This window comes from Corynebacterium sp. HMSC062E11 (assembly GCF_001811845.1).
GTDB classification, from domain to species: Bacteria; Actinomycetota; Actinomycetes; order Mycobacteriales; family Mycobacteriaceae; genus Corynebacterium; species Corynebacterium hesseae.
This window is the reverse complement of sequence record NZ_KV806793.1, coordinates 1-102,903: the sequence shown is the minus strand read 5'-3', so window position 1 is coordinate 102,903 and position 102,903 is coordinate 1. Positions and strand designations below refer to the sequence as shown.

The 102,903-nt window shown below is 61.8% G+C and carries 93 protein-coding genes and 6 tRNA genes; 67 read left to right on the top strand and 32 right to left on the bottom strand.

Features of this window, described 5'->3' with window-relative positions; all coding sequences use genetic code 11:
* Positions 1–277: 277 nt before the first annotated feature.
* Complete coding sequence (locus tag HMPREF2822_RS06345; RefSeq protein WP_070522481.1) at positions 278–805, top strand: CPBP family intramembrane glutamic endopeptidase; 528 nt, start codon at positions 278–280, stop codon at positions 803–805.
* Positions 806–931: 126 nt separating this feature from the next.
* On the opposite strand, the gene mgtE is transcribed toward HMPREF2822_RS06345, so the two are convergent.
* Positions 932–2,296: a magnesium transporter gene (gene mgtE, locus HMPREF2822_RS06340; protein ID WP_070522478.1), complete on the bottom strand. Its 1,365-nt coding sequence runs from the start codon at positions 2,294–2,296 to the stop codon at positions 932–934.
* Between the two features lie 88 nt (positions 2,297–2,384).
* On the opposite strand from mgtE, the gene HMPREF2822_RS06335 reads away from it, so the two are divergent.
* Positions 2,385–3,287 (top strand): DUF2262 domain-containing protein, encoded by a 903-nt coding sequence (locus HMPREF2822_RS06335; protein ID WP_232755608.1) that lies wholly within the window; start codon positions 2,385–2,387, stop codon positions 3,285–3,287.
* On the opposite strand, the gene crtI is transcribed toward HMPREF2822_RS06335, so the two are convergent.
* Both crtI and HMPREF2822_RS06325 read right to left on the bottom strand, forming a co-directional pair.
* Positions 3,284–4,798: a phytoene desaturase family protein gene (gene crtI, locus HMPREF2822_RS06330; RefSeq protein ID WP_070522473.1), complete on the bottom strand. Its 1,515-nt coding sequence runs from the start codon at positions 4,796–4,798 to the stop codon at positions 3,284–3,286. The genes HMPREF2822_RS06335 and crtI overlap by 4 nt on opposite strands.
* A gap of 2 nt (positions 4,799–4,800) precedes the next feature.
* Positions 4,801–5,649 carry a phytoene/squalene synthase family protein gene (locus HMPREF2822_RS06325; RefSeq protein ID WP_070522470.1) on the bottom strand — a complete coding sequence of 283 codons (849 nt, stop codon included), beginning with the start codon at positions 5,647–5,649 and terminating at the stop codon, positions 4,801–4,803.
* A gap of 93 nt (positions 5,650–5,742) precedes the next feature.
* Between HMPREF2822_RS06325 and HMPREF2822_RS06320 the strand changes: the two genes are divergently transcribed.
* Together HMPREF2822_RS06320 and HMPREF2822_RS06315 are read left to right on the top strand one after the other, a co-directional pair.
* The gene (locus tag HMPREF2822_RS06320; protein WP_070522468.1) at positions 5,743–6,483 is read left to right on the top strand and encodes an ABC transporter ATP-binding protein; all 741 of its coding nucleotides are present in this window, start codon (positions 5,743–5,745) and stop codon (positions 6,481–6,483) included.
* Positions 6,484–6,486: 3 nt separating this feature from the next.
* The gene (locus HMPREF2822_RS06315; RefSeq protein ID WP_070522465.1) at positions 6,487–9,033 is read left to right on the top strand and encodes an ABC transporter permease; all 2,547 of its coding nucleotides are present in this window, start codon (positions 6,487–6,489) and stop codon (positions 9,031–9,033) included.
* Between the two features lie 37 nt (positions 9,034–9,070).
* Here HMPREF2822_RS06315 and HMPREF2822_RS06310 read toward each other — a convergent pair whose 3' ends face one another.
* On the bottom strand, positions 9,071–9,430 hold the full coding sequence (locus tag HMPREF2822_RS06310; protein WP_070522464.1) for a fluoride efflux transporter FluC: 360 nt from the start codon (positions 9,428–9,430) through the stop codon (positions 9,071–9,073).
* Entirely contained in the window at positions 9,427–9,744 is a 318-nt protein-coding gene (locus tag HMPREF2822_RS06305) for a fluoride efflux transporter family protein (protein ID WP_070522459.1), read from the bottom strand. The genes HMPREF2822_RS06310 and HMPREF2822_RS06305 overlap by 4 nt, the downstream gene beginning before the upstream one ends.
* A gap of 83 nt (positions 9,745–9,827) precedes the next feature.
* Between HMPREF2822_RS06305 and pgm the strand changes: the two genes are divergently transcribed.
* The 7 genes from pgm to HMPREF2822_RS06270 all read left to right on the top strand — a co-directional run bounded on the left by pgm (position 9,828) and on the right by HMPREF2822_RS06270 (position 14,302).
* Positions 9,828–11,444, top strand: coding sequence for a phosphoglucomutase (alpha-D-glucose-1,6-bisphosphate-dependent) (gene pgm / locus HMPREF2822_RS06300; protein ID WP_070522455.1), 1,617 nt, complete (start codon positions 9,828–9,830; stop codon positions 11,442–11,444).
* A gap of 61 nt (positions 11,445–11,505) precedes the next feature.
* Positions 11,506–11,967, top strand: coding sequence for a MauE/DoxX family redox-associated membrane protein (locus HMPREF2822_RS06295; RefSeq protein ID WP_070522452.1), 462 nt, complete (start codon positions 11,506–11,508; stop codon positions 11,965–11,967).
* 17 nt (positions 11,968–11,984) lie between these two features.
* The gene (locus tag HMPREF2822_RS06290; protein WP_070522450.1) at positions 11,985–12,452 is read left to right on the top strand and encodes a MauE/DoxX family redox-associated membrane protein; all 468 of its coding nucleotides are present in this window, start codon (positions 11,985–11,987) and stop codon (positions 12,450–12,452) included.
* 58 nt (positions 12,453–12,510) lie between these two features.
* A complete protein-coding gene (locus HMPREF2822_RS06285; RefSeq protein WP_070522447.1) occupies positions 12,511–13,263 on the top strand; it encodes a DsbA family protein in 753 nt (250 codons plus the stop codon).
* A gap of 99 nt (positions 13,264–13,362) precedes the next feature.
* Positions 13,363–13,435, top strand: a tRNA-Ala gene (locus HMPREF2822_RS06280).
* A 22-nt stretch (positions 13,436–13,457) separates the two neighbouring features.
* A tRNA-Ala gene (locus tag HMPREF2822_RS06275) sits at positions 13,458–13,530 on the top strand.
* A gap of 49 nt (positions 13,531–13,579) precedes the next feature.
* Positions 13,580–14,302 (top strand): fructosamine kinase family protein, encoded by a 723-nt coding sequence (locus tag HMPREF2822_RS06270; RefSeq protein WP_083304481.1) that lies wholly within the window; start codon positions 13,580–13,582, stop codon positions 14,300–14,302.
* A gap of 42 nt (positions 14,303–14,344) precedes the next feature.
* Here the strand turns inward: HMPREF2822_RS06270 and nadE are convergent, their stop codons facing one another.
* A complete protein-coding gene (gene nadE, locus HMPREF2822_RS06265) occupies positions 14,345–15,154 on the bottom strand; it encodes an ammonia-dependent NAD(+) synthetase (RefSeq protein ID WP_209167934.1) in 810 nt (269 codons plus the stop codon).
* 36 nt (positions 15,155–15,190) lie between these two features.
* Here nadE and HMPREF2822_RS06260 point away from each other — a divergent pair, with 36 nt between their 5' ends.
* The 6 genes from HMPREF2822_RS06260 (at position 15,191) to nrdE (ending at position 21,093) form a co-directional block, all read left to right on the top strand.
* Complete coding sequence (locus HMPREF2822_RS06260) at positions 15,191–16,519, top strand: sugar porter family MFS transporter (protein WP_070522440.1); 1,329 nt, start codon at positions 15,191–15,193, stop codon at positions 16,517–16,519.
* A 123-nt stretch (positions 16,520–16,642) separates the two neighbouring features.
* Entirely contained in the window at positions 16,643–16,765 is a 123-nt protein-coding gene (gene ykgO / locus HMPREF2822_RS06255; RefSeq protein ID WP_003847162.1) for a type B 50S ribosomal protein L36, read from the top strand.
* Positions 16,766–16,914: 149 nt separating this feature from the next.
* The gene (locus tag HMPREF2822_RS06250; protein WP_070522437.1) at positions 16,915–17,808 is read left to right on the top strand and encodes an esterase/lipase family protein; all 894 of its coding nucleotides are present in this window, start codon (positions 16,915–16,917) and stop codon (positions 17,806–17,808) included.
* 385 nt (positions 17,809–18,193) lie between these two features.
* Positions 18,194–18,433, top strand: a complete 240-nt coding sequence (gene nrdH, locus HMPREF2822_RS06245) for a glutaredoxin-like protein NrdH (RefSeq protein ID WP_070522434.1) — start codon at positions 18,194–18,196, stop codon at positions 18,431–18,433.
* Positions 18,434–18,442: 9 nt separating this feature from the next.
* Positions 18,443–18,868 carry a class Ib ribonucleoside-diphosphate reductase assembly flavoprotein NrdI gene (gene nrdI, locus HMPREF2822_RS06240; RefSeq protein ID WP_070522431.1) on the top strand — a complete coding sequence of 142 codons (426 nt, stop codon included), beginning with the start codon at positions 18,443–18,445 and terminating at the stop codon, positions 18,866–18,868.
* A 62-nt stretch (positions 18,869–18,930) separates the two neighbouring features.
* On the top strand, positions 18,931–21,093 hold the full coding sequence (gene nrdE / locus HMPREF2822_RS06235) for a class 1b ribonucleoside-diphosphate reductase subunit alpha (RefSeq protein WP_070522502.1): 2,163 nt from the start codon (positions 18,931–18,933) through the stop codon (positions 21,091–21,093).
* A gap of 6 nt (positions 21,094–21,099) precedes the next feature.
* Here nrdE and HMPREF2822_RS06230 read toward each other — a convergent pair whose 3' ends face one another.
* A complete protein-coding gene (locus HMPREF2822_RS06230) occupies positions 21,100–21,744 on the bottom strand; it encodes a FadR/GntR family transcriptional regulator (protein ID WP_154762484.1) in 645 nt (214 codons plus the stop codon).
* Positions 21,745–21,927: 183 nt separating this feature from the next.
* Between HMPREF2822_RS06230 and nrdF the strand changes: the two genes are divergently transcribed.
* From nrdF to HMPREF2822_RS06210, 4 genes are all read left to right on the top strand, one after another.
* On the top strand, positions 21,928–22,917 hold the full coding sequence (gene nrdF / locus HMPREF2822_RS06225; RefSeq protein ID WP_070522424.1) for a class 1b ribonucleoside-diphosphate reductase subunit beta: 990 nt from the start codon (positions 21,928–21,930) through the stop codon (positions 22,915–22,917).
* 339 nt (positions 22,918–23,256) lie between these two features.
* Positions 23,257–24,948, top strand: a complete 1,692-nt coding sequence (gene ctaD, locus HMPREF2822_RS06220; RefSeq protein ID WP_070522420.1) for an aa3-type cytochrome oxidase subunit I — start codon at positions 23,257–23,259, stop codon at positions 24,946–24,948.
* A 103-nt stretch (positions 24,949–25,051) separates the two neighbouring features.
* Positions 25,052–26,245: a phosphoserine phosphatase SerB gene (serB, locus tag HMPREF2822_RS06215; RefSeq protein WP_070522500.1), complete on the top strand. Its 1,194-nt coding sequence runs from the start codon at positions 25,052–25,054 to the stop codon at positions 26,243–26,245.
* Positions 26,238–26,963: a peptidyl-tRNA hydrolase gene (locus HMPREF2822_RS06210; RefSeq protein WP_070522417.1), complete on the top strand. Its 726-nt coding sequence runs from the start codon at positions 26,238–26,240 to the stop codon at positions 26,961–26,963. Before serB ends, HMPREF2822_RS06210 begins: the two co-directional genes overlap by 8 nt.
* Here the strand turns inward: HMPREF2822_RS06210 and HMPREF2822_RS06205 are convergent.
* The 3 genes from HMPREF2822_RS06205 to HMPREF2822_RS06195 are packed head-to-tail and all read right to left on the bottom strand — an operon-like array spanning position 26,960 to position 30,930.
* On the bottom strand, positions 26,960–28,921 hold the full coding sequence (locus HMPREF2822_RS06205; protein WP_070522414.1) for an ATP-dependent DNA helicase: 1,962 nt from the start codon (positions 28,919–28,921) through the stop codon (positions 26,960–26,962). The genes HMPREF2822_RS06210 and HMPREF2822_RS06205 overlap by 4 nt on opposite strands.
* Before the next feature lie 36 nt (positions 28,922–28,957).
* On the bottom strand, positions 28,958–30,310 hold the full coding sequence (locus HMPREF2822_RS06200) for a nicotinate phosphoribosyltransferase (protein WP_070522411.1): 1,353 nt from the start codon (positions 30,308–30,310) through the stop codon (positions 28,958–28,960).
* A gap of 41 nt (positions 30,311–30,351) precedes the next feature.
* On the bottom strand, positions 30,352–30,930 hold the full coding sequence (locus HMPREF2822_RS06195) for a CAP domain-containing protein (protein WP_070522408.1): 579 nt from the start codon (positions 30,928–30,930) through the stop codon (positions 30,352–30,354).
* An 88-nt stretch (positions 30,931–31,018) separates the two neighbouring features.
* On the opposite strand from HMPREF2822_RS06195, the gene clpS reads away from it, so the two are divergent.
* The 7 genes from clpS to rdgB all read left to right on the top strand — a co-directional run bounded on the left by clpS (position 31,019) and on the right by rdgB (position 35,649).
* Positions 31,019–31,354: an ATP-dependent Clp protease adapter ClpS gene (clpS, locus tag HMPREF2822_RS06190; RefSeq protein ID WP_070522406.1), complete on the top strand. Its 336-nt coding sequence runs from the start codon at positions 31,019–31,021 to the stop codon at positions 31,352–31,354.
* A 4-nt stretch (positions 31,355–31,358) separates the two neighbouring features.
* Entirely contained in the window at positions 31,359–31,895 is a 537-nt protein-coding gene (locus tag HMPREF2822_RS06185) for a DUF2017 domain-containing protein (protein ID WP_070522403.1), read from the top strand.
* Positions 31,896–31,959: 64 nt separating this feature from the next.
* On the top strand, positions 31,960–32,682 hold the full coding sequence (locus tag HMPREF2822_RS06180) for a rhomboid family intramembrane serine protease (RefSeq protein ID WP_070522400.1): 723 nt from the start codon (positions 31,960–31,962) through the stop codon (positions 32,680–32,682).
* Positions 32,682–33,458, top strand: coding sequence for a glutamate racemase (gene murI / locus HMPREF2822_RS06175; protein ID WP_070522397.1), 777 nt, complete (start codon positions 32,682–32,684; stop codon positions 33,456–33,458). Before HMPREF2822_RS06180 ends, murI begins: the two co-directional genes overlap by 1 nt.
* 67 nt (positions 33,459–33,525) lie before the next feature.
* On the top strand, positions 33,526–34,293 hold the full coding sequence (locus tag HMPREF2822_RS06170) for an MBL fold metallo-hydrolase (protein WP_070522394.1): 768 nt from the start codon (positions 33,526–33,528) through the stop codon (positions 34,291–34,293).
* Positions 34,294–34,315: 22 nt separating this feature from the next.
* Complete coding sequence (gene rph, locus HMPREF2822_RS06165; protein ID WP_070522391.1) at positions 34,316–35,044, top strand: ribonuclease PH; 729 nt, start codon at positions 34,316–34,318, stop codon at positions 35,042–35,044.
* The gene (gene rdgB / locus HMPREF2822_RS06160) at positions 35,038–35,649 is read left to right on the top strand and encodes an RdgB/HAM1 family non-canonical purine NTP pyrophosphatase (RefSeq protein ID WP_070516103.1); all 612 of its coding nucleotides are present in this window, start codon (positions 35,038–35,040) and stop codon (positions 35,647–35,649) included. Before rph ends, rdgB begins: the two co-directional genes overlap by 7 nt.
* 62 nt (positions 35,650–35,711) lie before the next feature.
* Here the strand turns inward: rdgB and HMPREF2822_RS06155 are convergent.
* Positions 35,712–35,793, bottom strand: a tRNA-Leu gene (locus HMPREF2822_RS06155).
* A gap of 143 nt (positions 35,794–35,936) precedes the next feature.
* Between HMPREF2822_RS06155 and HMPREF2822_RS06150 the strand changes: the two genes are divergently transcribed.
* Both HMPREF2822_RS06150 and HMPREF2822_RS06145 read left to right on the top strand, forming a co-directional pair.
* Entirely contained in the window at positions 35,937–36,335 is a 399-nt protein-coding gene (locus tag HMPREF2822_RS06150; protein ID WP_070522389.1) for an SURF1 family protein, read from the top strand.
* On the top strand, positions 36,332–36,676 hold the full coding sequence (locus HMPREF2822_RS06145; protein ID WP_070522386.1) for a DUF3817 domain-containing protein: 345 nt from the start codon (positions 36,332–36,334) through the stop codon (positions 36,674–36,676). Before HMPREF2822_RS06150 ends, HMPREF2822_RS06145 begins: the two co-directional genes overlap by 4 nt.
* On the opposite strand, the gene HMPREF2822_RS06140 is transcribed toward HMPREF2822_RS06145, so the two are convergent.
* Entirely contained in the window at positions 36,673–37,443 is a 771-nt protein-coding gene (locus tag HMPREF2822_RS06140; protein ID WP_070522383.1) for a DeoR/GlpR family DNA-binding transcription regulator, read from the bottom strand. The two genes, HMPREF2822_RS06145 and HMPREF2822_RS06140, sit on opposite strands and share 4 nt — an antisense overlap.
* Positions 37,444–37,556: 113 nt before the next feature.
* Here HMPREF2822_RS06140 and HMPREF2822_RS06135 point away from each other — a divergent pair, with 113 nt between their 5' ends.
* The gene (locus HMPREF2822_RS06135; RefSeq protein WP_232755607.1) at positions 37,557–37,904 is read left to right on the top strand and encodes a hypothetical protein; all 348 of its coding nucleotides are present in this window, start codon (positions 37,557–37,559) and stop codon (positions 37,902–37,904) included.
* 59 nt (positions 37,905–37,963) lie between these two features.
* Positions 37,964–38,587 carry a hypothetical protein gene (locus tag HMPREF2822_RS06130; RefSeq protein WP_070522377.1) on the top strand — a complete coding sequence of 208 codons (624 nt, stop codon included), beginning with the start codon at positions 37,964–37,966 and terminating at the stop codon, positions 38,585–38,587.
* Between the two features lie 82 nt (positions 38,588–38,669).
* Here the strand turns inward: HMPREF2822_RS06130 and HMPREF2822_RS06125 are convergent, their stop codons facing one another.
* Complete coding sequence (locus HMPREF2822_RS06125; RefSeq protein WP_070522375.1) at positions 38,670–40,580, bottom strand: solute carrier family 23 protein; 1,911 nt, start codon at positions 40,578–40,580, stop codon at positions 38,670–38,672.
* Positions 40,581–40,953: 373 nt separating this feature from the next.
* Here HMPREF2822_RS06125 and pflB point away from each other — a divergent pair, with 373 nt between their 5' ends.
* From pflB to HMPREF2822_RS06100, 5 genes are all read left to right on the top strand, one after another.
* Positions 40,954–43,047 carry a formate C-acetyltransferase gene (pflB, locus tag HMPREF2822_RS06120; RefSeq protein WP_070522371.1) on the top strand — a complete coding sequence of 698 codons (2,094 nt, stop codon included), beginning with the start codon at positions 40,954–40,956 and terminating at the stop codon, positions 43,045–43,047.
* Between the two features lie 35 nt (positions 43,048–43,082).
* Positions 43,083–43,334 carry an autonomous glycyl radical cofactor GrcA2 gene (gene grcA2 / locus HMPREF2822_RS06115; protein WP_070509749.1) on the top strand — a complete coding sequence of 84 codons (252 nt, stop codon included), beginning with the start codon at positions 43,083–43,085 and terminating at the stop codon, positions 43,332–43,334.
* Positions 43,335–44,204, top strand: coding sequence for a pyruvate formate-lyase-activating protein (gene pflA / locus HMPREF2822_RS06110; protein WP_070522368.1), 870 nt, complete (start codon positions 43,335–43,337; stop codon positions 44,202–44,204). It begins immediately after the preceding gene.
* Between the two features lie 4 nt (positions 44,205–44,208).
* Positions 44,209–45,459 (top strand): alpha/beta fold hydrolase, encoded by a 1,251-nt coding sequence (locus HMPREF2822_RS06105; protein WP_070522365.1) that lies wholly within the window; start codon positions 44,209–44,211, stop codon positions 45,457–45,459.
* A gap of 105 nt (positions 45,460–45,564) precedes the next feature.
* Positions 45,565–46,767, top strand: coding sequence for an SPFH domain-containing protein (locus tag HMPREF2822_RS06100; RefSeq protein WP_070522362.1), 1,203 nt, complete (start codon positions 45,565–45,567; stop codon positions 46,765–46,767).
* A gap of 97 nt (positions 46,768–46,864) precedes the next feature.
* On the opposite strand, the gene HMPREF2822_RS06095 is transcribed toward HMPREF2822_RS06100, so the two are convergent.
* From HMPREF2822_RS06095 to HMPREF2822_RS06075, 5 genes are all read right to left on the bottom strand, one after another.
* Positions 46,865–48,562: an ABC transporter family substrate-binding protein gene (locus HMPREF2822_RS06095; RefSeq protein ID WP_070522360.1), complete on the bottom strand. Its 1,698-nt coding sequence runs from the start codon at positions 48,560–48,562 to the stop codon at positions 46,865–46,867.
* Between the two features lie 60 nt (positions 48,563–48,622).
* Positions 48,623–50,593 carry an ABC transporter ATP-binding protein gene (locus tag HMPREF2822_RS06090; protein WP_070522357.1) on the bottom strand — a complete coding sequence of 657 codons (1,971 nt, stop codon included), beginning with the start codon at positions 50,591–50,593 and terminating at the stop codon, positions 48,623–48,625.
* Complete coding sequence (locus HMPREF2822_RS06085) at positions 50,590–51,675, bottom strand: ABC transporter permease (protein WP_070522354.1); 1,086 nt, start codon at positions 51,673–51,675, stop codon at positions 50,590–50,592. Before HMPREF2822_RS06085 ends, HMPREF2822_RS06090 begins: the two co-directional genes overlap by 4 nt.
* The gene (locus HMPREF2822_RS06080) at positions 51,676–52,659 is read right to left on the bottom strand and encodes an ABC transporter permease (protein ID WP_070522351.1); all 984 of its coding nucleotides are present in this window, start codon (positions 52,657–52,659) and stop codon (positions 51,676–51,678) included.
* Positions 52,660–53,026: 367 nt separating this feature from the next.
* Positions 53,027–53,806, bottom strand: coding sequence for an HNH endonuclease family protein (locus HMPREF2822_RS06075; protein WP_070522348.1), 780 nt, complete (start codon positions 53,804–53,806; stop codon positions 53,027–53,029).
* Between the two features lie 37 nt (positions 53,807–53,843).
* Between HMPREF2822_RS06075 and HMPREF2822_RS13295 the strand changes: the two genes are divergently transcribed.
* The 6 genes from HMPREF2822_RS13295 (at position 53,844) to HMPREF2822_RS06050 (ending at position 66,304) form a co-directional block, all read left to right on the top strand.
* The gene (locus tag HMPREF2822_RS13295; RefSeq protein ID WP_154762460.1) at positions 53,844–54,014 is read left to right on the top strand and encodes a hypothetical protein; all 171 of its coding nucleotides are present in this window, start codon (positions 53,844–53,846) and stop codon (positions 54,012–54,014) included.
* 5 nt (positions 54,015–54,019) lie between these two features.
* Positions 54,020–62,968 carry a type I polyketide synthase gene (locus HMPREF2822_RS06070; RefSeq protein ID WP_070522497.1) on the top strand — a complete coding sequence of 2,983 codons (8,949 nt, stop codon included), beginning with the start codon at positions 54,020–54,022 and terminating at the stop codon, positions 62,966–62,968.
* A 97-nt stretch (positions 62,969–63,065) separates the two neighbouring features.
* Positions 63,066–64,061: a substrate-binding domain-containing protein gene (locus HMPREF2822_RS06065; RefSeq protein ID WP_070522495.1), complete on the top strand. Its 996-nt coding sequence runs from the start codon at positions 63,066–63,068 to the stop codon at positions 64,059–64,061.
* Positions 64,058–65,116, top strand: a complete 1,059-nt coding sequence (locus tag HMPREF2822_RS06060) for an ABC transporter permease (protein WP_070522345.1) — start codon at positions 64,058–64,060, stop codon at positions 65,114–65,116. Before HMPREF2822_RS06065 ends, HMPREF2822_RS06060 begins: the two co-directional genes overlap by 4 nt.
* Before the next feature lie 2 nt (positions 65,117–65,118).
* A complete protein-coding gene (locus HMPREF2822_RS06055; RefSeq protein WP_070522342.1) occupies positions 65,119–65,871 on the top strand; it encodes an ATP-binding cassette domain-containing protein in 753 nt (250 codons plus the stop codon).
* Positions 65,872–65,881: 10 nt separating this feature from the next.
* Positions 65,882–66,304, top strand: a complete 423-nt coding sequence (locus HMPREF2822_RS06050) for a holo-ACP synthase AcpS (protein WP_070522339.1) — start codon at positions 65,882–65,884, stop codon at positions 66,302–66,304.
* Positions 66,305–66,339: 35 nt separating this feature from the next.
* Here the strand turns inward: HMPREF2822_RS06050 and HMPREF2822_RS06045 are convergent, their stop codons facing one another.
* Positions 66,340–66,978 carry a TetR family transcriptional regulator gene (locus HMPREF2822_RS06045; RefSeq protein WP_070522336.1) on the bottom strand — a complete coding sequence of 213 codons (639 nt, stop codon included), beginning with the start codon at positions 66,976–66,978 and terminating at the stop codon, positions 66,340–66,342.
* Between the two features lie 3 nt (positions 66,979–66,981).
* Positions 66,982–67,452 carry a thioredoxin-dependent thiol peroxidase gene (gene bcp / locus HMPREF2822_RS06040; protein ID WP_070522333.1) on the bottom strand — a complete coding sequence of 157 codons (471 nt, stop codon included), beginning with the start codon at positions 67,450–67,452 and terminating at the stop codon, positions 66,982–66,984.
* 187 nt (positions 67,453–67,639) lie between these two features.
* Between bcp and HMPREF2822_RS06035 the strand changes: the two genes are divergently transcribed.
* The 5 genes from HMPREF2822_RS06035 (at position 67,640) to HMPREF2822_RS06015 (ending at position 71,720) form a co-directional block, all read left to right on the top strand.
* The gene (locus HMPREF2822_RS06035) at positions 67,640–67,918 is read left to right on the top strand and encodes a DUF3618 domain-containing protein (RefSeq protein WP_010191207.1); all 279 of its coding nucleotides are present in this window, start codon (positions 67,640–67,642) and stop codon (positions 67,916–67,918) included.
* Positions 67,919–68,186: 268 nt separating this feature from the next.
* Complete coding sequence (locus HMPREF2822_RS06030) at positions 68,187–69,335, top strand: ABC transporter substrate-binding protein (RefSeq protein WP_070522330.1); 1,149 nt, start codon at positions 68,187–68,189, stop codon at positions 69,333–69,335.
* Between the two features lie 2 nt (positions 69,336–69,337).
* Positions 69,338–70,453 (top strand): FecCD family ABC transporter permease, encoded by a 1,116-nt coding sequence (locus tag HMPREF2822_RS06025; RefSeq protein WP_232755605.1) that lies wholly within the window; start codon positions 69,338–69,340, stop codon positions 70,451–70,453.
* Positions 70,444–71,205, top strand: coding sequence for an ABC transporter ATP-binding protein (locus HMPREF2822_RS06020; RefSeq protein WP_070522327.1), 762 nt, complete (start codon positions 70,444–70,446; stop codon positions 71,203–71,205). Before HMPREF2822_RS06025 ends, HMPREF2822_RS06020 begins: the two co-directional genes overlap by 10 nt.
* 11 nt (positions 71,206–71,216) lie before the next feature.
* Positions 71,217–71,720: a 2'-5' RNA ligase gene (locus HMPREF2822_RS06015; protein ID WP_070522324.1), complete on the top strand. Its 504-nt coding sequence runs from the start codon at positions 71,217–71,219 to the stop codon at positions 71,718–71,720.
* A gap of 43 nt (positions 71,721–71,763) precedes the next feature.
* Here the strand turns inward: HMPREF2822_RS06015 and HMPREF2822_RS06010 are convergent.
* Positions 71,764–71,836, bottom strand: a tRNA-Lys gene (locus HMPREF2822_RS06010).
* Positions 71,837–72,121: 285 nt separating this feature from the next.
* On the opposite strand from HMPREF2822_RS06010, the gene HMPREF2822_RS06005 reads away from it, so the two are divergent.
* The 3 genes from HMPREF2822_RS06005 (at position 72,122) to sucD (ending at position 75,649) form a co-directional block, all read left to right on the top strand.
* Positions 72,122–73,351, top strand: coding sequence for a L,D-transpeptidase (locus HMPREF2822_RS06005; RefSeq protein ID WP_070522321.1), 1,230 nt, complete (start codon positions 72,122–72,124; stop codon positions 73,349–73,351).
* Between the two features lie 238 nt (positions 73,352–73,589).
* Complete coding sequence (gene sucC / locus HMPREF2822_RS06000; RefSeq protein WP_198530959.1) at positions 73,590–74,762, top strand: ADP-forming succinate--CoA ligase subunit beta; 1,173 nt, start codon at positions 73,590–73,592, stop codon at positions 74,760–74,762.
* An 8-nt stretch (positions 74,763–74,770) separates the two neighbouring features.
* Positions 74,771–75,649 carry a succinate--CoA ligase subunit alpha gene (gene sucD, locus HMPREF2822_RS05995; protein WP_070522314.1) on the top strand — a complete coding sequence of 293 codons (879 nt, stop codon included), beginning with the start codon at positions 74,771–74,773 and terminating at the stop codon, positions 75,647–75,649.
* 61 nt (positions 75,650–75,710) lie between these two features.
* Here sucD and HMPREF2822_RS05990 read toward each other — a convergent pair whose 3' ends face one another.
* From HMPREF2822_RS05990 to orn, 4 genes are all read right to left on the bottom strand, one after another.
* Positions 75,711–76,256: a DNA-3-methyladenine glycosylase gene (locus tag HMPREF2822_RS05990; protein ID WP_070522311.1), complete on the bottom strand. Its 546-nt coding sequence runs from the start codon at positions 76,254–76,256 to the stop codon at positions 75,711–75,713.
* 27 nt (positions 76,257–76,283) lie between these two features.
* The gene (locus HMPREF2822_RS05985) at positions 76,284–77,144 is read right to left on the bottom strand and encodes a siderophore-interacting protein (protein WP_070522308.1); all 861 of its coding nucleotides are present in this window, start codon (positions 77,142–77,144) and stop codon (positions 76,284–76,286) included.
* A 157-nt stretch (positions 77,145–77,301) separates the two neighbouring features.
* A tRNA-His gene (locus HMPREF2822_RS05980) sits at positions 77,302–77,374 on the bottom strand.
* A 49-nt stretch (positions 77,375–77,423) separates the two neighbouring features.
* Complete coding sequence (gene orn / locus HMPREF2822_RS05975; RefSeq protein WP_070522488.1) at positions 77,424–78,056, bottom strand: oligoribonuclease; 633 nt, start codon at positions 78,054–78,056, stop codon at positions 77,424–77,426.
* 272 nt (positions 78,057–78,328) lie between these two features.
* Here orn and HMPREF2822_RS05970 point away from each other — a divergent pair, with 272 nt between their 5' ends.
* Complete coding sequence (locus tag HMPREF2822_RS05970; protein WP_070522305.1) at positions 78,329–79,873, top strand: alanine/glycine:cation symporter family protein; 1,545 nt, start codon at positions 78,329–78,331, stop codon at positions 79,871–79,873.
* A gap of 44 nt (positions 79,874–79,917) precedes the next feature.
* On the opposite strand, the gene cmrA is transcribed toward HMPREF2822_RS05970, so the two are convergent.
* Complete coding sequence (gene cmrA, locus HMPREF2822_RS05965) at positions 79,918–80,730, bottom strand: mycolate reductase (protein ID WP_070522301.1); 813 nt, start codon at positions 80,728–80,730, stop codon at positions 79,918–79,920.
* Between the two features lie 128 nt (positions 80,731–80,858).
* On the opposite strand from cmrA, the gene HMPREF2822_RS05960 reads away from it, so the two are divergent.
* Complete coding sequence (locus HMPREF2822_RS05960) at positions 80,859–81,044, top strand: PspC domain-containing protein (protein ID WP_010191177.1); 186 nt, start codon at positions 80,859–80,861, stop codon at positions 81,042–81,044.
* A 17-nt stretch (positions 81,045–81,061) separates the two neighbouring features.
* Here the strand turns inward: HMPREF2822_RS05960 and HMPREF2822_RS05955 are convergent, their stop codons facing one another.
* The 3 genes from HMPREF2822_RS05955 to HMPREF2822_RS05945 all read right to left on the bottom strand — a co-directional run bounded on the left by HMPREF2822_RS05955 (position 81,062) and on the right by HMPREF2822_RS05945 (position 82,815).
* Positions 81,062–81,694 (bottom strand): hypothetical protein, encoded by a 633-nt coding sequence (locus tag HMPREF2822_RS05955; protein WP_070522299.1) that lies wholly within the window; start codon positions 81,692–81,694, stop codon positions 81,062–81,064.
* A gap of 75 nt (positions 81,695–81,769) precedes the next feature.
* Positions 81,770–81,843: transfer RNA gene (locus tag HMPREF2822_RS05950), tRNA-Arg, on the bottom strand.
* Between the two features lie 39 nt (positions 81,844–81,882).
* The gene (locus HMPREF2822_RS05945) at positions 81,883–82,815 is read right to left on the bottom strand and encodes a LysR family transcriptional regulator (protein WP_070522298.1); all 933 of its coding nucleotides are present in this window, start codon (positions 82,813–82,815) and stop codon (positions 81,883–81,885) included.
* Positions 82,816–82,891: 76 nt separating this feature from the next.
* On the opposite strand from HMPREF2822_RS05945, the gene HMPREF2822_RS05940 reads away from it, so the two are divergent.
* The 6 genes from HMPREF2822_RS05940 to ald all read left to right on the top strand — a co-directional run bounded on the left by HMPREF2822_RS05940 (position 82,892) and on the right by ald (position 89,926).
* Positions 82,892–84,964 carry a bifunctional copper resistance protein CopD/cytochrome c oxidase assembly protein gene (locus HMPREF2822_RS05940; protein ID WP_070522295.1) on the top strand — a complete coding sequence of 691 codons (2,073 nt, stop codon included), beginning with the start codon at positions 82,892–82,894 and terminating at the stop codon, positions 84,962–84,964.
* Between the two features lie 205 nt (positions 84,965–85,169).
* Complete coding sequence (locus HMPREF2822_RS05935) at positions 85,170–85,760, top strand: single-stranded DNA-binding protein (protein ID WP_070522293.1); 591 nt, start codon at positions 85,170–85,172, stop codon at positions 85,758–85,760.
* 80 nt (positions 85,761–85,840) lie between these two features.
* Positions 85,841–87,511, top strand: a complete 1,671-nt coding sequence (gene ettA / locus HMPREF2822_RS05930) for an energy-dependent translational throttle protein EttA (protein WP_070522290.1) — start codon at positions 85,841–85,843, stop codon at positions 87,509–87,511.
* 48 nt (positions 87,512–87,559) lie between these two features.
* Positions 87,560–88,018: an acyl-CoA thioesterase gene (locus HMPREF2822_RS05925; protein ID WP_070522287.1), complete on the top strand. Its 459-nt coding sequence runs from the start codon at positions 87,560–87,562 to the stop codon at positions 88,016–88,018.
* Between the two features lie 15 nt (positions 88,019–88,033).
* Positions 88,034–88,693 (top strand): DUF8185 domain-containing protein, encoded by a 660-nt coding sequence (locus tag HMPREF2822_RS05920; protein ID WP_070522283.1) that lies wholly within the window; start codon positions 88,034–88,036, stop codon positions 88,691–88,693.
* 150 nt (positions 88,694–88,843) lie between these two features.
* Positions 88,844–89,926, top strand: a complete 1,083-nt coding sequence (gene ald / locus HMPREF2822_RS05915) for an alanine dehydrogenase (RefSeq protein WP_070522280.1) — start codon at positions 88,844–88,846, stop codon at positions 89,924–89,926.
* Here the strand turns inward: ald and HMPREF2822_RS05910 are convergent.
* Positions 89,923–90,312: a globin gene (locus HMPREF2822_RS05910; RefSeq protein ID WP_083304482.1), complete on the bottom strand. Its 390-nt coding sequence runs from the start codon at positions 90,310–90,312 to the stop codon at positions 89,923–89,925. The genes ald and HMPREF2822_RS05910 overlap by 4 nt on opposite strands.
* Before the next feature lie 2 nt (positions 90,313–90,314).
* Positions 90,315–91,316 carry a mechanosensitive ion channel family protein gene (locus tag HMPREF2822_RS05905; protein WP_070522278.1) on the bottom strand — a complete coding sequence of 334 codons (1,002 nt, stop codon included), beginning with the start codon at positions 91,314–91,316 and terminating at the stop codon, positions 90,315–90,317.
* Between the two features lie 115 nt (positions 91,317–91,431).
* On the opposite strand from HMPREF2822_RS05905, the gene HMPREF2822_RS05900 reads away from it, so the two are divergent.
* The gene (locus HMPREF2822_RS05900) at positions 91,432–92,592 is read left to right on the top strand and encodes a cystathionine gamma-synthase (protein WP_070522275.1); all 1,161 of its coding nucleotides are present in this window, start codon (positions 91,432–91,434) and stop codon (positions 92,590–92,592) included.
* Positions 92,593–92,642: 50 nt separating this feature from the next.
* Here the strand turns inward: HMPREF2822_RS05900 and HMPREF2822_RS05895 are convergent, their stop codons facing one another.
* Positions 92,643–94,523, bottom strand: a complete 1,881-nt coding sequence (locus HMPREF2822_RS05895; RefSeq protein ID WP_070522272.1) for an FAD/NAD(P)-binding protein — start codon at positions 94,521–94,523, stop codon at positions 92,643–92,645.
* A 119-nt stretch (positions 94,524–94,642) separates the two neighbouring features.
* Here HMPREF2822_RS05895 and HMPREF2822_RS05890 point away from each other — a divergent pair, with 119 nt between their 5' ends.
* The 7 genes from HMPREF2822_RS05890 to HMPREF2822_RS05860 are packed head-to-tail and all read left to right on the top strand — an operon-like array spanning position 94,643 to position 102,527.
* Complete coding sequence (locus HMPREF2822_RS05890) at positions 94,643–96,283, top strand: TIGR04028 family ABC transporter substrate-binding protein (protein WP_070522269.1); 1,641 nt, start codon at positions 94,643–94,645, stop codon at positions 96,281–96,283.
* Complete coding sequence (locus HMPREF2822_RS05885) at positions 96,284–97,294, top strand: ABC transporter permease (RefSeq protein WP_070522266.1); 1,011 nt, start codon at positions 96,284–96,286, stop codon at positions 97,292–97,294.
* Positions 97,291–98,145 carry an ABC transporter permease gene (locus tag HMPREF2822_RS05880; protein WP_070522263.1) on the top strand — a complete coding sequence of 285 codons (855 nt, stop codon included), beginning with the start codon at positions 97,291–97,293 and terminating at the stop codon, positions 98,143–98,145. The genes HMPREF2822_RS05885 and HMPREF2822_RS05880 overlap by 4 nt, the downstream gene beginning before the upstream one ends.
* 1 nt (position 98,146) lies before the next feature.
* Positions 98,147–99,814 carry a dipeptide ABC transporter ATP-binding protein gene (locus HMPREF2822_RS05875; protein ID WP_070522260.1) on the top strand — a complete coding sequence of 556 codons (1,668 nt, stop codon included), beginning with the start codon at positions 98,147–98,149 and terminating at the stop codon, positions 99,812–99,814.
* 29 nt (positions 99,815–99,843) lie between these two features.
* The gene (locus HMPREF2822_RS05870) at positions 99,844–101,031 is read left to right on the top strand and encodes an alkylhydroperoxidase domain protein (RefSeq protein WP_070522257.1); all 1,188 of its coding nucleotides are present in this window, start codon (positions 99,844–99,846) and stop codon (positions 101,029–101,031) included.
* An 18-nt stretch (positions 101,032–101,049) separates the two neighbouring features.
* Entirely contained in the window at positions 101,050–101,724 is a 675-nt protein-coding gene (locus tag HMPREF2822_RS05865) for an SDR family oxidoreductase (RefSeq protein ID WP_070522254.1), read from the top strand.
* Between the two features lie 56 nt (positions 101,725–101,780).
* On the top strand, positions 101,781–102,527 hold the full coding sequence (locus HMPREF2822_RS05860; RefSeq protein WP_070522251.1) for a GntR family transcriptional regulator: 747 nt from the start codon (positions 101,781–101,783) through the stop codon (positions 102,525–102,527).
* Positions 102,528–102,903: the final 376 nt, after the last annotated feature.

Genomic DNA, 102,903 nt, shown 5'->3' with positions numbered 1-102,903 from the left:
ACCTCACCAACACATCCTGTCGTTTAGGCCTTTACTGACAGATTCATTAGGCCCCGCCTCGGCAATTGGGCCTAATCATGTTCACCTGAAAGCGCTGATAAACAAGGCTCATACCCACCCGGGTAGCTGCCTAGTTCCTAACTACTGCGAAAGGGCCACGGAAGTATGATCTACCCCACCAATGCTCGGGCGTCTCGTCCTCATACAGAATTGTAAACTGGGCATCGAGCTTTCTGGCTTAGGAGCTAACCTGGTCCGCGGTTAGGGTACGGAGACGATGTTTGAATTCCTTTTATTTCTCGTTCCCTCAGTGCTCTATATCCTTTTTCAGCGCAAGAGAATTGGGGTTTCTCAAGCTCGGACAAATGTGGGTTGGCAATGGGGAAATTGGCAATCAGTAGTATTAAGCATCATCTTTTTCCCCGTGTTGCTTGGAATAGGATACGCCGGTATCCGTGTGGTGTCGTCGGCTAGTCTGGCCATACCGGGGGTGGTTCTTTCTCAAGGGGTAAGCCTTGCTGTCATTTTCAGGGCTATAGGCGAGGAAGTGTTTTTCCGAGGATTTGTTGGCGGCTTACTTCTTCGATCCTGGGGGTTCTGGGGTGGTAACACGCTCCAAGCGGGAGTTTTTCTTCTGCCTCATTTGATGTTGTTGAGCTTCGATGCGCAGTTGTGGCCCATACTTCCGGTTCAGTTTCTCTGCGGGTGGATCCTGGGAGTGGTGCGATACCGCTCGGGAAGCGTCATTGAATGCGCGATATTGCACGCTGCTATTAACCTTGCAATTGGACTGCTTGCGGGATAAGCGAAGGATTGTGCGCGGGCGCTCAGGGCGGTTAGTGGCTGTCAATTCGCACCAAAGATTGGGGCGCGGGCTTATTCGTCATGTAGCAGGCGTTGTACGGCCTGGCGGACACTCTTCTGTATCCAGTTAGATTCCCAAGACAGACTTCGCAATGAAGAAGTAGACGATCAAGCCCGTTGCATCACAGAAGGTGGAGATGAATGGGTTAGAGAAGACCGCAGGGTCCGCGCCAACAGTTTTAGCCACAATGGGCATGAGTCCGCCTACCGTCGCGGACATCGAACAAATGAGAAACAGGGTGGAGCCGATGACGAGGCCGATATCTAGGCCATAGATGACCGTCGCCAAGACAAGCCCGGCCAGCCCCAGCACAGCGCCCAGCAACATTCCGACGCGCAGCTCGCGCCACATGACTGCCAAGAGGTCGCGCGTGCGGACGTCGCCAAGCGCGAGCGCACGGGTCACAGTAGTAGCTGCCTGGTTTCCTGTATTGCCGCCCGTGCCGGTGAGCAGAGGGATGAACAGAGACAATACAACTGCCTTGGCCAATGTGTCTTCGAAGGAATCGAGAACCCGCACAGTCAACAGCGCTGACACAGCGAGCACGAGCAGCCAGAGAATGCGGGAGCGGACGAGCTTGAGAAGGGGCGTCGACAAGTACGGCTGCTGGAGAGCTTCCGTACCGCCGGAACGAGCCGAGTCCTCGCTGTCCGCCTCTTCCATAATGTCGGTTGCATCATCCCAGGTAAGAAGGCCAACGAGGCGGTGTGAATCATCCACAATCGGTAGCGCCAGCATGTCGAGGGGCAAGAACCAGCGGACGGTCTCTTCGGCGTCGGCAGTCGCGTATGCATACACCGGCTCGTTCATGATGTCCTCAATGAGAATGCCGCGTTCAGCCGTGAAGAGCTCGCGCAGGCTGACGACGCCCACCAGACGCCGGTCCTTACGCGTCACAGGAACGGTATAGATGGTTTCCAGCTCATCGGCGTTGTCGCGGAGGGTGCGCAGGGCATCTTCCATGCTCATTTCCGGGTGGATATTGGGGACCTCCGGCGACATACGCCGGCCGACGGATCCCTTCGTGTACCCGAGAATCACTCCGGTCACATCGCGCTGAGTCTGAGTCAGCGAACGGAGGAGCCGATCCGCAATTTCCGCAGGAAGCTCGTCCAACAGCGCCACGCGGTCTTCGGGATCCAGCTCGTCGAAGAATTCGTAGACATCGGCGTTGCCCAACTCGTCAATGATGTCCGCTTGGTGTTTGGCATCAAGTGCATCGAAGACCGCGATGGATTTTTGACGCGGCAGCAGCCTTAACGCCAATGCGGCGCGGAGAGCATTCTGGCGCTCCACAATCGCGATGAGCTCTTGACGTGGAACGCGAGCTAAGAGCTCTTGGAGCCGAGGAGCCTTTTGGGGGTCGATGGCGTCTTCTTGCTTGAGCCACTCCTCAACAATTTCGGCGGCCTGCTCAATCGTTTCTGCCATCGGCCTTTCGCCCTTCTACTCGACGTCAACCTCCTCAGACTACGCCATGGAGCGCTGCGTAGCCTTTTCACGTATGTACTATTGCGGCATGCTTTCCCTCTACCGTGAATTCTCGGACAATGACGTCGTCAGCTCTATCCTGCGCTGCGAGGAGGCAGAGTTTCTCTTCGTTGTGGCAGATGTGCCGAAGAAGTGGGTGAGCGATGATCCCTACGCTGAGGACAAGACGCATATTCAGCTCATGAACATGCCTGGAGTCGCCCTAAAGATTTTGCCTGAGGGCGAGCTGATTACTGGTGACGTCGACGTGCGCTATCCGCAGCTCTTCCAGACAGTCGCAGGAAAGACGCTGTGGGATCCGCGCGAAGTTGCAGAGCTTGAGCCTTTCACGGTGATTCATGCTCGGGGCAGCCACCACTTCCACGAGAGGAACAAAGAACACTACGTCGATATCTGGGAGATCCTCCCAGATGCGGAAGACGAGGCAATGGAGCAGCTCCTCGCTCGGATTGCCGTTCCGGTAGAGCTCGATTCCAAGTTCGGTCCGTTGGTGCTCGATCGCAGTACGAACACGTTCGACGGTAGGGCAGAAGAGCTCGGAGTTGATTTCAGCATCTGGTACGAAGGGGAGGAGCTTCTCCTCGCGGAGAGCGCGAACCTGAGGCGAAAATTCAAGGCACCCCTCACCGTTATCAATAAGGTCCTCAGTGCTGAGTTCATCGATGAGGCCCGGCGCTTTGCCGCCAAAAAAGCTCTTCGAGCTGCGAACCGCTGGCGCCATGACGTCGCCCTGTCCGAGGGCGCAAACGTCCCGGCACCTGAGCTCACGGCCGGCGACGTATACGCCAAACTCACGCCCGTTGCCGTTGAAGTCCCCCAACGAGGACACCTCAGCGTGGAATTCGATGATGGCTATCTTTTTGGTGGGCACGCCGTGACGGTGAAGACTAAACGCAGCGGTGCACCCGCAGCCCTTGAGCTCGACGCTTAGTGCTGTTCGCGCATCCGCGTGATGACATTGTGCGCGGAAATGAGGCACATCGGTACACCAACACCCGGTACCGTCGTACCGCCCGCGTAGTACAGGTTCTTGAGTTTTCGCGAGGCATTGCGCCCGCGGAAGAAGGCGGATTGCCGCAACGTATGCGCGGGGCCCACCGCGCCACCAGCCCAGGAGTTGTAGCGCCGCGCAAAATCAGAGGGGCCGACCGTCCGGCGCACCACGATGCGCTCAGCAAAGTCGGGAATGCCAAGCCACGTGCCGAGTTGGTGAATCGCGGCATCGGCAATTGCGCCAACGCGGGGCGATTCTTCTTCGCCATAGGCGTTACCCGCGCCGAAGTTTTCCTCCGCCGGCACGGGGACCAGCACAAAGAGATTCTCGCAGCCCTCCGGCGCCACGGCAGGATCCGTCGCGGAGGTCTTCGACACGTAGATGGACTCCGACGCCCCCAGCGGGCGCGAAGCCTCCGGAGCGTGATACACCGCCCGGAAATCGGGCTCCCAATCCTTGCTGAAAAGAAGGGTGTGGTGGGCCAGCTCCGGCAGCGCGCCCCGCACGCCGAGGAAGACCAACACCGTGCCGAGGCCCGGGTCGCGTCGCGCGAAATAGCTCTCGGGATAGGTCCGCGCCGACTGAGGCAGCAGAGAAGTCTCAGTATGGCGCAGGTCCGCCGCGGAAACGACGGCCTCGGCGGAGATGAAGCGGCCGTCGTCCAGCCGCACGCCAGTCGCACGACCTTCCGCGCACTCAATCGCCGTCACCGCCGTATCCATGAGGAAGGTTGCGCCTTGTGCCTGGCGCGCAATCGCCGCGACCACCGCGGCGAAACCACCTTGCGGGTAGCACACGCCTTCGACTAAATCGGTGTGGCTCATCAAGGAATACAGCGCCGGTGCAGCTGTTGGCTCCGTGGACAAAAACACCGCCGGGTAGGTCAGCACCTGGCGCAGGCGGTAGTCCTGAAACTGTGCTGCCACCAGCCGGTCCAAGGACCGAGTGAGAAGTAGCGCCAGCGAACCCAGCCGCGTGAGCACGTCCCGGGTTAAAAGCTGCGTGGGGTGGGAAAACGTGGTGTACAAAAAGCTGCTTAGCGCCACGGCATAGATATCAGAGGAACGCGCTAAGTAGGCGCGCACGCGCTCGCCTGCGCCCGGCTCGATGGACTCAAAAAGCCGAACAACGTTGTCCACGCCGCTGTGAATGTCGAGGAAGGCGCCGTCGTCGTTGTAGACGCGATAGGCGGGGGAGAGGTCAACCAAGTCCAGCTCGCGCGCGGTGCTCGTCCCGCAGGCACGGAAAAACTCGTCGAAGGCTTCCGGCATGAGGTACCAGGACGGGCCCGTATCGAAGCGGAAACCGTCGACCTCCAGTTCGCCTGCGCGCCCGCCGACGCTGTGCTGCTTCTCGACGACCACCACGTCCCAACCCTCACGCAGCAACAGCGCCGCGCTGGCCAGGCCAGCGATGCCCGCGCCGATGACGACAACACGCTTGCCCATAGCTACTTCACCGCCGATGCCGCTGCCCGGCTCACCAAGAATGCCTTGCGCGCCGGCGAGACGGAGACTCGTGTCGTGAGAATATCGGCGGCGGGGGTGGCCGCGAGCTGGTCGGTGAGCTCGGTAAACAGGGCCGTCGCAGCCGCCACGCCCACCCGCGAACCACGCGGCAACTTCTCCATCGCGCCGCGCGCTACAGCCAGGTCGCGCCGAATATCAGCGATGATTGCCGTTTTCCGCTCCTCATCCAAGCTGGCCGGGTCCGGCAGGCCCGGGAAATAGGAGCGGCCCAGCTCTGCGGAATCCTCGCGCAAATCGCGCAAGAAATTGATCTTCTGAAAGGCCGCGCCCAGGCGCCGCGCGCCTTCCTCGATGCCGGACGGGCGGGGCCCGCCGGCGTAGAAGGCGTCCAGGCACAAGAGCCCAATGACCTCCGCGGAGCCGCAGACGTAATCCTCGAAGGAGTCGTGGGTGTGCGTGTGGTGCGTAAGATCGCAACGCATGGAGGAAAAGAACTGTGCAACGTGCTCATCGCTGAACCCGCAACGCCGCGCGGAAAGCGCAAAGGCATGCACGATCGGATCAGCGTGAAAACGCTGGGACGGGGCGGCGCGGACGGTGGCCTCGTAGGCGTCGAGAAGCACGGCGGCGTCCTGGGGATCGAGCCCGGCGTCGACGATTTCATCGGCGGTGCGCACCATGGCGTATAAATTGCGGATGTCCACCCGGACCCTGGGGGAAAGAAGCCGCGTGGCCAGGGAAAAACTGGTGGAGTAGTGGCGCATGATTTGAGCCGCGGCGGCTTCGGCACAGCGGTCGTAATGTTCCAGAGCGGAAAGAGATGCGCGCATGGAGCATATTTTAGACCACACGCGTCACATAACTTACCCAGGGCAGGATAGGGTAGGGACGTTACTTTCCCCATCTATAAGGAGAACACGTCCATGACAACCCCAACGATGACTGCTGCGGCTCGTGCCGTCGACCTGTTCAAACAATACGGTCAGGAAGATACCGCAGTTACCGCGTTGGACCACGTCGACGTTGAGTTCGCGCGCAACACTTTTACCGCCATCATGGGCCCTTCGGGCTCCGGCAAGTCCACGCTCATGCACACCATGGCGGGGCTCGATTCGGCGACGTCCGGCTCGGCCTTCATCGGTGACACCGATATGTCGCAGCTCAGCGACAAGGATATTACGGCCCTGCGCCGCGACCGCCTGGGCTTCATTTTTCAGTCCTTCAACCTGGTGCCCACACTGACCGCGGCAGAAAACATCACGCTGCCCACCGATATCGCTGGCAACAAGGTGGATAAAGAGTGGTTCGATGAGGTCACTTCCCGCCTAGGCTTGTCCGAGCGCTTGAATCACCGCCCAGCAGAGCTCTCCGGCGGCCAGCAGCAGCGCGTGGCCTGCGCGCGCGCCCTGGTTTCGCGCCCCGAGATCATCTTCGGCGATGAGCCGACCGGCAACCTGGACTCGAACTCCTCCGCCGAGGTGCTCGACATTTTGCGCACTGCCGTGGACAAGGATGGCCAGACCGTTGTTATCGTCACGCACGATGCGAAGGCCGCATCCTACGCAGACCGCGTGGTCTTCCTTGCCGATGGCCGGCTGGTCAACGAGCTGAACAACCCGACCATGGAGTCCATCCACGCCGTGATGGCAGAAATCGAGGGCTAGAGCATGGCCACAAAGAACACCATGCGCACGGTGTCCGTGCGCAATATTCTCGCGCACAAGCTGCGCCTTGCCCTGACCCTGCTGGCGGTGGTGCTCGGCACCGCCTTCATCTCGGGGTCCTTCATGTTCACCAAATCTTTGTCGAACACCTTCGACTCCGCGGTGTCTACCGCATTTACCGGTGTGGATGCGGCCGTGAGCCAGAAGGAAGGCGGCCCAATCCTCGACCAGAAGATGCGCGATGACATCGCCGCCGACCCCGACGTGCGCGCGGTCAACATGCAAAGCAGCCAGACCGTCGTCGTTGCCAACAAGGATGCCGAGGCCTTTCAAACCGGCGGCGGCACCTCCAGCGTGCAGCCCTACTACCCGGAGGACCAATCCGTCGGTGAGCCCGCCACGCTTGTCGACGGCTCCGCGCCCCACGGGACCGGCGAGGTTCTCATCAACGACTCGGCTGCGGAAGAGTTCGATATCAAGATCGGCGACAGCCTCCTCGTGGTCCACCCGGACCAGCGTGATGAGGTTAAGGTCGTGGGCGTCGTCAAGCCTGTGGTGGACCAAGGCCCCAGCCTGACGCTGCTCATGGACCACGAGGCCTTCGTCGAGCGATACGGCAATTCCGAACAGCTGAAGGTCGCCGCGGCCGAGGGAGTGAGCGCCGATGCGCTCGTGGATCACCTCAACGAGACCTTCGAGGTTAAGGCGGAATCTGGCCAGAAGCTGGCCGATGAGATTTCGGATCAGATTTCCTCTGCCCTGAAATTCGTCAACTACTTCCTCATCGCCTTCGGCCTCATCGCGCTGCTGGTGGGCACGTTCATCATCGCGAACACGTTCTCCATGATCGTGGCTCAGCGCACCAAGGAGTTCGCGCTGCTGCGCGCACTCGGTGCATCCCGCGGCCAGATTACGCGCTCGGTGGTGACGGAGGCCTTCATCGTGGGCCTCGTGGGCTCTGCCGTGGGCGTGGCAGCGGGCATGGGCCTGGTGGCGATCATTAAGGCCGTCTTCGAAGCCAAGGGCATGCCCATGGGCGGCGGCCTGGGCCTGAGCTTGAGCGCTGTGCTTGTGCCGTTGATTCTGGGCGCATTGGTCACCATCGTTTCCGCGTGGGCACCGGCGCGCCGGGCAGGCGCGGTCAAGCCCGTGGAAGCCATGCGCACCACCGAGTCCGCGGCGGGCGCTTCGCTGCTGGTGCGCAGCGTGCTGGGCGGGCTGCTGCTCGTCGTCGGCATTATTTTTGCGCTCGTGGGCGTGCTTGTCGACGCCTCCACGGGCATCCGCGCCACACTCGTGGGCCTCGGCTCGCTCAACCTCATCCTCGGCTTCTTCCTTGCGGGACCGGCCATCTCCTTGCCTATCGTTCCGGCGATCGGCCGCGTGGTTGGCGCGCCCTTTGGCGCGGTCGGCAAGCTGGCATCGACGAACTCGGCGCGCAATCCGCGCCGTACCGCGGCGACTGCGTTCGCTCTCATGCTGGGCGTGGCGCTGGTGACATCGATCGGCATGTTGGGTGCGACGATGAAAACCTCGGTGGCCGACGCCGTCGAGCAGGACGCCCGCGCGGACTTCTTGTTGTCCGGGCCGACGTCTGGAAACTTCCCGACGCCGAACGAGACGGTGCAGCGCGCCCGCGATACCGAGGGCGTCGGACAGCTCGTGGCGATGAGCACAGCACCCCTGCAGGTGGATGGTCAGGCTTCGATGAATTATGGCCCGGAAATGATGATCAGCCAGATCATCGATGGCAACGCCGATGACATGCTCAACCTGACCTTGGTAGATGGTGCCCTGAATACGGGTGAGGAACCGGGCTTCATCGCCGACTCTGCCCTGGCTGAGAAGCAAGGTTGGGAGGTCGGCCAGAGCTATGAGCTGGCGGGGCCCGATCCCTCGCGTACCGCGCAGGTAAAACTCCTCGGCACCTATGAACCTTTCCAGATGCTTCCGGGCCTGGCCGTATCCCAATCCGCGGCAGAAGAGGTCATCGACCCCAGCAGCCTCGACGTCACGGTGGTTTCCGTGAACGCGGAAGAAGGCTATGACAAGGAGAAGCTGCGCGCCAACCTGGAGAAGTCCGTCAGGGACCTCGTTGTGGTACAGGTGCGCACCAGCGAGGAATACGCCGGCGAGGCCGCCGGAATGATTGACCAGATGCTCACGATTCTCTACGCGCTGCTGGCTTTGGCTGTGGTCATCGCTGTCCTGGGCATTGTCAATACCCTCACCCTCGGCGTGATCGAACGCCGTCAAGAGATCGGTATGCTGCGCGCGGTGGGTACTCAACGCCGCCAGATTCGCACAATGATCACGGTGGAATCGGTACAGATCGCCCTCTTCGGCGCGCTCATGGGCATCCTCATGGGATTGGGGATGGGGTGGTCCTTCATCTCCGTGCTTTCCGACGAAGGCCTCGATTCCGCGACGGTGCCGTGGATGATGCTCGCGGTCATGTTCGTGGGCTCGGGAATCGTCGGTGTGCTGGCGGCCCTGTGGCCGGCGCAGCGCGCGGCGAAGACCCCGCCGTTGGACGCTATCGCCGACTAACACAGCCTGTGGCTGCACAAGGGGCGTGGGAGGCGGGTTAGGCCAGCAGCGAGCCGACCCACGCCCCGCGCCAGGCCACGATGATTCCTAGGCCGATGGTCCAGAAGAGATAACGTGCCAAGCGCCACCAACGCTTGGCCTTTATCATTTCACCGAGTTCCTTGGCCATCGTGGACCACGTGGATAGCCCGCCGGCGAGTCCGGCCGCCAGCAGGGGTAGGAAATACTCGGGGGCGTGTGCATGCGTGGCATAGCCATAGGCCACACCGGCCACCGCCGCGCCGACGAGGTTGGCGGCAAAGGTACACGTGGGGGAGGGGAGCACACGGGTGAGCAAGTAGCGCCCGCAGCCGCCAACAAAGCCGCCGGCGAGGACCGCCAAGATGGAGAGGATCATGCGCGGCCCCGATCCTGGAGACGGTCACCCATGAGATAAGCGGCAGTACAACCGGCGACTGTCGCAACGACGTACGCCCCCGCCTGCGCTGGGCCGAAGCCGGAGGTGAGGAAGGCGAAAGCGGCAAAGCTAGTGAAGCCGCCTAAGAAACCCGTGCCCCAGAACGCTGGTGGCTTGGCATAGCCCATGACAGCACTGCCAAGAACGTTGATGAGTAGCAGCGGCAGCGCGCCACCCCCGAGAAGTGAAGTAAGGCCGAAACGAGTCAGCGCCCCGAGCGCGGTCCCGCAGCCCACAAGAAGGATCTGTGGCATAGGCACCATCCTAATTGGGATGCGAAACCAGCGTGAAGCAGGCAAGCTTAGGGTGTATCCACGTCTCCAAGGAGGAACCCACCATGGCACACGAGCGCGCCGGCCAGCTAGCCCAGCCTTCCGATCTCATCGATATCGCAGAACTAGTCACCGCGTATTACACCCGCACCCCCGATGCAGATAACCCCGACCAGCAGGTCGCCTTCGGCACCTCAGGGCACCGCGGCTCCGCCTTGGACACCGCCTTCAACGAGGCTCACATCTTGGCGATTACCCAGGCCATCGTGGACTACCGCGCTGAGCAGGGGACCACGGGCGCCATTTTCATCGGCCGCGATACCCACGCTTTGTCCGAGCCCGCCATGGTCTCCGCCCTTGAGGTTCTCCTTGCTAATGGGTTGGAGGTTCGCGTGGATGACCGCGGCCGCTACACCCCGACCCCGGCCGTCTCCCACGCCATCCTGACCAACCCGGGCACCGATGGCATCGTGATCACTCCCTCCCACAATCCGCCGCGCGATGGCGGCTTCAAGTACAACCCGCCGACGGGCGGCCCAGCAGACACGGATGCCACCGACTGGATTGCAGCCAAGGCCAACGACTATCTGCGCGCCGGGTTGGAGGGCGTCAAGCGCGTGGCGGTTGACGGCGTGCTCGATGAGCGCTGCGTGAAGCACAACTACCTCGACTCCTACGTGGCTGACCTAGCCAACGTTGTGGACATGGCGGCCATTAAAGAGGCCGGTGTGCGCATCGGCGCGGACCCGATGGGCGGCGCCTCGGTGGACTACTGGGCGGCCATCGCCGAGCACTACGGGCTCAACATGACGGTGGTGAACCCAGAGGTAGACGGCACCTTCCGCTTCATGACTCTGGATACTGACGGCAAGATCCGCATGGACTGCTCCTCCCCGGACGCCATGGCTTCGTTGGTTCAGAACCGCTCCAAGTACGACTTGGCCACGGGCAACGACGCGGATTCTGATCGCCACGGCATCGTCACCCCGGATGCGGGTCTGATGAATCCGAACCACTACCTAGCGGTGGCCATTGAGTACCTGTTTAGCCACCGTCCCGAGTGGGGTGAGGCCGGGGTGGGCAAGACCTTGGTGTCTTCCTCCATGATCGATCGCGTCGTGGCCAGCCTGGGCCGTGAGCTCGTGGAGGTTCCGGTGGGCTTCAAGTGGTTTGTGCCGGGGCTTGTCGGCGGCACCCTGGGCTTCGGCGGTGAGGAATCTGCTGGTGCTTCCTTCCTGCGCTTCGATGGGACCGTGTGGTCCACCGATAAGGATGGCATCATCATGGATCTCTTGGCTGCCGAGATCTTGGCGGTCACGGGCAAGACCCCGTCTCAACGCTATGCGGAGCTGGCCGAAGAATACGGTGCGCCAGCTTATGCGCGGACCGACGCCCCAGCTACCCGCGAGCAGAAGGCCATCCTGAAGAAGCTTTCCCCGGAGCAGGTGACGGCGACTGAGCTGGCTGGGGAGAAGATCGTGGCCAAACTCACCGAGGCCCCCGGCAACGGCGCAGCGATTGGCGGCCTGAAGGTGGCGACGGAGAACGCGTGGTTCGCTGCCCGCCCTTCCGGCACGGAGGACAAGTACAAGATCTATGCCGAGAGCTTCCGTGGCGAAGAACACCTTAAGCAGGTGCAGGAAGAGGCGCAGGCGTTGGTGTCGCAGGTTCTCGAAGGCTAGGTCTGAAGGCCAGGGCTGAAGTCTGGGTCCGAAGCCAGGTCCGAGACTAGGCTAATGAATTATGACATCCGCAAAATCCATGTCGGCCGCCGATCTGATGAGCGCGCTGGTGCGTTTTGGAATGGCTGCCGTGTGGATTATCGCCGGTATTCAGAAGCTGGACGCCAGGATGGAGATGACCCAGGCCATCGAGGCCTACGGCATCTTCACCCCGGAATGGTCCGGATACTTGGCCTACCTCATCGGACCCTTGGAACTCATGGGTGGGGTGCTGTTGCTGCTGGGGTTGTTCTTGAGGGAGGCGTCGGCAGTCGCGGCGGTGGTCTTAGTCCTCTTCATGGTGGGAATCTCCCAGGCATGGGCGCGTGGGCTGGTGATCGATTGCGGTTGTTTCGGCTATGACCCCGCCGACGTGAGCCAAGGCATGAACTACGCGCTGACGCTGCTGCGTGATGCAACCTTCTTGGTCCTCACCCTTTGGACAATCTGGCGCCCGTATCGCCGTTACGCTCTCCACCCTTAACTTGTTAGGCTGTGCTCGTGATCAAAGACAAAATCAGCGCCGCCCTTGTGCTTGACGTCATTAGTGCATTCGCGCGCTTTTATATGGCCTATGTGTGGATCAAAGCGGGAGCGTCGAAGCTGTCGGATCAGCTCGCGGTATCGCAAAGCATCAAGGCCTATGAGATCTTTACACCAGAGTGGTCTCAGTATTTGTCCTACCTGATTGGCCCGTTGGAAGTGTGCGGCGGCCTGTTGCTGCTGCTGGGGCTGTTCCTGCGCCAATCGGCATGGGTGGGACAGATTGTCCTCGTTCTATTCATGATTGGCATTGCGCAAGCGTGGATGCGAGGGCTCGGGATTGACTGCGGTTGTTTCTCCGTTAGCCCTGATGAAGACGCGCAGGTGATGAACTACATGATGACACTGCTGCGTGATGTCTTCTATTCTGTGTTAATGGTGTGGACAATCAAGCGTCCCTTCACCAAGTTTGCATTGCACCCTTAACAGCGGTGTGTAGGATTTCGGTTCGTTCCATTTACGTCATACAAGACAAGGTTTCTCAATGAGTACAGTTAAAGACCCCACCGCCAATAACAACAGCGGATTCCTGTGGGGCATCGGTGTTCTGCTGGTGATTATTGCCGTCGTGCTCGGCTTTATCTTCTACCAAAACCGTGGTGCCAGCGTTGAGGGCTTGGAAGGCTACACCAAGCAGGACGTCAATATGGAGATGTCCTTTGCTGATAACGCCGTGACCCTCAAGGCTACCGACGCCAAGGATGCGCCGGAGGTCGAGCTGTACGAGGACTACTCTTGCCCTCACTGCTCTGATCTGGCCAAGCAGACCGATGATCAGATGAAGGAAAAGATTGAACAGGGCAAGCTCATCGTTAAGGTGCGCACCCTCAACTTCCTGGATGGCAGCCCGAATGGCATCGAGAGCATCAAGTCCAACGAGGGACACTCCTCCAAGGCCGCGGCTGCGATGGAGCAGGTGGCCAAGTCCGGTGACGTACAGCTCTACTGGAACCTGCGTAAGTACCTCATGGATGAGCAGTCCAAGGTGTACAACAAGTGGGAGATGAAGGACTTCGCGCAGGCCGCTAAGTCCTTGGGCGCGGATAAGGACACCGTCAAAGCCATCGAGGATGCACCGGTGGGCAAGGGCAACGCCCTAGTAACCGCGAACTACGAGAAGCTGGAAGCCGACACCGGCAGCGTGTCCTCGCCGCGCATCATCAAGGACGGCAAGGACATTCCGGAGGATGACAAGACCTCCATCATGGAGTGGGTCGACCTCGTCGCCGCTAAGTAGGGGCGTGCAAATACCGCACCTAAACTCGCGATTTGGTGAGTGAAAACGGAGGCGATATATTGATACGAGTTGCAATCACAAAGGTTGCACCTCGTATAAGGGGCTATGGCGCAGTTGGTAGCGCACCACACTGGCAGTGTGGGGGTCACGGGTTCGAATCCCGTTAGCTCCACTTCATAATTCAATACAGCTCTGGGGCTATGGCGCAGTTGGTAGCGCACCACACTGGCAGTGTGGGGGTCACGGGTTCGAATCCCGTTAGCTCCACTTTCGGCCGTCTCCTTGAATGGGGGCGGCCTTTTCCTATGCTGGGGCCATGGATGTATTCACCAAGACCGTGTCCCGTCCTGATCAAGCTGGCGCCGAGGCTGCTGGGTTGAGATGGCTTGCGCAGGCGCTTGCCGCCGTCGTCGTGGACGTCACCGAAGTCACCTCTACTTCTCTTAGCACGCGGCGGGTGGAGCAGGCGCGGCCGAGCGCTCCTGCTGCCCGCGCCTTTGGCGCTGCGCTGCGCACGGTCCATGAAGCGGGAGCGCCCGCCTTCGGCGCGCCACCGGCGGGCTGGGAGGGCGCGAACTTCATTGGACGCGTGGAGCAACCCTGCGAACCATGCGAATCCTGGGGCGAGTTCTACGCTGAGCAGCGAGTGCTGCCTTTCGTGGATGGACTGCCTCAGGGATTGCAGGGGATTGTCCGACAAGCATGTGAGGCCATAAAAGCCACTGACTGGGACGTGAAACCGGCTCGCATTCACGGTGACCTGTGGGCAGGCAACGTACTGTTTACTGACGCTTCGGCCGTGATGATCGACCCAGCTGCACACGGCGGTCACCCGTGGACGGACCTCGCCATGCTCGAACTGTTTGGCACGCCGTTCTACGAGGAAATCCTCCGCGGGTACGGGGCGCCCAAGGAATACGAGAAGTGGGTGCCCATGCATCAGCTGCACCCGCTGGCGGTGCATTCCTTAACACATGGGCCCGCGTATTACGGCCCGCTCGAACAAGCAGCGGAGGCCACGCTCGACGCGTTGCGTTAGCGCGATTCCATTGCTTAAGAGCGCCCTGCAACCGGCAGAAGATTATTGCGGCCCAGGCGGCATGGTGCGCTTGTGGGCGCCGCGGCGCCACAAGGTCTCGATGCGCGATTGGGCGGCGGCAGGCACGTCCTTGCCCTCGAGGTAGTCATCGATGTGGGAGTAGGTGACGCCGAGCGCTTCTTCGTCAGAGAGTAGGGGGCGGTCATCCTCTAGATCTGCGGTGGGAACCTTCTTCCACGTAGATTCTGGTGCGCCGAGATGCTTCAGAAGCTGAGCACCCTGGCGCTTGTTAAGCCCGGCGAGGGGCAGGACGTCGGCAGCGCCGTCGCCCCACTTGGTAAAGAAGGCGGTGACGTTTTCGGCGGCGTGGTCTGTACCGATGACCAGCGCGCCGACTTCGCCGGCCAGCGCGTACTGCGCGGCCATGCGCAGGCGGGCCTTGAGGTTGCCTCGATTGAAGTCCCCCAGGGAGTCCTGGTGTAGGGCGTTGGCCACGGCGCCGTCGAGAGCCGCGGTGGCCTCGGCGATGTTGACGGTGAGGCAGTGGTCGGGCTCGATAAAGTCTAGGGCGATCTGTGCGTCATCCTCGTCGGCCTGTACGCCGTGGGGAAGGCGCACGGCCCAGAAGTCCGCGCCATCGACGCGGGCCACCGCCAGCTGTGCCAAGCGCCCAGCCAGGGTGGAGTCCTGGCCGCCAGAGATGCCCAGGACAAAGCCCTTCGCGCCGGTTGTGCGTAGGTAGTCCACCAAAAAGGCGACGCGGCGCTCAACCTCTTCTGCCGGATCGATACTGGGTTTTACGCCGAGGGCCCCGATGATGTCGTGCTGGAGGTCTATGGATTCATGTGACATGACGCCAATGGTAGCCGCCTGCGACAATAGGAACCCGTGAACAAAGATACGTACGTCATGATGGTCGCAGGCGTCGCCGCCCTGGGTGGCCTGCTCTTTGGATATGACACCGGAGTGATGTCCGGCGCCCTCCTCTTCGTTGGGCCGGAATTTGGCATGTCCGCCCACGAGGAGGGGCTGGTGACCTCGATGCTTTTGGTTGGCGCGGCAGCCGGCGCGCTGGTCGCTGGGCGTGTGGCGAGCATGATCGGGCGGCGTCGCACTCTCATCGCCGGTGGGCTCATCTTTGTGGCTGGTTCCGTGTGGTGCGCGCTTTCAAGCTCGGCCGCTGAACTCGCTGCCGCCCGCGCATTCCTCGGCGTGGCAGTGGGTGCGGTGTCGATCGTCTCCCCGATGTATATCTCTGAAATCACCCCGGCGGCTGTGCGGGGCCGGATGGTCTCCCTCAATACGCTCATGATCGTCGTGGGGCAGCTGCTGGCGTATGGCGTGAACTCGCTATTGGCTGAAAGCGGCAGCTGGCATTGGATGCTGGGGCTGGCCGCGGTCCCGGGCGCGGCGCTGGCGCTCGGCATGGTCTTCCTGCCCGATACCCCGGCATGGCTCGCGGCACAAGGGCGACCGCGTGAAGCTGCCGCGGTCAGCGCTCGGGTCGGCGCGCAGGGAGCGGAGTTGGAGCTTAGTCCACGTCCGAGCACGGGTGAATGGCGAGCTTTGCGACGCCACCGTTGGATGCGCTGGGCCATCGCGCTTGCCATGCTCATGGGGGTGACTCAGCAGATTACGGGTGTGAACGCCATTGTGTACTTCGCGCCCACGATGATGAACCAGGTGGGTATCTCCACTACTAACTCGGTATATACGTCGATGGTGATCGGTGCGGTATCCGTCGTAGCGTGCCTCGTGGGCATGCGCGTGATTGACCGGCTGGGACGCCGCCGGCTGCTGTTGGCGGGCCTAGGCGGCAACGTGGTCTCACTCGTGGTCCTCGCGGTGGCCTATCACTTCGCCCATGACTCCATTCCGCTGGCCATGCTGTCGTTGGCGTGCATGGCGGCGTTCATTGCCTTTCAGCAGGCGGCAGTCTCCCCGGCCACGTGGTTGCTCATGTCAGAAATCGTGCCGCCAGAGGTCCGCGGCGTGGGCATGGGAATTGCTGGGCTGGCACTGTGGGTGAGTAACTGGGCGGTGGCGCAGTTCTTCTTGCCGGTGGTCGAGTGGCTCGGCGGCTCGCTGGCCTTTGGAATCTTCGCGGTCTTAGGCCTCGTCGCGGTGGGATATACCCGCGCACTCGTTCCGGAAACGGCGGGGGAGAGCCTCGAGGATGTTGCCGAGCAGCTGCGCTCCCGCTACTCCGAAAGCTGAGTGTTTTGGTAATGACGCGCGTGTGGGGTAATATTTTTCCTCGTGTCATTGCTGGGTGTCTTCCCAGCTATGCTTTGAACTAATCAATCGCATCAAGATTGCGCATAACGAAAGGAGCGCCCGATGAAGGTTCGCAAGTCGCTTCGGTCGCTGAAGAAGAAGCCGGGCGCCCAGGTTATTCGCCGCCACGGTAAGGTCTTCGTGATCAACAAGAAGGATCCGCGCTTCAAGGCTCGCCAGGGCTAAGAAACGAGTTTCCTCGTCTCCGCCCTCCCCGCTTTGTGGGGAGGGCGGATTTTTTATGCCCACGTGCCTGGACAGATGCGATTTAATGAATATAATTATCGGGCGGACTTTAGCAGGGGTCCGAAAGATAGTTGAAAGAAAGAAGAATAATGAAGAAGCGTCTCGCGGCGGCGGTGTGTGCTGCTGCAGTTGGGTTCACTGTTCCGGTAGCTCATGCTGTGGACTTTGAGTTTGAAAGCTTGGTGGATCCCTCGCTGGGAATCAATGATCCCTCGTGCGAGCCGAGCGGCGAGGTGCGTGAGCCGGTGGTGCTTCTCCACGGCACGTCGGACAATTCCTCGACGTGGAACGAACTGATCCCGGTCCTGCAGGAGGAAGGGATGTGCGTGTGGGCCTTTGACTACGGCGCGGACGACGTGACGCTGCAGAATGCGAATCCTCGTGCCAAGGCGATTGCGGACTTGGATGAGTCTGCGCGCGAAATTGCAGGGCAGATTGATTACGTGCGCGAGGTGACCGGAAGCGACAAGGTTAATCTGGTGGGTCACTCGCAGGGTGGGCTGCACATCAAGACCTACACGCAGATGTACGGTTCGGCTGAGCACGTTTCCCACGCTGTGGCCATTGGTGGCAACCTCCATGGCACAACCCTTAACGGGATGGGCGAGGTTCTGGCCAAGATGATTGCGGCGATGCCACACTTTGCTCGGTTCTTGGCGAGCTCTGCAGGCATCCAGCAAGTTGTCGGCTCCGAGTTCATGGAGAACCTCAACGCGCTGCCTGATACGGCGCCGGGGCCGCTCTATACCTCGATCTATTCGCCTGCCGACGTCACGGTGACCCCGAACTCTTCCTCCATGCTTACACCTGTCGACGGTGCCGACGTGGTCAACATCGATCTAGGGGAGCTGTGCGGAGCGGAGCCGCTGCATCCGGACCTGCCGCGGGATCCCATGACGATGAGCCAGGTCCTCTTTGGTCTGACCCGCGAGGCGGGGCAAGGGGCTGATTCTGGAACCTGTGTCGAGCCAATGCTTGATTAGATTTCATTGGCAATAAAGGGGCCGGTATCGAGGGCGTGGCCTAGAGCCGTGCCCTTTTGTGGACTTTGTCACAAACTAAGTGAATCTTCGGTAAACGTGCAGGGAATATCAACGGTGTAGTTACCGCCGTGGGGACGGGCGGAGTGATGGGGTGTCAACATGTGGGGTCGGGCCAAGTTGCATCCTGGGAATACCAGGCATGTAACTACTACATGTAGTGCTAGTTGCGGGGTGCGGGCACAAAGTATAGTGTCGTTGATGTTGCTTGAACGGCGGTCCGATATCGCTGTTCAGAGCCTGTAGGCAGAGCCGTTGAACGCTCTGCCAGTATCGAATTCAACAGTCACTCCGCGTGTAGCGCCGAAGGAAGCCAAAGGAACGTCACATGAGCATCACTGTCTACACTAAGCCCGCTTGCGTCCAGTGCAACGCCACCAAGAAGGCTCTCGACCGTGCTGGTCTCGAGTACGAGTTGGTGGATATCTCCCTCGATGATGATGCCCGCGACTACGTCATGGCCCTCGGATACGTCCAAGCGCCGGTCGTGGAAGCGCACGGCGAGCACTGGTCCGGCTTCCGCCCGGATCGCATCAAGGCCCTCACTGCGATGGTGGCGAGCGCCTAGGTTAACGCCATGTTGGTCGTGTATTTCTCTTCCGCTACGGAAAACACCCACCGCTTCGTCGAGAAGCTCGGCCTTCCCAGCGCCCGCATCCCGCTGCGCCTTAATGACGAGCCCCTCACCGTGAATGAACCTTATGTCTTGGTGTGCCCGACATACGGGGGAGGGGCGTCGGTAAGCGGGCAGAACACGCGGCCTGTACCCAAACAAGTCATTCGTTTCCTGAATGATGAACACAACCGCAGCTTCATTCGCGCCGTTGTAGCCGGAGGAAACAGCAACTTCGGCAGTGACTTTGGCAAGGCGGGTGACGTTATCGCCGCCAAGTGTAAGGTTCCTTATGTGTATCGCTTCGAGCTTCTCGGAACCGAGGAAGATGTCACAATTTGCCGTGAAGGCCTCCTGGCCAACGCGGCCGCTTTAGGTTTGGCTGCCTAAAGCCTCATCCGTACTATTTCGTCTCTCCATTTCGCCATAGCAAAGAAAGGCCCGTGAACGTCGTGACCACGCAACTGGGTAAGACCGTCGCCGAACCTGTGAAGCCGGCCGAGCAACTGGATTATCATGCACTTAACGCGCTGCTGAACTTGTATGACGAGAACGGCAAGATTCAGTTCGACAAGGACCGCGAGGCCGCGAACCAATTCTTCCTCCAGCACGTCAACCAGAACACTGTCTACTTCCACGACTTGGAAGAGAAGATGCGCTACCTGGTGGAAAACAAGTACTACGAGCCGGAGCTGATCGAGCAGTACGACTTCGATTTCATCAAGTCCCTGTTCAAGCGCGCCTATGCCTTTAAGTTCCGTTTTAAGACCTTCCTTGGCGCCTACAAGTACTACACGTCGTACACCCTGAAGACCTTCGACGGCCGCCGCTACCTCGAGCGCTTCGAAGACCGTGTGTCCATGACCGCACTCTTCTTGGCGGATGGTGACACGGAGGTGGCTGAACACCTCGTGGATGAAATCATGACCGGTCGCTTCCAGCCGGCTACCCCGACCTTCCTTAACGCCGGCAAGGCTCAGCGTGGCGAGCTGGTGTCCTGCTTCCTGTTGCGCATCGAGGACAACATGGAGTCGATTGGGCGCTCTATTAACTCCGCTCTGCAGCTGTCCAAGCGCGGCGGCGGCGTGGCCCTGTTGCTGTCCAACATCCGTGAATCCGGTGCGCCCATCAAGCATATTGAGAACCAGTCTTCCGGCGTCATCCCCGTGATGAAGCTGTTGGAGGATTCCTTCTCCTATGCCAACCAGCTGGGCGCTCGCCAGGGCGCTGGTGCGGTGTACCTCAACGCGCACCACCCGGACATTATGAGCTTCCTTGACACCAAGCGTGAGAATGCGGACGAGAAGATCCGTATCAAGACCCTTTCGCTTGGCATCGTGATCCCCGACATCACCTTCGAGCTGGCAAAGCGTAACGATGACATGTACCTGTTCAGCCCGTACGATGTCGAGCGCGTCTACGGCAAGGCCTTCGGCGATATTTCCATCACCGAGCACTACGAAGAGATGGTCGAGGATCCGCGTATCCGCAAGAAGAAGATCAACGCTCGCCACTTCTTCCAGACCGTCGCGGAGCTGCAGTTCGAGTCCGGTTACCCCTACATCATGTTCGAGGACACCGTGAACCGCGCCAACCCGGTCAAGACTGGGCGCATCAACATGTCGAACCTGTGCTCCGAGATTCTGCAGGTGAACGCCCCGTCAGAGCTCAACGACGACCTCACCTACAAGACCCTGGGTAGCGATATTTCCTGCAACCTTGGCTCCCTCAATATCGCGGCTACCATGGATTCCCCGGACTTCGCCTTGACAGTGGAAACCGCTATCCGTGGCTTGACGGCTGTGTCGGACAAGACCTCTATCGACTCCGTTCCCTCCGTGCGCAAGGGCAACGATGATTCCCACGCGATTGGCCTGGGGCAGATGAACCTGCACGGTTACCTTGGCCGCGAGCACATTGAGTACGGCTCCGATGAAGGCTTGGACTTCACCAACGCTTACTTCGCCGCCATCATGTACGCCGCGTTGCGTGCGTCCAACAAGCTGGCCCGCGAGCGTGGCGAGTACTTCACCGAGTTCCCCGAGTCTGACTATGCCAGCGGTGAGTTCTTCGACCGTTATGATCCGGCTGACTTTGCTCCGCGCACGGAAAAGGTCAAGGAGCTCTTCGCTAAGTCCTCGATTCACACCCCGTCGGCGGAGGAGTGGGCTGCGCTGAAGGCGGACGTCGCCAAGCACGGCATCTACAACCGCAACCTGCAGGCAGTGCCGCCGACCGGATCGATTTCGTACATCAACAACTCGACGTCCTCGATTCACCCGATCGCCTCCAAGATTGAAATCCGCAAGGAAGGCAAGATTGGCCGCGTCTACTATCCGGCGCCGCACATGGACAACGACAACCTGGAGTACTTCAAGGACTCCTATGAGATCGGCTACGAGAAGATCATCGACACCTACGCCGAGGCCACGAAGTACGTTGACCAAGGTCTGTCGCTGACGCTGTTCTTCAAGGACACCGCCACTACCCGCGATATCAACCGCGCCCAGATCTACGCATGGCGAAAGGGTATTAAGACCCTCTACTACATCCGCCTGCGCCAGATGGCTCTGGAGGGAACCGAGGTTGAGGGCTGCGTTTCCTGCATGCTCTAGTTCTTGTTAGTCCTTGTTCGCACGCGCCTCAATTAGGATGGCGCGTGCGATTTTTTCTGCCTCGGGGGAGTCGCCGCGGTGGATTGCTTCCGCTAGGTCCAGGTGGCGCTGTTCGGTGCCGGCCGTGGGGTTGCGTTTGCGGGAGCCAAAGAGGGAACGCCCGCGCACCATGGACAGCAGATAGGGGCTGAGAGCTGAAAACATCTCATTGCCCGAGGCATGGAGAACCATGGCATGAAAACGCAGGTCGGTAGCGAGGTGCTCACCGACGCGCCGCGTTGGCGTGTCTTGGAGGCGTTGGGCCAGCTCTAAGATCTCTTCCTTGTCTTCTTGGGACGCATGCAGCGCAGCGAGGCCGGCGGCGACGGGCTCGATGGCAAGGCGCAGTTCGTTGAGTGAGGAGCGCTGCCTGTCGCGGGATTTCTCTGAGCTCAGGCGCCACGAAATGATGGCGGGATCATAGACCGCCCACTCGCTGATGGGGAGCACCGTGATACCTACGCGGCGTGAAGAAGAGACCATGCCTAAGTGCTCTAGTGCGCGCATTGCCTCGCGGGCTACGGTTCGGGAAACTCCGAAACGCGCGCAGAGATCGGTGAGTGTAAAACGCTCACCGGCGGCAAGGGTGCCGCTGACGATGTCGGCGCCCATGGTGTCTAGAACGGTGCTGAGTAGGGGAGCGGAGGGCTCAGTCACGGGGAGCCGGTACCTCCATCGACATTCGGGGGCGTGTGAACAGGGCTTAAGTATAAAACACGCAGGAATTTTGGCCCCTAGTTTTACCGGGTACCATGGCACCAGACTCACAATAACTAGTAAGACGAGGTGACGTGCGTGTCTCACGAGTACGACGATTACATCGCTAGCCACGAGGCTCCGGTGAAGGCGATTAACTGGAACACGATTCCAGATGAGAAGGATCTCGAGGTGTGGGATCGCCTCACCGGTAACTTCTGGCTTCCGGAAAAGGTGCCGGTGTCTAACGATATCCAGAGCTGGAAAACTCTGACTGAGAAGGAGCAGGAGACCACCATGCGTGTCTTCGCTGGTCTCACTCTGCTCGATACCATCCAGGGCACCGTCGGTGCGGTATCGCTGCTTCCCGACGCCACCACTCTCCACGAAGAGGCGGTCTATACCAACATCGCCTTCATGGAGTCCGTTCACGCGAAGTCCTACTCCAATATCTTCATGACGTTGGCGTCGACTCCTATGATCAACGACGCCTTCCGCTGGTCCGAGGAGAATGAAAACCTCCAGCGCAAGGCAAAAATCGTTATGTCCTACTATCAGGGCGATGACCCGCTGAAGAAGAAGGTTGCGTCCACCTTGCTGGAATCCTTCCTCTTCTACTCAGGCTTCTTCCTGCCGATGTACTTCTCGTCGCGCGCAAAGCTGACGAACACGGCCGATATCATCCGCCTCATCATCCGCGATGAGGCCGTCCACGGCTATTACATCGGCTACAAGTTCCAGCAGGGCTACAAGAAGCTCTCGGAGTCGGAGCAGGAAGAGATGAAGGGCTACGCCTTCGACCTGCTCTATGAACTCTACGAGAACGAGATCGATTACACCGAGGATCTCTACGATGAGTTGGGCTGGACCGAGGATGTAAAGCGCTTCCTTCGCTACAACGCCAACAAGGCGCTCAATAACCTAGGCTTCGAGGGGCTTTTCCCGGCTGATGAAACCCGCGTGTCCCCGGCCATCCTGTCCTCCTTGTCTCCGAACGCGGATGAGAACCATGACTTTTTCTCTGGCTCCGGTTCCTCCTACGTGATTGGCAAGGCGGAGGAAACCACCGACGAGGACTGGGACTTCTAAGTAGCATCCACTGCCACGCCGCACCTCCTAGAACGATCAACCGAAAGTTTGATTCTTTCAGGGGGTGCGTTTTCGGGTTTTAGGGGCCGACACACCCGACCATCTGTGTTCTAGATCACCGCCTGGTGGGGCATGGCGTGGCAGGTCTGCCACGTACAAGGGGTTATCCGGATAAAACGGGGCTAACAAGGGCTATGGGGAATATCAGAGCGCTGGAAATTTGGCCCTGAGGTGCCCTAATATAAGGCGAGTAAACCTAGGTGTTTAATCACTGGGCGTGTGGCGCGATAAAACGCGTGATACCGATGTGGTTAGACGCTTGTTCTTCAGGAGGATTTTATGACCGCTGTGGCGCCACGGCTCGACGATTACGTCGCGCCTACACGTCCGGAGCCGACTGGTAACGCAAAGACCGGTTCCAAGGCGTGGATGTTGCTAACCACCACCGACCACAAGCAGCTGGGCATCATGTACATGATCATGGCCTTCAGCTTCTTCTTCCTCGGTGGCTTCATGGCTCTGCTGCTTCGCGCTGAGCTTTTCACCCCAGGATTGCAGTTCCTGTCCAACGAGCAGTTCAACCAGCTCTTCACCATGCACGGCACCGTCATGCTGCTGCTGTTTGCAACACCAGTGGTGTGGGCATTCGGTAACTATGTTCTGCCCCTGCAGATTGGCGCACCGGATGTGGCCTTCCCGCGTCTGAACGCTTTCGGTTTCTGGATTACCCTGACCGGCGGCGTCGTGATGCTCGCGGGCTTCTTGACCCCGGGCGGCGCTGCTGACTTCGGCTGGACCATGTACGTCCCGCTGTCTGACTCGGTTCACACCCCGGGTATCGGCGCCGACATGTGGATCGTCGGCGTGGGCGCTACCGGTGTCGGTACCATTGCTTCCGCCATCAACATGATCACCACGGTCCTCACCCTGCGTGCACCGGGCATGACCATGTTCCGTCTGCCGGTCTTCACCTGGGCAGTGTTTACCGCATCTGTCATCGTTCTGATGATCTTCCCGCTGCTGACCGCTGCGGCGCTGGGTGTTCTTTATGACCGCAAGCTGGGCGGCCACATCTTCGACTCCGCCAACGGCGGCGGCATCCTGTGGCAGCACCTCTTCTGGTTCTTCGGCCACCCGGAGGTCTACGTCCTGGCACTCCCGTTCTTCGGCATCATCTCTGAGGTTGTCCCGGTCTTCGCTCGCAAGCCGGTCTTCGGCTACATCGGTCTGGTCTTCGCCCTGCTGGCAATCGGTGCGCTGTCCATGGCCGTGTGGGCTCACCACATGTTCGTGACCGGTGCTATTCTGCTGCCGTTCTTCTCCTTCATGACCTTCCTCATTGCGGTTCCGACCGGCGTGAAGTTCTTCAACTGGGTCGGCACCATGTGGAAGGGCCACATCACCTGGGATACCCCGATGATCTTCGCCATGGGCTTCCTGGCAACCTTCCTCTTCGGCGGCATGACCGGTATTATGCTGGCCTCCCCGGCACTGGACTTCCACCTTGCTGAGTCCTACTTCTTGATTGCTCACTTCCACTACACCCTCTTCGGCACCGTGGTGTTCTCCGCCTTCGCTGGCCTGTACTTCTGGTTCCCGAAGATGACCGGCCGCATGCTCGATGAGCGCCTGGGCAAGATTCACTTCTGGCTGACCTTCATCGGCTTCCACGGCACCTTCCTGGTTCAGCACTGGGTGGGCAACATGGGTATGCCGCGTCGTTACGCCGACTACCTGGAGTCTGATGGCTTCACGGTCTTCAACCAGATTTCCACCATCTTCTCCTTCGTCCTCGGCGCCTCGGTTATCCCGCTGATTTGGAACGTCTTCAAGTCCTGGCGCTACGGTGAGATCGTCACCGTGGACGATCCGTGGGGCTATGGCAACTCCCTCGAGTGGGCCACCTCCTGCCCGCCGCCGCGCCACAACTTCGTGTCGCTGCCGCGCATTCGTTCCGAGCGCCCGGCCTTCGAGCTGCACTACCCGCACATGGTTAAGCGCATTCGCGAGGAAGCACACGTCGGCCACTAAGCACTCACTAGCTGAGTACTCCTGAAAACGCCGCCTCCCCATCACTGCGATGGGGAGGCGGCGTTTGCCGTAGGTGAAAAGGTCACGAACGTGGTGTGAGATAATAAGCCCCGTGGATAATCAAAGTGAACAAGTCTTCGCCGTTGTTACCGCCTCCGGCCCCGATAAGCCAGGCGTGTCGGCGGCCTTCTTCCGCGTACTGGGCTCTCATGATGTGGAGCTCGTCGACGCCGAGCAAGCTATCTTCTCCGGTCGGATTTCGCTGTCCGCCTACATCCGGGTTCGTTCCTCGCGCCTCGAGGCTTTGGAGCAGGGATTGCGAAATACGCTGAGCATCTACGCGCAGTCCATCAACGTGGATCTGCGAGAAGAAGAGTCAACCTCACGCCCGCGCTCGACGCACGTCGTCGTGGTTCTGGGACGCCAGCTCAACGCCAGCCAGATGTCCGCCATTGCTAAGGAACTGGCTAACCTCAACGTCAACATCGACCGTATCCGCGGGCTCTCCACTTATCCGCTCAATGGCTTGGAGCTGTATATCACGATCGATGGTGCTGCCGATCCTGTGCGCGCCATGCTGGCCCGCCTAGCTACCGAGCAAGGTGTCGACATCGCCATCGAGCGCTCCGGCCTGCAGCGCCGTTCGAAGCGGCTTATCTGCTTTGACTGCGATTCCACCCTTATCACCGGCGAGGTCATCGAAATGCTGGCCGCCCACGCCGGCAAGGAAGCCGAGGTTGCCGCAGTGACGGAGCGCGCGATGCGCGGCGAGCTGGACTTCGAGCAATCCCTACGCGAGCGCGTCGCCACCCTGGAAGGTTTGCCGGAGTCCGTCATCGCAGAAACCGCCGCCGATATTTGCCTGACCCCGGGCGTGCGGACCACCATCCGCACCCTCAAGCGCATGGGATACCGCGTTGCGGTAGTCTCTGGTGGCTTTATCCAAGTCCTCGAGGATCTGGCACGGGAACTCGACCTCGACTATGTGCGCGCCAACACCCTCGAAATCGTGGACGGTAAGCTCACCGGCCGCGTCATCGGTGACGTGGTGGACCGCAAGGCCAAGGAGAAGTTCCTGCGCGAATTCGCTGCGGATTCGGGTCTGAGCATGCTGCAGACCGTTGCCGTCGGCGACGGCGCTAACGATATCGACATGATTTCCGCCGCCGGCTTGGGCATCGCCTTCAACGCCAAGCCAGCGCTGCGCCAGGTTGCGGATACCTCCGTCAACCACCCGTACATGGATGAGATCCTGCAGATCCTCGGTATCCCGATGGAAGAAGTTGCCAGTGAGTAATCTCCGCGAGGCCCATCGCCGTCTTGCGGCTGCGTGTAGCGAGCGCAGTTGGCGCGATGACCCTGAGGACCCGAACAAACCCGAGACCATTCAGGCGATGCAGATCGCGCTTAACCTGCCCAAGCAGGATCCACCCGCGCGCACCGAAGTGCTCGAGGCGGCAGCTAAAGGCGTCGTCAAGCTCTGCCTCGATGATAGGGCTGGCCAGGATGGGGCCTTCGCCGAGGCCCTAGGGCAGTGGTACGGGCACCGCATCCGCAAGGTGGCGCGCCGCGCACGCAACAAGGCCTGGCGTGATGTGCAGTCCCTGCCGGGCGTCACCGTGGATGATCGCGCGCGCGTCTTCCTCCCCTCGGCGGTGCAGGACGTGCACCCACTCGTGGCGAAGCTGCAGATCGGTCACACCGATTTGCCCCAGGATGAGCCCGGGCCCGCGCTTGGCGACGCCCCCGTGATCTACGTCGACGCCTCCCTCGCCATGAGTGCGGGAAAGGCCGCAGCACAAGTAGGGCACGGCTCAATGCTGCTGGCCGCGGCGATGAGCTCCGAGGAAGTGGAGGACTGGGCAGCACAGGACTTTGTGCTGTCCGTGCGCGAAATCCCCCATGAGGAATTTGCCGTGGCTTGTGCGCGTCCGGGAGCGGTGGTGGTGCATGACGCCGGTTTCACCGAGGTCGCTCCAGACTCAGCCACGGTGTGCGCGCTGCGTCATCCCTAGCGGGCCTCAACCAGGCGCTTGAGCGCCCCGCGTACGACCTGCGGGTCGCTCGTGGGCCACATCTGCGGCATCGAGGCGCGTAGGTAGGAGCCATAGCGCTTGGTTTCCAAGCGGCTATCGAGGACTGCGACGACCCCGCGGTCCGCAGTGGAGCGCAGCAAGCGGCCCGCGCCCTGGGCCATAAGCAGCGCCGCGTGCGTAGCGGAAACCTCCATAAAACCGTTGCGCCCAGCCGCTTTCGCGGCTTCGGTGCGCGCTTGCATCAGGGGATTATCTGGGCGGGGGAAGGGGATACGGTCGATGAGCACCAGGGAACACGCGGGGCCCGGGACGTCGACACCCTGCCAGAGAGTGAGCGTGCCGAACAGACAGGAGTTCTCGTTCTTCGTGAACTTATCCACGAGCGCGCCGATGGAGTCCTCGCCTTGAAGGTAAATGTCGAAAGGGAGCGTGGGCTTGAGCTCCTCGGCCGCTTGTTGTGCGGCCCGGCGTGAGGAAAAGAGACCGAGGGTGCGCCCGCCCGCGGCCATGATGAGCTCGCGGATTTCCTTAAGCGTCTGCGGGCTGAGTCCGTCGCGGCCCGGCTGCGGCAGGTGCGCTGCGGTATAAAGGATGCCGCTGCGCGCGGGGTCGAAAGGATAGCCCACGTCGAGACTATCCCATGTACCTTTGGGCAGGCCCCATTGTGCGGCCATGGCGTCGAAGCGCCCGCCCAAGGCAAGCGTGGCGGAGGTCAGCACGACAGTCTGTTCGCCGAAGAGCTTTTCGTGCAGCATCCCGGCGATGGAGAGCGGGGCAACGGCCAGGGTGTCGTTCAGCGTGCGCTCATCGCGTTCCAGCCACACCACGTCGGCGTGTGCTGCGGGGTCACCGGTGGCGAAGACATCGAGGATGCGGGCGATGGCTTCGACGAGGCTGCCGAGGTGATTGGCCAGGTTTTGGCGCTCGGCAGATTTTTCCGGGTCTTGGGCCTGTTCGCCTTCGGGGGCGCGGGCGATGGTCTCGCGGCAGTCGCTTAACGTGTCCGCGAGGCTCATGAGTTGTTGCTTGGCTTCCTCCGGAAGATCGGTCCAGCGGCCCGGCGTGAATTCACCGAGTAGTTGGCTGAGCTCATTGGCTTGTTCGCTCAGTCGCTGGTCTTTGCCATTGGCGCCGAGGGACTTGGCGCGGTTGGCCGCCATTTTGAGGGCGCGCCCGGTGATCTCGGCGGTAGAGACTGAGGTGATACGGCCGTCCAGCTCGTGTGCCTCATCGATGATGACGACATCGTGCTCCGGCAGGATGTTGATGTCTGCCACCGCATCGATGGCGAGCAGCGCGTGGTTGGTGACGACGATGTCGACGTCCGCCGCGCGGTGCCGCGCGCGCTCCGCGAAGCAGTCCTCGCCGTGCGGGCAGCGGGTAGCACCAAGGCACTCATTGGAGGTGACGGAGACCTGCCGCCAGGCTAGATCGGGCACTCCCGGTTCGAGGTCCTCGCGGTCGCCCGTCTCGGTGTCCTCCGCCCACTCGTAGACGCGCTGGACATGGCGGCCGAGGCTGGAGATGGCGTCCTGGTCAAGCAGGGCGTCTTCGTCGTCAAGCTCAGCGGCGCGGGAGACTTTGTTGAGGCAGACGTAGTTGGAACGCCCCTTCATGATGGCGAAGGTCGGCTTCTTTTCCAGGTGCGGTTCGAGGGCCTCGGCGAGGCGCGGCAGATCTCGTTCCACCAGCTGGCGTTGCAGTGCCAGCGTGGCCGTGGAAACAATCACGGTGTGCCCGGTCTCTTGCGCGTGGCGAAAAGCAGGGACGAGGTAAGCCAGTGATTTACCCGTACCCGTTCCAGCTTGCACGGCGAGGTGGCGCTCTTTTTCCAGCGCGGTGGTCACGGCTTCCGCCATGCGCACCTGGCCGGCACGCCGCGCACCTCCGAGGGCGGAGACGGCAGCGTCGAGGAGGTCAACCGTTGAATCCTGCATTTGAGTCAGTCTAGTCGGTTGCCTCCCGCACGCATCCTATGAGCCGAACCCGATGAAGCGGGTCGGCACTGCAGGTTCGTCGCGGGTCAGAGCTAAACCTTCCCACGGCAGAGTGGTGATGGCTTGGGCTAGGTACTCGCGGGCTTCGTGGAGGGTGGGCAGATTGTCCAGGATCTCTCCGTCGCGCATGAGCGGCACCGTCATGTCGCGGGTGCTCAGCGTCCCGGTGTCTGGGTCTTCGGCGGAGAAGGGGAGCACGAGCTCCTCGACGGCCACCCCGGAGGAGCGGTAGGTGCGCAGGGAGCGCTTTGCCCCGCCCTGCGACTTCTTCGAGGAGGAACGCTTGGCCACGGGATGGCCATCAACCTCGACGACCTTGTACACCATGCTGGCGGTTGGGGCGCCAGAGCCGGTGACCACCGAGGTACCGACGCCGTAGACGTCGACGGGATCTCCGCGCAGGCCAGCGATGGCGAACTCGTCCAGGTCGGAAGAGACAACGATCTTCGTGTTGTGGTTGCCCAAGTCATCGAGCTGTTTGCGCACACGGCGGGTGACAGCGGCCAAATCGCCGGAGTCGATGCGAACGCCGCCCAGCTCGGGGCCGGCCACCCGCACGGCGGTTTCCACGCCCTTGGTGATGTCGTAGGTATCCACCAACAGGGTGGTGCCCACGCCGAGGGTTTCGATCTGCCCGCGGAAGGCCGCCTCCTCGTTCGGGGATCCGTCTTCGTTGACGTGCGCGAGCGTCCATGCATGCGCCGCGGTACCGGAGACCGGGATGTCGTAGCGGTAGCCAGCCTCCAGGTTGGAGGTGGCCTGGAAACCGGCCAAGTAGGCGGCGCGGGCGGCGGTGACGGCGGCATACTCGTGCGTGCGGCGCGAGCCCATCTCGATGATGGGGCGGCCATCCGCAGCCACCACCATGCGTGAGGCCGCAGAGGCCACGGCGGAATCGGAATTCATGATGGACAGGATCACGGTTTCCAGGATCAGGCATTCGCCAAAGGTTCCGCGCACGGTCAGCAGCGGCGAGTTGGGGAAGTACAGCTCGCCTTCGCGATAGCCATCGATGTGCCCGGAGAAACGGTAATTAGCCAGGTACTCCTTGGTCTCTGCATCGAGGAAATCCATTTCCGCCAGCTGCTGAGCGGTGAAGCGGAAGTCTCGGACTGCGCGAAGGACACGCTCGGTGCCGGCGACAACACCGTAGCGCCGCTCGTTGGGGAGGCGGCGGGCAAACACTTCGCAGGCCACCTGGCGGTGTGCGGAGCCATCGCGCAGCGCAGCCTGCAGCATGGTCAGCTCATACTTATCGGTAAGCAGGGCCGTAGAACGATCGCTGGGCCCGAGCCCAGAATCCTGGACGTTGTCTGAGGTAGTAGTCACATCGAAGATGCTACTCAGCGCGTACCGAAAAATCAGCAGTTCTATGCTTCGAGCTGAATGACAACGTAGACTTCGCCGTCGCTGTAAGCCGTGCCCACCGCAGCGGTGGTCATGCGGGGATCGCGCAAGGCGGCCACGTGGGAGGGGGAAGCTCTGAAGGCTTCGACAAACTCATATCCACTCGCCGTGTCCAAAGGAAGGTGGTGCTGGACCATCTGCACGTTTTCTTCAGATGGCCTTTCCTCGTGTGTTACCGCGTTGCATTCTGCCTTTTCGCGGGCAGCGGTTTGGCGGTCGATCCAGGGCACCAGCGGGGCTAGACCATCCTCCTTGCGCCACGTGTTGAGCGCCTCTATGAGCTCATCTTGGATGGTGGCGAGCTGGCGTTGGACGGGGACGTCGGGAAGCTCGTAATCGCACGTCGCCGGCGCGGGAGGCTCAGAATCCTGTGAGCTGCCGTTATCGGAGGGGTTGGTCAAGCTGAGCACGGCGGTCACGAGCGTGCCACCGAGGACCAATACGGTGATGATGCGCTGCACGAGAGGCACAAGGTCCTCTCTTGAGGGTTGGCGTCCCGCGAGAATGTCAGTAACGGCTGGGGGAAGGGAGAAAGAATTCATCGATGCCACCTGCAAACGACAATCAGGTTAAAGGTCGAAGACAGTATAACTGTTCGCGAGATGAAAAAATTTGGCTAGTGTAGAGAACATGAAAGCGCACAACGAAACGTCCGCAGTCGTGGTGATGAGTTCGCCCATGGCCACCCCGGAGCTGGATGAGGCGATTGACGTCGACGTCGCCACGAGCGAAAACCTGCCGTGGATGTGCATTGTCTGGGATGACCCAGTCAACCTAATGAGCTACGTTTCCTACGTGTTCCAGACTGTTTTGGGTTATGACAAGAAGCGAGCTAACGAGCTGATGATGCAAGTCCATACCGAAGGTAAGGCGGCGGTGTCCTCGGGTGAACGCGACAAGGTTGAAGCTGACGTGAAGAAACTACAGGTCGCCGGCCTGTGGGCCACGATGCAGCAGGCAGGATAAGAGTATGCAGACGTGGAAGAAGAAAAAGTCCTTCATGCGTGGTGCGAAGTACACCACCGTATTCGAGCCCATGGAGCGTGAAGTCCTCGGTGATCTCACCGCGACGGTCTCCGAGGCCATCATCGCCCGCGCGCAGTCAGCGCCGAAGGATGAATTGGCGGACATGCTCGACATGCCCACTGGCCACACCGAAGCACCGGAGGATCCGTCACTGGCCCGTCTCTTTCCAGACTTCCAGAAGCCAGGGGACGAAGAGTTCGATGGTGATAATTCGCTGCTGCGCTCGCTGCACGAGAATGACATCGCGCGCGCCAAGCTGGAGAATCTCCAGGTGATTAACACCGCCCTTGGCCCTACCGGCGGGGTAGAGGTGGCTATCAGTGAGGAAGAGGCACATGCTTTCCTCGCCGGCCTCAATGACCTGCGCCTCTACATCGCTGCGGGGGACGTGCCGCAGGATACCCCCGGGGCAGACCGCGATGCGCTCGTGGAATGGCTGGCCTTCTGCCAGGATTCGTTGCTCAACGTCATCATGGACTAGCAGAAGCGCAGGCCGGGATTGGAGACGTAGTCCTTGCCTCACGCTTGCTAAAGTTGGAGGCATTATGACCACGAGTGGACCCTTTGGCCAGCAGCAATCGCATGAGCCCAACCCTTTCCAACCCCGCCCGGCAGGACCGGGAACGGGGCACCAACCCATACTCAACAAGGGGGACTCGAAGAACTACACCCGGACCGGACGTTTAAAAACGGCTGCGTCTTTAACGGTGGGCTTCCTGGCCGTCGAGTGGATCATCCACATCATCAACTTCCTGTTCTTTGGAAGCGAGCTGGGGCAGTACGGCATTCACCCGTTGGATTTCAACGGTATCTGGGGGATCTTCACCGCGCCGCTGCTCCACGCAAACTTTGAGCACCTCATCGGTAACTCGCTGCCAGGTGCGGTGTTTTGTTTCCTGATTGGCCTATCCGGGCGTAAGGCGTGGTGGGAGGTCACCATCATCGTGGTACTCATCGCTGGTGTTGGCACGTGGCTGCTGGGCGGGCCGGGAACCTCGCATATTGGAGCCTCGGGCGTGGTGTATGGCTGGTTGGCATACCTTATCGTGCGGGGTATCTTTAACCGCTCGTTGAGCCAGTTCCTCGTTGGCTTAGGCCTTGGTTTTGCCTACTCCGGCCTGATCTGGGGCGTGCTGCCCATCTATGAGGGAGTGAGCTGGCAGGGCCACCTTTTCGGTGCCATTGGCGGCATCGTCGCGGGCATGGTGATCACCTCTGATGACCCGATGAGAAAGGTTAAGCCTGCGCCTCGAGGAGTGATGAACTAATGCCTGATGCAACCCCTCCCATTGGGATTTTTGATTCAGGCGTAGGCGGACTCACCGTAGCGCGCACAATCATTGAGCAGCTTCCCGACGAATCCATCGTCTACATCGGCGATACCGCCCACGCCCCTTATGGTCCACGGCCCATTGCCCAAGTCCGTGAGCTGTCCACCGCGATTGCTGATGAACTCGTGGAGCGTGGCTGCAAGATGCTGGTGATTGCGTGCAACACCGCCACCGCAGCCTTCCTCCACGATGCCCGCGAGCGCTACGACATTCCGGTCGTCGAGGTGATTCGCCCGGCCGTGCGCCGTGCCATTGCCACCACCCGCAACGGCAAGATCGGCGTGATCGGCACGGAGGGCACCATTAATTCAGGTGCTTATCAAGATCTTTTTGCGGTCAACCCGAACGTCGAGTGCGAGGCAGTTGCTTGCCCGGACTTTGTGAACTTTGTCGAGCGCGGCATTACCGCTGGGCGCCAGATCCTCGGTGTGGCGGAAGGCTACCTCGCTCCGCTGCAATCGGCAGGGGTCGACACACTCGTCCTCGGCTGCACGCACTACCCACTGCTCACAGGCGTCATCCAGCTCGCTATCGGTGACAACGTCACCTTGGTGTCTTCCGCCGAGGAGACCACGAAGGACGTTTTGCGCATCCTCACCAAGACGGACATGCTTGCCCCGGCGGGGCAAGTGCCAACCCGCAGTTTTGAGTGCACTGGTGACCACGCGGCGTTCGAGCGTTTGGCTACGCGATTCCTGGGACCCAAGATTTAGCACCGGCAAAGATGTACAATCGAGCCAAATCTCGCATCCCCCATTGTTTCGTGGAACTATTGAACGCATGAAGCTGACCATCCTAGGCTGTTCCGGGTCGGTGCCCACTGTGGGTAATCCGGCCTCTGGCTACCTCCTGTCATTCCCCTCGGCTCCGTCCATCATCATGGACCTCGGCCCGGGTACGCTTGCTCGCCTGCAGGAACTCCAGGATCCTTGCGATGCCCACGTGGCATTAACGCATCTCCACGCTGACCACTGCCTAGACTTCCCGTCGCTGATGGTCTGGCGCCGTTTCCACCCCACGGCCCCGGCAGCTTCCCGCAATTTTTGTCTCGGCCCGGCGGCGACTGAAACCCACTTGGGTCGGTTGTCATCGGATGCCCCGGATGGGGTGGATGATATGAGTGATTCCTTTGCGTTTAGTCCGTGGGTGGACCGTGAGCGCCAGCTTGTCGACGATGTCTACATCACGCCTTTCCGTACCGTGCACCCGGTAGAAACGTATGCCCTGCGGGTCGAGCACACGAAGACTGGCGCAACTGTGTGTTATTCGGCGGATTCTGCTTATACGCCCGCGCTCGTTGAGGCTGCCCAAGGCGTGGATGCTTTCCTCTGCGAGGCTGCATGGGGCGAGACTTCGGAGGATAAGGCTCCAGACATGCACATGTCGGGAGCAGAAGCTGGGCGCCTAGCGCGTGAGGCAGGGGTAAAGAAGCTCGTGCTTGTTCACCTACAGCCGTGGGGCGATGTCGCCGCAACATATGCCGCCGCTGCCCGCGAGTTCGACGGAGAGATCGTCGTCGGCGCCGCTGGGATGGAGCTCGACTTTTAACACGCGCGGTAGGGTAGTGGGCATGACTGATTTCACTCGTGCTGATGGTCGCGCGCTCGACCAACTCCGTAGCGTTCGCATTACCCGTAATTTCACCACCAACCCGGCTGGGTCGGTGCTGGTGGAGTTCGGCAACACCCGAGTCATGTGTACGGCTTCCGTGGAATTCGGGGTGCCGCGTTTTAAGAAGGATTCCGGCGAGGGCTGGCTGACTGCTGAGTACGCCATGCTGCCTTCTGCAACCCACGAGCGCATGCCGCGCGAGTCGATGAAGGGCAAGGTCAAGGGCCGTACCCACGAGATTTCCCGTCTGGTGGGCCGCAGCCTGCGCGCAGCGGTGGACCTGTCTGAGCTGGGGGAGAACACCATCCAGCTGGATTGCGACGTGCTGCAGGCAGACGGCGGTACCCGCACGGCGTCGATTACCGGCGCGTATGTGGCGCTGGCTGATGCGATTGCTTACCTCAAGGAGGAAGGCGTCGTCCCGGGCGAGCCCCTGCTGGATCCCATCGCTGCGGTCTCCGTTGGCATCATCGATGGCCAGGTGTGCTTGGACCTGCCTTATGAAGAGGACTCCCGCGCGGAGGTCGATCTCAACGTGGTGATGCAGGAAGGCGGAGACTTCGTCGAGATTCAGGGCACCGGCGAGCACGGCCTGTTTGGCCGCGCGGAGCTCAATGACATGTTGGACGTGGCGCAGGCTGGTTGCGCCCAGCTTATCGACGCTCAAAAGGCGGCCCTCGGATGGTAAAGCTCCTCGTCGCTTCGAATAATGCCAAGAAGCTCAAGGAACTAGAGAAGATCCTCGCCGACGCCGGCATCGCGGGCATCGAGCTGCTCCCGCTTTCCGCGGTGGAGGCTTACCCGGAGCCCGTGGAGGACGGCCGCACCTTTGCCGACAACGCGTTGATTAAGGCGCGCGCCGGGGTGCAGCACACCGGCTTGGCAACGATTGCAGATGATTCCGGCCTCGCGGTGGAAGAACTCAACGGCATGCCTGGTGTGCTCTCGGCCCGGTGGTCGGGCGGACACGGCGACGATGAAGCGAATAATCGTTTGCTGTTGGGGCAGATGTCCCACGTGCCCGCGGAGCGTCGCGCGGCGGCATTCGTGTCGGTCTGCGCCCTGGTGACCCCGGATGGCCAGGAGCACGTGGTGGAGGGCCGGTGGCCAGGCTCCTTGCTCACTGCGCCGCAGGGCGAGAATGGCTTCGGCTACGATCCCCTCTTCCAGCCCGAGGGCGAATCCCGTTCCGCCGCGGAGATGTCCCCGGAGGAAAAGAACGCGGTGTCGCACCGTGGCCGCGCACTGGCGCAGCTGCGCGAACCTTTGGCGGCCCTCGCCGGGCAAGCCTAAGCGCGCGGAACTGGGAATAACAAAAGCCCCGCTCGAAATTTGCCGAGCGGGGTTTGAAATTGTGCGCCCGGTGAGACTTGAACTCACACGTCATAAGACACTAGAACCTAAATCTAGCGCGTCTGCCAATTCCGCCACGGGCGCTGGTTTTGTTGCTGCGGAGTACTACCTTCTCTGCGCAACGTCCACTAGCCTACAGGGCAGCAGGCCGCGGAAGGAAATCCACTTTTCACGGCGTGGTGGGTAGGCTGTTGTGGGTGAGCACCAACCCAGCACCGAAAAAGCGGATGAAGGTTCGATGGTGGCACATCGTCCTCATCGTGTTCTTTGTCGTGCTCTTTTTGTTCCTTGCCTATTGGCAGTGGACTCGGTTCCGCTCTGGCTCGGGAACCTTCCAAAATCTGGGATACGCCTTCCAGTGGCCGCTCTTCGCGGTGTTCGTGGTCTACGCATACCGCACCGCTATGCGCTACGAGAATGAGCGTATCGATGCAGAGAACGAAGCCCTCGAGCGGGGAGAAGAACCAGCTCAGTATGAAGCAAAGAGCGTGAGGTCAACCAAGGAACAAGCCGTGACCAAGATCGACGAGGATTTCCTGCCACCTCGGCCGCAGGTTGATGTGGAAACCTTCAACGCCATGAACAAACAGCGCCGCCGTCGCGGCACCGAAGAGGAGAATCAATGAGCAACGCCGTCCACCCAGACCGCCAGGCCCGCATTCGTGGTCCGCTGAAGTTCTTTTCCATCGCCGCCACGGTTACCGGTATCTTCCTTCTTATTTTGGTTGTGCGCATGATCCTGCAGTACGGCGTAGGCATGGAAATGCCGTCGTGGGCCACGCTCATTGCCCAAGCCCACGGCGTGGCCTATATGGTCTACCTCGTCTCCATCCTGGTTCTTGGGCCGCGCGTCATGTGGCCGGTGAGCAAGTTGTTCACCACGGCGCTTGCCGGTGTTGTCCCGTTCCTGTCCTTCTGGATGGAGCACAAGCGTCGCACTGAAATCGTCGAAAAGTTCCAGCTTTAGGCGCCTTCCACCGGCACCATCGTGAGGTTGGTGCCGGCATCGACCACATCCTCGGCTAGATCCTGGGATAGGTCAGTCGTTGTGATGACCGTGTCTACTTGATCAAATGTGGCCACGCGGTGGGCTGACATGCGCGTGAATTTCTCTGGTGTGGTGACAACGATGACTCGTCGGGCGGCTTGGAAATAGGCCCGCTTAATGGTCGCCTCGGTGAGGTTCGGGGACATAAGGCCTACCGACGGAGTACACGCGCAGATTCCGACAATCGCGAGGTCGAAGCGCATAGACAGGACTGTTTCAACCGCTTCCGCCCCGTACACCGCAAGATCGTCGCTGTTGACGGTTCCGCCGGGAATGATGACGTCACTGCCCGGCGTCTTGGCTAATGCTGCGCCCGCGTACAGGGACATCGCTAGTGCTGTGATGTCCATGCCGGCGAGATTGCGGGCAACGGCAGTTGGTGTTGTCCCTGAGTCAACGAGCACGCAGGAGCCTGGTTCAACGAGGCGGGCAGCCTCCGTAGCAATCGCCCGTTTGCCGGCGGGATCCTCTTTTCGGCGTACCTCCAGGGGATAGCGGGCGCCCCTTCGAACCGCGGGGCGCGCTCCTCCGTGAAATCGTTCGAGGGCCCCTACTTCTTCCAGCGCCGTGAGGTCGCGGCGGATGGTAATAGCGGAAGCTCCGGTGAGTTCTTGTAATTGGCTGACCGTTTTGCTTCCTGAGTCAACGGCCCAAATGATTCTGCGCTGGCGTTCTTCCTTGTCCATGGGCTTGATTGTATCGGCATGAAATGACTATGGTCGGTGAACGCTTCAATCTTTAATCTGTAGCTTGTCAAGGTAAAAAGCCACGTCATGCACGATTAAGGAAGATGATTGAAATGCGCAAGACCATAACCTTTGGGCTTATGATGAGCAAACGGCTCGCTGATGACATCGCCGCTTATGCGCCGCAAGGAGTCTCTGTCCGGTGGATCGGTAGCGAAGCGGAAGCGCGTGCGTGCGACGGCGTGATTGTCGACGCCACAGAATTCGCTGGTATTCTTCCCGGCCAGGTTGTGCTGGTGCTTGGCGACGTCAACGGGGTCGCCGAAGAGCGCCTTCGGAAGTCGGGCTCGGTGGTCATGGATCGTCACCTGCGCACGCATATCGACACCCTGTTAATGGCTTTTGCTGCTTTCGCTGAGCAGCAGGCTCTCGTCTCGGTGACTGCAGGTGACGTGTACTAAATCTGCGGAGACTAATCTGGAGCGTAGCTATCTCTACTACGCACGAAGGGCTAAGCCTCATGTCTCCTCGCAAACTCAGCACCACGCTCATCGCGTTGGTGGTGCTTCTTTCACTCGCCTGTGCCGGCTTAGGTGTGTATGCCGTGCGTCAACCACATGAGGTGTACACCGCGCCGGTAGAGTCAACCAATTCGCAGGTAATCAACGCAGTCGAGCGCGAGGAGCAAGTCGTCTTGCTTAGCCTCGGTATCCAAGGACTCACGGAGAAGTCCTCCGCCGGGCAGGTATTTGGCGTGAGGGTTCCGTGGACCGACCGCACCCAGTTTGTGCAGTATTCCTACAAAGCCAAGCTTGGTATTGAGGGTAAGGACGTGAGTGTCACCGAAACCGGCGAGCATTCCTACACGGTCCACATTCCGGACTTCATCTTCATCGGGCACATGGACGAGGAGTTTAAGACCGCCGTGGAGAACAACGGAGTTCTCAGCTGGACCACGCAGCCACTCGACGCCGCATCCACAGTGTCGGACGTCCTCAGCGCCGATAAGAAGCGCAAGGACATCAACGACAACCGCGAGCTCTTAGAAGACCAAGCCCGAAGCTTTTATGAAGGGATCATTCGCGGAGTGGACTCCGAAGCCCAGGTCACCATGGAGTTCCACAAACCTTCGCCCGCCAAGTGACCTTGAAGGCGGAATGAACCTTCTTTTACGTCGAGTGGCCTTGTACGTGGAATGAACCTTTTCTACGTCGAGTGACTTCTGGTCACTCGACCTCCGTGAACTTGCGGTCCCAATAAGCCCGAACTGGGTTGGCGTCCGCGAGGAGGATGTCGAAGCGGTCGTTGGCAATCTCGATGATTTCGCTCAAGACCACGCGCTGTTCCAGCTCATCCGAGTTGGACAAGCGGCGCACGCCCGCATCGATGACGCGGTCGGCCGAGTCGTTAGTGTCTAGGTATGCCACAAAGGGCATGTCGAAGCGCTCGCGGTAGGCTGTTGAAACGTCGATAAGCTGCTGCGTCTGTACATCATCGAGGTCATCCAAGGCCAGGGAACCGCGGTCGGCGGAGATGGTGGCGGCCGAGTCAGCGTCGACAAGCAGCAGCTCATCCATCGCCGGGTAGTCGTGGATCAGTGCGCGGTGCTTCTCACTCGGGGCGGTGAGCACCGCAACCTGGATTGCTTCCCGCAGCTGGCTGACGTCTTGGAAGGGGCGCAGCTCCCAGGCGGCCTCAAGCGGCCAGGTCTCGTTGTTAAAGAGCGGGCGCAGGGCGCTGACGAAGCTGTCGCGCTCCATCTCGTTGAGCTCCTTAAGCGAGACGCCGGCGCCGTCGAGGCGGCTGACATCATCACCCGACTGCGCACCGACGTGGAAGAACAGCAAATTGAGAAGAATCGCCGTAATCGCGCCGATGGACATTCCGGAGGAGACAAAGATCTGCGCCCACTCCGGGAAGGCGGTGGCGACGTCCGGCTTGAAGGTGACCAGCATGGCCAAGCCCAGCGCGGTGGTAACGATGGCGGCGTTGCGGCCGTCGGTGATGTCTTCTTTCGCAATGGTCTGCAGGCCGGCCCAGGCAACGTTGGCGAAGAGCGCTAACGAGGCACCGCCGAGTACCGGGGAGGGGATAGCCGCCACCACGGCGGCGGCCTTGGGCAGTAGTCCCAGGATGATCATGAAACCGGCTGCCGATGCTGCCACCCAGCGCGATTTCACACCGGTCAGGCGAACCAAGCCGACGTTTTGCGCGAAGCAGGTATACGGGAAGGAGTTCATCACGCCGCCCAGGGTGGTGGAGAGGCCATCGGCGCGGATGGCGCGCACAACGTCATCGCGCTTGATGCGCTTCTTTACAATCTCACCGGTGGCGAAAACATCGCCGGTGGTCTCCACCATGGTGATGATCATGACGATGATGAGGGAGAGAATCGCCATGATGTCGAAGCGCGGCATGCCGAAATAGAAAGGCGTGGTCATGCCGATGGCGTCGGCCTCACTCACACCGTCGAAGGACGTATCACCCAACACGAGTGCCAAAGCGGTGCCGATGATTAAACCAAGCAGCACCGACAGCGTCCCCAGGAAGCCACGGAAGAAGCGCTGAACCACGATGATGATGGCCAGCGTGCCGAAGCCATACAGCAGATCGCGCGCGGCCGGAACCCCGTCGGCGTAATTGACAAAGTCATTTGCAGAAACCGCCAGCAACGATGTACCCATGACCAAGAGCACGGTACCGGTGACAATCGGCGGGAAGTATTTGAGCACGCGTCCAAAGACCGGCGCGGCGAAAAACGTAAAGATACCGGCGGCAATAATTGCACCATAAATCGTAGGCAGCGGCTGGTCACCTGCGCTGAGTCCGATAGCAATGATGGGGCTGACCGCCGTGGTGGTCACGCCCTGGATGATGGGCAGGCGAACGCCGATGTGCTTGCCGACGCCCACCGCTTGGATCAACGTCGCCAGACCACAGGTCAACAGGTCGGCGTTGATGAGGTGGATCGTTGTGGCCTCATCCAACCCCAGCGAGCCCGCGATAAGCAGCGGTACGATGACCGCGCCAGCATAAAATGCGAGGACGTGCTGGAGTCCGAGCGCTGCCAACTTCGGGGCTGGTGGGACGGCGTCGACCGGGTGTGTGGGCTGAGGGGCAGTTGCGATGTCGGACACGCGGGGAGGCTCCTTGCTAAAAAGCGAGACGAGGATACTGCGCATAACAATAGAGCGCGGCAAGGACACGCACCAAGAGCTCGCCCCAAAAAGTGTGGGAAAGGCCACGTCAGGGGGTGCTTTACCCCCGCATCCAACCGTACGGCCGTTACCTATGACGGAGCTGACCTGTGCAGTGCTCACACTGGCTCCTTTGGTGGTGCGCGGCCAGCAATTGCCGATATGAGCTTGTGCGTCTTTACCCCTACTATGGGCTACAGAGAGGGGTTCGGTGACGGACGGGTTGACCGAATTGCCCGTGAATTGAAGTCACCTAAAGCCCTTCTGCGACTAAGCATTACGCGTCGTGTGAACTACGAAGGGAGTCAATATAGTGACCACCGCAACTGAACAGTCCGTGCAGTTCGAGGCATGGAAGGGCTTCGAGCCCGGCCCGTGGACTGAGAACATTGACGTTCGTGATTTTATCCAGCGCAACTACACCCCTTATGACGGGGATTCCTCCTTCCTTGCTGGACCCACCGAGAAGACCAAGAATGTGTGGAATCACCTGGAGGAGAACTACCTGTCCATCGAGCGCCAGAAGCGCATCTTCGACGTGGACACCCACACCCCGAGCGATATCGATGCTTTCCCGGCCGGCTACATCTGTGAGGACGACAACGTCATCGTGGGCCTGCAGACGGATTCTCCGCTGAAGCGCGCCATGATGCCCAACGGCGGCTGGCGCATGGTCAAGCAGGCTATCTTTGAGGCCGGCAAGGAAGTTGACCCAGACGTAGAGAAGATCTTCACCCGCTACCGCAAGACCCACAATGACGCGGTCTTCGATATCTACACCCCGCGCATCCGCGCAGCGCGTTCCTCTCACATCATCACCGGCCTGCCGGATGCCTATGGCCGCGGCCGCATCATTGGTGACTACCGCCGCGTGGCCCTCTACGGCGTGGATTACCTCATCGCTGAGAAGGAGGCATCCAAGCACGCAGTCGGTGATATCGGATTCTCCGAGCACTGGGCGCGCTACCGCGAGGAGCACGCCGAGCAGATCAAGGCTCTGAAGAAGCTCAAGGTCATGGCTGAGTCCTATGGCTTCGATATCTCGAAGCCCGCGAAGACCGCCCACGAGGCAGTGCAGTGGACCTACTTTGGCTACCTGGCCTCCATTAAGTCTCAGGACGGCGCCGCCATGTCCATCGGCCGCCTCTCCGCATTCTTCGACTGCTACTTCGAGCGTGACCTTGCCGCAGGCATCATCACCGAGGAAGACGCCCAGGAGATTATTGACCAGCTGGTGCTCAAGCTGCGCATCGTCCGCTTCCTGCGCACCGAGGACTATGACCAGATCTTCTCCGGTGACCCGTACTGGGCAACCTGGTCCGATGCCGGCTTTGGCGACGATGGCCGCCACATGGTGACCAAGACTTCCTTCCGTCTGCTGCAGACGCTGATCAACCTAGGCCCGTCCCCGGAGCCGAACATCACCATCTTCTGGGATCCGCAGCTGCCGGCGGGCTACAAGGAATTCTGCGCCCACATCTCGATTGAGACCTCTTCCATCCAGTACGAGTCCGATAAGCAGATTCGTGAGCAGTGGGGCGACGACGCCGCAATTGCGTGCTGCGTGTCCCCGATGGCCGTCGGCAAGCAAATGCAGTTCTTCGGCGCCCGCGTCAACGCTGCGAAGGCCCTGCTCTACGCCATCAACGGCGGCCGCGACGAAGTCAGCGGCAAGCAGGTCGTCGACGGTTACGAGCCCATCAAGGGCGATGGACCGCTCGACTTCGACGAGGTCTGGCAGAAGTACGAGGAGATGCTGGACTGGGTTGTGGGCACCTACGTTGAGGCCCTCAACATCATCCACTACTGCCACGACAAGTACGCCTACGAGGCCATCGAGATGGCGCTGCATGATTCCGATATCGTGCGCTCCATGGGCTGCGGTATCGCCGGCCTGTCCATCGTGGCTGACTCGCTTTCCGCCATCAAGTACGCCAAGGTCTACCCGGTGCGCGATGAGACCGGTCTCATCGTGGACTACAAGACGGAAGGTGACTTCCCCTTCTACGGAAACGATGACGACCGCGCCGATGACATCGCCGCCACCATCGTTCACACCGTGATGGAGAAGATTAAGGCCATCCCGATGTACCGCAACGCCATCCCCACCCAGTCGGTGCTGACCATTACCTCCAACGTTGTCTACGGCAAGGCCACCGGTGCCTTCCCGTCCGGCCACGAGGCGGGCACCCCGTTCGCGCCGGGCGCAAACCCGGAGAACGGCGCGGATAGCCACGGCATGGTTGCCTCCATGCTGTCGGTAGGCAAGCTGGACTACAAGGATGCACTCGACGGCATCTCGCTGACCAACACCATCACCCCGTCCGGATTGGGCCGCACCCCGGAGGAGCGCATCACCAACCTGGTGGGCGTCCTCGATGCCGGCTTCATCATGGATTCCGAATAGACCACATCCACACCACTTCCCAAGGAGAACACAACATGGCAACCAAAACTTTCGACGAGCGCCTCGCTTCCATGAAGGCCAACCGCACCGCCAACAACATGAACTCGGGCCTCTACCACGCCAACATCAACGTCCTGGACAAGTCCACCCTGGAGGACGCCGTTGAGCACCCGGAGAAGTACCCGAACCTCACCGTCCGTGTTTCCGGCTACGCGGTGAACTTCGTGAAGCTCACCCGCGAGCAACAGCTCGACGTCATCTCCCGTACCTTCCACCAGGGCTCCTAAATGGCAGATGGCATTACCGGCGTCGTGCACCTCAACCCTGAAGAAGGGGAGAAGGTGCGCGGCGCCGCCGCCGGTTTAGGAACGGACAATGACCTCGAGGGCTACACCCGCCCGGAGTTGATGCAGGCCCGCCGCTCTGGCGATGTCGCGCTCGTGCACTCCTGGGAGCTGGTGACGGCCGTGGATGGGCCTGGAACCCGCATGACCATGTTCATGTCGGGTTGCCCGTTGCGCTGCCAGTATTGCCACAACCCCGACACCATGGAGATGAAGGTCGGAACGTTGGAGCGCATCGAGGATGTGGTCAAGCGCATCAAGCGCTATAAGCCCATCTTCAACGCCTCCGGGGGCGGCCTGACCATCTCGGGCGGTGAGCCGCTCTTCCAGATCGCCTTCGCTCGGCGCTTGCTCAAGGAAGTCCACGATGCAGGCATCCACACCACGATCGACACCTCGGGTTACCTCGGCGCGCGTCTGCGCGATGAGGACTTGGACAACATCGACCTGGTGCTCTTGGACGTCAAGTCCGGTGACGAGGAGACCTATAAGAAGGTCACCCGCCGCGAGCTGCAGCCGACGATCGACTTTGGGGATCGCCTCAACGCCATAGGCAAGCCGGTCTGGATCCGCTTCGTGGTGGTGCCGGGGCTTACCGACGACCCCGAGAACGTCGCCAACGTGGCCAAAATTGTCTCCCGCTGGAAGAACAACGTCGAGCGCGTCGAGGTGCTGCCCTTCCACAACATGGGCGCGGACAAGTGGCACGAGCTGGGCTACCCGTACACCCTGGAGGATACAAAGCCGCCGAAGGCGGAAGACGTGGAGGAGATCCGCGAGGTGTTCCGTAAGGAAGGTTTCGTGGTCTACTAGAAGCATGAAACGCTTCGGCCACACCATCAAGGAACACACCATCACCGTCCCCTGGGACTATAACAATCCAGCCGCGGGGGAGTTCGAGCTCTACGCCCGGGAAATCATCCCACCCGGCGGTGAGAATTACCCGGCACTGCTCTATAACCAGGGCGGGCCGGGTTTCCCGGCGCCGCGGCCGACGGGTGCCACCGGGCTCATCGGCAAGGGCCTGGAGCGCTACCGCTGGATCCTCATGGACCAGCGCGGCACCGGGCGCAGCCACCGCATCGATGAGCTCAGCCCGGCTGAGGATCGCACGGCGCAGCGCTTGGCACAGCTGCGGCAGGAGAATATCGTGCGCGATGCCGAGCGCCTGCGCGAGCACCTCGGCGAGGACTCCTGGGATCTCTACGGCCAATCCTTCGGCGGCTTCATCATTACCGCCTATGTTTCGATGTTCCCCGATTCCATCGGCCGTGCCTTTCTCACCGGCGGCCTGCCCACCCTGACCAAGGGCGCGGATGCTCTCTACCGCACGACCTTTGCCAAGCTCAAGGTCCGCCACGAGCGCTTTTATGCCCAGTTCCCGTGGGCTCAAGCACGCATCGAGGAGCTCATCCACCACCTGGACAACTCGGAAGAGCTGCTGCCGACAGGGGAGCGCCTGTCCTCGCGCCGCTTCCGCACTATCGGCATCGAACTGGGCCGCGGTACCGGATTCGATTCTCTGGGCTACCTGCTGGAGGAGCCTTTCCGCACCGTGAACGGCGAGAAGCGCTTGCGTTCGGACTTCCTCAACAACGTCGGTAGCCGCGTGAGCTTCCAGGCTGGGCCTCTCTACGCGGCCATCCATGAGTCCATTTACGGTGGCGTGGGCGGCCAGGCCGTCACAGGCTGGGCGGCGCACCGTGTGCGCGAGGAATTCCCCGAGTTCGCCGAGGAAGGCACCTATCTGACCGGCGAGCACATTTTCCCTTGGCAGTTCGACGAGGACCCGGCGCTGCGCCCCTTCAAGCAGGCCGCCGAGGAGCTCGCCGTCCACGAGTGGGCAAGTTCGCCGTACGATGCTGCCGCGCTTGCCGACGCCCCCGTTATCGCCTCCGCCGCCATCTACCTTGACGATATCTTCGTGCCCTTCGAAGATTCCCTGGCCACGGGGGAGACCTACCGCGATTTGCGCCCGGTGGTGACCAACCGCTTCCAGCACAACGGTATTAGCGAAGACGGCGCGGGGATTTTGGGCGAGCTCTTCCGGGCGGCTGACGAGCGTTAACGGGCGTCGAGTACGTTCGGGGAGCAATCTCCCCCAAGATGTGGTGGTGGTCACCGTGTGGCAAACTGGTTAGGAAAATCCAACCGAAGCAGAAAGGATAAGCCTATGGGCGGACTCATCGTCATCGGCGTGATTCTTCTAATTATTATTGCCACCGCCTTCGACGGTTTCTACATCGTCCGGACGAAGGAGGCCGCCATCATTGAGCGGATGGGTAAGTTCGTGAACGTTGCTCACGCGGGCTTGCACTTCAAGGTGCCTTATGTCGACCGCGTGCGCGCCAAGATCAGCCTGCAGATCCGTCAGCTCGACGTCATGGTGGAAACCAAGACCAAGGACAACGTCTTCGTCCAGATCCCCGTTGCTGTGCAGTACGAGGTAGTTCAGGGCAGCGAGCGTCAGGCCTTCTACACTCTGTCTAACCACGAGCAGCAGATCGTGGCTTATGTTCAGGACAATGTCCGTTCTTCGGTTGCCAACATGGACTTGGATGATTCCTTCTCCTCCAAGGACACCATCGCCCGCAACGTGGCGATGTCCCTGCGCGATAACATGGCCGCCTACGGCTGGAACTTTGTCAATACCCTGGTCACCGATATCCGCCCGGATGCCCGCGTGCGCGAGTCCATGAACTCCATTAACGCCGCACAGCGTGAGCGCGAGGCAGCCGTTGCCCAGGCAGAGGCCGAGAAGATCCGCGTGGTCAAGGAGGCCGAAGGTGCGGCCGAGGCCAAGAAGCTGCAGGGCCGCGGTGTGGCTGACCAGCGTAAGGAGATCGTCGAAGGTATTGCTCAGCAGTATGAGCTGCTGCGTGCTGCCGGCGTGCAAGAGAACCCCGAGACCCTCATGCTGGTCTCCCAGTACCTCGACGCCATGGTAGACGTGGCCGACCGCGCCCACACCAATGTGCTCTACATGCCGTCTAACCCGGGTGGCATGCAGGATCTCTTCGGCGGTATGCGCGACGCACTGCTGTCCACCAACGCTATTAATGAAGCGCCGAAGCCGTCGGTTTCCCTGTCCGACAACAAGCACAGCCGCGAGGATTCCGGTGCTGCACGTCGCCGCCGCGAGGAGCAGGAGCGCCGTGAGCGCGACGAGCGCGCCCGCCGCGAAGCTGAGATGATGGAGCAGGCGCAGCGCGCACAGCAACAAGCACAGCAGCAGGTGCAGAACGCGCCGCAGCAGGGCCAGGGCTTTAGCCAGATTCCGAGCTTCCCTTCCCCGCCGCAGGGCAATAACCAGCCGCAGAGCGCGCGCGACTATTTTGACCAGTTGCGCAACCAGCTCAACAAGGGCAATAACTAAGCACAGCGCTTAAGACTAAGCTCAGCACATAAAAGAGGGCCTCCCCGCTTGGGGAAGGCCCTCTTTCCTGCCTTGGGTGGTGCTAGGCGGCCGTTACTTACTTGGTGTAGCCGATGTTCTCCACCTCGATGACGGCGAAGGAGTTGGCGCCGAAGTTTGCGATATCGGGGTGGGTCGCAACCATGGTCGGGCCGTTGAAGATAGGAATGATGCCGTACTGGGCAAGGGCTTCTTTCTCCAGCTCATTGGATTTTTTGATCTGCTCGTCTGGGTCAGCGATCTGGGATAGCTCGTCGATCTTCTTGTCCAGTTCTGGTGTGCCCGTGCCGGAGCGGTTGAGCTGGGAGCCGGTGCGATAGGTCTGGCCGAAGTAAGCGACACCGAAGGGATCGCCGGAGGAGAAACCCATAGGCAGAATATCGAAGTCGTACTTGGAGGTGATCTCGGAGAAGTCAGAGACTGGGCGTTCCTCCACCTTCAGGTCCACGCCGATATCCTTCATCATCTTCTGGGTGGCGGTGGCCATGGCCTTGCTGATGGAAGAATCTCCCAGCAGCGTGTAGCGCATGGACAGCTTCTTGCCGTCCTTCTCGCGGATGCCGTCGCCGCCTTCCTTCCAGCCGGCCTCATCGAGGAGCGACTTGGCCTTCTCTGGATCGAAAGAAATGACTGCGCCGACGTTGTCCTCGTAGCCCTTCTGGGTTTGGTAGAGGTTGAAGGAACCTGGCAGGTCCTCGGTGTAGCCGTTGAGTCCGTTGAAGCGGATGCCGGAGAGCGTGGCGCGGTCGATGCCGGTCATGATGGCTTCGCGCACCTTGATATCAGAGAGGATCTCGTTCTTGGAGTTGAGCGTGTACAGGTTCTTGCCTGGGGTCATGGCGGTGCGAATTTCAACGTCTGGCATGTCCTTGACGGCCGCCAGGCGTTCCTTGTTGGCCACGCCGGTGGCGTCAATTTCGCCGGCCTTGAACGCGTTGATGGAGGCCTGGTCCTCCATCTGGCGGTAGGTCACTTTGTCTAGGAATGGCTTATCACCCCACCACTTCTCGTTTGGAACGAAGGTAGCGCTGCCGTTCTTGAAGTCGACGCTCTCGACCTTGTACGGGCCCGCACCCCACTCCGGGTGGACCTTGCCCAGGTAGGCCTCGTTGAACTTCTCCGCGGAGTCAACCTGTGGCGGGAGCAGGACGTTGAACAGACCCTGCCACCACGGATAGGCCTGTTTAAAGGTGATGACGGCTTGCTTGTCGTTCTCACCCGGCTTGACGGACTCGATGAGCTCGTAGCCGTCGGTGGCGCTAACGTTGACGTCCTTGTTCTCACCGTTGTTGAACTTCCACGTGTTCTCAAAGGATTTCCAGTCAATCGGGGTGCCGTCGTTGTACTGCGCCTTCTCGTGGATGGTGAAGGTGACGACGGTCTTACCGTCCTTTTCTTCGTCTTTGACGTCGGTGATGTAGTCATTGTTGACGTGGAACTCACCCGCGCCATCGAAGAGGCCAATTTGCGGGTTGTAGTACTTCCACAGGCTCAGGGTGTATGAGGTGGCGTCGGCCTGGAAGGTGTTCTGCTGCTGGGAGATCTCGTCGATAGCCAAGCGCAGCTCGCCACCCTCCTTGAGCTCGGAGCGGTCCTTGGGGTTGTAGGAGCCGTCCAGCTTGACGTCGAGCTTCTCGCCGGAGGCGGAATTGCCTGATCCATCGGAGCCGGAGCCGCCATCGGAGGCGCAGCCGGTCAGGATGAGGGCAGAGGCGGTGACCACTGCGAGGGCGGTCCTGCGGAGCTTCATATTCATATGTGTGTCCTTTCGAGAGGAAACATGGAGACAAAGGTGAGTATTTAGTTATAAGTCTTGCTAAGCCGGGGTTTCGGCGGGCTGGTAAATCTCGCGTACCCGGTCACGTTCCACGGCTGGATCCGGCACCGGGATGGCGGAGAGCAGCGCGCGGGTATAGGCGTGTTGCGGGTTGTCGAAGACTTCGTCCGTGGGGCCGTATTCCACGAAGTCGCCCTTGTACATCACGGCGACCTTGTCGGAGAGGTGGCGCACCACGGAGAGGTCGTGGGCGACGAACACCAGGGAGATGCCTAGGCGATTCTTCAGGTCGTGCAGCAGGTTGATGATGCCGGCCTGGATGGACACATCGAGTGCGGAGACGGGCTCGTCGAGCACCACGATGGAGGGGTTGGTGGCCAGAGCACGGGCCAGGCCGATGCGCTGGCGCTGTCCGCCGGAGAAGTGTCCGGGGAAGCGGTCCACCTGGTGGGACTCAAGACCGACGAGCTGCATCAGCTCGGCCACGCGCTGGCCGACGTCCCCCTCATACCCCAGCGATTCCAGCGGCTCGGCGATGATCTCGCGGATGGTCATACGCGGGTTGAGCGAGCTCATCGGGTCCTGGAAGACGATTTGGATATCCTTGCGCAGCTTGCGGCGCGCCGACGCGCTCAAGCCGGAGGTGTTGGTGCCGTTGACCACGATGGTGGAACCCTCTGGCGGGTTGAGGTCCATGATTTCCAGCAGGGTGGTGGTCTTGCCGGAGCCGGACTCGCCCACGATGGCGAAGCACTCGCCCTGGTGGACATCGAAGCTGACGTTCTTGACCGCGTGTACTGTGCCGACGCGGCGCTTGAGAATCGCTCCCTTGATAAGAGGGAAGTCCTTGACCAGGTTCTTGACCTCCAAGGTAACCAGCCGCTGCTCGTAGGGAGTATCGCCCAAGGTATCGGCGGAAATCTTCGGCAACGGGTACATGCGCTCGCCGCCGATGGTGCCGTCCTTGATCTCATCGGAGCGCAGGCAGGAGGCGAAGTGCCCGGGGACGTCGTCAAGCGCGCGCAGCTCCGGTTCCAGGGTTCGGCACTCATCCTTCACCACTGGGCAGCGGTCCGCGAAGGGGCATTCGGCAGCGACGTCGATAAGCTGCGGCGGGGTACCCACGATGGGGGTCAGTGGTTCGTCGGTGGCCTTGTCCACGCGCGGCGTCGACCCGAGAAGGCCCACGGTATAGGGCATCTTGGGGTTGTTGAAGATGGTGTCGACATCACCCAGCTCCACCGGTCGGCCGGCGTACATGACCAGGACGTCGTCGGCCGTGCCGGCGACCACACCCATGTCGTGGGTAATCATGATGACTGCGGCACCCGTTTCGCGCTGGGCTACCTTGAGGACCTCCAGGATCTGGGCCTGGATGGTGACGTCGAGGGCCGTGGTGGGCTCGTCGGCGATGATGACGCGCGGGTTGTTGGCCATGGCAATAGCGATGACCACGCGCTGGCGCATGCCGCCGGAGAATTCGTGCGGGAATGACTTCACGCGCTTCTCCGCCTCTGGGATGCCGACGAGTTCGAGCAGGCGAATGGCCTCTTTCTCCGCTTCCTTTTTAGAGACATCGCGGTGGGTTTGGATAGCCTCGATGAGCTGGTCACCGATGGAGAACACCGGGGTCAGGGAGGAGAGAGGATCCTGGAAGATCATGGCGATATCCTTGCCGCGGATCTTCGACATTTCCTTGTCGGACTTGCCAATGAGCTCGGTGCCGGCATAGACCACGGAGCCTTCCACCTTGGCGTAGTCGGGCAGCAGGCCCATGACGGCCAAAGAGGTCACGGACTTACCGGAGCCGGACTCGCCCACAATCGCCAGGGTGCGCCCCGGCATGAGGTCGAAGTCGACGCCGCGCACTGCGTGGACGGAGCCGGCCTCCGAGGGGAAGGTGACGGTGAGGTTGCGCACGGACAGCACCGGCTCGGTGGATGAAGTGGGGTCGGTGGCGCGGCTGGCCGGGTCGGCGTTGGCGGTGTGTGCAGTATTCTGCGGGGTCATGCTCGGCCTCCGGAGTTCGAGTTGGGGTCAATGGCATCGCGCAGGCCGTCGGCGATGAACGCCATGGAGACGGTCAGCAGCGTGAGGATGCCTGCGGGGAAGTAGAAGAGCCAGGGCGAGGCCTCAACGGCGTTGGCGCCGCCGGCCAGGAGGGTGCCCAGGGAGACGTCGGGAAGCTTCACGCCCAAGCCCAGGAAGGACAGCGCGGTCTCCGACATGATGGTGGACACCACGCCCAGGGCCGCCTGGATGATGAGCAGCGAGCCGATATTGGGAACCACGTGGCGGAAGATGGTGCGCAGACGCGAGACTCCCATGTAGTCGGCGGCGCGGACATAGTCGTTCTCGCGCACGCTGAGCGCCATGGCCCAGATGACGCGCGCCGGGTACATCCAGCCGAAGGCGATGAGCACCACGATGAGCAGCTTCCAGTCACCGCCGGAATCAGAAACCACCAGGGCGATGAGCAGGAAGGTCGGGATGGCCAGCAAGAAGTGAATGACTGCCAGGATGACCTTTTCCACCGCGCCGCCGTACATGGCCGCGGCCGCGCCGATGAAGGCGGACAGCAGGGTAGAGGCCAACGAGACGATGAGTGCGATGATCAGCGAGCGGCCCAAGCCGTGGACGGTCTGCGCAAAGAGATCGTTTCCAGAGTCCGTGGTTCCGAACCAGTGCTCCGGGGAAGGCCCGGTGGAGAGGTTGAAGAAGTCCGGCTCGTCGAAGGACCACGGGGTGAGGTAGCTGCCGAAGATGGAGAGCAACGCGAGTAGCACGAAGATGACGAGGCCGACGGCAGCTGCCTTGTTGCGGAAGAAGCGGCGAACGTACAGCTTGAGCTTGGAGGTGCCGCGGAAATCGCTGCTGGAGAATTGCTTGCGCTGTGCGTCATCGACGTCGACGCCGGAGCCGAGAGCGGACTGGGCGCTGGGTTCGGTCTGCGGTGAAAAGTCCGCAGTGGCGGCATGCGGGCGCACGCCGAGGTTATCAGCTGCCGTATCGATAGCGAGGTCGTTGCGGCGGTGGCGCTCGGTGTGGCGCGCTTCGGAGCGTGGCGACGTGGATTTCTTTTCTGGAGACATTTAGCTCACCCTTACTCGCGGATCGAGGGCGACGACGACGAGGTCAGCCAGGATTGCAGAGAAAGCAATCATGACGGCACCGAAGGCGGCGACGGCGGTGGTGCCGTTGACGTCGTTGCGGCTGATGGTTTCGATGAAGTACTGGCCCATTCCCTTCCACGCGAAGATGGTTTCCGTCATGATGGCGCCGGTAAAGATTCCGGGAACGGAGAAGGCCACGGAGGTTGCGACCGGAATGATGGAGGTGCGCAGGGCGTGCTTGCGGATGGCCTGGGAGCGCGTCAGGCCCTTAGCTCGGGCGGTGCGCACGTAGTCGGCGTTCAAGTTATCCAGCAGCAAGGTGCGCTGCATCATGTGGTAGCCGGCGTAGCTGATGATGATGAGCGAGATGGACGGCAAGATGAGGTGTTGCGCCATATCCAGCAGCTTGGGGAAGAAGCCTTCGACGCCGAGGCTGGAAGCGCCCGTCACGTAGACCACGCGGTGGCCGGTCACGCGGTTGATCCACAGACCACCGGCGACGACCAAGATGGAGGCCACGACGACGTGCGTGTTCATCGTGATGATGGAGACGCCCTGCCAAAAGCGGTCGGCCGCCTTGTACTGGCGGGAGGCGGTGTAGACGCCGAGGGCGACGCCGATGACGACGGAGAGAATCGTGGCCACGAGCAGCAGCTGTGCCGAGACGAGCGCGCGGTGCCCGATTTGTGCGCTGACCGGGTCACCGAGAGGGGAGGTACCCCAGTCCCAGTGGAAGATGATGTTGGACAGCCATCCCCACCAACGCTCAAGGAGCGGGGTCTCCGGGTTGAGGCCGAGTGGCGTGAGAATTCGGCCGATTTCTTCCGGCCCGAGTGGTGGGTTGCGGCCGACATAATTTGATCGGGGATCAAGGAAGGTTGCGGCCAGGAGGTACGCGATATTAGTCGCGAGGAAGATGACTACCAGCCAGCTGGCGGTCTTCTTGATGATGTACTTGAACATCACTATTCCTTCGCAGGGTGTGGTCTCAACGGGTTTGGGAAGTATGGAGCCGTGAAAACTCACGGCATCCATGTGACCTAGACCTCAGGCTAGGTGCTGTGTCACATATTAAAAGAAATGTGAGACAGGAGGGAAAGATTTATTGTTTTTGTTTCATGGGGGTATCACCTGCACGTCCGTAGGTTGCATTTATTACATATTAATAGGCCTATAGAAATTATCGGGCGTGAGGAATGTAGGTGCAGTGCGCACCAAGGTTCCCGCCGCCGAAAACCCTGCATAACCGTTTAGGGGTGAGTGAATATTATGCGCATAATTTCGGGGGTAGTGGGAGGGGTATCAGGGCATCTAAAAGGGGTAAAAATACTCAGCAAGCATTCAGTAGCCGACGGAGCGCATCCTTCTCCGCCGCCGTGACCCAGATTTCATAGGCCGCCTTCACCTCTACGATGCGGCGCGCATATTCGCAGCGAAATCCTTTGTTAGGTGGCAGCCACGTGGCGGCATCGCCAGCGCCTTTTTGCTGGTTGAGGGGGCCATCGACGGCAAGGAGGTTGCGGGGATCATTAGCAAAGTCGCGGCGCTTTTCTGGTGACCATTGCTGGGCGCCTTTCTGCCAGGCGTCGGCAAGCGGCACAACGTGATCAATCTGTACCGCGCGTGATGTCTGCGCCCCGCGCTGGAACTCAATGTCCTGGCCCGAATAAGGATCGTGCAAGGTGCCGGAAAGTGCCACGCAGTCGTGGGTGCCTTCCTTGAGAACGAGGCTCTCCGGATCCAAGTCCCTGCGAAGGATGTCATTGCGGGTATCGCAGCCGTTGTGGCCGAACTCCACGGTGACGTCATCGGACCACGCCTGGCCAAACTCTTCGCGCTCATAGCCGGTTTTGGGCGCACGTCCCTTGACCTCCAAGGAATCTAAGGCGGCGAGTACTTCGGCGATGTCCGGCGCAATGCTTGGCGCGGGTGTGGCCTCTTCGGCTTGTTCTTCTGCTGGGCCTTCCTGCGTGGGTGCCGCTGTCTCAGTGGCCTTGGGCCGCTCGGGCGTAGGTTCGGTTGGGGCGGGGAGGATAAGGCCGATGGCCACTAGTACTGCTACCGCGGCGTTGAACAGCGCGGCGATGAAGAACGGGGTACGAGTGGCCATGACGTATTGATCCTAGTGGGTAGAATCGGCACACGGTATGAGTATCGATATGTTCTTTGACGAGTACCTCGCTGAACGCGGTCTGACGCGCTCGGCCGAGGTTGTCCCGGACCACGCCTGCCAGGTCTTTTGCGATGCGCCTGAGCCGAAGACCCAGTCTTCCCTCGAAGAGGCGGTTCAACTCGTCGCCCACACCTTGGGGGAGTAGTGCAGGTGTCTGTTTTTCACGTCTCTGCGCCTTTGTCGCCTTTGTCCGCGCGCTTGGGCTCCGAGCCCTTTGCGCTGTCTTTCTCCGGTCAGGGCTATGCCTGGCTGCCGACGTTGCGCGATGCCCTTGCTACCGGTGCGCGGCCACACATAGCGGAGTTCCTCGGCGCGGCCGAGGAACTCCTTGCCCCGCTGGAGGAGGAACTTCTGCCTTCCACACCGCACGGGTTTGCGCCTCTGGCCTGGGCAGACGAGGAACCGGCGTGGGCGCACGCGCTTGCCGACGCCTCGCTTTCCACCCCCGGCATCCTCACCGCGCAGTTGGCTGTCCTCGAATCGCTGCGTGCACACGGAATTGAACTCGAGGATGCCGTCACCAACATTGGCCACTCCCAGGGCGTGCTTGCTGCGGCGGTCGTTGAGGGACGCATGAGCCCAGCCGAGGCTCTGGCGCTGGCACGCCTCATCGGCGCGGCTCTGGAGACAACCGCACGCAGTGCTGGGCTGGTCCGCACCCCGCAGGGCGCGCCCATGGCGGCGGTGACCGGCGCGACGAAGCAGCAACTACTCGACGCCGGCGCCCACATCGGACTCGATAACGGGCGGGGGCGCTTCGTCATCGTCGGAACACCGGCTGAGCTTTCCCGGGTGAAGACCGCGCTCCAGGAGAGCTCGGCCCTTAAAGAAGGGCGGGAAGGGAAGTCCGCCGCAGTTACCGTTTCCGACCTTGACGTGTCAGCTGCTTTCCATCATCCCACCATGCAGTGTGCGGTGGACCAGGTGGAAAGCTGGGCAGCTCGGATCGGACTGGAACCCGAATCCGCCGCGCAGCTCGCGCGGGCAGTATTGACCGATTACGTGGATTGGCCCGAGCGCGTTGACACAGCGCTTCAGGCCGGGGCGCGTTGGATTCTGGAAATCGGGCCCACCCGTGGGGTGGAGCCGCTGACTCGGGATATCGTCGCCGGGCGCGGTGTGGGCACGCTGGCCGTCGCTGCACCGGAAGGGTTGGCCCAGCTCGTGGAGCCGGGCCGCGCGCCCGCCCTGCCCTGCGCGTGGTCCGAGTGGGCACCGCGCGTGGCGGACGGGCGTCTGGTGACTGCCTTTACGCAGACCACCGGATACTCACCGGTCATGCTCCCCGGGATGACCCCCACCACGGTGGACCCGGGCATTGTTGCCGCAGCGGCCAACGCCGGGCACTGGGCGGAGCTGGCCGGCGGGGGTCAGCACACCGATGACATCCTGCAGGAGAACCTGCATACCCTGCGCCGGCTGCTAAAGCCAGGGGTGAACGCCCAGTTCAATGCGCTGTACCTTGCGGCTTCCCAGTGGCGCCGCCAGATTGAGGGGCCAAACTCGATTCTGCGAGCGCGTGCCGCAGGAATGCCCATCAATGGCGTGGTGACTTCCGCCGGCATTCCTCCTGTGGAGGAGGCGGTAGAGCTGGTGGAGAAGCTCCACGCCGCGAACATCCCTTGGGTCGCCTTCAAGCCGGGAACTTCGGCGCAGGTGGAGGAGGTGCTCCGCATCGCCGATGCTCTCCCTGATACCACCATCATCATGCAGCTGGAAGGAAGCGCGGCCGGTGGCCACCATTCCCTAGAGGGCCTTGATGAGGTCCTTGTTGCCACCTACGCGCGGATTCGTGAGCGCGACAATGTCCTCCTCGCCGTTGGCGGGGGAATCGGCACCCCGGCGCGTGGCGCGGAGTACCTCCTGGGCACGTGGGCGCAACGCTTCGGCCTGCCCGCAGCGCCAGTCGACGCCATCATGGTGGGCACCGCTGTCATAGCAGCGAAGGAATCCACCGCATCCGAGGCGGTGAAGCAGGCTCTTGTCGCCGCGCGCAGCAGTGACGTTGTGTCGGGCCGCTCGGACCTGGGCGCGGACATCCATGAGCTGGACAATTCCTTCGCTCGCGCCGGGCGCCTGCTGGATGAGGTGGCCGGTGATGTTGCGGCCGTGGAGGCGCGCCGCGCGGAGATCATTGAGGCCATCGGGCGCACGTGCAAGCCCTACTTCGGGGACCTCGATGAGATGACCTATGCCGAGTGGCTGCAGCGCTACCTTGAGCTGTCCTACCTGGACGGCTGGGTCGATGAATCCTGGTTGAGTCGGTTTACCCGCATGGTGGCTCGCGCCGAAGCCCGCCTCCACCCGGCCGATCACGGCGAGATCGAGCTGCGCGTTGAGGTTGACCGCGAGAACCCGGCTGAGGCAGTTGCCCAGCTAACCGAACTCTACGGTGACGCGGCGCTGCACCCGACCGACGCCGCGTGGTTCATTCAGCTCGTGGATGGTCCCGGCAAACCCGCAAACTTTGTGCCGGTCATCGATGCTGACGTACGCCGCCGCTGGCGCCGCGACACCCTGTGGCAGGCACACGATGAGCATTACGAGGCCGATGAGGTCTGCATCATCCCTGGCACGTCAGCCGTTGAGGGAATCGCGCAGGCCAACGAGCTGGTGGCACAGATACTCGGCCGCTTCGAGCAGGCGGTGCTCGGGCTTCTCGACGCCTCCGACGCAGAGTTCGACAAGGGGCTTGCAGGCGAGCTCAACATGAGCGACGAAGAGCTCATCCGCCGCGCCCCGAGCCTGAATTGGGCCGGGCGCGAGCAGCCCAACCCCCTGCGCCTTGGGCTTGATGGCACCGAGCTGGAACCTGCCGGTGACGGCGCCATGTGGTTGACGGTTCCGTTCCACTCTGGAGCTGAGCTGCGCATTCGTATCACTCCGCCGAGCATTCCGGGTGCCTCACCACTCGTTAGGGTCGAGGATGCCGAGACCGCCATGCGGGAGCTGCTGCGCCAGGCCGTCGGCGGTGACCTTCCGGACGTTAGCTCCGGGACCGCGACGGTCAGCGCTCACCTCAGCACCACCGACATCGCCCACTACAGCGCGGTGACGAGCGGGGAGATAAGCGCTACTGTCTCGCCCGATGTCCTCGTCGGCCCCGCCTGGCCGGCCACCTTCGCCGTGCTGGCCAGCGCCCATGCGGCGTCCGGGGAGCCGGTAGTGGAGGGCTTTCTCGACCTGGTCCACCTCGAGCACGCGCTGAGCCTCAGGTCAGACACCTGGGAGCTGCTTCGCGCCAGCGCCGCGCCGGGCTCCGAGCCTTTGGACCTGCGCTACACCGCTGAGTTGGAGGAGGTACGCGATACACCGTCGGGGCGCGTTGTCGACGTTTCTGTCGGCGTGACTGCAGCCGCGCGTGGAGAAGAACATGAATTCGCGCAGATGCACGAGCGCTTCCTCATCACTGGGCGCCGCGGTGACGCCGCGCTCGAGACCGTGGGCGCCGCAACTTATGGTGCACAAGAAAGCGGGGCGGAGACAGTAGAGTCATCGGTCCGTGAGACACCGCGCTCCTTCCGCCACCGCACCAGCGTGGTGGCACCGGAGTCCTTGCTGCCTTTCGCCGTGGTTACGGGGGATAGGAACCCCATCCACCTGTCATCGAACGCGGCGGCGCTGGCGGGACATCGTGAAGGCCCCATCGTCCACGGCATGTGGACCTCGGCGCTCGCGCAGGCGGCCGCGGCTTTTGACGGCGCCCGCGTCCTCGACTGGTCCGCTACCTGGCTTGCACCAGTGCTGCCGGGGAGTGAGGTGGAGTTTGTGGTGGAACGGGTGGGCGTCGACAAGTGGCGCGGCTACGGTGAGGTCCGCAGCGTGACCGCCACCAGCCAGGGCGTGCCGGTGCTGCAGGCGCGAGCGACGATGAACAGCCCGATTACCTTCTATGCCTTCCCCGGCCAAGGCATTCAATCCCCGGGGATGGGGATGAAGGACTATGCGGAATCCGCAGCGGCGCGCGCCGTGTGGGAGCGCGCGGACAAGCACACGCGGCAGAGCTTGAGCTTCTCCATCCTGGAGATTGTCCGCCACAACCCCGACACCGTGGTGGTGGGTGGTGAGACCTTCACGCACCCGGACGGCGTGCTGTATCTGACGCAGTTCACGCAGGTGGCCATGGCGACGCTCGGATGCGCACAGATTGCAGCGCTCCGGGAAGCCGGGGTGCTCGATTCCGGTGCCTTCTTCGCTGGCCACTCGGTGGGCGAGTACAACGCCCTGGCCGCCTATGCTGGGGTCCTGTCCTTGGAGGCGGTCCTGGATATTGTTTATGTCCGCGGGCTGACCATGCACCGTCTGGTCGAGCGCGATTCCGCTGGCCAGTCCCTCTATGGTTTGGCGGCGCTGCGCCCGCACAAGATGGGGATGAGCGCGAGCGAGGCCTTCGCCCATGTCGTCCGTGTGGCCGCGGAGACGGGTGAGTTCCTCGAAGTGGTCAACCACAATATCGCCGGGCGCCAATACGCGGTCGCCGGAACGAAGGCGGGCCTGGATGCGCTGGCGAACGACGCCGAGCGCCGCGCCCCCGGGCAACGTGCCGTCATCCCCATCCCGGGGATTGACGTGCCCTTCCACTCCTCCCGCTTAGTGGGCGGTGTGGTTGATTTCCGCGCGCACCTCGACGCACTCATCCCTGAAGAAATCAACCTCGACGCGCTGGTGGGGCGCTATATCCCTAACCTCGTGGCGCGGCCCTTTGCGCTGAGCCGCGAGTTCGTGGAGTCCATCGCCGCGGTGGTGGATTCGCAGCCCATCGAGGAGATCCTCGCGGATTTCGATGGCGCTATGGCATGCCCGGCGCGCCTGGGCCGCACCCTGCTCATCGAGCTATTGGCCTGGCAGTTTGCTTCCCCGGTGCGCTGGATTGAGACCCAGGACCTGCTCCTTGGTCAGCTCGGCGTGGAGCGTTTCATCGAGGTTGGCGTTGGCACCGCGCCCACGCTGACCAACATGCTGGGCCAAACCCTGCGGCTGCCCCAGTACGCGGGCAGCGCAGGCATCGAGGTGCTCAACTACGAGCGCGACCGTGAGCGGGTCTTTGCCGAAGACGCCGAGACGGCACCCGAGTCAGCAGCGAAGGATTCTGCGGACGCCGTCGAAGCACAGGCAGATGAGCCTGAGTCGAGGCAGCCAATTGAGAGCGCACACCGGGAAGACTCCGTGCACGCCCCGCGCGAGGAGGCCCCAGCCGCCGTCGAGGATCGCCCGCTCAGCGTGCACCAGGCTCTTGAGATGCTCATCGCGCTGTGGACCAAGGTCCGGCCTGATCAGATGGCCGCGACCGATTCCATAGAAACCCTCGTGGAAGGCGTGTCCTCCCGCCGCAACCAGTTGCTCGTTGACCTCGGCGTGGAGTTCGGTATCAGCGCCATCGAGAATGCCGCGGACGCACCCATCCCGCAGCTGGCGGAGAGCGTGGCGCAGCGCGCGCCGGGCTATGCAACGTTTGGGGAGGTCCTCGCGGAGCACGTCGCGCAGGCGCTCACCCGGCTGACCGGGCCCGCGGGCAAGAAGCCGAGCTACGTGGCCGAGCGCGTGAGCACTACCTGGGGATTGGGCCCGGGCTGGGCCGATCGCGCTATTGCACAGCTGGTCCTGGGCACGCGCGAGGGCTCGTCACTGCGCGGCGGGGAGCTGGCCAGCTTGCCCATGACCGGTGCGGCATCGGTTGCTGAGCTCGATGCGCTGATCGACGCCTCCGTGCGCGCCGCCGGCGAGCGCGAAGGAGTCTCGCTGCAGAAGGCCGTTGCTCTAACGCCACACGAGACCGTGGACCCGGAGGCGGTGCGCACTTATACCGAGCGCCTTGAAGCGGCGCTGGAGGACTCCGCCCGCGCCGCACTCGCCGCCTTGGGGCGCGAGGAGACCGCGACTGAGCAGGGGGACAGCGCTTCGCACACGGAGCTGGAGCAGCTCGTTGCAGCGGAGCTCGGCCCGGACTGGCAGCGCCAGGTCGCCCCCGCTTTCGATGCGCGCAAGGCAGTGCTTCTCGACGACCTCTGGGCCACCGCCCGCGAGGACATCGCCCGCGCGGCCGCCGCCGGGGAAGCAGAGCCCGAGCTGGACGTGCTGGGCGCCGGCGAGGAGGTGGCGCTCCTGGCTGAGCACTTCGGCTATGAGGACCTAGCCCGCGATGCCCGCACCCCGGCGAATGGATTGCTCTTCACCGGGCAGGTGGCCGTGGTGACGGGTGGCTCGCCGGGTTCGATTGCCGCAGAGCTCATCGGTGAGCTGCTCGCGGAAGGCGCGACCGTGATTGCGACGACTTCCCAACTAAGCCACGAGCGCCTCGAGTTCTATAAGGAGCTCTATCGCAGCCGTGCCGTCGGCGCGGCAGCACTATGGGTTGTTCCGGCGAACCTTAATTCCTTCGCGGACGTGGACGCGCTTGCGGAATGGATTGCGGCGGAGCGCACCGCCACCGTCGGTGGAAAGTCTGTGCAGCTCAAGCCTGCTTACGTGCCGGATCTGCTCTTCCCCTTCGCCGCGCCGCGTGTCGCCGGCACTCTTGCGGATGCCGGGGCAGGGGCGGAGTCCCAGATGCGTCTGCTGCTGTGGTCGGTGGAGAAGCTCATCGCGTCGCTGTCCGCCGTGGGTGCGGATACACATGTTGGCCACCGGCTACACGTGGTGCTTCCGGGCTCACCCAACCGCGGGCGCTTTGGCGGCGATGGCGCCTACGGCGAGGCCAAGGCGGCCCTCGACGCCCTGGTTAACCGCTGGTCTTCCGAGCAATCCAGTTGGGGTGCGCGCACCTCGTTGGTGCACGCCCAGATCGGGTGGGTGCGCGGCACCGGCCTGATGGGCGGCAACGATCCGCTGGTTACACAGGTGGAGGCCCGCGGCGTGCGAACCTTCTCGGCGAAGGAAATGGCGGTGCAGCTTATCGACGCCACCGCCTCCCCTCGCATCCGCGCCGAAGCAGCACAGGCGCCGCTGAGCGTGGACCTCACCGGCGGGCTGGCCGAGGCTGAGCTGGACCTTGCTGCACTTGCCAGCGCGGCGCAGTCCGAGAACAGCGACGCATCGCGCGTAGCCGGTAGTTTGTGCGAAGGGAAGGCGCCGCGAACGGTAAAAGCCCTGCCGAACGTGCTCAGGCCTGCCGAGTGCACCAGCCCAGACTTCAATGGCGTGACGCAGTCCCTCGAGGACATGGTGGTCATCGTCGGGGCCGGCGAGCTCGGCCCGCTGGGTTCATCGCGTACTCGCTTTGAGGCGGAGGTCGGCGGGGACCTGTCTGCTGCTGGAGTGCTGGAGCTGGCGTGGAGCCGCGGGCTCATCAGCTGGGATGAGCGCACAGCCGGATGGCTGACGGCCGAAGGAGAGGAGGTAGCCGAGGAAGACGTCTACGCGCGCTTCCACGACGAGGTTCTCGCCGGGATTGGTGTGCGCCGCTTCCACGATGACTTCGGCCCGCACCTGCCCATGGTGGATAACCTCGCGCCCGAGCTGACCACCATCTACTTGGAGAAGCCGCTGAGCTTCACCGTGCAGGACGAAGAGACAGCACGCAGCTTCGTCGACAGCTGCGAAGGCGCTACGCTGCGCCGCGTCACTGATGCGACCGGTGAGGATGAATGGCAGGTCGCCCGACCCGCGGGCTCCGCGGTGCGGGTTCCGCGGCGCGTGGCCATGACCCGCTTTGTGGGTGGCCAGATTCCGGAGGGCTTCGACCCGCAGGTCTACGGCATCCCCGCGGACATGGTGGATAACCTCGACCGCCTCGCCCTGTGGAACCTGGTGTGCACCGTGGATGCCTTCCTCTCCGCAGGCTTTAGCCCAGCCGAGCTCTTGGCCCACGTCCACCCGGCGCGCGTGAGCTCCACCCAGGGAACCGGCATGGCAGGCCAGGAGGCGCTGCGCTCGCTGTACGTCGATAAGCTCTTGGCCCAGCCGCGGCCCAATGACGTCCTCCAGGAAGCGCTGCCCAACGTCATTGCTGCGCACGTGATGCAGTCCTATGTCGGCGGCTATGGCCAGATGGTGCACCCCGTGGCCGCCTGTGCCACGGCGGCGGTGTCGGTGGAGGAGGGCGTCGACAAGCTGCGCCTGCACAAAGCCGACTTCGTCGTGGCCGGCGGCATCGACGCCCTGTCGATTGAGGGAATCACCGGGTTCGGGGACATGGCGGCCACGGCCGATAGCGCGGAGATGGCGGCGAAGGGGATTGAGCATCGCTTTTTCTCCCGCGCTAACGACCGCCGCCGCGGCGGCTTCGTGGAATCCGAAGGCGGCGGGACCATCCTGCTAGCGCGGGGAACCTTTGCAGCGGAGATGGGGTTGCCGGTGCTTGGCGTGGTGGGCTTTGCCGAGTCCTTCGCCGACGGCGCGCACACCTCCATCCCCGCGCCGGGCATGGGCGCGCTCTCGGCGGCGCGGGGTGGGCAGGACTCCCGCCTGGCCCGCTCGCTGAAGTCCCTCGGCGTGGGCGCGGACGATATTGCGGTGGTGTCGAAGCACGATACGTCCACCAACGCCAACGACCCCAACGAATCGGATCTGCACGAGCGCATCGCCGCCGCACTCGGCCGCAGCCCCGGCAACCCGCTGTATGTGGTTTCGCAGAAGAGCCTGACCGGGCACGCCAAGGGCGGTGCCGCCGCCTTCCAGCTCATCGGTCTGACTCAGGCGTTGCGTAGTGGAGTCCTCCCGCCGAACCGTTCGCTTGATTGCGTTGACCCCGTGCTGCGCCGCCACCCGCACCTGGTGTGGCTGCGCCAACCGTTGGACCTGCGCCGCACCCCGCCGAAAGCCGGCTTGGTGACCTCCCTGGGATTCGGGCATGTCTCCGCCCTCATCGCGCTCGTGCACCCGGGTGCGTTTTATGCCGCGCTGGTTCGTGAGTGGGGTGAGGCCGAGGCCGAAGCATGGCGCTCAGCCGCCGCCGAGCGCGAGTGGTGTGGCTTGCGGCGCCTGGAAAAAGCCATGCGCGGCGGGCCCGCCCTGTACGAGCGGCCGGTGAACCGCAACCTGGGGACGGGCACAGCCGCCGAGGTAGCTGAACGCGAGGCCGCAGTGCTGCTGAGCGAGTCCGCGCGCTTGCGCGGAGGCACCCTGGATCCGGAGGGAGGAAGCACGGCTCAACGGGGGTAGCAAACCGTGGAGTATCCCCAGCTTGTACCCTCTGGAACGATAAAGAAGCAGGTCAGACGTGTTGGAGAAGTCCCCCAATCTGGGGCACCATGCAAGGGTGAAAAATGCTAAGAAACCACTGCTAGGTCTCATCTCGGTCGCTGCCGCCGCCGTGCTTACAGCATGTTCGGCCACCGGTGGCGCGCCCCGCCCCGACGCTGACGGCGAGCTAGCCGGTGGCGTCGACACCGAGCGCCTTGTCGTCGCCATGATCTCCCACGGCGCGCCGGGGGATACCTACTGGGACCTCGTGCGCAAGGGCGCGGAGGATGCCGCCCGCAAGGACAATATCGAGCTGCGCTATTCCTCCGATCCGGAAGCGCCCAACCAGGCAAACCTGGTGCAGTCCGCCATCGACTCCGGCGTGGATGGCATCGCCGTGACCATGCCCAACTCTGGTGCGATCGGGCCTGTGGCCAAGAAGGCTTCCGATGCCGGCATCCCGACCGTGGGGCTTAACGCCGGCATGGATGATTACCAGAAGTACGGCATGAGCGCCTTCTTCGGCCAAGAGGAAAAAGTCGCCGGCACCAAGGCCGGCGAGCGCCTCAAGGATGAGGGCGCCAAGCACGTCTTGTGCGTTATCCACGAGCAAGGCAACTCCTCGCAGGAGTCGCGCTGCGCCGGCGTGAAGAAGGGGCTGGACAACGGCAAGGTTGAGCTCCTGTACGTCAACGGAAAGGATCTGACCGCCGCGCAGTCCACCATTAACGCGAAGCTGAGCCAGGATCCCTCCATCGACTGGGTCATGGCGCTGCAGGCCTCCGTGGCTATGCGCTCCGCCGACGCGGTTGCCGACGCCTCCTCCAAGGCCAAGGTCTCCACCTTCGACACCAACGCCGAGCTTGTCGGAGCCATCGCGGATAAGCGGATCCAGTGGGCCGTCGACCAGCAGCCCTATATGCAGGGCTACCTCGCCGTCGATTCGCTGTGGTTGGCGCACCGCAACGGATCCACCATGGGCGGCGGCCGCCCGGTTTATACCGGCCCCTCCTTCGTGGATTCCACCAACGTGGACATCATCTCCGAATCCGCTAAGGAAGGTCTGCGATGAGCGAAACCACGACTGCATCCGACGAGGCGCTATCCAGCCCTTCCGATACCCGTCTGACCCGCCGCAGCGGCTTCGCGCGCCTCATCCGCCGCCCGGAGCTGGCCAGCCTGCTCGGCGCGGTGGTCATCTTCGTCCTCTTCACGATCGTGGCGCCCGCCTTCCGCTCGGTTGAGGCTTTCTCCACGGTGCTCTACGCCAGCTCCACGCTGGGCATCGTGGCGTTGGCGGTGGGCCTGCTCATGATTGGTAATGAGTTTGATCTGTCCTCCGGTGTGGCGGTGACGTCCGCGGCGCTCGTGGCCACCATGCTCAACTACAACTTCCACCTCAACTCGTGGGTGGGCGTGGGCCTATCCCTGCTGACCGCGCTGGCCATCGGTGCGCTCAACGGCTTCCTCGTGGTGCGCACCAAGATCGATTCCTTCCTTATTACGCTGGCGGCTTTCCTCATGCTGCAGGGCCTCAACCTGGCGATTACCAAGCTGGTGACCGGTCAGGTGGCCACCCCGACCATCGCTGATATGGAAGGATTCGGCTCCGCCCGCGTCATTTTTGCCGGCACCATCCACATCGGTGGCTTGAGCATCCGCGCTACCGTCATCTGGTGGATCCTCTTCGTCGCCATTGCGTCGTGGGTGCTGTACAAGACGCGCTGGGGAAACTGGATCTTCGCCGTGGGTGGTGATGATGAAGCCGCCCGCGCCGTCGGCGTTCCCGTGCGCCGCGTCAAGGTGGCGCTGTTCATGCTCGTCGGCTTCGCGGCGTGGTTCGTGGGCATGCACACCCTCTTTGCCTTCGACTCCATCCAGGCCGGCCAGGGCATCGGTAACGAGTTCCTCTACATCATCGCCGCGGTCATTGGCGGCTGCTCCATGACCGGCGGGCGCGGCACCGCGGTGGGCACAGCCATCGGCGCGCTCATCTTCGGCATGACCAACCAGGGCATCGTGTACGCCGGCTGGAACCCCGACTGGTTCAAGTTCTTCCTCGGCGCCATGCTGCTCTTCGCCGTGCTCACGAACACCTCGGTGGCCAACTTTACGAGGAAGCGATAACCATGATTGAGCTGCACGATATTTCCCAAACCTTCGGCAACTTCCACGCCCTGCGCGGCATCAACCTTTCTGTGAAAGAGGGCGCGGTGACCTGCGTGCTGGGTGATAACGGCGCGGGCAAGTCCACGCTGATCAAGATTCTGGCCGGCCTCAACCAGCCCACCGGCGGCACCATCACCGTCGATGGGGAAGAGGTGAACTTCACCAGCCCTCGCGATTCCCTCGACGCCGGTATCGCCACCGTGTACCAGGACTTGGCGCTGGTTCCCTCGCTGTCGGTGTGGCGCAACTTTTTCTTGGGACAGGAGCTCACCGGGGCGTTGGGGAGCTTGCGCGAGGAAGAGATGAAGCGCATTACGCACGAGCAGCTGTCCGAAATGGGCATTGAGCTTGGCGACGTCTCCGTGGAACTCTCCGCGCTCTCCGGCGGCCAGCGCCAGGTGGTGGCGATTGCCCGCGCCATCTACTTCGGCGCGCGCTACATCATCCTGGACGAGCCCACCGCAGCACTCGGCGTGAAGCAGTCGGGCATGGTGCTGCGCTTTATCGACGCCGCCCGCGAACGCGGCATGGGCGTGGTCTTCATTACGCACAACCCGCAGCACGCCTACCTCGTGGGCGATCACTTCATCGTGCTCACGGTGGGGCAGATGTCGCTGGACGCTTCTAAGAAGGAGGTCACGTTGCCGGAGCTGACCCAGTGGATGGCGGGCGGCGACGAGCTGGAGGAGCTCAAACAGGAGCTGGCACGCTAAGCTTGCCCGCATGACAAAAAGTGGCGTGAGCGTGGGCACCGACCTAGTGCACATTCCGTCCTTTGCCCAGCAGCTGGAGCTTCCCGGAACGCGCTTCGCGCAGGTTTTCAGCGCCTCCGAATTGCGCGTGGCGCAGGCCCGGGGGCTGAGCGGTGCTGCCCGCGCGCAGCACCTGGCGGGGCGCTGGGCGGCGAAGGAGGCCTTCATCAAGGCGTGGTCGCAAGCGCTCTACGCGCACCCGCCGGTCATCGCAGAGGAAGCCGTGGACTGGGCGGAGATTGAGGTCCGCCCGGATGCGTGGGGGCGAGTAGCACTCGAGTTGCGTGGTGAGATTGCCCGCCTCGCGCGGGAGTCCTTGGGGGATTTTTCAACTGCGCTGTCCATCAGCCACGATGGCGATTACGCCACCGCCATTGTGTACCTTTCGCGCTAAACACGCCTGGGTGCACCTGGCTTCGCTGGGGGTGGCTAGGCGCTCGTGGCAATGGCGAAGAGGTAGGCGATGAGCATGCGCTTAATCTCTTCCACCACGCCATCAAAGCTTTCCTCGGAGCGCATGGTGCTGTAGTTGAGCAGGGAGACCACGGTGTGGACGAGGAAGGCGGCGATCTCCACGCGGGCATCGGCGTCCATGCCCTGGGCAAGAGGCTCGATGATTTCCGCGATGGGCTTGAGCAGGCTGAGCTCCGTGTCGGCGGCCGTGGCGCGGGTCGCGGGTGTGGACTGCACGGCATGCCACACCGCTCGGCGCGAGGGATCGTTGCGCCAAACACGAGCCATGCGGTCGATGAATTCTTCGAGGAAGTCCGGCCATTGCAGGGCAGGAACGCGCTGGGAAAAGCGCTCAACCTCAGCCAACATCTCCGCGGTGTCTTGGCGGTCGAGCTCGCAGATCAGCACGTACTTGTTGGCGAAGTACTGGTAGAGCGTGCCAATCGGCACTTCCGCGCGGCGCGAGACCTCGTCGAAAGTAAAGGACTCGAAGCCATAGTCCACGAGCGTCTCCCGCGCGCAGGACAAGATCCGGTCATACTTGGCCCGGCTGCGCGCCTGCGCTGGGCGACGCCTCGGGACCAGAATCTCCGGTGACTTCGAGCTGGATTCCACGGTTTAGTTGAGCCCCTTAAGCACGCGGGCGACGTGGCCGGTGGCCTTGACGTTGTACATGGCTTGGCCGATCGTGCCGTCCTCTTCTACAAGGAAGGTAGAGCGGATAACGCCTTGGACGATCTTGCCGTAGTTCTTCTTCTCGCCGAAAGCGGCATAAGCCGTCATGACTTCCTTGTCAGGGTCAGACAGCAACGGGAAGTTGAGCTCATGGTCCTCGCGGAACTTTGCCAGTGCCTCGGGCTTGTCAGGGGAGATTCCCACCACGGCGATGTTCATGTCATTGAGCTGCTCCAGGCTGTCGCGGAAGTCGCAGGCTTCCTTCGTGCAGCCAGGGGTGTTGGCGCGCGGGTAGAAGTAAACCACGACGCGCTGGCCAGCATAGTCACTCAGACTTACGGTGTTGCCGGCATCATCGCTCAAGGAAAAAGCGGGAGCCTTGTCTCCTACGGACAGTCGTTGTGCTTCAGTCATGCTGTCTACCTTACCGTGCCCTACGGGGAGGCTATCTGGCGTATCTACGCCACCGAGGGTGAAACAAACGTTGGCCAACTCTGCAGGGGAGCTGGCGGTCAATGTAGAATGTCGACGTTAGAACCACAACGGTTAGAAAGACACTAACCGCAGCAACACCGAACGAAGCCAAATTCAGGAGATTCACGTGGCACGCAACATTGATGATATCCAGCGCGACATCGAGCGCACCCGCCGTCAGCTGGCTAGCACCTTGGATGAGCTGGCTGATCGCAGCAAGCCGCAGAACTTCGTCGAGGACGCTAAGGGCGCGGCAACCCAGAAGCTGCAGGAGCGCAATGTGCAGATGGCGCTCGCCGGCGTTGGTGCAGCCGTCGTAGGCCTTATCGCTTTCTCCGTTTTCCGCTCCAAGCGCCGCAAGTCCGATATCAAGGAACTGCAGCGCCTGCTCGCTGAGCGTCGCTAGAGCCGGTTAGCGCCGTTGGGCGCGACTGCATACCTAGAGGCCCTGCCTTGGGAAATACCCCGGGGTGGGGCATTTTTGTGCTCCGTATGCGTTACTGGAAGCATTGCCTACTCTATGCAGGCTTTGGGTAGCCTTACCTGTCTGTGTAGTATGAACCTCCGAACAGACCATAAGACCAAAGTTTGAAGGAGAAATCGTGCTTCACGTATCGACGCCTGCAGGCCAGGCATCCCGTCCGCGCGCCGGGCGAGTAGTAGGGGCGTGCGCCATGGTGGCGGCGCTGGCCAGCGCGCTGGCGGGCTGTGCCTCCGACAATGCCGATGCCGGCAGCGAGCAGGCCACGGGAGCGCAGGGGACTGCCGCTGTGAGTTTCACAGACCTTGCCGGCCGCCAGGTGGAGCTGGACCACGCGCCGGAACGCGTCATCCTGGGAGAAGGCCGCAGCGTCTTTGCCACCGGCATCCTCAACAAGGAAGACCCGCTGGACAAGGTCGTGGCCATCGGATCGGACCTGAAGCAGAATGTGCCCGACTACTACCGCGAGTTGGAAAAGACCACGCCCAAAGTCAACGAGCTGCCGGAAATCGGCGGCTTCACCAAGGGCGATGTCACTGTGGAGGAGCTCATCAGCCTCGACCCGGACCTCATCGTGCTCTCCAAGGATCAGTACGAGGCCTCCCAGACCGCTGGGCTCACCGACAAGCTGGATCAGGCCGGCCTGACCTATGCCGTCACGGACTTCCGCGCCAAGCCCTTGGAGAACACCATTCCCACCATGGAAATCTTCGCCGATATCTTCGGCCACGAGGACCGCGCGGAGGAGTTCATCGCGGACTGGCAAAAGAACGTGGATTTGGTAACCGAGCGCGCCACGAAAGCGCAGGACAAGCCCTCCACCTTCGTGTGGCGCGCAGCGGGTGTCTCCGATTGCTGCGGCTCGTGGAATGACTCCAACATTTCTGAGCTGGTCAACGTCGCCGGTGGAAAGAACGTGGCAGACGGCATCATCGAGGGAGAGTCCGGCGCGCTGACCCCGGAGAAGGTCATCGACGCCAATCCCGACATGATCATCGCCACCGGCGGCGACTGGTCCGCCAAGGTCGATAGCGCAAAGGGCCACACCGGCTTCGCTGCCGCCGGCTATGGCATCAGCGAAAAGGACGCCCATGACAGCGCCGCTTCGCTGGCCGGCGTTCAACCTGGTTTTGAGGACCTCTCCGCCGTCAAGGAGCACAACCTCCACGGCCTGTGGCACCAGTTCTACAACTCGCCCTTCAACTACCTGGCGCTCCTCCAGATCGCCGCGTGGCTCCACCCAGAGGACTACGCAGACGTCAACGTCCAGCAAGAATGGGCCGAAGCCCAAGAGAAATACTCGCCCGTCCCCGGCGACGGAACCTTCTTCAGCACCAACTAGTCATGAGCATTCTCACATCAACCACGCGCACCGCAAGCCCTGAACAAACCACGCGCGCAGAAACTGCGGAACTTCCTGTGGAGGCCCTCGCACACGAACACTCCCGAGTGACCCGCCGCCGCATCGCCATCGTCGCCGGGCTTATCGTCGTAGCACTCGCCGCATTCGTTCTTAGCGTGATCGTTGGCGCCATCGACCTCACCCCGGGGCAGGTGCTGCGGGGGATGGTGGATCCGGGAGGCGTCGACAAGCAAACGCGTACAGTCCTGTGGAGCCTGCGCCTGCCTATGGCCGTCATGGCGCTGCTTATCGGGGCCAGCCTGTCACTGGCCGGCGCGCAGATGCAGACCATCCTGGATAATCCGCTGGCGGAGCCCTTTACCCTCGGCATCTCCGCGGCGGCTGCCTTCGGCGGGGCCAGCGCCATCGTGTTGCGTTGGCAGCTTCTGGCCCAGCCGCAGTTCAACCTCGCGCTCATCGCGTGGCTGTCGGCGGCGCTGGCCACGGCCATCATCGTCGTCGCCGCCGTTATTCGCGGTGCGAAGTCCGAGACGATGGTGCTGCTCGGCATCGGCCTCGTCTTCTTCTTCCAGGCCATGCTGGCGCTCATTCAATACCGCTCTTCCAGCGAGGCTCTCCAGCAGATCGTCTTTTGGTCCATGGGTTCGCTCACCCGCGCTAGCTGGCAGGCCAACGCCGTGCTGGCCGGCGTGCTTGCGGTGGCGTTGCCCATCCTGGGAGCGCTGTCGTGGCGGCTGACGGCGCTGCGGCTTGGTGACGCCCGCGCCACCGCCCTCGGTATCAACACCTCCCGCCTACGCGTGATTGTTCTCGTCGTGGTCTCGCTCGTCGCGGCCACCACCGTGGCTTTCGCCGGCATCATCGGATTTATCGGCCTGGTGGGCCCGCACATTGCGCGCATGTTGGTGGGTGAGGACCAGCGCTATTTCGTGCCGGCCTCCATGGCCGCGGGTGCGGCGGTGATGTGCGCCGCGCACGCGCTAAGCCTCCTGATTAAGCCCGGGCTGGCCATCCCCATCGGCATCGTCACCTCGCTTCTGGGCGTGCCATTCTTCATCGCCATCGTCATGACCCGGAGGAGGGCATTGTGGACGTAGAACTCACCATCACCGATCTATCTGCCGGCTATGGCTCGCGCACGGTGGTGGACGGGCTGAGCCTTCCCACCCTGCGCGGCGGGCAGGTCGTGGGGCTGCTGGGGCCGAACGCGTCCGGCAAGACCACCACCATCAAGACGCTCGCCGGCGTGCACCGTGCGCGGGGCGGCACGGTGGACTTTCGCGTCGACGGCCAGAGCCCGCGCGGACAGCGGCGCCGCCAGCTTATCGGCTATGTGCCGCAGGGCCTGCCGCACACCGCGGCGCTGCGCGCGTTTGAAGCGGTGCTGATTGCAGCGCGGCGCGAAGCGTGCGAGGACCCAATCACCCGCACCGCCGAGGTCCTGCACTCCATGGGGCTCGACGACATTGCGCAGCGCTACCTCAACGAGCTCTCCGGCGGCCAACGCCAGCTCGTCGCCGTGGCGCAGATGTTGGTGGGGACCCCTGGGCTCATGCTTCTCGACGAACCCACCTCCGCCCTCGATCTCAACCGGCAGCTCTTCGTCTTGGGCCGCGTGCGGGCAAAAGCTCGGGAGGAAGGAAGCCTTGCGTTGGTGGCGATTCATGACATCAACCTGGCGGCCCGGATGTGCGACCAGCTCGTCGTGCTCCATGGCGGCAAGGCCCGCGCCCATGGCGCGCCGGGGGAGGTGCTCACGGAGGAGCTCTTGCGCGAGGTCTACGGCGTAGAGACGGATGTGCTGGACCACCGCGGGCAACCCGTCGTGGCGCTGCGGGAGGTTAGTTAGACTCGGGCTGTGTGAGCCGAAATTCGCCCGAAAACCTCCTGTTGTACCTCACCCCAGAGGATGAAAATACCCTCCGGGACGTTTATGCTGCCCTGGCTCAGCGTGGCTTTCCGGTGCAGCACCAGCGCCCGCACATTACGGTGACGTTCGCGCCGGCGCTCGAGACCGCAGTCGTCGACGAGGCCCGCAACCTGCTCCCGCCGCTTCTGCCCGCGGCCTTTCGCCGCGTGGGCACGGTGGTCTTTGGGACGAAGAGTAAACAGACCGTGGCGTGGCTTTTAGAAACCACGGATGAGCTGGAATTCGCCGCGCGCCGCCTCAGTGCTTTGAACCCGGAGGGGAGGGGCCCGCGGTGGACCCCGCACCTGACGATGGGTCTGCGGCTGCCGCGAGCGATGGTGCCTGAGTACATGCGGGCGCTCGATGAAATCTCGACCTTTGAGCACAAGGAATTCACGGCGGCGCAGGCCGCGTGGTGGCGCCCCAAAACGCAGCAGCTCGAGGTCTTGGGCTAGGATCGGAAAAGCCCCTCACCACGGGGGTGAGGGGCTTAAACTGTGCGCCATCAGGGACTTGAACCCCGAACCCACTGATTAAGAGTCAGTTGCTCTGCCAATTGAGCTAATGGCGCTTGTTGTTTCTGACCGGCTCTGATTTCCTCAGTGCCTGCCGTGCAACGAGATGTAACTTTAACACCCTCTTCGTAAAAAGGTAAAATCGCCAGGTAAATGGGTGTTTTCCGCGATTAATGCCATGGCTAAATGCTTCTCTCAAAGAGTTGCGAATGTGGAAGCCTGGCGGGTGGGTAACGAAACGGTTAAGAGCGGTGGCGCCAACTGGTTCGTAGGGTGCGTGGGCGGTTAGGCTATGTGCACTCTAATTATTGTCTGTGTCTTTCTATGAGCTAGGGGTTTGTGTGCATTCTCTATTCCCTTCCGCACGTCCCGCAATGCTTCTCTCGAGTATCGTTGCGACCGCTTCACTCTTAACCGCCTGCACTATTGGTGGTGCCGCGGATTCCGGTCCGGCCACTGGCCAATCGGAGGCTGACATCAAAGCGAGCGCTTCGGCGGAAGCATCGGCGTCGGCAGCCGCCAAGGCAAAGCAGCTGAAGTTTTCCGTCAAGGACGGTGCGAGCGACGTCGATCCCTCCAAGCCAGTTGAGGTGACGTCCCCGGCCGGGCTTAAGTCGGTGACAATGACCAACGAAGCCGGCATCGAAGTGGACGATGAGCTGTCGTCTGATTCGAAGATGTGGAAGAGCGCCGAAGTGCTGGGGTATAACCGCACCTACACCATTGACGCTACGGACAAGGACGGCACCCATAAAACCATCACCTTCACCACCCCGCAGGCAGCAGGTGTGTCCGAAGTGGCCTTGAGCCCGATACCGGATTCTGAGGTGGGGGTTGGTCAGGTCATCGGCGTGCGATTCGGAAACTACGTCACCGACCGCAAGGCGGCCGAAGAGGCAATCACAGTCAAGACCGAGCCTGCCGTTGAAGGTGCCTTCTACTGGGTCAACAACCAGGAAGTGCGGTGGCGCCCGGAAAACTACTGGGAACCCGGCACGAAAGTGACCGTCGATGTCGACCTGTACGGCCGCAACCTCGGCGGCGGCATCTACGGCGGCGAGGATGCTTCCACTAACTTCACCATTGGTGACCGCGTCATCGCGCTGGTCGACAACAACACGAAGATGATGTCGGTGTTCAAAAACGGTGAAGTGCTGCGCCGTTTGCCTGTTTCGATGGGCAGGGATGGCCAGTGGGATACCCCGAACGGCACCTACGTCATCGGTGACAAGTACCCGTCCCTCGTTATGGACTCCACTACCTTCGGCCTGGCTCTCGATGCCGGCGGCTACAGGACTGATGTTCAGTGGGCAACCCAGATGTCGTACTCGGGTATCTATGTCCACGCGGCGCCTTGGGCAGTTGGCGCGCTGGGCAGCTATAACCAGTCCCATGGCTGTATCAATGTAACCCCCGAGGCCGCTCAGTGGTTCCAGAATACGGTCAAGCGCGGCGATATTGTGAGGGTCTCCAACACCGGCGGCGGCGTGCTGAGCCCGCTCGATGGTCTGGGTGATTGGAACATGGACTGGGCCACCTGGTCTGCGGGCAACGCTACCGCTAATCAGTAGCTCTCCTGGGGCGGCGGCGCTTATCGACGTCGCCGACCAGGGTGCCCCCGAAAGCTAAATCAGCTAATTCTTTGCCGGTGGTTCAAATGGCTGTAACGGGCAGCGTTGTGGCGCATGCGCACGGAGTGCAAAGTGTGTGAAGTGTAACGCTTTAGCTTCTGTAAAGTGGTTTGCATCACGTCTTTGTTTTGGTGAATCTTGTGGAGAACTAGTTTTCACTGCAAAGATGGAGGCAGAAGTGGATCTCTACGAGTACCAAGCTCGAGACCTCTTTGAAGCTCATGGCGTTCCCACCCTCAAAGGCATCGTTGCGACCTCAGCTGTGCAGGCTGAAGAAGCAGCCGCGAAGTTGGGGACACCGGTGGTCGTGGTCAAAGCGCAAATTAAAACTGGCGGACGCGGCAAGGCCGGGGGAGTCAAGCTCGCGCATAGCCCCGCGGAAGCTGCGGAAAAGGCCAACGAGATTTTGGGTCTGAAGATCAAAGGCCACACCGTGCGCAAGGTCATGGTGGCCGAAGGCGCGGACATTGCGGCGGAGTATTACTTCTCGATCCTCCTCGACCGCACCAAGCGGCGCTACCTAGCCATGCTCTCCAAGGAGGGCGGCGTAGAGATTGAAAAGCTCGCCGAAGAGCGCCCGGATGCCTTGATTAAGCGCAGCTTCTCCCCACTCGACGGTATGACGGACACGCTGGCGCGGGACATGGCGTATGAGGCCGGGTTTGATGAGGGGGACGTCGCCAAGCTCGTGCCCGTGTTCAAGAAGCTCTACACGGTCTATACCGAGGAAGATGCCACGCTGGTGGAAGTTAATCCTCTGGTCAAGACATCGAGCGGTGAGATCATTGCGCTCGATGGGAAAATTACGCTGGATGATAACGCGCAGTTCCGCCACCCCGAGCACGCCGAGCTCCAAGACCACGGCGCGACCGACCCGCTGGAGCTCAAGGCACAGAAGATGGGGCTGAACTATGTGAAGCTCGACGGTTCCGTGGGGATTATCGGCAATGGTGCCGGCCTCGTGATGTCCACGCTCGACGTTGTGGCCTATGCCGGCGAGGATCTTCCTTCGCAGCCGAAGCCCGCGAACTTCCTAGACATCGGTGGTGGCGCTAACGCCGAAGTGATGGCCAACGGGCTGGAAGTGATTCTTAGTGATCTGCAGGTGAAATCGGTCTTTGTCAACGTCTTCGGTGGCATTACCGCCTGTGACGAAGTGGCTAAAGGCATCGTGCAGGCTTACAAGATTCTGGACTCGGAGGGGGTTGAACCCAAGCCGCTCGTGGTGCGCCTCGACGGCAACAACGCGGAGCTTGGACGCACGATTCTCAATGATGCACACCTGCCCAAACTGGAGCAGGTAGAAACCATGGATGCTGCCGCCCGCAGGGCTGCGGAGCTGGCGAACTAGGAGTAGCAATGTCGATTTTTCTCAACAAAGACTCGCGGATCATCGTGCAGGGCATGACGGGATCCGAAGGCATGAAGCACACACGCCGCATGCTGGAATCCGGCTCCAACATTGTGGGTGGGGTCAACCCGCGCAAGGCAGGTGAGCGCGTCGATATTAACGGGCGCGAGATTCCCGTCTTCGGCAGCGTGCGTGAGGCCATGCAGGCGACAGAGGCCAACGTCACCGTGATTTTTGTGCCGGCAAAATTCACTAAGGACGCCGCGGAAGAAGCCATCCGTGCCGGTATTGAACTCGTGGTCATCATCACGGAGGGAATTCCGGTGAAGGACACCGCTGAGCTCTATGCGCTGGGGCGAGAGTCCAAAACACGCATCATTGGGCCGAACTGTCCGGGGCTCTACACACCGGGTGAATCCAATGCGGGCATTATTCCGGCAGAGACTGCGCCGAACCCAGGAAAGATTGGTTTGGTGTCGAAGTCGGGCACCTTGACGTATCAGATGATGTACGAGCTATCCGATATTGGTTTTAGTACGTGCGTAGGAATTGGCGGTGATCCGATTATCGGGACCACGCACATTTCAGCGATTGAGGCCTTCCAGAATGATCCCGATACCGAGGCGATCATCATGATCGGTGAAATCGGCGGTGATGCAGAGGAGCATGCCGCTGCCTATATCAAGGACCACGTCACAAAGCCGGTCATTGCGTATATCGCAGGCTTTACCGCGCCGGAGGGCAAGACGATGGGGCATGCTGGCGCCATCGTGTCTGGTGGTTCTGGTACGGCAGAAGGCAAGAAGGCGGCGCTGGAAGCGGCCGGTGTGAAGGTGGGCAAGACCCCCTCGCAGGCAGCGGAGCTGGTGCGGGCAGCCTTGGCTTAAAGATACGGTGCATGAGCCCACATGCGGTGTATGAGTCCTGAGACTCATACATCGGTAGGGGTTAGCGGGGGAGCCCGCGACGTCGAGACACTGTCTTGTCGAAGGGGATCCAAAACCGCAGGGCGGCGTCCTGGTTCTTTGAGATGCCGATGCGCGGCCCGCGGACCCACTCAGGTTCCTTATCGCGTTGTTTAAGGCGAATGGGCGTGCCGTTGTCCTCGAGGCGGAAACCTAAGGCCTTGCCCAAGTTGCCGGGTCCGCGGGCGAGGTTATGAAATTCCGTGTCGCCCCGGCGTTGGTAGGCAAGGTCTACTTCGTCGATGACTTCCCCGCCGCGGAGCAAGCAACCCTGACCGGTTCCTTCGGGCGCGCAGACGATGTTGCCGTTCCGGTGGATGCCGTAGGACATGTAGACGTAGAGGCGGCCGGGCGGGCCGAACATGGCGGCGTTGCGCGGGGTGCGGCCGTTGAAGGCGTGAGAGGCCTCATCGTCTGCGCCGAGGTAAGCCTCGACCTCCGTGATGCGCACCGAAACTCCGTTGTGCGTGAGCACCGTGCCCAGAAGCTGGGGAGCAACGACGTCGGCGGTGTCGGTGAAATCGATCATTGCCGCAGTCTAACGCGAAAACAAACGTTAGGCCTTAGCTCGTTCTTCCTCGGCCTCAATCTCTGCGTTGAAATTACGCTTGGAGGCCTGCCACTGGTCCTCAGTCATTCCGATACGCCAGTAGCCAGAGATAGAAACGTCTTCCTTGGGAATCCCGGATTCAACGAAAAGGAAGCGACGAAGCTCTTTGATCATTTCGGCGACTCCGTGGATGAACCATCCGGTTTTCTTCTCCTGGGGGATACCAGCCGCGCGGACCACACGGGATAGCTCAGTACCGTGGGTAGCGCCATTGCGGACTACCCAGGTGATTTCCACGCCATCGCGGGTGGGCAGTTCAAACGTGCGGTCTTCGGCTTCGATCTCGATATATGCAGTCGCAGTCGCGCCGTCGGGAAGCCGCTTCAAGCCAGCGCTGATGGCCGGTGCTGCAGACTCGTCGCCGGCGAACACAAAGTGCTCATAGTCTTCGGTTGGTCCCCACGCGCCACCAGGGCCGAGGAAACCGAGCTTCTCTCCAACCTCGGCTCTGCGTGCCCAGGGGCCAGCCAGGCCGGAATCACCGTGGGACACAAAATCGATGTCAAAATCCCCGGTTTCTGAGTTCACGTTGATCAGGGTGTAGGTGCGGAGAATCGGCTGCTTATCGCGCGGTTGCTCTGCGCGAATCTGCTGAATATCAAAAGGCCAAGAGTAATCGGCGCCCTCTGGCACGAACAACAGCTTGATGTAGTGATCTGTAAACTCCAGCTCTTTGCCTATGAATGCTGGAGAGTTCATGTGTAACCGAACCAGGTCTGGAGATACTTGGCGGCGGCCAGTTACGGTCGCTTCATGTGCCTTGCGGGGTTTGCGCTTCGGCGCTGCCTCTTTGCCCTGGTCAGCCATTGTCATCACAATCCTTGCTATCTCTTTACGAGCTTAGATCTTTTGTAAGGGCAGAAGCCCACATGCCCTAAGTTTAGGTAAGGCTAACATGCTTAAGGTTGGCGGGCATAAAAAATTACCCCGCATCCTGTCGGAACAGGGCGCGGGGCATATTCGGGGTGGCTGACGGGGCTCGAACCCGCGACACCCAGGATCACAACCTGGTGCTCTACCAGCTGAACTACAGCCACCATCGTTGCCTGAAAGCAACGAGATACAGGTTAACTCACCTCGTTGAATTTACAAAAACGCCTGGTAGTCATCGGTAGTGGCAGCCTTAAGATCCTCCGCTTCCGCGGTGGAGGGGCCGTCGTCCGTGCGGAATACGCTGCGGCGGTAGAAGTCGAGCTCTCGAATGGACTCAATAATGTCTTGCAGGGCTCGGTGCGCCATGCCCTTTTGTGGCTGGTTGTAGTATGCCCGCGGGTGCCAGCGGCGTGCTAGTTCCTTAATCGTGGAAACGTCAATCATTCGGTAGTGCAGTGCGGCGTCCAGGCGCGGCATGTACTCACGAATGAAGGTGCGGTCCGTGGCGATGGAATTGCCTGCAAGGGGAGCAGGGTGGTTGGCGTCGCAGTGCTTCTCGACGAGCTTCAGTACCGCTTCCTCCGCCTCTTCGATTGTGATCGTGGATTCCCGGATTTCCTTGTCGAGACCGGACTTCGCATGCATTTCGGTGACGAAGTCATCCATCTCCGCCAGTTCTTCCTCTGTAGCGTGCACGACGAGGTCGAGGCCCTCGTCGAGGATGTTTAATTCGGCGTCCGTGATGACGGCGGCGACTTCCACGATTACGTGGCGCTGCGGTTCAAGTCCGGTCATCTCCAAGTCGATCCAGACGAGGCGGTCGTTTTTGGCGGGGATATCACTCATGGCTTCCACCATAGTTTCTCTTCGGTCATGGTTTGGGAGGTGCCCTAGTCGGCTGAGATGGGGGTAAATGGGGGTGAGGAGGGGTCTTGTTGTGGAAGGTGCCTTTTTATTCGAGGTGTGCTGGGGTTTTCTGGTTGACATTGAGGGGCAGTGTCGAGGGCTTCTTGAACTTTTTCATGATTTCTCTCACCAAACCCTTGGGAGATGGGACATTATTAGGTCAGCCTTTAAAGTGATGGCACTCACATATATCGAAGGACGGAAACCTACCGATGTCAGCCTTTCTTGACACTCTCAACTCATTAATTTGGTCACCAGCATTAGTCTTCCTGTGCCTCGGCGCGGGAATTTATTTCACCCTGGCCACCAAGTTCTTACAGGTGCGCTGCATTCCGGACATGATTAAACAGCTGAAGGACGGCGAAAGCTCCGATTCAGGTGTCTCGTCCTTCCAATCGCTGATGATTTCCCTGGCGGGCCGCGTTGGCGTGGGAAACATTTCGGGCGTTGCAACCGCCATCGCTTTCGGCGGCCCAGGTGCCGTGTTCTGGATGTGGGCGGTGGCTCTGCTCGGTTCCGCAACTTCTTTCGTGGAATGTACCTTGGCGCAGGTTTATAAGGAGAAGGACCAAGACACCGACGAATACCGCGGTGGTCCGGCTTATTACATTGAGAAGGCCTATAAGCACACCAAGGCCGGTCCTTTCATGGTGGTCTATGGAATCGTCTTCGCTATTGCGATGATCCTTGCCACCAGCTACTTCCTGCCCGGCATTCAGGCTAACGGCGTGGCTGCGGCCGTTCAGAACGCTTGGGGTGTTGAGGTCGGTTGGTCTGCCGTGATTCTGGGCGGAATCCTCGCCATCATCATTATTGGTGGCGTGAAGCGCATCGCTAATTTCGCCTCCCTCGTGGTCCCGTTCATGGCCGGCGCCTATATCCTTTTTGCCATCATCATCCTGATCATGAACTTCAACCAGATCCCTGAGGTCTTCGGCATGATCTTTAAGTCCGCTTTCGGTGCGGAGCAGGCTTTCTCCGGACTGTTGGGCTCGGCCATCATGTGGGGCGTGAAGCGCGGTATCTACTCCAACGAGGCAGGCCAAGGTACCGGCCCACAATCTGCCGCAGCTGCGGAGGTATCCCATCCGGCCAAGCAGGGCTTCGTGCAGGCCTTCGCGGTCTACATTGACACCCTCTTCGTGTGCTCCGCTACCGCATTCATCATCATTTCTACCGACATGTACAAGGTCTTCGAAGGCGAGTCGGAGGATGGCCCGGTGCGCTACGCCGGTTCGATCCCGGATGGGGTCGAGGTCGGTCCGGGCTTTGTCCAGCACGGTCTGGACACCCTGTTGGCAGGTTTCGGCCCGAGCTTCGTTGCCATCGCTATTGCCTTCTTCGCCTTTACCACCGTTCTGGCGTACTACTACATGGCGGAGGTCAACCTGACCTACTTCAACCGCTGGATCAGCAACAAGACCGCCCGCCGCGCGCTGGTGTGGCTCCTGCGCATTCTCCTCGTGGTGTCCGTGGTTGTTGGCGCAACGACGACTCCGGGTGCTGCCTGGGCGCTGGGCGATATCGGCGTTGGCGCGACCGCGTGGCTCAACATCATCGCCATCCTCTTCCTACAGGTCCCGGCCCTCAAGTGCCTCAAGGATTACAGCGCACAGAAGGCAGCTGGCAAGGACCCGCAATTTGACCCAGAAGCGTTGGGCATCAAGAACGCCGAGTTCTGGGTAGAGCGCAAGCTCGCCCGGGAGGAGGCCGCACAGAAGGCTATCGCGGAGCAATCGCCGCTCCAAGGCAAGTAAAGCAATGCCCGCTCTCCACGGAGGAGAGCGGGCATTTTTATGTCCTAGGCCATCTTGGAATAGAAGCTGCCGATGAGCGGTGCAGCAATTGGGGTGGGCACAATCTTGCCCAACGCGTTCATTGCTTTTGATAGCGGCCCAGGGACCACGCGGCGCTGGTTGCGGGCCATGGCCTCCAGGGTCTCTTCGGAGCAGGACTCATAGGTGGTCCACAAGAAATCCGGGACTACCTTGTCCACGATGGATTGCTCTTCTTCGGGGATGACGGCATCGCGCACCGGGCCGGGGGCAAGCAGCGTGCAGGTCACGCCGGAGCCCTTGAGCTCGTAGTGCAGGGCCTCCGTAAACGCGTTAACACCTGCCTTGGTGAACACGTAGGTGGCGTTGTTCGGGATGGAGACGTTGCCCGCGGCCGATCCCACGTTGCAGATAGCGCCGCTGCGTCGCGGCAGCATTTGCTCAAGGGCGGCGCGCGTCAGGCGGTGAACGGCCTTTGCATTGAGGTCGAACTGCCGGGTTTCATAATCCCAGTCCTGCTCCATGAACTTGCCAAAGCTGGCGATGCCCGCCGAGTTGACGATGATGGAGATTTCCTTGCCCGCCATGAACTCGATGACGCGGTCCACGTCTGCGACCTCGGAGAGGTCCGCTGCCAGCGCGATGGCGTCCACCTCGTGGCGCGAGCGCAGGTCCGCGGCGATGGATCCAAGGACGTCTTCGCGGCGGGCAACGAGAATGACGTTGTAGCCGCGGGCGGCTAGGTCCTTGGCCATCGCAGCGCCAATGCCCTGGCTAGCGCCGGTCAGCAGCGCATACGAGGAGCGGGTAGGGGCGGGCAGCCCGGGGGAGTGAGCCATGAAACGGCGTCCTTTCTCTCAGGGTGGGAAGTTTCCACCCAGCGTAGAGCAATCAGGGTCTAAATCAGGGTAAACACCGATGAACCCTTCGGCCCAACTCTGGATAATGGACAGTGAAAGGAGACATCATGAACAACCAACGTTTGACCCGTTCCACAACTGACACGATGCTCGGAGGCGTGTGCGGCGGCATCGCACAGACCTACAACCTCGACCCGACCTTGGTGCGAATCCTCTTCGTTGTTGCCACGCTGCTGGGCTTCTCAGGAATTCTGCTCTACCTCATCCTCTGGGTCGTCATTCCAGTGGAGTAATCGGTAGTTTCTGCAAATTACTGCAGCGGGCCCATCGCCATGAACCGCTTCCACGTTTCCCATTCATCCCGCAGACGCGGCAGGGCGCTGGGTGGGGTAGCGGTGCCGTCGACAAGCACGGCGTCCTGCATGCGCACTCCGTAGTCGAAGAAGAGAGCCCCGTGCCCGGAGGCGCCATAACGTAGAACCGGCACCAAATTGAGCCCGTCGAATGACAAGGGGGCGTTGGGGCGCACATCAAGCCCCGCGATCGCCGCGAGGGTAGGAGCTAGGTCGAGCGGGGAGACAAGCTCAGTGCACTCCCCGGACTCTGCAACTCCGGGCCACAGGAAAGACATCGCGGCCTTATCATCCTGCAGGGAACACACCGCCACGACGCCATCGAGATCATCCAACACGTGGGGGTCTGGTTGCTCAAGAAGCCGAAAGACCCGTGATGATGCGGGGCGGGTGTCCTCCCGAACCTCGAAGCCAGCTGCCGCAAAGATGTCCGTGATGCGCGTTGTGGCTCCGCGCTGCGGGTACTGCCCGGTGAGCACTCCGCGGCGTGACTCCGCATAGCTTGGTGACGTCCCCCAGGCATTGCTGAAGCGCATTCCGCGCAGCGCGGATTGTGGAGCGTGGTCAAAAGTCGCGAGGGTGATGTCCATAAGAGTGTGTCCAAATTGTGCCCAAAGGCCACTTTCCGAGGCTTAATAAAACCCCAAAAGTGGCCCTGACCTGCGTGCCCCCAGCAGGATTCGAACCCGCGACACATGGGGTAGAAACCCACTGCTCTAATCCACTGAGCTATGGAGGCGTACCGCGCCATCATAACGCACCGGGGCGTGAAGTCCGATTATCGGGCTACCACTGGCGTTGGCTCGGCGTTGGCGTTGAGGAGGACGTCGTTAAGCGTGCGCGCCGCTGGGCTCAGCGCACGGTCCGCGCGGTGGATGACGAGCGCTTGCACGGTCGGGAGGGCTTCCGCGATTCGCCGGAAGTGGACTCCCTGCTGGCCCAAAGCCTGCGCGGTGTGCGGCAGGAGGCTGATGCCGTAGTCGCCCGCCACGAGTGGCAACCCCGTTTGCAATGTGGGAACTTCTTGGACCGTGACGGGCTTGCTTAATGCCGACTTAGCCCACACCTGATCCATTGCTTCCGGCAAACCGCTGAGTTCCGGCCAGCGCGGCGGCAAGAGCCAGGTCTCAGCGCTCAGGTCGGTCAACCGCACGGGGTCAGGCAAGCCTTTTAGCCTCTCGGGGAGCGCGACGCGCACCTCAATTTCTGCGGCGCAGTCAATGGTGAGCTGCGCGCCGTAGTCTTGGCGGAAGCGCTGTGGGTTAGTGGTGAGGAGGATTCCTAACTCCGCTGAGCCATCCAGGACCTCTCTCAACGTGGCGGTTGGTTCTAAGTCCTTTAAGGAAACACTTACCTCCGGTGCGCGCTGGCGCATGCGGCACAGAATCTCAGGCATATAAAGCCAGTTGAACTCAGGGGCGGAGCATAACGTCACCGAGCCCGCGCTGCCGGATGCAATTTCGGCAAGGCGCGTGGTGGCGGTGGTAAGAAGGGAATCTATCGAGGTAGCGACGCCATAGAGGTAATCTCCGGCCTCTGTGGTTCGGACTCCACCGCGCCCGCGGGAGAGCAGCTTCACGTTGAGATCCTTTTCAAGTTTGCGCACGGTTAGGCTTAAAGAAGGTTGCGTGAGCTGCAGTGCTTCCGCAGCTTGCGTGAATGAACCGTGGTCCACAACGGACCGAAAATGGTGAAGCTGGCGAGAGTCCATAAGAGCAGACTACCCGAAAGCTGAGAAAAAACTACCTTTTAGGTAAGAGAACCTCCGTGGCGGTAGACTGCCCACCATGCACACTGAGAAAGAAACTCCCAGCTCACAGCGCTTTCGGGGGTCGGCGCGCTCGACGTCGGGAGCGCAGCCTTCCCGCTTGTTGAATCTTTCTTTCATCGTCTTCGCGGGCCTCGTGGGCGGAATTATTTCTCTGTTCTTTCTTGCGGACTCGCTCGCCGCCCTAGGCATCCCCGACCCAGGGCGCATGACAACGTTCGGCCTTCCCTTCTTCCGCGCTATCGCGTGGATGCTCATGGCGCTTTCGATCGGCTCCTTTATGTCGAGCGCCTTCTTTATTTACCCGGCGGTACCGGATAAGGACAACGAGCGTCTCATCAAGGCCACGCTCACCGTCGATGGGCACATCGCAGCGCGGACCGGCGCATGGGCGGCGGTGGGCGCCGCGGTGGTGTCTTTATTAGAGGTCCCTCTCGTCATGTCGGATCTCACCGGTACCCCGTTGGCTAAGGTTCTCAACCCGGAGCTCATGGGCATGGCAGTGGGGCAGATCGCGGCGTCGCAAGTCTGGCTGCTCACCGCAGCTATCGCAGTGGTTGTTGCCGTATCTGGTTTTGTCGCACGCACGTGGGCGGGCCAAGTCGGAACGTTTTTCTTGTCCTTGTTGCTGACGGTGCCTCTCGGGATGGAGGGCCACTCGGCTTCCGGTGGCGATCATGACTACGGTACGAACTCGCTGCTGCTGCACCTGTTCTTCATCATGCTCTGGGTCGGTGGACTCATGGGGCTCATCGCCCATGGCCGCCGCCTTGGCCCAGATATGGGTGTGGCGGTGCGTCGCTATTCCTCGGTCGCGTTGTTCTCCATCGTGGGGCTGGCAGCTACAGGCGTAGTTAATGCGCTGATTCGCGTTGAGTTCGGGGATCTGTTCACTACTCGGTACGGCCTGTTAGTGCTGAGCAAAGCGGTGCTCACCGTGGTGTTGGCAGCCATCGGCTTCGTGCACCGACGGGTTACCATCCCTCACTTGAAGAGTTCGCCGCGCCTGTTTATCAGGGTGGCTGTGGTTGAGGTTCTCATCATGGCGGCGACCGTTGGCGTAGCCATCTCGATGGGCCGTACGCCGCCCCCGCCGCCGCGGGACCCGAATCTCAACGCCATGCAGATTCTGCTGGGCTATGAGCTTTTCGACGCCCCCACCGCCACCAACGTGTGGACCATGTTCCGCTTTGATCTCATGTTTGGCTCGCTGGGGATCGTGCTGGCCGGCTTCTACCTGTACGCGCTGTGGCGCCTCAAGCGCCGCGGGCTGACGTGGTCGGCAGGACGCACTGCGTGGTTCCTTGTGGGAGCGCTGGGCATGACGCTGATTATGAGCAATGGCATCGGCTTGTATATGCCGGCGCTGTACTCCATGCACATGTTGGTGCACATGATTCTGTCCATGGCAGTCCCGCTGTGCCTTGTGCTGGGCGCTCCGGTGACCTTAGTGATGGAAGCTTTTGAGCCTGGGGAGCCGGGCAAGCCCACGCTTCACGACGCCGCCGTCGCCCTCACCAAGGCTCGTACCTTGCGCATTCTTACGCATCCAGCGGTCAACGTTGTGCAGTTCCTGGCTTTCCTTTACGTGCTCTACCTTTTCCCGAACTTTTATGAGCTCGCCATTTCGGAACACGCTGGGCACGTGATTATGAACTGGGTCTTCTTGATCTCTGGCTACATCTACTACTGGGAAGTTATTGGCCCGGACCCGTTGCCGTGGCGCGCGCCGACGGGCATTCGCCTGCTCATCCTCTTCGTGTCGATGCCCCTGCACCTTTTTGCCGGCGTCTACCTCATGCAGATGCAAGTCATTCTGGGCTTGGACTTCTATGAGTCCTTGAGCTTGCCGTGGCACCCGGACTTTGTCACGGACCAACGAACCGGCGGCGGTATTTCCTGGGGCTTCGGCCAATTCCCGCTGGTGATTGTGTTTGGTTCGCTATTCCTTGACTGGCTGCGGGAGGATCGTGCCACCGCTCGGCGCCATGATGCTAAGGCGGATATTGACGGCGATGCTGATTTGGAAAGCTATAACGCCATGCTCAAGCAGATGAGCGAAGGGGATGATTCCACCTTCCGCCAGCACTAGCGGGAGTGCCCACCCTGGGTGCGTGAAAAAGAGTGCTTACCGGGCGAAACGGATATGTTGTTGATGCTTTCAACAAGTTATCCACAGGTTGGCAGTGAGGTCATTGCGGGCGCGCTGATGGGTGGCGATGATGCGAGGTACGGGAGGCGCATCGCTTCCTCGCATTGAAAAGAGCACCAGCCACAAACAGCAAAGGAATCACGCAATGTCTCAATACCCAATTTCACTCACGGGGCGCCTGACTCACGACCCCCACCTGACCAAAATCAGCGAAACCATGTACAAGGCCCGCCTCCGCTTTGCTTCCTCGCGCAGCGTTCCGGAAAAGGATGACGAGGGCAAGACTGTGTGGCGGGAGCTGGACCTTAACTATATCGACGGTGAGGTGTGGGGCCAGTGCGCCATCAATGTTAAGAAGTCCCTGTTTAAGGGCATGCCGGTCTTTGTTATGGGCTCCATTGTCACGGACCGGTGGGAGGATAAGAACGGGGCAAAGCGCTCTAGGACCTATATCAAGATCGCCCACGTGGGCCTCGACCTCAACCGCTTCTGCATCACCTCCACCAAGATTGGTACTTCCTATGGTGAGGAGGGCAGCGAAGCCCTCTGGCTGGGGGAGAATCCGCCAGTACTGGATGTGGATTACACGGCACCGCCGAGTACTGCGGAGGATGAGGCATTGCCGGCTGCTCTGCAGTCGGGAGATACCCCGCAGGATACTGCGGCGGATCGTCAGCAAGCGCAGAGCGCGGCCGAAGCTCACCGCGAACCGGCGCCAGAAGAAGCTATGGCCTAAGGACGGGGGACTACCACCGCCCATGTGATGTACTCTTTGTACTGTTATTGACCAATCCTGACAGAAGTAAAGGGTGAAACATGGGCGAATTCATCTACACGATGAAAAACGTGCGTAAGGCCATCGGTGACAAGGTTATTTTGGACAATGTCACTATGGCTTTCTACCCGGGCGCCAAGATTGGCGTCGTGGGCCCCAACGGTGCAGGTAAGTCCTCGATCCTGAAAATTATGGCCGGCCTCGATCAGCCTTCCAACGGCGAGGCTTTCATTGACCCGGGCAAGACGGTCGGCATCCTCCTCCAGGAGCCGCCGCTCAACGAGGAGAAGACGGTCCGCGAGAACGTCGAAGAAGGCCTCGGGGAGATTTTCCAGAAGAAGCAGCGCTTCGAGGAGATCGCGGAAGAGATGGCCACCAACTACTCCGACGAGCTCATGGAAGAAATGGGCAAGCTACAGGAGGAGCTCGACCACGCGGATGCGTGGGAGGTTGACTCCAAGATCGAGCAGGCCATGGAGGCACTGCGCTGCCCGCCGTCTGATGACCCGGTGACTAACCTGTCCGGTGGTGAGCGCCGCCGCGTCGCGCTGGCCAAGCTGCTGCTGAGTGAACCGGATCTCCTGCTGCTCGACGAGCCCACTAACCACCTCGACGCCGAGTCCGTCCAGTGGTTGGAGAAGCACCTCGAGTCCTACCCGGGCGCCGTCCTGGCCGTGACCCACGACCGCTACTTCCTCGACCACGTTGCGGGCTGGATCTGTGAGGTTGATCGCGGCAAGCTCTACCCCTACGAGGGCAACTACTCCACTTACCTGGAGAAGAAGGCTGAGCGCCTCGAAGTTGCTGGTGCTAAGGACAAGAAGCTGCAGAAGCGCCTCAAGGAAGAACTCGCGTGGGTTCGTTCCGGTGCGAAGGCGCGCCAGGCCAAGAACAAGGCCCGTCTCCAGCGCTACGAGGAGATGGCTGCAGAAGCCGAGCAGTACAAGAAGCTCGACTTCGAGGAGATTCAGATTCCGACCCCGCCGCGCCTGGGCAACAAGGTTGTGGAGGTCAAGGACCTGACCAAGGGCTTCGATGGTCGCGTCCTTATTAAGGACCTGTCCTTCACCCTGCCGCGCAACGGCATCGTCGGTGTTATCGGCCCGAACGGTGTGGGTAAGTCCACCCTGTTCAAGACCATCGTGGGCCTGGAAGAGCCGGATTCCGGTTCTGTCACCGTCGGCGAGACCGTCAAGCTTTCCTACGTTGACCAGGGACGCGAAAACATCGACCCAGAGGCCACCGTGTGGGAGGTCGTCTCCGATGGGCTGGACTACATCCACGTTGGCCAGAACGAGATGCCGTCCCGCGCCTACCTCTCCGCATTCGGTTTTAAGGGCCCGGACCAGCAGAAGCCGTCTAAGGTTCTTTCCGGTGGTGAGCGCAACCGCCTGAACCTGGCCCTGACCCTCAAAGAGGGCGGCAACCTGATCCTCCTCGATGAGCCGACCAACGACTTGGACGTGGAAACCTTGGGCTCCCTGGAAAACGCGCTGGAAAAGTTCCCCGGCTGCGCCGTGGTTATTTCCCACGATCGCTGGTTCCTCGACCGCACCTGTACCCACATCCTGGCCTGGGAAGGCAATGTCGCGGAAGGCCAGTGGTTCTGGTTCGAGGGTAACTTCGGCGATTACGAGAAGAACAAGGTCGAGCGCCTCGGTGAGGACGCCGCCCGTCCGTCTCGCGTTACCCACCGCAAGCTCAGCCGCTAGGGCCGCTCAGCCCTAACACTCAAAGGAAATCTTCGGAAGGATTCTGGAATGCCCGCTCAGAATGTTGTGTCGGAGGAGACTAAGGACAACGTCCACGAGCTCACCGTGGGAGTGCGTTGGTCGGACTTCGACATGTACGGCCACATGATGAACGCCAACTTTATCGAGCTGGCGCAGGAAGCGCGCTTGGCCTTTGCCATGCACCACTTCTATTCACGTGGCCTAAACATGGTGGCTTTTGTTCGCCACATCGACGCGGACTATGTCCGCCCCATCAAGTGGGATGGACGGCATGGCACGGTGACGGTGGAGACCACGGTGGTGCGCCTTGGAGCCACGTCGTTTACCACTCGTCAGAAGATCAAGGACGCGCAAGGCCAGGTGGCCTGCGTCATCGACTGTGTGCAGGTCACCATTGATCCAGATACCCAGATGCCGCGGGAGGTTTCTGAGCAGGAGCGCACCATCATCCTGGAAAATGCTGTCGTCGAGTTGGACGAGCAGTAGGCGGCCAGCGCAATTATGGAGAGTGAATCCCTGACATTGCACAACGGCGGGGTGGGGCTACAGGCCCTCCTCGCTCGTGCGACGGGGCTGGATGCCTCAGCGACGGTGCGCTTGCGTCAATACGACGCCACCCACGTTGAGGTTTTTGTCACGACCCCCTTCGATGTCGTCGTAGCGCGGCGCTGCGAAGGCAACGTTGGTCGCGATGGGGCAGTGGTGTCGGCGCAGGCGCTTCTCGACGCCCTCCGCACCACCCCCGAACACCTTCTTGAAGAGGACGGGGCGGAGGTGCTTGATCTAGGCCCCGCGCGCGACCCCTCATGGCCGGGGGCCTTGCCGCCGGCAACGGGGTTTCGAGAGATTGATTCATTGCCTGTCGACGTCGTCCGTGACTTAGCGGATAAAGGCCGGCAGCTAGCCCGGCAATTCTCTGGTCCGATGGGCCCGCCGAAAGGCCTGTTGAATCAAACCGTGCTCACCGTGGAGAGCGCGGAGACCCAAGTAGAGATTCCTATGCGGATGATCTTCGCCTGCACGAGTTTGGGTCTCATTCCGGGCTTTGCTGCGTCACTCGATATCCCCCGCCATCTGCGCGTGGCGGGCAAGGGGCGGTGGGTTCGCCTCGACGCGCCCTATGGCAGTGTTTATCACTCCACGCGGCTGTCTTTGTTCTAAAACGTCTCCAGCCTCGCCGCCGCAGAGTCTGCGGCGGGGCACAGCACCGCGGGAAAACTGTGTGGTTTCTACGCCCGCAACGCAGCGTGATTTGCGTTACTATTAAGGGGTCGAATTCAGTTTCTTCAATAAAAGGAGATAGCTCGCACGATGCGTATTGCGGCACCCAAAGAAATCATGAACAACGAGAACCGCGTCGCTCTTACCCCGAGCGCTGCGCACGCACTCATCAAAGACGGCCATGAGGTTCTAGTGGAAACTGGGGCCGGAGAAGGCGCTTCTTTCCCAGACTCCGAGTACCAAGCCGTGGGGGCGACCATCGTCGCCACCGCTAAGGAGGCCTGGGCGGCGGACATGGTGGTCAAGGTCAAAGAACCGCTCGAGGCCGAGTATGGCTACCTGCGCGAGGATCTGCTGCTCTTCACTTATCTCCACCTGGCGGCGGACCGTTCGCTGACGGACGCCCTGGTTGAGGCCGGAACCACCGCCGTGGCCTATGAGACGGTTACCGATGCCCGCGGCACTCTGCCGCTTTTGACACCGATGTCCCAGGTGGCCGGGCGTCTCGCCGTCATTGAGGGAACTCACCATCTGTTGTCCACGCAGGGTGGGCGTGGCTTGCTGGTCTCCGGCGTGCCGGGTACCCAACCGGCGCGAGTGGTGGTCATCGGCGGCGGCCAGGTTGGCGCGTCCGCGGTGGCTATGGCGCACGGCCTGCGCGCGGAAGTCACGGTGCTCGACCTCGACCCACACGTCCTGCAGCGCTTCGATGAGCAGTACCAGGGCGGCGTGCGCACCCTGGTGTCGGACCCTGCCACGCTGGAAGCGGAGCTTCTCGCCGCCGACCTCGTCATCGGCGCCGTCCTCGTGCCCGGCGCTGCCGCCCCGAAGTTGGTTCGGGAGGACGTGGTCAAGCGCATGAAGAAGGGCGCCGTGCTTGTCGACGTTGCCATTGACCAAGGCGGCTGCTTCGAGAACTCCCACAAGACCTCGCACGATGAGCCAACCTTCAAGGTGCACGACACCCTCTTCTACTGCGTTGCCAACATGCCGGGCGCGGTGGCGAACACCTCCGCACGCGCACTCGGCTCGGCCACCTTGCCGTACATGCGCGCCCTGGCTGCCGGCGGCTTCGACGGTGCAGTCGAGCGCTTCCCGGGCTTGGCCAATGGTCTGATGACCCGCGGGGGAGAGCTGGTGTCCCAGCCCGTGAAGGAGGCCTTCGGGCTTTAGGGTGCGCGGTTGATGAGCATCGCCGCTACTCGCTCCATGTGGTCCCAAATCACCGCACGGTAGGCCGGCGGGATGGTCTCCTCGTCGATCTGCGCTAAGGAGTTGCCCATGAGCTCGAGCCAGCGATCATGGGCAGCCATATCGATGGGGTAGGGCGCGTGGCGCATGCGCAGGCGCGGGTGACCGCGATTCTCTGAGAAGAGCTGGGGTCCGCCCCAGTACTGCACGAGGAACCAGGTCAGGCGTTTTTCCGCGCCTTCCCAATCCTGCTGCGGGTACATCGGCCCGATGAGATCGTCTTCGCGCACCTGGGCGTAGAAACCACCGACGAGTTTCTCAAAGGTCTCCATTCCGCCGACGGCTTCGTACACGCTCGTTGGTTGCACGCCTAATCTTCCTTTCGCGTCAGGCTGGGTTCTTCCAAATCAAAGATAGCCATCCCCCGCGGGTAGGGCGTGGTAATTCCTTCCGTATGCATGGCGGTGAGGATTTTCGCCTGCATCGCGCGCTGCACATCCCATTGTTTGCCCGGTAGCGTCTTGACGGAAACGCGGTAGGACATGTGGTCAACTTCCAAACCGGACATGCCATTGACCGTAGGTTTGGCCAGGATGAAGCCCTTGATTTCGGGGTCGCGGGCGGCGTCCTCTGCTGCGGAGGTGATGACATCGACTGCGCGGGTGGGGTCGTTACTCAGTGCGATGGGCACTTGCACGCGGGCGACGGAGTAGCGGTCGGAATGGTTGGCCACCTGCAAGATTTCGCCGTTACGGACGTACCATAGCGCGCCATCGATATCGCGGACCGTGGTAATACGTAGGGAAATGGACTCCACGTCGCCGAAGACCCCGTTTCCGAGGTCGATGGTGTCACCGATGCCGTACTGGTCCTCCATGAGCATGAAAATGCCGGACAGGAAATCCTTGACCAGCGCCTGGGCGCCGAAACCAAGGGCGACACCAACCACGCCGGCTGAGGCTACGAGCGGGGCGACGTTGACTCCGAGCTTGTCCAAGATAGCGAGCGCTGCCCAGACCCAGACGAATATGGCAACCGCGGAGCGTCCAACGCCGGCGAGGGTCTGGATGCGGGAGGTGCGCCGAGCCTCCTGTGTTTGCTCGAGGACCTTGTCGGTTGTTTTGTGCGCTTTGCGCGGGGAGAGCGGCGAGCTGAGCTTGCCCTTCTTGATGCTGTTATCAGCCAGCTTGGTGATGAGCCGGCGCAGCAGCCAGCTGCCGATGATGGCGACGATGAGGATGAGCGCGATGCCGATGGGTTTGTCGATGAGCCAGGACTGCATGTTTTCTGTTTGCCACCAGCGGGTGACCGCGTCGACAGCCCCGTCGGTTGGCTCGGAGGAAGCGCTTAGGTATGTGGTTGGTCTGGTCACGTGTGTCCTTTCTGCTATCGCTCACGACTGACGCTTACCGATGGTAGGGAAGAGAGCTGAATATAAAAAGCTTGTCTTTCCCGCGACTGAACAGCTTGGTCTAGAATTGTGCCTCATGACTGACAACCGCACTCTTGGCTTTTCCTCCCGTTCCATCCATGCCGGTTACCAGCCGGATCCCTACATGGGATCCATCAACGTACCGATCTACGCCTCCACCACGTACCAGCAGGATGGCCTCGCGCAGCTGCGCGGCGGCTATGAGTACGGGCGAGTGGCTAACCCCACCGTTCATTCTCTGGAGAAGACCCTCGCGGCGCTCGAGAATGCCGAGTATGCGCGCTGTTTCGCCACGGGCATGGCGGCCGTCGATACCCTCATTCGGATTCTTGTTCGTCCAGGTGACCACGTCATCCTCGGCAACGATGCCTATGGCGGCATGTATCGCCTCCTGCACCATGATTATGGTGAGTGGGGTATCGAGCTGTCCATCGTCAATACCGCCGATGCCGCGGCGGTAGAGGCGGCGTTGAAAGAGAACACCAAGCTCATTTGGTTGGAGACCCCGACCAATCCGGCGACGACGATCACGGATATCGCCGCAGTCTCTGAGGTTGTTAAGGCGGCTACCGACGCTCAGATTGTCGTCGACAACACCTTTGCCACGCCCTACCTGCAGAATCCTTTGGAGCTGGGCGCGGATCACGTCCTGCACTCCACCACGAAGTACCTGGGCGGCCACTCGGATGTGCTGGGTGGTGCGGTCGTGACCAACTCCGCGGAGATGGATGAGCGCCTGCTCTATTTCCAGGGCAACGTCGGCGCGGTGTCCTCGCCTTTCGACGCCTACCTCACCGCCCGCGGCATCAAGACCTTGGAAGTCCGCATGGATCGCCACTGTTCCAATGCGCAGGCCGTGGCCGAGTTCCTGGAATCCCGCCCAGAGGTCAAGCAGGTTCTCTACCCGGGCCTGCCCTCGCACCCGGGCCATAAGCTGGCTAAGAAGCAGATGCGTGGCTTCGGCGGGATGCTGTCCGTGCGCTTCCACAGCGAGGAGCACGCCCGCCAGATTTGTCTCAACACCAAGCTCATCTCGCTGGCTGAGTCCCTTGGCGGTGTCGAGTCCCTCATTGAGCACCCACAGAACATGACGCACATTTCCGCTGAGGGCTCCGAGCTCGTGCCACCGGCAGACCTCGTGCGCATCTCGGTGGGCATCGAGTCCATCGATGACTTGCTCGCGGACCTGGAGCAGGCCCTCGACGCCCTTCACTAAAACCGCCGAAGCGCCAAGGTTTTGAGCCTCGGCGCTTTCGCTGTGTGTGATTAGAGGGAATTGAGCAGGGAGCCGGCCGTGCGGTCGGTTTCCTGCAGCATGAGTGGGTCCGTGCCGGGCATGGGGGAGATGGTGGTGTCCGGCCACTGCGAATAGGTGGGGATGCCCACGATGTGCAAGCGCGGGTCCTCGATGCCACCGGGGTTGACCACGCGGCGGTTCCACGTCGTCTCCGGCGAGCCGGTGGCCTGACCATGGTCGACGAACGCGCGAACACGCCCGTTGAGGGATACCGCCAGTGGGTCGCCGGCGCGGCGGACGTCGGGGGAGTGCATCCAGGCGTCGATAAGCCAGGTGGAGGAAGCCTCACCGTGCGCGGTACGCAGCGTGAACTTCTCGCCGATCTCTAGCTGGGGGCGCTGACCCAGGAAGGTGACGAGGCCGGCGTCGACAAGCGCGAGCAGCTGGCGCGTGCGGAAGAGCGGCGGGCCGGAGCCTACCATCTGTCCGAAGGCCATGAACTCCTTGTACGTGCTGGTGCGGGACTCCCATGTCATCCGGCCTTCTGAACCCGCAATCGAGGAGGGCTTGCGCGCGGCAGAGATGGCCCAGAGTGCGGACTTCAGCGGGGAATCGGCGGCGGCGACGGCCTCGATGATGTCGCGCGCTAAGCCTTCGGCGATGTACTCGGTGATCTCACCGTCGGTGAAATCGTCGAGTGGGTTCGCCCAATGCGCAAGATCCAAAGGCTGCGCGGAGGAGCCCTCGAGGGCTGCGGTGAGCTGGTCTGCCATGCCTGCTAGGTCGTTGGCATCCACCACAGTGGCATCGATGGTGGCGATGATATCCGCGAGGGGGCGCTGCAGGGCATCAGGCGCGACCCGCGCCTGGTTCTCGTAGTACTCGGCGTAGGCATCGCGCAGAATGTGCGGCAGCAACTGCGTGCCGAAGTCCAGCTCGACCTCCGGAACCAGTGCGGCCACCGCGGCGCGGAAACGGGTCAGCGCGGCCTTCGGCGGCAGCGCGTGATATTCCGACTTTGGGATATAAGGGTAGCCGCGGCCGGAGGAGACGATGAAGTGCGGCTCCTCACCGCTGGGCTCGTAGCGCAGCCCGGAGCGCGTGGAGGGATCCCCCACAAACTCACCACCGCGGTCGATGGTGAGCAGCGCCATGATGTCGAAGAAGCCCATGCCCAGGCCGCGGATCAGGACCTTCTCGCCCGCGGGGACCTCAGACACTGGCTGCTCGACGGGGTTATCTGGCCGCACCCAATGCAGATCCGAGTGCGCAGCCTCCGCCAGTGCGCGTTCGGATTCGCTGAGCGCCGGTACCTGCCAGCCGTAGGCCAGGACGGTGGCGTCGGCGGTGACGGTGGAGCCGTCGGAAAGTGTAATGGCGTCCTGCTCACCGCGCTCCTCCACGGACAGCGCGCGGGCGCGGTGCTGGACGACGTCCACGGTCTCCGGCAGCTGAGTCAGCGCAACCTCGAAGACCCACTCCAGGTAGGCGCCGTAAAGCGCGCGGGAAGGGTTGGACTCCGGGCGGGTTCGCGCGAGTTCCTCGGCAAAGGAAGCGGCTAGCTCCTCGCGCGGCGGGTGGGAATCATAAAGCTCCAGCTTGGCAGGCGCGATGTCGGGGCGCTCGCCGCGCAGGAGCTGGATCCACTCGTAGAGGATGGGGCCCTCGAGGACCGGCGCGGTGGTGGTGGAACTGGGCTCGGTGAACAGAGTGACCGCGCCGGCCAGCGTGTTCATGCACAACGTGCGGGTCTGCTCCGTATCCCAAATGCGGCCAGCGCCCAGCGGGGCATCATCGATGATGTGGAGGTGCAGGGGTGACTCAAGGGGGGTCGCGCGCAGGTGGGCCGCGAGGCGCTCGACCAGCGAGATGCCGCGCGGGCCGGCCCCGACGATGGCGATGGAGGGCATAAAGATCAACCTCAAACTTTTAGACTGTGCTGTCTAGTGGAATAATACCGGTCAGTATACGTTGTGTTAAATCCGTAGACACAATTCAAACCGACTATCTACTCTCTGAAAGCAATACCGTGAAAACCCTACGCGCACTCGCCGCCACCCTGGCAGCAGCCTTCGCCTTAGCTGGCTGCTCCGCCGCGGAGCGGCCGGACGGGGAGGACAACGTCCTCACCTACCTAGAGCCGCAGTTCTTCCGCACGCTCTACCCGCCGGCCGCCGGCTTTTATCCCAACGGCGGCGTGGTCAACCAGCTGACCGATCGCCTCCTGTACCAAGACCCCGAGACCCTCGAGCTCTCGCCGTGGATCGCCACGGAGATGCCCAAGGTCAACGCCGATGCCACGGAGTACACGTTTAATATCCGTACCGACGTCACCTACTCCGACGGTTCCCCGCTGACCGCCGAAAACGTCGTGGCCAACTTCGACCTCTTCGGCCGCGGCGATAAGTCCCGCACGCTGACAAGCTCAGAGCAGATCGCCAACTATGACCACGGCGAGGTCGTGGACGAGGACACCGTGAAGTTTTACTTCACCCAGCCTTCCCCGGGCTTCCTCCAGGCCACCTCTGCCTATAACGCCGGCCTGCTCTCCGATTCCACGCTGGCCTTGGACAACGAGGGCTTCGGCCCCGGCAACGCGGTCAACGTCATTGGCTCGGGCCCCTTCGTGGTGGAATCGGAAGAAATCGGCACCGACCTCAAGCTCAAGACCCGCGAGGACTACGACTGGGCCCCGCCGGCCGTGAAGCACCAAGGGCGCGCGGAGATCGACGGCGTCCACTACATCCTCGCCGCCGAAGAATCCGTGCGCACCGGCGCCATCCTCTCCGGCCAGGCCGATATCGCCCGCCAGATCTCCGCACCGCAGGAGTCACTGCTCAAGGACCGGGGTGTTGGCATCATCTCGCGCGGCACGAACTCCATGAACAACCAGTTCGCCTTCCGCTTCGACCACCCGTTGCTGCAGGACAAGCGCGTGCGCGAGGCCATCATCCACGGCGTGGACCGCGAGGAGATTCTCCGCGTTCTCTTCTCCGAGTCTTATCCACTGGCCACCTCGACGGTGGCCAAGACCGGCCTGGCCTACAAGGACCAGTCCGCCGCCTATGCCTTCGACCCCGAAGAGTCCAAGCGACTCCTCGACGAGGCCGGCTGGGAACCCGGGCCGGACGGCATCCGCGTCAAGGACGGCCAGCGCCTCGTCCTGCGCACCAATACCGCGTTGCCGCAGCCGCGTTCCAAGGAAGTCATGACCATGGTGCAGGACCAGCTGGGTGAGCTGGGCATCGGCATCCAAGTCAACGCCGGCGACCAGGCCACGCAGAACGCCGATGCCAAGGACGTTGACAAGGTGCAGATCTACCACTCGATGGTGGGCCGCGCCGACTATGACGTCATCACCTCGCTCTACGGCATCAACAACCGCGACGCCTTCCTCAACCAGGACGCGGAGGGCACCCCAATCGACGCGCACCTGCAGGAGCTTCTCGACGCCGTCCTCGACACCCCCGACAAGGAAGGCCGCATCGAGGCCACGGAAGAAGTCCAGGACTACATCACCGAGCAGGCCTATGCGCTGCCGCTCTTTGAGGAACCTGTGGTCTACGCCGTCCGTCCAGGCATTTCGGGCTTTAGCCCGGAATCGGTGGCGCGCCCGTGGTTCTACGAGGTGTCCATCGACGCCGCGGCATCGGATGAGGAGGAGAAATAAATGACAACCCGCCAACTCTTCAGCCGCATTGGGCAGGCCCTCCTCGTGCTGCTCATTACCTACACCGTGGCCTTTGTGCTCCTGTCGGCGCTGCCATCGGATGCCGTCCAGTCGCGCTTCGGCGACCCTGCCCTGGGCCTGTCCCAGGCGGAGATTGAGGCTATTCGGGAGGAGATGGGCGTCGACAAGCCGCTCGTGGTGCAGTACTTCACCTCCCTGGGTGGCTTCCTCACCGGGCACTTCGGCAACTCCACGCAGTCGGGCGCTCCGGTAGCCACGCTGCTTGCCGACGCCCTTCCCCACACCCTCATCCTTGCCGCCAGTGCCATCGTTCTCGCACTCATCGTGGCCGTGCTCGTGGCCTTTGTGGCCACGCTGCCGGGGCTTGGCGCCATCGGTTCTTTCTTCCGGGGACTGCCTTCCTTCATGGTCTCGCTGCCCGGCTTCTGGATTGCCATCCTGCTCATCCAGTTCTTTTCCTTCCAGCTGGGCTGGGTGCGCGTCATTGAACCCGGCAGCGTGGAGGGCCTCATCCTGCCTACCGTGACGCTCTCGGTTCCTATGGCCGCGCCGCTCATCCAAGTGCTGATCCGCTCCATCGATGAGACGCAATCGCGGCCCTTCGTCCAGGCGGTGCGCGCACGCGGTGCCTCGGAGGCGTGGATCTTCTGGCGAACTGTCCTGCGCAATTCGCTGCTGCCCACCTTGACCATGGCGGGCCTGCTCTTCGGTGAGCTCGTCGGCGGTGCCGTGGTGACCGAGACCGTCTTTGGCCGCACCGGCTTGGGCTACATGGTGGCGCAGGCCGTGGCGAACCGCGATACCCCGGTGCTGCTGGCCGTGGTTCTCATCGCTGCGACCTCCTACATCATCATCAACCTCGTGGTGGACCTGCTCTACCCGGTGCTGGATCCGCGCCTGCGTGCCAGCGCCCCGGAGCGAGCTGCCCGCCGCAGCACAGATTCCGCCACCACCTCGGCCGCTACTTCGGAAAGGACGGTGCGCTCATGAGCATGACGCACACCAATCCGCTGCGTTCTTCACGAGCGCCGCGCCGCCACACCGCGAATCCCTGGCTCGCGCCGGGTTCCATCATCGCCATCGTGGTCCTCGTGATCGCTTTCCTGGCCGCGCTTTTCCCAAGTCTGTTCACCTCGGCCGACCCCTATGCTGGCACCGACGTAGCTCTGTTGGCGCCGGGGGAGTCCGGCCACCTCATGGGCACGGATGCGGTGGGGCGCGACCTCTATGCGCGCATCGTTTACGGTGCCCGCCAGTCGCTCCTCGGCGCGCTGATCGCCGTGGCCGTCGGCCTGGTCGTCGGCACGCTCATCGGTTTGCTCGCCGGCTCCCTGCGCGGAGCGGTGGACACCGTCCTCATGCGCGTGGTCGACGTGCTGCTGTCTATCCCCGGCATCCTGTTGTCGCTGTCCATCATCATCGTGCTGGGCTTTGGCTCCGTGCAGGCGGCGGTGGCCGTCGGTGCGACGTCCGTGGCGACCTTCGCGCGCCTGGCCCGCTCCCAGGTGATCACCGTGGCCAGCTCGGACTACATCGAGGCCGCATACGGCGCCGGTGCCACCCACGCCACGGTGCTCTTGCGCCACATCCTTCCCAACTCACTCACGCCCGTCATCGCCCTGGCCACCCTGCAGTTCGGCACCGCGATCCTGCAGTTGTCCATCCTCGGCTTCCTGGGCTACGGCGCCCCGCCGCCCACCCCGGAGTGGGGCCTCATTATTGCCGAAGGCCGCGACTTCATGGCCACCGCCTGGTGGCTCATCATCCTGCCCGGCATCGCGCTGGTCGCCATGGTGATGTCCGCCAACCGCCTGTCCCAAAACTTCCCCGTGGAGGCCTAACATGTCTGTTACAAAAAATGCAGCGCAGCCCCTGCTGCGCGTGCGGGACCTCAACGTGTCCTATTCCACCGCTGGTGGTGACGTTCCCGCGGTCCAGGGCGTCAGCCTCGAGGTGCATCCTGGGCAGATGACCGCCATCGTGGGCGAGTCCGGCTCCGGCAAGACCACCTCCGCTATGGCCGCCATCGGCTTGCTGCCCTCCAACGCCACGATCGATGCCGGCACCATCACCTTCGACGGCCGCGATATCACCTCGCTGCGTCGCCGTCAGTGGCGTGAGTTGCGCGGGCGACGCATCGGGCTGATCCCGCAGGACCCGAACAACTCCCTCAACCCCGTCCAGACCATCGGCGCCTCGGTGGAGGAGGGCATGCGCATCCACAAGGTGGGCACCGCCGCTGAGCGCAAGGCAAAGGTGTTGGAGTTGCTGGAGCGCGTCGGCATCGATGACCCTGCGCGCCGCTATCACCAGTATCCGCACGAGCTGTCCGGTGGCATGAAGCAGCGCGTGCTCATTGCCGCCGCCGTGGCGCTGGAGCCTGACCTCATCATCGCGGACGAGCCAACCTCTGCGCTGGATGTCACCGTGCAAAAGATCATCCTCGATCTTCTCGACGACATGCGCGCGGAGCTCGGCATGGGCATCCTCTTCATTACCCACGACCTCGCCGTGGCCGGTGACCGCGCCGACCGCGTCGTGGTCATGGAATCCGGCCAGCTTCGCGAGGAAGGCCTGGCCGCCACGGTGCTGACGAACCCGCGCCACGACTACACCAAGCGCCTGCTTGCCGACGCCCCTTCCCTCACCGTCGCCGACGCCGGCCCAGCAGCTACTTCTCGCGACGCCGCCTCCAAGACCGACGCAACCACTGATGGCGCCGCGGGCGAACCTTTGGTGCGCGTGGAAGGCCTGACCCAACGCTTCGGTGATTTCACCGCCGTCGATGACATATCCTTCACCGTGGCCAAGGGATCCACCCATGCCATCGTGGGCGAATCCGGCTCCGGCAAGACCACGACGGGGCGCAGCATCGCCATGTTCAATACCCCGACTGCGGGCAGCATCACCGTCGGCAGGCGCGACATCGTAGGCCTTCGCGGCAAGGCCTTGCGTGAAGAGCGTAACAACATCCAGCTGGTCTACCAGAACCCCTACGGTTCCTTGGACCCCAAGCAGACGATTGGCCAGACGGTAGCGGAGCCGCTGCGGAACTTGAAGGGGGTGCGTGCAAGCGCGGCCAAGGAAAAGGCCAAGGAGTTCTTGGACCTGGTGGCGCTGAACCCGGACTACTACGACCGCCGTCCGCGCGAGCTCTCCGGCGGCCAGCGCCAACGCGTGGCCATCGCGCGCGCCATGATCGTGGAACCGGAGCTGGTCATCCTCGACGAGGCAGTATCCGCCCTCGACGTCACCGTGCAGGCCCAGATCCTGCGGCTGCTGGCCCGGCTACAGGAGGAGCTTGGCCTGACCTACATTTTCATCTCGCACGACCTAGCTGTGGTCAACCAAATCTCCGATACCGTGTCCGTGCTCTCGAAGGGCCAGCAGGTGGAATGCGGGCCCACGGCCGAGGTCTTTAGCAACCCGCAATCGCCGTTTACCCGCAAGCTTATCGAGGCCATCCCCGGCTCGCGCTACCGCGCCGGCGACCTCAACCTCGGCCTGTAGCCTGGGGCCGATCAAGAAAGGATTAGTTCATGGCAGACATCATTAACCTACTGTCGGATGCAAGCGAGGACGTCGCCCAGCTGCGCGAGCGCCGCCCCGAAGCCAAGGAGAATGCGCAGGCCTCCTTCGCCGCGCTCCTCGAACCTTCAACGCCCGGCACGTTCAGCTATGCGGAACGCTACGCCATCGCTACCTTTGTGGCGGGCGTGTATCAGGCGACGCCTGCCGTCGCCTTTTATTCTGACCTGCTGGCGGAGGAGTCGGAGGAACTCGCCGTCGAAATATCCCGCGCGGTGGAGAGCGGCATCACCACCGGCCCGTATATTGATGGCGGCTTCACGCTTTTCGAGGTCTCCCAGCGCCTCGCCGCCGCCCTCGACTTCGCCCACCTTCTGGTCTTCCACCCCAAGGATGCTTCTCCAGCTGCGATTGGTCACCTGCAGGCGGCCGGCTGGTCCGACGATGACATCGTGACGCTGGCGCAGCTGGTCAGCTTCCTGTCTTTCCAGCTGCGCGTGGCGCACGGCCTCTCCGTGCTTGCCGGTACTGCACAGCCCGCGCCCGTGACTGAGGCGCCGCGTCCCACACAGACCCCGGAGTGGGTGCCGGGGGAGGGGACGCTGGTGCCGGACGTCGCCAAGCCGCAGGGCTTTGTAGCGCACTCGCTGGGCTGGAAGCCGTGGGTGCCGCCGCAGCCGAAGGAGGAGTTCACAGACGCGCAGCGCGATGCGCTCATTAAGCCCGAGCGCATCGATATGGAGTACTTCCGTCTGCTCGCCCGCGATCCGGCCGCGCTCAAGGCGCGCACGCTCACGGACCTGGACATCTTCTACAACACCGACGGCGGACTCGGCCGCGCCGAGCGTGAGCTGGCCGCCACGGTGGTATCGCGTCTCAACGGTTGCGAGTACTGCGCGTCGGTGCACCAGCAGCGCGCCAAGGAAGAGGGCGGTGACGCCGCGGCGATTGACCGTCTGCTCGAGGAGGGCGTAGATGCTGACCTGGGCTCGGCGCAGTGGTCCGCCATTCGCGATGCCGCCCTGGCCCTGACCGAGTCACCCTTTGCCTTCGACGCCTCCCACGTTGAACGCCTCGAGGCCGTGGGATTCGATACCCTAGCCATCATCGATGTCATCAACTCCACCGCGTTCTTCAACTGGGCCAACCGCCTGATGCTGACGCTGGGGGAGCCGGATGTGCCGAAGCGCTTCCGCTAACGAGAAGGAGGAACAACCATGGTGAAAACTGCCGTTGTAACTGGTGCGACGGGTGGAATGGGCGCGGAGATCATCAAGGACCTTGCCCGGGACCACCGCGTGTATGCCCTGGGGCGGCGCGCCGGGGAGCTGCCGGAGGCGGAGAACATCGTGCCGGTGGCAATCGATTTGCTGTCGCTTCTCGACGGCTCACCGCTTCCCGCCGAACTGTCTTCGCTGGAGCGCGTCGATGTGCTTGTACACGCGGCGGCTCGGGCGGATAAGCGCTCGGTGGAAAGCGCTCGGCCGGAGGATTGGCGCGCGCAGATGGACCTCAACGTTCACGTGCCAGCCGAGCTGACCCGCCTGCTTCTGCCCGCGCTGCGCGCGGAGGAGGGGCTTGCGGTGTTCATTAACTCCGGTGCCGGCATTCACTCCTATGGTGACAACGTCATTTACGCCGCCACGAAGCATGCTTTGTACGCGCTTGCCGACGGCCTCCGCCTCGGCGAACTCGGCATCCGCGTGTCCACCGTCGCGCCGGGCCCGACGGATACCCCGATGCTGCAGGGCCTGCAGGATTACAACCCAGAGCATGTCATCGCTCCTGTGGAGGTGGCGAAGGCCATCCGCGCCACCGTTGATGCTGGCCCGACGACGCAGCTTACGGAGATTCGCGTACGCCCGCGCATTGAGTTGAATCAGCGCAAGTAGGAGCCGCATTTTCTCTCAAGATGCGAAAAACGCAGCGCACGGTACAGTGATGAGGCGTGTCCACCTCTCAACGTCGCCGCCCCGCCTATTTGGTGATCGCGGATTCGCTGCGGAGCAAGATTGAATCCGGCGAACTGAAGCCGGGTGACCGCTTTCCCACGGAGCGGGAGTTAGTCCAGGAATACAAGGTGGCGCGCATGACGGTGCGTCACGCGCTGGACATCGTCCAGATCGAAGGTCTCATTGACCGCAAGCGCGGGCGCACCGGTGGCACCTTCGTGCGTGCCACCCCGCCGACGCTGAGCCTGACGAGCGGACGCAGCGCGCTTGACCAGCTGCGTGAGCATGGCCTCGATGTTGAGGTGCGGGTGTTGTCGCTGACGCTGATTGAGGTGCCTGGGCATCTCGCTTCCACCTTCGGGATTGAGGAAGGTGATTCCGTGTGGGAATGCCGCGCGGTGCAGTTGACCGAGGGCTCGCCCATCATGGCCTCCACCCTTTTTATCCCGCAGGCCTTGGCCTCGGACCTCACGGAAGAGGACGTTCAAAAGCCGCTGACCGAGCTGTTGACGGAGCTTGACCTGGTGCCCGTGTTTAAGCGGGACTCCCTCGTGGCCGCCACCGCGCGCACGGAGGAGCAGAAGGCCCTTGGAGTGGGTCGGAACCAACCCGTCTTGCGCATTACACGAACCGTTAAGGCGGAGGGCGGCGTCGTGGCTGCTCAGTTGGAAGAGACCCTGCGCCCTGATGCCGTCACGGTGGAAGTTGTCATCGGCGAGGACCCCACGCCGACCCTCGACTAACCACCTCTGGTCTTCGCCCCAACGCGGTCAGCCGCCGCAAGGCTCGGCCTGCTCGAGCTGCATCAGTGCACGACAGCAAACCCGTCAATCATTTTCCGGTTGGCGGGTTTGGCCCTTTAAGGGCTTAACTCCCGGCGGGAAGCGCGTGAATCGTGGTTAGGGATCGCCGATGTGCCCGTCAACCATCTTTGGGTTGGCGGGGTCGGTGGTTGGCGGTGTCCTTTCTGCCGTTTCTGTGTTTGGTGGCTGTGGGGGTTAGCTGCTGTCGGGTGGTTCCTCTGGTGGTTGTCCTGCTTGTTCGGCGTTGAGTCTGGTTACTGCTTCTTGGTATTCGGGCATTGCGGTGGGCCTGACCCCCGGAAAGTAGACACGTCGG

Coding starts and splice junctions, on each gene's coding strand:
- HMPREF2822_RS06345 (WP_070522481.1), top strand. CDS start 278: ATGTTTGAATTCCTTTTATTTCTCGTTCCCTCAGTGCTCTATATCCTT.
- mgtE (WP_070522478.1), bottom strand. CDS start 2,296: ATGGCAGAAACGATTGAGCAGGCCGCCGAAATTGTTGAGGAGTGGCTC.
- HMPREF2822_RS06335 (WP_232755608.1), top strand. CDS start 2,385: ATGCTTTCCCTCTACCGTGAATTCTCGGACAATGACGTCGTCAGCTCT.
- crtI (WP_070522473.1), bottom strand. CDS start 4,798: ATGGGCAAGCGTGTTGTCGTCATCGGCGCGGGCATCGCTGGCCTGGCC.
- HMPREF2822_RS06325 (WP_070522470.1), bottom strand. CDS start 5,649: ATGCGCGCATCTCTTTCCGCTCTGGAACATTACGACCGCTGTGCCGAA.
- HMPREF2822_RS06320 (WP_070522468.1), top strand. CDS start 5,743: ATGACAACCCCAACGATGACTGCTGCGGCTCGTGCCGTCGACCTGTTC.
- HMPREF2822_RS06315 (WP_070522465.1), top strand. CDS start 6,487: ATGGCCACAAAGAACACCATGCGCACGGTGTCCGTGCGCAATATTCTC.
- HMPREF2822_RS06310 (WP_070522464.1), bottom strand. CDS start 9,430: ATGATCCTCTCCATCTTGGCGGTCCTCGCCGGCGGCTTTGTTGGCGGC.
- HMPREF2822_RS06305 (WP_070522459.1), bottom strand. CDS start 9,744: ATGCCACAGATCCTTCTTGTGGGCTGCGGGACCGCGCTCGGGGCGCTG.
- pgm (WP_070522455.1), top strand. CDS start 9,828: ATGGCACACGAGCGCGCCGGCCAGCTAGCCCAGCCTTCCGATCTCATC.
- HMPREF2822_RS06295 (WP_070522452.1), top strand. CDS start 11,506: ATGACATCCGCAAAATCCATGTCGGCCGCCGATCTGATGAGCGCGCTG.
- HMPREF2822_RS06285 (WP_070522447.1), top strand. CDS start 12,511: ATGAGTACAGTTAAAGACCCCACCGCCAATAACAACAGCGGATTCCTG.
- HMPREF2822_RS06270 (WP_083304481.1), top strand. CDS start 13,580: ATGGATGTATTCACCAAGACCGTGTCCCGTCCTGATCAAGCTGGCGCC.
- nadE (WP_209167934.1), bottom strand. CDS start 15,154: ATGTCACATGAATCCATAGACCTCCAGCACGACATCATCGGGGCCCTC.
- ykgO (WP_003847162.1), top strand. CDS start 16,643: ATGAAGGTTCGCAAGTCGCTTCGGTCGCTGAAGAAGAAGCCGGGCGCC.
- HMPREF2822_RS06250 (WP_070522437.1), top strand. CDS start 16,915: ATGAAGAAGCGTCTCGCGGCGGCGGTGTGTGCTGCTGCAGTTGGGTTC.
- nrdH (WP_070522434.1), top strand. CDS start 18,194: ATGAGCATCACTGTCTACACTAAGCCCGCTTGCGTCCAGTGCAACGCC.
- nrdI (WP_070522431.1), top strand. CDS start 18,443: ATGTTGGTCGTGTATTTCTCTTCCGCTACGGAAAACACCCACCGCTTC.
- HMPREF2822_RS06230 (WP_154762484.1), bottom strand. CDS start 21,744: ATGGGCGCCGACATCGTCAGCGGCACCCTTGCCGCCGGTGAGCGTTTT.
- ctaD (WP_070522420.1), top strand. CDS start 23,257: ATGACCGCTGTGGCGCCACGGCTCGACGATTACGTCGCGCCTACACGT.
- HMPREF2822_RS06205 (WP_070522414.1), bottom strand. CDS start 28,921: ATGCAGGATTCAACGGTTGACCTCCTCGACGCTGCCGTCTCCGCCCTC.
- HMPREF2822_RS06195 (WP_070522408.1), bottom strand. CDS start 30,930: ATGAATTCTTTCTCCCTTCCCCCAGCCGTTACTGACATTCTCGCGGGA.
- clpS (WP_070522406.1), top strand. CDS start 31,019: ATGAAAGCGCACAACGAAACGTCCGCAGTCGTGGTGATGAGTTCGCCC.
- HMPREF2822_RS06185 (WP_070522403.1), top strand. CDS start 31,359: ATGCAGACGTGGAAGAAGAAAAAGTCCTTCATGCGTGGTGCGAAGTAC.
- HMPREF2822_RS06180 (WP_070522400.1), top strand. CDS start 31,960: ATGACCACGAGTGGACCCTTTGGCCAGCAGCAATCGCATGAGCCCAAC.
- murI (WP_070522397.1), top strand. CDS start 32,682: ATGCCTGATGCAACCCCTCCCATTGGGATTTTTGATTCAGGCGTAGGC.
- HMPREF2822_RS06170 (WP_070522394.1), top strand. CDS start 33,526: ATGAAGCTGACCATCCTAGGCTGTTCCGGGTCGGTGCCCACTGTGGGT.
- rph (WP_070522391.1), top strand. CDS start 34,316: ATGACTGATTTCACTCGTGCTGATGGTCGCGCGCTCGACCAACTCCGT.
- rdgB (WP_070516103.1), top strand. CDS start 35,038: ATGGTAAAGCTCCTCGTCGCTTCGAATAATGCCAAGAAGCTCAAGGAA.
- HMPREF2822_RS06150 (WP_070522389.1), top strand. CDS start 35,937: ATGAAGGTTCGATGGTGGCACATCGTCCTCATCGTGTTCTTTGTCGTG.
- HMPREF2822_RS06145 (WP_070522386.1), top strand. CDS start 36,332: ATGAGCAACGCCGTCCACCCAGACCGCCAGGCCCGCATTCGTGGTCCG.
- HMPREF2822_RS06140 (WP_070522383.1), bottom strand. CDS start 37,443: ATGGACAAGGAAGAACGCCAGCGCAGAATCATTTGGGCCGTTGACTCA.
- HMPREF2822_RS06135 (WP_232755607.1), top strand. CDS start 37,557: ATGCGCAAGACCATAACCTTTGGGCTTATGATGAGCAAACGGCTCGCT.
- HMPREF2822_RS06130 (WP_070522377.1), top strand. CDS start 37,964: ATGTCTCCTCGCAAACTCAGCACCACGCTCATCGCGTTGGTGGTGCTT.
- grcA2 (WP_070509749.1), top strand. CDS start 43,083: ATGGCAACCAAAACTTTCGACGAGCGCCTCGCTTCCATGAAGGCCAAC.
- pflA (WP_070522368.1), top strand. CDS start 43,335: ATGGCAGATGGCATTACCGGCGTCGTGCACCTCAACCCTGAAGAAGGG.
- HMPREF2822_RS06105 (WP_070522365.1), top strand. CDS start 44,209: ATGAAACGCTTCGGCCACACCATCAAGGAACACACCATCACCGTCCCC.
- HMPREF2822_RS06100 (WP_070522362.1), top strand. CDS start 45,565: ATGGGCGGACTCATCGTCATCGGCGTGATTCTTCTAATTATTATTGCC.
- HMPREF2822_RS06095 (WP_070522360.1), bottom strand. CDS start 48,562: ATGAATATGAAGCTCCGCAGGACCGCCCTCGCAGTGGTCACCGCCTCT.
- HMPREF2822_RS06090 (WP_070522357.1), bottom strand. CDS start 50,593: ATGACCCCGCAGAATACTGCACACACCGCCAACGCCGACCCGGCCAGC.
- HMPREF2822_RS06085 (WP_070522354.1), bottom strand. CDS start 51,675: ATGTCTCCAGAAAAGAAATCCACGTCGCCACGCTCCGAAGCGCGCCAC.
- HMPREF2822_RS06080 (WP_070522351.1), bottom strand. CDS start 52,659: ATGTTCAAGTACATCATCAAGAAGACCGCCAGCTGGCTGGTAGTCATC.
- HMPREF2822_RS06075 (WP_070522348.1), bottom strand. CDS start 53,806: ATGGCCACTCGTACCCCGTTCTTCATCGCCGCGCTGTTCAACGCCGCG.
- HMPREF2822_RS13295 (WP_154762460.1), top strand. CDS start 53,844: ATGAGTATCGATATGTTCTTTGACGAGTACCTCGCTGAACGCGGTCTG.
- HMPREF2822_RS06060 (WP_070522345.1), top strand. CDS start 64,058: ATGAGCGAAACCACGACTGCATCCGACGAGGCGCTATCCAGCCCTTCC.
- HMPREF2822_RS06055 (WP_070522342.1), top strand. CDS start 65,119: ATGATTGAGCTGCACGATATTTCCCAAACCTTCGGCAACTTCCACGCC.
- HMPREF2822_RS06050 (WP_070522339.1), top strand. CDS start 65,882: ATGACAAAAAGTGGCGTGAGCGTGGGCACCGACCTAGTGCACATTCCG.
- bcp (WP_070522333.1), bottom strand. CDS start 67,452: ATGACTGAAGCACAACGACTGTCCGTAGGAGACAAGGCTCCCGCTTTT.
- HMPREF2822_RS06030 (WP_070522330.1), top strand. CDS start 68,187: ATGGTGGCGGCGCTGGCCAGCGCGCTGGCGGGCTGTGCCTCCGACAAT.
- HMPREF2822_RS06025 (WP_232755605.1), top strand. CDS start 69,338: ATGAGCATTCTCACATCAACCACGCGCACCGCAAGCCCTGAACAAACC.
- sucD (WP_070522314.1), top strand. CDS start 74,771: ATGTCGATTTTTCTCAACAAAGACTCGCGGATCATCGTGCAGGGCATG.
- HMPREF2822_RS05990 (WP_070522311.1), bottom strand. CDS start 76,256: ATGATCGATTTCACCGACACCGCCGACGTCGTTGCTCCCCAGCTTCTG.
- HMPREF2822_RS05985 (WP_070522308.1), bottom strand. CDS start 77,144: ATGGCTGACCAGGGCAAAGAGGCAGCGCCGAAGCGCAAACCCCGCAAG.
- orn (WP_070522488.1), bottom strand. CDS start 78,056: ATGAGTGATATCCCCGCCAAAAACGACCGCCTCGTCTGGATCGACTTG.
- HMPREF2822_RS05970 (WP_070522305.1), top strand. CDS start 78,329: ATGTCAGCCTTTCTTGACACTCTCAACTCATTAATTTGGTCACCAGCA.
- cmrA (WP_070522301.1), bottom strand. CDS start 80,730: ATGGCTCACTCCCCCGGGCTGCCCGCCCCTACCCGCTCCTCGTATGCG.
- HMPREF2822_RS05960 (WP_010191177.1), top strand. CDS start 80,859: ATGAACAACCAACGTTTGACCCGTTCCACAACTGACACGATGCTCGGA.
- HMPREF2822_RS05955 (WP_070522299.1), bottom strand. CDS start 81,694: ATGGACATCACCCTCGCGACTTTTGACCACGCTCCACAATCCGCGCTG.
- HMPREF2822_RS05945 (WP_070522298.1), bottom strand. CDS start 82,815: ATGGACTCTCGCCAGCTTCACCATTTTCGGTCCGTTGTGGACCACGGT.
- HMPREF2822_RS05940 (WP_070522295.1), top strand. CDS start 82,892: ATGCACACTGAGAAAGAAACTCCCAGCTCACAGCGCTTTCGGGGGTCG.
- HMPREF2822_RS05935 (WP_070522293.1), top strand. CDS start 85,170: ATGTCTCAATACCCAATTTCACTCACGGGGCGCCTGACTCACGACCCC.
- ettA (WP_070522290.1), top strand. CDS start 85,841: ATGGGCGAATTCATCTACACGATGAAAAACGTGCGTAAGGCCATCGGT.
- HMPREF2822_RS05925 (WP_070522287.1), top strand. CDS start 87,560: ATGCCCGCTCAGAATGTTGTGTCGGAGGAGACTAAGGACAACGTCCAC.
- HMPREF2822_RS05920 (WP_070522283.1), top strand. CDS start 88,034: ATGGAGAGTGAATCCCTGACATTGCACAACGGCGGGGTGGGGCTACAG.
- ald (WP_070522280.1), top strand. CDS start 88,844: ATGCGTATTGCGGCACCCAAAGAAATCATGAACAACGAGAACCGCGTC.
- HMPREF2822_RS05900 (WP_070522275.1), top strand. CDS start 91,432: ATGACTGACAACCGCACTCTTGGCTTTTCCTCCCGTTCCATCCATGCC.
- HMPREF2822_RS05895 (WP_070522272.1), bottom strand. CDS start 94,523: ATGCCCTCCATCGCCATCGTCGGGGCCGGCCCGCGCGGCATCTCGCTG.
- HMPREF2822_RS05885 (WP_070522266.1), top strand. CDS start 96,284: ATGACAACCCGCCAACTCTTCAGCCGCATTGGGCAGGCCCTCCTCGTG.
- HMPREF2822_RS05880 (WP_070522263.1), top strand. CDS start 97,291: ATGAGCATGACGCACACCAATCCGCTGCGTTCTTCACGAGCGCCGCGC.
- HMPREF2822_RS05875 (WP_070522260.1), top strand. CDS start 98,147: ATGTCTGTTACAAAAAATGCAGCGCAGCCCCTGCTGCGCGTGCGGGAC.
- HMPREF2822_RS05870 (WP_070522257.1), top strand. CDS start 99,844: ATGGCAGACATCATTAACCTACTGTCGGATGCAAGCGAGGACGTCGCC.
- HMPREF2822_RS05865 (WP_070522254.1), top strand. CDS start 101,050: ATGGTGAAAACTGCCGTTGTAACTGGTGCGACGGGTGGAATGGGCGCG.